The organism is Terriglobus saanensis SP1PR4 (assembly GCF_000179915.2).
Taxonomy (GTDB): domain Bacteria; phylum Acidobacteriota; class Terriglobia; order Terriglobales; family Acidobacteriaceae; genus Terriglobus; species Terriglobus saanensis.
On record NC_014963.1, the window covers coordinates 2184965 to 2298083 of the forward strand.

Annotated in this window: 114 protein-coding genes and 1 tRNA gene (1 of these 115 only partly in view); 71 read left to right on the forward strand and 44 right to left on the reverse strand. The window is 56.5% G+C overall.

The features are described 5' to 3' along the window. The 3 genes from ACIPR4_RS08970 to lexA form a co-directional block, all read right to left on the reverse strand. A protein-coding gene (locus ACIPR4_RS08970; protein WP_013568342.1) for a DUF4097 family beta strand repeat-containing protein crosses the window boundary here: on the reverse strand, window positions 1–367 show its 5' portion. The gene continues 542 nt to the left of window position 1, outside the view; 367 of the gene's 909 nt are visible here — the first part of the coding sequence; the start codon lies at window positions 365–367; its stop codon lies off the left edge, out of view. A 24-nt stretch (window positions 368–391) separates the two neighbouring features. Then, window positions 392–1594, reverse strand: a complete 1203-nt coding sequence (locus ACIPR4_RS08975) for an efflux RND transporter periplasmic adaptor subunit (protein WP_013568343.1) — start codon at window positions 1592–1594, stop codon at window positions 392–394. Window positions 1595–1665: 71 nt separating this feature from the next. Beyond that, the gene (gene lexA, locus ACIPR4_RS08980; RefSeq protein WP_013568344.1) at window positions 1666–2271 is read right to left on the reverse strand and encodes a transcriptional repressor LexA; all 606 of its coding nucleotides are present in this window, start codon (window positions 2269–2271) and stop codon (window positions 1666–1668) included. Window positions 2272–2525: 254 nt separating this feature from the next. Between lexA and ACIPR4_RS08985 the strand changes: the two genes are divergently transcribed. The 38 genes from ACIPR4_RS08985 (at window position 2526) to ACIPR4_RS09175 (ending at window position 34751) form a co-directional block, all read left to right on the forward strand. Next, on the forward strand, window positions 2526–3266 hold the full coding sequence (locus tag ACIPR4_RS08985) for a response regulator transcription factor (RefSeq protein ID WP_013568345.1): 741 nt from the start codon (window positions 2526–2528) through the stop codon (window positions 3264–3266). A gap of 31 nt (window positions 3267–3297) precedes the next feature. Next, the gene (locus tag ACIPR4_RS08990) at window positions 3298–3537 is read left to right on the forward strand and encodes a hypothetical protein (protein WP_013568346.1); all 240 of its coding nucleotides are present in this window, start codon (window positions 3298–3300) and stop codon (window positions 3535–3537) included. Beyond that, window positions 3534–4805, forward strand: a complete 1272-nt coding sequence (locus ACIPR4_RS08995; protein ID WP_013568347.1) for a sigma-54 interaction domain-containing protein — start codon at window positions 3534–3536, stop codon at window positions 4803–4805. Before ACIPR4_RS08990 ends, ACIPR4_RS08995 begins: the two co-directional genes overlap by 4 nt. Window positions 4806–4921: 116 nt before the next feature. Beyond that, the gene (gene flgB / locus ACIPR4_RS09000; protein WP_013568348.1) at window positions 4922–5284 is read left to right on the forward strand and encodes a flagellar basal body rod protein FlgB; all 363 of its coding nucleotides are present in this window, start codon (window positions 4922–4924) and stop codon (window positions 5282–5284) included. A 2-nt stretch (window positions 5285–5286) separates the two neighbouring features. Then, window positions 5287–5745: a flagellar basal body rod protein FlgC gene (gene flgC / locus ACIPR4_RS09005; RefSeq protein WP_013568349.1), complete on the forward strand. Its 459-nt coding sequence runs from the start codon at window positions 5287–5289 to the stop codon at window positions 5743–5745. A gap of 10 nt (window positions 5746–5755) precedes the next feature. Continuing rightward, entirely contained in the window at window positions 5756–6073 is a 318-nt protein-coding gene (gene fliE, locus ACIPR4_RS09010) for a flagellar hook-basal body complex protein FliE (RefSeq protein ID WP_013568350.1), read from the forward strand. Window positions 6074–6088: 15 nt separating this feature from the next. Beyond that, the gene (gene fliF, locus ACIPR4_RS09015; protein WP_013568351.1) at window positions 6089–7768 is read left to right on the forward strand and encodes a flagellar basal-body MS-ring/collar protein FliF; all 1680 of its coding nucleotides are present in this window, start codon (window positions 6089–6091) and stop codon (window positions 7766–7768) included. Beyond that, window positions 7765–8790, forward strand: coding sequence for a flagellar motor switch protein FliG (fliG, locus tag ACIPR4_RS09020; RefSeq protein ID WP_013568352.1), 1026 nt, complete (start codon window positions 7765–7767; stop codon window positions 8788–8790). The genes fliF and fliG overlap by 4 nt, the downstream gene beginning before the upstream one ends. A 130-nt stretch (window positions 8791–8920) precedes the next feature. Further along, entirely contained in the window at window positions 8921–9433 is a 513-nt protein-coding gene (locus ACIPR4_RS09025) for a FliH/SctL family protein (RefSeq protein WP_041586013.1), read from the forward strand. 8 nt (window positions 9434–9441) lie between these two features. Next, window positions 9442–10746: a FliI/YscN family ATPase gene (locus ACIPR4_RS09030; RefSeq protein ID WP_013568354.1), complete on the forward strand. Its 1305-nt coding sequence runs from the start codon at window positions 9442–9444 to the stop codon at window positions 10744–10746. Continuing rightward, window positions 10743–11186, forward strand: a complete 444-nt coding sequence (locus ACIPR4_RS09035; protein WP_013568355.1) for a hypothetical protein — start codon at window positions 10743–10745, stop codon at window positions 11184–11186. The genes ACIPR4_RS09030 and ACIPR4_RS09035 overlap by 4 nt, the downstream gene beginning before the upstream one ends. Window positions 11187–11241: 55 nt before the next feature. Beyond that, window positions 11242–12807 (forward strand): hypothetical protein, encoded by a 1566-nt coding sequence (locus tag ACIPR4_RS09040; RefSeq protein ID WP_187290273.1) that lies wholly within the window; start codon window positions 11242–11244, stop codon window positions 12805–12807. A gap of 13 nt (window positions 12808–12820) precedes the next feature. Next, window positions 12821–13105 (forward strand): flagellar hook assembly protein FlgD, encoded by a 285-nt coding sequence (locus ACIPR4_RS09045; RefSeq protein ID WP_013568357.1) that lies wholly within the window; start codon window positions 12821–12823, stop codon window positions 13103–13105. Between the two features lie 24 nt (window positions 13106–13129). Continuing rightward, window positions 13130–14356, forward strand: a complete 1227-nt coding sequence (locus ACIPR4_RS09050) for a flagellar hook protein FlgE (RefSeq protein WP_013568358.1) — start codon at window positions 13130–13132, stop codon at window positions 14354–14356. A 67-nt stretch (window positions 14357–14423) separates the two neighbouring features. Then, window positions 14424–14948, forward strand: coding sequence for a flagellar basal body-associated FliL family protein (locus ACIPR4_RS09055; protein WP_013568359.1), 525 nt, complete (start codon window positions 14424–14426; stop codon window positions 14946–14948). Window positions 14949–14951: 3 nt separating this feature from the next. Continuing rightward, window positions 14952–15278, forward strand: a complete 327-nt coding sequence (locus ACIPR4_RS09060) for a FliM/FliN family flagellar motor C-terminal domain-containing protein (RefSeq protein ID WP_083811904.1) — start codon at window positions 14952–14954, stop codon at window positions 15276–15278. Window positions 15279–15313: 35 nt separating this feature from the next. After that, the gene (locus tag ACIPR4_RS09065) at window positions 15314–15571 is read left to right on the forward strand and encodes a flagellar biosynthetic protein FliO (RefSeq protein WP_187290274.1); all 258 of its coding nucleotides are present in this window, start codon (window positions 15314–15316) and stop codon (window positions 15569–15571) included. Further along, on the forward strand, window positions 15568–16383 hold the full coding sequence (gene fliP, locus ACIPR4_RS09070; protein ID WP_013568362.1) for a flagellar type III secretion system pore protein FliP: 816 nt from the start codon (window positions 15568–15570) through the stop codon (window positions 16381–16383). Before ACIPR4_RS09065 ends, fliP begins: the two co-directional genes overlap by 4 nt. Before the next feature lie 8 nt (window positions 16384–16391). Beyond that, window positions 16392–16661 (forward strand): flagellar biosynthetic protein FliQ, encoded by a 270-nt coding sequence (locus tag ACIPR4_RS09075; RefSeq protein ID WP_013568363.1) that lies wholly within the window; start codon window positions 16392–16394, stop codon window positions 16659–16661. Next, window positions 16661–17449 (forward strand): flagellar biosynthetic protein FliR, encoded by a 789-nt coding sequence (locus tag ACIPR4_RS09080; RefSeq protein ID WP_013568364.1) that lies wholly within the window; start codon window positions 16661–16663, stop codon window positions 17447–17449. Before ACIPR4_RS09075 ends, ACIPR4_RS09080 begins: the two co-directional genes overlap by 1 nt. Then, window positions 17446–18567 carry an EscU/YscU/HrcU family type III secretion system export apparatus switch protein gene (locus ACIPR4_RS09085; protein WP_013568365.1) on the forward strand — a complete coding sequence of 374 codons (1122 nt, stop codon included), beginning with the start codon at window positions 17446–17448 and terminating at the stop codon, window positions 18565–18567. Before ACIPR4_RS09080 ends, ACIPR4_RS09085 begins: the two co-directional genes overlap by 4 nt. Further along, a complete protein-coding gene (gene flhA / locus ACIPR4_RS09090; protein ID WP_013568366.1) occupies window positions 18564–20654 on the forward strand; it encodes a flagellar biosynthesis protein FlhA in 2091 nt (696 codons plus the stop codon). The genes ACIPR4_RS09085 and flhA overlap by 4 nt, the downstream gene beginning before the upstream one ends. A 30-nt stretch (window positions 20655–20684) precedes the next feature. Next, window positions 20685–21569 carry a sigma-70 family RNA polymerase sigma factor gene (locus ACIPR4_RS09095; protein ID WP_013568367.1) on the forward strand — a complete coding sequence of 295 codons (885 nt, stop codon included), beginning with the start codon at window positions 20685–20687 and terminating at the stop codon, window positions 21567–21569. 22 nt (window positions 21570–21591) lie between these two features. Next, window positions 21592–22572 carry a flagellar motor switch protein FliM gene (locus ACIPR4_RS09100; protein WP_013568368.1) on the forward strand — a complete coding sequence of 327 codons (981 nt, stop codon included), beginning with the start codon at window positions 21592–21594 and terminating at the stop codon, window positions 22570–22572. Next, a complete protein-coding gene (locus ACIPR4_RS09105) occupies window positions 22560–22862 on the forward strand; it encodes a FliM/FliN family flagellar motor switch protein (RefSeq protein ID WP_013568369.1) in 303 nt (100 codons plus the stop codon). Before ACIPR4_RS09100 ends, ACIPR4_RS09105 begins: the two co-directional genes overlap by 13 nt. An 88-nt stretch (window positions 22863–22950) precedes the next feature. Beyond that, complete coding sequence (locus ACIPR4_RS09110) at window positions 22951–23700, forward strand: flagellar hook-basal body protein (RefSeq protein ID WP_013568370.1); 750 nt, start codon at window positions 22951–22953, stop codon at window positions 23698–23700. A 36-nt stretch (window positions 23701–23736) separates the two neighbouring features. Continuing rightward, complete coding sequence (gene flgG / locus ACIPR4_RS09115) at window positions 23737–24525, forward strand: flagellar basal-body rod protein FlgG (RefSeq protein ID WP_013568371.1); 789 nt, start codon at window positions 23737–23739, stop codon at window positions 24523–24525. Next, complete coding sequence (locus tag ACIPR4_RS09120; RefSeq protein ID WP_013568372.1) at window positions 24525–25055, forward strand: hypothetical protein; 531 nt, start codon at window positions 24525–24527, stop codon at window positions 25053–25055. Before flgG ends, ACIPR4_RS09120 begins: the two co-directional genes overlap by 1 nt. After that, complete coding sequence (locus ACIPR4_RS09125; RefSeq protein WP_013568373.1) at window positions 25052–25861, forward strand: flagellar basal body L-ring protein FlgH; 810 nt, start codon at window positions 25052–25054, stop codon at window positions 25859–25861. The genes ACIPR4_RS09120 and ACIPR4_RS09125 overlap by 4 nt, the downstream gene beginning before the upstream one ends. A gap of 14 nt (window positions 25862–25875) precedes the next feature. Next, window positions 25876–26991: a flagellar basal body P-ring protein FlgI gene (locus ACIPR4_RS09130; RefSeq protein WP_013568374.1), complete on the forward strand. Its 1116-nt coding sequence runs from the start codon at window positions 25876–25878 to the stop codon at window positions 26989–26991. Next, window positions 26988–27296, forward strand: coding sequence for a hypothetical protein (locus ACIPR4_RS09135; RefSeq protein ID WP_013568375.1), 309 nt, complete (start codon window positions 26988–26990; stop codon window positions 27294–27296). Before ACIPR4_RS09130 ends, ACIPR4_RS09135 begins: the two co-directional genes overlap by 4 nt. Window positions 27297–27349: 53 nt before the next feature. Next, entirely contained in the window at window positions 27350–27655 is a 306-nt protein-coding gene (flgM, locus tag ACIPR4_RS09140) for a flagellar biosynthesis anti-sigma factor FlgM (RefSeq protein ID WP_013568376.1), read from the forward strand. Between the two features lie 256 nt (window positions 27656–27911). Next, complete coding sequence (gene flgK / locus ACIPR4_RS09150) at window positions 27912–29315, forward strand: flagellar hook-associated protein FlgK (RefSeq protein WP_013568378.1); 1404 nt, start codon at window positions 27912–27914, stop codon at window positions 29313–29315. A gap of 26 nt (window positions 29316–29341) precedes the next feature. Next, window positions 29342–30241, forward strand: a complete 900-nt coding sequence (gene flgL, locus ACIPR4_RS09155; protein WP_013568379.1) for a flagellar hook-associated protein FlgL — start codon at window positions 29342–29344, stop codon at window positions 30239–30241. Between the two features lie 48 nt (window positions 30242–30289). Further along, the gene (locus tag ACIPR4_RS09160; protein ID WP_013568380.1) at window positions 30290–30511 is read left to right on the forward strand and encodes a hypothetical protein; all 222 of its coding nucleotides are present in this window, start codon (window positions 30290–30292) and stop codon (window positions 30509–30511) included. Continuing rightward, window positions 30492–31712, forward strand: coding sequence for an endo-1,4-beta-xylanase (locus tag ACIPR4_RS09165; protein WP_013568381.1), 1221 nt, complete (start codon window positions 30492–30494; stop codon window positions 31710–31712). The genes ACIPR4_RS09160 and ACIPR4_RS09165 overlap by 20 nt, the downstream gene beginning before the upstream one ends. Window positions 31713–31779: 67 nt before the next feature. Continuing rightward, a complete protein-coding gene (locus tag ACIPR4_RS09170) occupies window positions 31780–33258 on the forward strand; it encodes a glycosyltransferase (RefSeq protein ID WP_245536498.1) in 1479 nt (492 codons plus the stop codon). A gap of 212 nt (window positions 33259–33470) precedes the next feature. After that, a complete protein-coding gene (locus ACIPR4_RS09175) occupies window positions 33471–34751 on the forward strand; it encodes a glycosyltransferase (protein WP_013568383.1) in 1281 nt (426 codons plus the stop codon). Between the two features lie 24 nt (window positions 34752–34775). Here ACIPR4_RS09175 and ACIPR4_RS09180 read toward each other — a convergent pair whose 3' ends face one another. After that, window positions 34776–35564: a CHAP domain-containing protein gene (locus tag ACIPR4_RS09180; protein ID WP_013568384.1), complete on the reverse strand. Its 789-nt coding sequence runs from the start codon at window positions 35562–35564 to the stop codon at window positions 34776–34778. A gap of 266 nt (window positions 35565–35830) precedes the next feature. Here ACIPR4_RS09180 and rpsO point away from each other — a divergent pair, with 266 nt between their 5' ends. The 3 genes from rpsO (at window position 35831) to ACIPR4_RS09195 (ending at window position 39212) form a co-directional block, all read left to right on the forward strand. After that, window positions 35831–36097 (forward strand): 30S ribosomal protein S15, encoded by a 267-nt coding sequence (rpsO, locus tag ACIPR4_RS09185; RefSeq protein ID WP_013568385.1) that lies wholly within the window; start codon window positions 35831–35833, stop codon window positions 36095–36097. A 221-nt stretch (window positions 36098–36318) separates the two neighbouring features. Beyond that, the gene (gene pnp / locus ACIPR4_RS09190) at window positions 36319–38718 is read left to right on the forward strand and encodes a polyribonucleotide nucleotidyltransferase (RefSeq protein WP_013568386.1); all 2400 of its coding nucleotides are present in this window, start codon (window positions 36319–36321) and stop codon (window positions 38716–38718) included. A gap of 83 nt (window positions 38719–38801) precedes the next feature. Further along, window positions 38802–39212 carry a PX domain-containing protein gene (locus ACIPR4_RS09195; protein ID WP_041586017.1) on the forward strand — a complete coding sequence of 137 codons (411 nt, stop codon included), beginning with the start codon at window positions 38802–38804 and terminating at the stop codon, window positions 39210–39212. Between the two features lie 17 nt (window positions 39213–39229). Here the strand turns inward: ACIPR4_RS09195 and ACIPR4_RS09200 are convergent, their stop codons facing one another. After that, on the reverse strand, window positions 39230–40252 hold the full coding sequence (locus ACIPR4_RS09200) for an acyltransferase family protein (protein ID WP_013568388.1): 1023 nt from the start codon (window positions 40250–40252) through the stop codon (window positions 39230–39232). Between the two features lie 186 nt (window positions 40253–40438). On the opposite strand from ACIPR4_RS09200, the gene ACIPR4_RS09205 reads away from it, so the two are divergent. Further along, window positions 40439–41188, forward strand: a complete 750-nt coding sequence (locus tag ACIPR4_RS09205; RefSeq protein ID WP_013568389.1) for a dienelactone hydrolase family protein — start codon at window positions 40439–40441, stop codon at window positions 41186–41188. A gap of 53 nt (window positions 41189–41241) precedes the next feature. On the opposite strand, the gene ACIPR4_RS09210 is transcribed toward ACIPR4_RS09205, so the two are convergent. From ACIPR4_RS09210 to ACIPR4_RS09220, 3 genes are read right to left on the reverse strand one after another with little or no spacing between them, the layout of a single operon-like run. Beyond that, window positions 41242–42198, reverse strand: a complete 957-nt coding sequence (locus tag ACIPR4_RS09210; protein WP_013568390.1) for a TIGR01777 family oxidoreductase — start codon at window positions 42196–42198, stop codon at window positions 41242–41244. Continuing rightward, window positions 42195–43034 carry an ABC transporter ATP-binding protein gene (locus tag ACIPR4_RS09215; protein WP_013568391.1) on the reverse strand — a complete coding sequence of 280 codons (840 nt, stop codon included), beginning with the start codon at window positions 43032–43034 and terminating at the stop codon, window positions 42195–42197. The genes ACIPR4_RS09210 and ACIPR4_RS09215 overlap by 4 nt, the downstream gene beginning before the upstream one ends. Next, window positions 43031–43810, reverse strand: a complete 780-nt coding sequence (locus tag ACIPR4_RS09220) for an MlaE family ABC transporter permease (protein ID WP_013568392.1) — start codon at window positions 43808–43810, stop codon at window positions 43031–43033. The genes ACIPR4_RS09215 and ACIPR4_RS09220 overlap by 4 nt, the downstream gene beginning before the upstream one ends. A 165-nt stretch (window positions 43811–43975) precedes the next feature. On the opposite strand from ACIPR4_RS09220, the gene ACIPR4_RS09225 reads away from it, so the two are divergent. Genes ACIPR4_RS09225 through hpnE form a run of 4 tightly spaced genes read left to right on the forward strand, consistent with a single transcriptional unit; the run spans window position 43976 to window position 48340 of the window. Beyond that, window positions 43976–45061 carry a zinc-dependent alcohol dehydrogenase gene (locus ACIPR4_RS09225; protein WP_013568393.1) on the forward strand — a complete coding sequence of 362 codons (1086 nt, stop codon included), beginning with the start codon at window positions 43976–43978 and terminating at the stop codon, window positions 45059–45061. Then, window positions 45058–46017, forward strand: coding sequence for a squalene synthase HpnC (hpnC, locus tag ACIPR4_RS09230; RefSeq protein ID WP_013568394.1), 960 nt, complete (start codon window positions 45058–45060; stop codon window positions 46015–46017). The genes ACIPR4_RS09225 and hpnC overlap by 4 nt, the downstream gene beginning before the upstream one ends. After that, window positions 46014–46970, forward strand: a complete 957-nt coding sequence (locus ACIPR4_RS22710; protein WP_013568395.1) for a phytoene/squalene synthase family protein — start codon at window positions 46014–46016, stop codon at window positions 46968–46970. Before hpnC ends, ACIPR4_RS22710 begins: the two co-directional genes overlap by 4 nt. Continuing rightward, entirely contained in the window at window positions 46967–48340 is a 1374-nt protein-coding gene (gene hpnE / locus ACIPR4_RS09240) for a hydroxysqualene dehydroxylase HpnE (protein ID WP_013568396.1), read from the forward strand. The genes ACIPR4_RS22710 and hpnE overlap by 4 nt, the downstream gene beginning before the upstream one ends. 3 nt (window positions 48341–48343) lie before the next feature. On the opposite strand, the gene ACIPR4_RS09245 is transcribed toward hpnE, so the two are convergent. Further along, window positions 48344–48733 (reverse strand): EamA family transporter, encoded by a 390-nt coding sequence (locus tag ACIPR4_RS09245; protein WP_013568397.1) that lies wholly within the window; start codon window positions 48731–48733, stop codon window positions 48344–48346. A 2-nt stretch (window positions 48734–48735) separates the two neighbouring features. Further along, window positions 48736–49155: an EamA family transporter gene (locus ACIPR4_RS09250; protein WP_013568398.1), complete on the reverse strand. Its 420-nt coding sequence runs from the start codon at window positions 49153–49155 to the stop codon at window positions 48736–48738. A 135-nt stretch (window positions 49156–49290) separates the two neighbouring features. On the opposite strand from ACIPR4_RS09250, the gene ACIPR4_RS09255 reads away from it, so the two are divergent. After that, window positions 49291–50373 carry a mechanosensitive ion channel family protein gene (locus tag ACIPR4_RS09255; protein WP_013568399.1) on the forward strand — a complete coding sequence of 361 codons (1083 nt, stop codon included), beginning with the start codon at window positions 49291–49293 and terminating at the stop codon, window positions 50371–50373. 26 nt (window positions 50374–50399) lie between these two features. Here ACIPR4_RS09255 and hpnJ read toward each other — a convergent pair whose 3' ends face one another. The 7 genes from hpnJ to ACIPR4_RS09290 form a co-directional block, all read right to left on the reverse strand. Further along, the gene (gene hpnJ, locus ACIPR4_RS09260) at window positions 50400–51878 is read right to left on the reverse strand and encodes a hopanoid biosynthesis associated radical SAM protein HpnJ (RefSeq protein WP_013568400.1); all 1479 of its coding nucleotides are present in this window, start codon (window positions 51876–51878) and stop codon (window positions 50400–50402) included. Window positions 51879–51954: 76 nt separating this feature from the next. Beyond that, the gene (locus tag ACIPR4_RS09265) at window positions 51955–52269 is read right to left on the reverse strand and encodes a hypothetical protein (RefSeq protein WP_013568401.1); all 315 of its coding nucleotides are present in this window, start codon (window positions 52267–52269) and stop codon (window positions 51955–51957) included. A 25-nt stretch (window positions 52270–52294) separates the two neighbouring features. Further along, window positions 52295–53593 (reverse strand): TolC family protein, encoded by a 1299-nt coding sequence (locus ACIPR4_RS09270; protein ID WP_013568402.1) that lies wholly within the window; start codon window positions 53591–53593, stop codon window positions 52295–52297. Further along, complete coding sequence (locus ACIPR4_RS09275) at window positions 53593–54525, reverse strand: tetratricopeptide repeat protein (RefSeq protein ID WP_013568403.1); 933 nt, start codon at window positions 54523–54525, stop codon at window positions 53593–53595. Before ACIPR4_RS09275 ends, ACIPR4_RS09270 begins: the two co-directional genes overlap by 1 nt. A 23-nt stretch (window positions 54526–54548) precedes the next feature. Then, entirely contained in the window at window positions 54549–55766 is a 1218-nt protein-coding gene (locus ACIPR4_RS09280; RefSeq protein WP_013568404.1) for an efflux RND transporter periplasmic adaptor subunit, read from the reverse strand. A gap of 93 nt (window positions 55767–55859) precedes the next feature. Next, entirely contained in the window at window positions 55860–57710 is a 1851-nt protein-coding gene (recJ, locus tag ACIPR4_RS09285; protein ID WP_013568405.1) for a single-stranded-DNA-specific exonuclease RecJ, read from the reverse strand. Window positions 57711–57719: 9 nt separating this feature from the next. Then, window positions 57720–58181: a hypothetical protein gene (locus tag ACIPR4_RS09290; RefSeq protein WP_013568406.1), complete on the reverse strand. Its 462-nt coding sequence runs from the start codon at window positions 58179–58181 to the stop codon at window positions 57720–57722. Between the two features lie 54 nt (window positions 58182–58235). Here ACIPR4_RS09290 and ACIPR4_RS09295 point away from each other — a divergent pair, with 54 nt between their 5' ends. The 10 genes from ACIPR4_RS09295 (at window position 58236) to ACIPR4_RS09340 (ending at window position 65286) form a co-directional block, all read left to right on the forward strand. Continuing rightward, window positions 58236–58595, forward strand: coding sequence for a (2Fe-2S) ferredoxin domain-containing protein (locus ACIPR4_RS09295; RefSeq protein ID WP_013568407.1), 360 nt, complete (start codon window positions 58236–58238; stop codon window positions 58593–58595). Window positions 58596–58628: 33 nt separating this feature from the next. Next, a complete protein-coding gene (locus ACIPR4_RS23300) occupies window positions 58629–58907 on the forward strand; it encodes a DUF507 family protein (protein WP_013568408.1) in 279 nt (92 codons plus the stop codon). Continuing rightward, on the forward strand, window positions 58904–59179 hold the full coding sequence (locus ACIPR4_RS23305) for a DUF507 family protein (protein WP_013568409.1): 276 nt from the start codon (window positions 58904–58906) through the stop codon (window positions 59177–59179). Before ACIPR4_RS23300 ends, ACIPR4_RS23305 begins: the two co-directional genes overlap by 4 nt. A gap of 79 nt (window positions 59180–59258) precedes the next feature. Beyond that, window positions 59259–59335, forward strand: a tRNA-Glu gene (locus ACIPR4_RS09310). A gap of 83 nt (window positions 59336–59418) precedes the next feature. Continuing rightward, window positions 59419–60399, forward strand: a complete 981-nt coding sequence (locus ACIPR4_RS09315) for an NAD-dependent epimerase/dehydratase family protein (RefSeq protein WP_013568410.1) — start codon at window positions 59419–59421, stop codon at window positions 60397–60399. Next, entirely contained in the window at window positions 60392–61120 is a 729-nt protein-coding gene (locus ACIPR4_RS09320) for a glycosyltransferase (protein WP_013568411.1), read from the forward strand. Before ACIPR4_RS09315 ends, ACIPR4_RS09320 begins: the two co-directional genes overlap by 8 nt. Before the next feature lies 1 nt (window position 61121). Further along, entirely contained in the window at window positions 61122–62147 is a 1026-nt protein-coding gene (locus tag ACIPR4_RS09325; RefSeq protein WP_013568412.1) for an NAD-dependent epimerase/dehydratase family protein, read from the forward strand. A 2-nt stretch (window positions 62148–62149) separates the two neighbouring features. Continuing rightward, window positions 62150–63418, forward strand: a complete 1269-nt coding sequence (locus ACIPR4_RS09330; RefSeq protein ID WP_013568413.1) for a glycosyltransferase family 87 protein — start codon at window positions 62150–62152, stop codon at window positions 63416–63418. A gap of 48 nt (window positions 63419–63466) precedes the next feature. Continuing rightward, entirely contained in the window at window positions 63467–64792 is a 1326-nt protein-coding gene (gene miaB / locus ACIPR4_RS09335) for a tRNA (N6-isopentenyl adenosine(37)-C2)-methylthiotransferase MiaB (RefSeq protein WP_041586019.1), read from the forward strand. Further along, window positions 64789–65286 carry a bifunctional nuclease family protein gene (locus ACIPR4_RS09340; RefSeq protein ID WP_013568415.1) on the forward strand — a complete coding sequence of 166 codons (498 nt, stop codon included), beginning with the start codon at window positions 64789–64791 and terminating at the stop codon, window positions 65284–65286. Before miaB ends, ACIPR4_RS09340 begins: the two co-directional genes overlap by 4 nt. 21 nt (window positions 65287–65307) lie before the next feature. Here ACIPR4_RS09340 and aroA read toward each other — a convergent pair whose 3' ends face one another. From aroA to ACIPR4_RS09370, 6 genes are all read right to left on the reverse strand, one after another. Next, a complete protein-coding gene (gene aroA, locus ACIPR4_RS09345) occupies window positions 65308–66612 on the reverse strand; it encodes a 3-phosphoshikimate 1-carboxyvinyltransferase (protein WP_013568416.1) in 1305 nt (434 codons plus the stop codon). A gap of 36 nt (window positions 66613–66648) precedes the next feature. Then, complete coding sequence (locus ACIPR4_RS09350) at window positions 66649–68517, reverse strand: SpoIIE family protein phosphatase (protein ID WP_013568417.1); 1869 nt, start codon at window positions 68515–68517, stop codon at window positions 66649–66651. A 5-nt stretch (window positions 68518–68522) separates the two neighbouring features. Beyond that, complete coding sequence (gene deoC / locus ACIPR4_RS09355) at window positions 68523–69278, reverse strand: deoxyribose-phosphate aldolase (protein ID WP_013568418.1); 756 nt, start codon at window positions 69276–69278, stop codon at window positions 68523–68525. A 78-nt stretch (window positions 69279–69356) separates the two neighbouring features. Beyond that, entirely contained in the window at window positions 69357–70004 is a 648-nt protein-coding gene (locus ACIPR4_RS09360; RefSeq protein ID WP_013568419.1) for a UdgX family uracil-DNA binding protein, read from the reverse strand. 55 nt (window positions 70005–70059) lie between these two features. Next, the gene (gene hpt / locus ACIPR4_RS09365) at window positions 70060–70614 is read right to left on the reverse strand and encodes a hypoxanthine phosphoribosyltransferase (RefSeq protein ID WP_013568420.1); all 555 of its coding nucleotides are present in this window, start codon (window positions 70612–70614) and stop codon (window positions 70060–70062) included. 42 nt (window positions 70615–70656) lie between these two features. Then, window positions 70657–71838: a Gfo/Idh/MocA family protein gene (locus ACIPR4_RS09370; protein ID WP_013568421.1), complete on the reverse strand. Its 1182-nt coding sequence runs from the start codon at window positions 71836–71838 to the stop codon at window positions 70657–70659. 92 nt (window positions 71839–71930) lie between these two features. On the opposite strand from ACIPR4_RS09370, the gene ACIPR4_RS09375 reads away from it, so the two are divergent. Further along, window positions 71931–72770, forward strand: a complete 840-nt coding sequence (locus ACIPR4_RS09375; RefSeq protein WP_013568422.1) for a prolipoprotein diacylglyceryl transferase — start codon at window positions 71931–71933, stop codon at window positions 72768–72770. On the opposite strand, the gene ACIPR4_RS09380 is transcribed toward ACIPR4_RS09375, so the two are convergent. The 7 genes from ACIPR4_RS09380 to ileS all read right to left on the reverse strand — a co-directional run bounded on the left by ACIPR4_RS09380 (window position 72767) and on the right by ileS (window position 82313). Continuing rightward, window positions 72767–73423 (reverse strand): M48 family metalloprotease, encoded by a 657-nt coding sequence (locus tag ACIPR4_RS09380; RefSeq protein WP_013568423.1) that lies wholly within the window; start codon window positions 73421–73423, stop codon window positions 72767–72769. The genes ACIPR4_RS09375 and ACIPR4_RS09380 overlap by 4 nt on opposite strands. Window positions 73424–73612: 189 nt before the next feature. Continuing rightward, window positions 73613–74161, reverse strand: coding sequence for a tunnelling fold family protein (locus ACIPR4_RS09385; RefSeq protein ID WP_013568424.1), 549 nt, complete (start codon window positions 74159–74161; stop codon window positions 73613–73615). 6 nt (window positions 74162–74167) lie between these two features. Continuing rightward, window positions 74168–74647 (reverse strand): hypothetical protein, encoded by a 480-nt coding sequence (locus ACIPR4_RS09390; RefSeq protein WP_013568425.1) that lies wholly within the window; start codon window positions 74645–74647, stop codon window positions 74168–74170. 21 nt (window positions 74648–74668) lie between these two features. After that, the gene (locus ACIPR4_RS09395) at window positions 74669–75976 is read right to left on the reverse strand and encodes a tetratricopeptide repeat protein (RefSeq protein WP_013568426.1); all 1308 of its coding nucleotides are present in this window, start codon (window positions 75974–75976) and stop codon (window positions 74669–74671) included. Beyond that, window positions 75973–78918, reverse strand: a complete 2946-nt coding sequence (uvrA, locus tag ACIPR4_RS09400; RefSeq protein ID WP_013568427.1) for an excinuclease ABC subunit UvrA — start codon at window positions 78916–78918, stop codon at window positions 75973–75975. Before uvrA ends, ACIPR4_RS09395 begins: the two co-directional genes overlap by 4 nt. Continuing rightward, window positions 78915–79442 carry a signal peptidase II gene (lspA, locus tag ACIPR4_RS09405; RefSeq protein WP_013568428.1) on the reverse strand — a complete coding sequence of 176 codons (528 nt, stop codon included), beginning with the start codon at window positions 79440–79442 and terminating at the stop codon, window positions 78915–78917. The genes uvrA and lspA overlap by 4 nt, the downstream gene beginning before the upstream one ends. Next, the gene (gene ileS / locus ACIPR4_RS09410; protein ID WP_013568429.1) at window positions 79443–82313 is read right to left on the reverse strand and encodes an isoleucine--tRNA ligase; all 2871 of its coding nucleotides are present in this window, start codon (window positions 82311–82313) and stop codon (window positions 79443–79445) included. It abuts the gene before it with no gap. A 294-nt stretch (window positions 82314–82607) separates the two neighbouring features. On the opposite strand from ileS, the gene ACIPR4_RS09415 reads away from it, so the two are divergent. Further along, window positions 82608–83597: an energy transducer TonB gene (locus ACIPR4_RS09415; protein ID WP_144312380.1), complete on the forward strand. Its 990-nt coding sequence runs from the start codon at window positions 82608–82610 to the stop codon at window positions 83595–83597. Window positions 83598–83628: 31 nt separating this feature from the next. Here ACIPR4_RS09415 and ACIPR4_RS09420 read toward each other — a convergent pair whose 3' ends face one another. Next, on the reverse strand, window positions 83629–84240 hold the full coding sequence (locus ACIPR4_RS09420; protein ID WP_013568432.1) for a class IV adenylate cyclase: 612 nt from the start codon (window positions 84238–84240) through the stop codon (window positions 83629–83631). A gap of 30 nt (window positions 84241–84270) precedes the next feature. Here ACIPR4_RS09420 and ACIPR4_RS09425 point away from each other — a divergent pair, with 30 nt between their 5' ends. Continuing rightward, window positions 84271–85293: an L-threonylcarbamoyladenylate synthase gene (locus ACIPR4_RS09425; protein ID WP_013568433.1), complete on the forward strand. Its 1023-nt coding sequence runs from the start codon at window positions 84271–84273 to the stop codon at window positions 85291–85293. Here the strand turns inward: ACIPR4_RS09425 and ACIPR4_RS09430 are convergent. Continuing rightward, a complete protein-coding gene (locus ACIPR4_RS09430) occupies window positions 85290–86420 on the reverse strand; it encodes a DNA polymerase III subunit (RefSeq protein ID WP_013568434.1) in 1131 nt (376 codons plus the stop codon). The genes ACIPR4_RS09425 and ACIPR4_RS09430 overlap by 4 nt on opposite strands. A gap of 22 nt (window positions 86421–86442) precedes the next feature. After that, window positions 86443–87165, reverse strand: a complete 723-nt coding sequence (locus tag ACIPR4_RS09435; RefSeq protein WP_041586597.1) for an HAD family hydrolase — start codon at window positions 87163–87165, stop codon at window positions 86443–86445. A 64-nt stretch (window positions 87166–87229) separates the two neighbouring features. On the opposite strand from ACIPR4_RS09435, the gene ACIPR4_RS09440 reads away from it, so the two are divergent. From ACIPR4_RS09440 to ACIPR4_RS09455, 4 genes are all read left to right on the forward strand, one after another. Continuing rightward, a complete protein-coding gene (locus ACIPR4_RS09440; RefSeq protein WP_013568436.1) occupies window positions 87230–89311 on the forward strand; it encodes a hypothetical protein in 2082 nt (693 codons plus the stop codon). Window positions 89312–89423: 112 nt separating this feature from the next. Next, window positions 89424–90728: a glycosyltransferase gene (locus tag ACIPR4_RS09445; protein ID WP_013568437.1), complete on the forward strand. Its 1305-nt coding sequence runs from the start codon at window positions 89424–89426 to the stop codon at window positions 90726–90728. Between the two features lie 239 nt (window positions 90729–90967). Next, complete coding sequence (locus ACIPR4_RS09450) at window positions 90968–91900, forward strand: carboxypeptidase-like regulatory domain-containing protein (protein ID WP_245536500.1); 933 nt, start codon at window positions 90968–90970, stop codon at window positions 91898–91900. Between the two features lie 84 nt (window positions 91901–91984). Further along, the gene (locus ACIPR4_RS09455) at window positions 91985–93487 is read left to right on the forward strand and encodes an MFS transporter (RefSeq protein ID WP_013568439.1); all 1503 of its coding nucleotides are present in this window, start codon (window positions 91985–91987) and stop codon (window positions 93485–93487) included. Window positions 93488–93493: 6 nt separating this feature from the next. Here the strand turns inward: ACIPR4_RS09455 and ACIPR4_RS09460 are convergent, their stop codons facing one another. The 5 genes from ACIPR4_RS09460 to ACIPR4_RS09480 form a co-directional block, all read right to left on the reverse strand. Next, window positions 93494–95611 carry an FUSC family protein gene (locus ACIPR4_RS09460; protein WP_013568440.1) on the reverse strand — a complete coding sequence of 706 codons (2118 nt, stop codon included), beginning with the start codon at window positions 95609–95611 and terminating at the stop codon, window positions 93494–93496. A 3-nt stretch (window positions 95612–95614) separates the two neighbouring features. Continuing rightward, window positions 95615–96829, reverse strand: a complete 1215-nt coding sequence (locus ACIPR4_RS09465; protein ID WP_013568441.1) for an efflux RND transporter periplasmic adaptor subunit — start codon at window positions 96827–96829, stop codon at window positions 95615–95617. 3 nt (window positions 96830–96832) lie between these two features. Next, on the reverse strand, window positions 96833–97117 hold the full coding sequence (locus ACIPR4_RS09470) for a YtcA family lipoprotein (RefSeq protein WP_013568442.1): 285 nt from the start codon (window positions 97115–97117) through the stop codon (window positions 96833–96835). After that, window positions 97114–98571 carry a TolC family protein gene (locus tag ACIPR4_RS09475; RefSeq protein ID WP_187290276.1) on the reverse strand — a complete coding sequence of 486 codons (1458 nt, stop codon included), beginning with the start codon at window positions 98569–98571 and terminating at the stop codon, window positions 97114–97116. The genes ACIPR4_RS09470 and ACIPR4_RS09475 overlap by 4 nt, the downstream gene beginning before the upstream one ends. 102 nt (window positions 98572–98673) lie before the next feature. Then, entirely contained in the window at window positions 98674–99297 is a 624-nt protein-coding gene (locus ACIPR4_RS09480) for an HAD family hydrolase (RefSeq protein WP_013568444.1), read from the reverse strand. Window positions 99298–99340: 43 nt separating this feature from the next. Between ACIPR4_RS09480 and ACIPR4_RS09485 the strand changes: the two genes are divergently transcribed. Beyond that, window positions 99341–100516: a pyridoxal phosphate-dependent aminotransferase gene (locus ACIPR4_RS09485; protein WP_013568445.1), complete on the forward strand. Its 1176-nt coding sequence runs from the start codon at window positions 99341–99343 to the stop codon at window positions 100514–100516. 15 nt (window positions 100517–100531) lie between these two features. Here ACIPR4_RS09485 and ACIPR4_RS09490 read toward each other — a convergent pair whose 3' ends face one another. The 3 genes from ACIPR4_RS09490 to ACIPR4_RS09500 form a co-directional block, all read right to left on the reverse strand. Then, window positions 100532–101164, reverse strand: coding sequence for an MBL fold metallo-hydrolase (locus ACIPR4_RS09490; RefSeq protein ID WP_013568446.1), 633 nt, complete (start codon window positions 101162–101164; stop codon window positions 100532–100534). Between the two features lie 74 nt (window positions 101165–101238). Beyond that, window positions 101239–101550, reverse strand: coding sequence for a preprotein translocase subunit SecG (secG, locus tag ACIPR4_RS09495; RefSeq protein WP_245536501.1), 312 nt, complete (start codon window positions 101548–101550; stop codon window positions 101239–101241). A 244-nt stretch (window positions 101551–101794) separates the two neighbouring features. Then, window positions 101795–102706 carry a universal stress protein gene (locus ACIPR4_RS09500; RefSeq protein ID WP_013568448.1) on the reverse strand — a complete coding sequence of 304 codons (912 nt, stop codon included), beginning with the start codon at window positions 102704–102706 and terminating at the stop codon, window positions 101795–101797. Between the two features lie 272 nt (window positions 102707–102978). Between ACIPR4_RS09500 and ACIPR4_RS22715 the strand changes: the two genes are divergently transcribed. From ACIPR4_RS22715 to ACIPR4_RS09515, 4 genes are all read left to right on the forward strand, one after another. Continuing rightward, a complete protein-coding gene (locus ACIPR4_RS22715) occupies window positions 102979–103359 on the forward strand; it encodes a hypothetical protein (protein ID WP_187290277.1) in 381 nt (126 codons plus the stop codon). 390 nt (window positions 103360–103749) lie between these two features. Beyond that, window positions 103750–104556: a hypothetical protein gene (locus tag ACIPR4_RS09505; RefSeq protein ID WP_013568449.1), complete on the forward strand. Its 807-nt coding sequence runs from the start codon at window positions 103750–103752 to the stop codon at window positions 104554–104556. Window positions 104557–104574: 18 nt separating this feature from the next. Further along, on the forward strand, window positions 104575–109338 hold the full coding sequence (locus ACIPR4_RS09510; protein ID WP_013568450.1) for an RHS repeat domain-containing protein: 4764 nt from the start codon (window positions 104575–104577) through the stop codon (window positions 109336–109338). Continuing rightward, complete coding sequence (locus ACIPR4_RS09515) at window positions 109338–109571, forward strand: hypothetical protein (protein WP_013568451.1); 234 nt, start codon at window positions 109338–109340, stop codon at window positions 109569–109571. Before ACIPR4_RS09510 ends, ACIPR4_RS09515 begins: the two co-directional genes overlap by 1 nt. Window positions 109572–109583: 12 nt before the next feature. Here ACIPR4_RS09515 and ACIPR4_RS09520 read toward each other — a convergent pair whose 3' ends face one another. The 3 genes from ACIPR4_RS09520 to ACIPR4_RS09530 all read right to left on the reverse strand — a co-directional run bounded on the left by ACIPR4_RS09520 (window position 109584) and on the right by ACIPR4_RS09530 (window position 111851). Further along, on the reverse strand, window positions 109584–110336 hold the full coding sequence (locus tag ACIPR4_RS09520) for an AAA family ATPase (RefSeq protein WP_013568452.1): 753 nt from the start codon (window positions 110334–110336) through the stop codon (window positions 109584–109586). Window positions 110337–110988: 652 nt separating this feature from the next. Next, window positions 110989–111399, reverse strand: a complete 411-nt coding sequence (locus ACIPR4_RS09525) for a hypothetical protein (protein WP_013568453.1) — start codon at window positions 111397–111399, stop codon at window positions 110989–110991. Between the two features lie 113 nt (window positions 111400–111512). Continuing rightward, window positions 111513–111851 (reverse strand): helix-turn-helix domain-containing protein, encoded by a 339-nt coding sequence (locus tag ACIPR4_RS09530; RefSeq protein ID WP_013568454.1) that lies wholly within the window; start codon window positions 111849–111851, stop codon window positions 111513–111515. A gap of 233 nt (window positions 111852–112084) precedes the next feature. Here ACIPR4_RS09530 and ACIPR4_RS09535 point away from each other — a divergent pair, with 233 nt between their 5' ends. After that, window positions 112085–112411 carry a hypothetical protein gene (locus tag ACIPR4_RS09535; protein WP_187290278.1) on the forward strand — a complete coding sequence of 109 codons (327 nt, stop codon included), beginning with the start codon at window positions 112085–112087 and terminating at the stop codon, window positions 112409–112411. Next, window positions 112408–113019 carry a hypothetical protein gene (locus tag ACIPR4_RS09540; RefSeq protein WP_013568455.1) on the forward strand — a complete coding sequence of 204 codons (612 nt, stop codon included), beginning with the start codon at window positions 112408–112410 and terminating at the stop codon, window positions 113017–113019. The genes ACIPR4_RS09535 and ACIPR4_RS09540 overlap by 4 nt, the downstream gene beginning before the upstream one ends. Window positions 113020–113119: the final 100 nt, after the last annotated feature.

The following is a 113119-nucleotide window of genomic DNA, read 5'->3' on the forward strand; positions in this document are numbered from 1 at the left end:
CGATGGAGCTTCCCGCTGGGAGTGTGACGTCGTAGTCAATGCTGATGTGCTGAAAGAGATCGCGGTCGTTGTTGCGGCCGATGAAGATGCCATCGGGGGTCTGCTCGATCGGCGGATTCGAGACGATACGGCGAATTCGATCTTCATCGTTCCCGAAGTGCCAGGAGTTGTCTTTACGCACATGGCCGGTGATGCGCACCTCATTCGACGAACCAGGAACGAGATGGATATATCCGGAGCCCGTGTTCACGGCGACGTGGGGCGTACCCGAGGCGGGTAGGGTGCGAGTGAAATCTTCCGCGTGCAGGACCACCGCAGTGGCGGCGAAGAGGAGGACGGCGGCGGAAGAACGAATGAAAGGCATCATGGGGAACTCCTTACTAAGTAGATCTTACTGCTGGAGAAGGACTCGATCGCCGGCTCTCAGGCCGGAGACAACTTCGGTGCGCACCCCGTTGGAAAGGCCGACCTTGACCGGCACCTTCTTGCGGCCGGTGTTGTCGTCTTTGGAGGGAATTTCAATCGTGGCGTTACGTGCCTTGTCGTAGATGACGGCCTGCTCTGGAACAGAGAGAACATTCTTATGTTCTTCGAGAAGCACCTCAGCGTTTGCCGTCATATTGGCCTTCAGGTCACCCCCGGGATTGTCGATGGAGACACGCACTTCGAAGGTCGTGACATTGTCTTTTTCTATTCCCAGGGGTGCAATTTTTGTGACCTTGCCGTTGAAGGTCTTGTCCTTGAAGCTCTCGACGCGGATGCGCGCTGCCTGGCCGAGATAGATGTGGCCGATATCGCTCTCATCCACTTTTCCCTGCACGTAAACCTGCGAAATATCGCCGAGTGTCATAACGAGTGTCGCGGTTGAACCCATAACAAGGATGGAACTGACCGCGTTGCCGACTTCGACGTCCCGCGAGAGAACGACGCCATCCATGGGCGACGTAATGGTGGTGTAAGAGAGTTGCTCTTCCAATTGACGGAGGCTGGCTCTGCTTTGTGCTACTTGAGATTGTGCCTGTTTGAGCTTGGCTTCATCCACTGTGATCTGGGCCAGCGCGCGATCACGGGTATTGATGGCGATCACATATTTCTGGTGGGAGTCATCCAGCATCTGGGCGGACATAACACCATCCCGCGACATGGCGGCGGTTCGTTCGTACGTATGCTTAATCATGGGGAGGTCGGGGGATTCGGCGTTGACGCGGTCGAGCGTGATGGCCGCCTGGCAGGAACGCTCGTTGGATTCGGCACCCGCAAGCTGTGCGCGGGCCGCTTCTACCTGTGCCTGGATCTCAACTTCATCGAGCTGGGCGAGAATCTGGCCCCGGTGGACCGTCTGATTGATGTCAGTGGAGAGCTTTTCGACGATCCCAGAAGCCTTGGACTTTACCTCGACCTTGGTGATCGGCTGGACTTTACCCGTGGCGACGACCGAACGAGCTATATCGCCTCGGTCTACGGTCGCAATTTGCGCGGCGTCGATCTTTGCGGGCTCCATCGCCGTTCTATAACCGAAGACGCCGAGGGTTCCGACGACCGCAATTGCGATAGAGAGGATCACGATGAGTTTTGTTTTGCGCTTCCGTGCCATATCTGCATTCACACTCCGCGTGAGATGCAGCAGGATACGCAACCCGGCGGGGAAAGGTTCCCGGCGGGGGATCAGGCATATTTTCGGAGCATTCCCAGAACTTTGCCCTGGATGACGACATTTTCGGCGGGAGCGTAGATGGGTGCCATCTCCGCGTTGGAGGGCTGAAGTCGGATCATATTGCCTTCGCGGTAAAAACGCTTGAGTGTGGCATCGCAACCATCAACCAGAGCGACGATAATCTCTCCCTGGCGTGCGGTGGCAGTGCGTTCGACCAGAACATAGTCTCCATTGACGATGTGTTCATCGCGCATGGAGTCGCCGCGAACCTCAAGCGCGAAGACCTCGCGGTTGCCGATAATTTCGGAGAGCGAAATACTTTCTGCGTTTTCAATGGCTTCTACAGGCTTTCCAGCTGCGATTCGGCCCATCAGGGGAAGGCGGTCCGACATGCGGCGCGAGGTTCGAGGCGCCAGAACATCGATCGACCGGCTGCGATTATGCGCCCGCTGTAGGAGGCCTTTGTTCTGCAGATTGGTCACGTGCTTATGCACCGTGGCGAGGGAGTTGAGTCCCAACCCCTGTGCGATCTCCTCGTACGAGGGGGAGTAGCCGTTCTTCTGCGTGAACCCTGTAAGAAAGTCGATGACCTCTTTTTGCCGACGCGTGATAGCCATGCGAAGATTTTAGCGAATAAAAAGCGAATTGCAACATCCAAATCTTCGGATCTGCAAACCGGTAGCTGAATAGATAACCCCTTTACTTCTCATGAAATTCAAGTATTCCCGATTTGAACCGATCTATTAAGAAGGCTCTCTGGTTTTTCTTGAGTCCGTATCGACGACGCGAGAAGGTAAGTAAACCGGAAATAACTCTGGACCCGCAAAACACTGCAAGACTGCAGCACAAATTTTCTGGCTTTGGAGCATCAATGAGAGTTCTTGTTGTAGAGGATGATCGGGCACTGGGCCTGTTCTTAGAGAGAGGGTTGAAACTTGAGGGCCACGAAGTGGCTTGGGTGGGAGACGGCGATGCTGCCGTGGACTATGTCATGGAGCACCGGCTCGATCTGATGGTGCTTGACCTGGGTCTCCCCAAGCGCGACGGCCTGGATGTTCTGCAAGCCCTCCAGGGTCTGCACGGAGGCATGGCAATCCTTGTACTGACCGGACGAGTCGGCATTGAAGACAGAATCAGTTCGCTGAACCTGGGGGCTGACGATTGCATGATGAAGCCCTTCAGTTTTCATGAACTCATCGCCCGGTGTCGTGCGCTCGAAAGACGGCGGGCTTTCCCCGTGGACAGTGTTTTGCGTCATGACGATCTGACGATGGACAGGATGCACCGCAAGGTGCAGCGGGGAGGCGAGCCGGTCGATCTAACGGTCAAAGAGTTCGCTCTGCTGGAATATCTGCTGCTTCATCATGATCGTTGCGTCTCCCGGAAGGAACTTCTGGCCAAAGTCTGGTCCATGGCCCCAGAGGCGGGAACCAATGTCGTCGATGTCTACGTGAACTACCTGCGAAAGAAGCTCGAACCTAAGGTGGCCTCTCTCTTTGGAGTTAGCTCGCTTATAGAAACGGTACGAGGCGAAGGGTATCGCCTGCGCGCAATGAAAAACCGACAACAAAGGGAAAAGACGGATGAGCGGGGGCTCGAGATCAGTGCATAATTCGACGGAAACATCAGTTCGGGAGTTGAAGTTGGAACGCACGAAATTGAGACAGAACGCCATGCTTGCGAATGCACGCGAAGAACTCCACGACCTTAGCCAGCCTGTGACGGCGGTCTTATGCCTGCTTGAGTTGGCGAAGCTGCAGGGAGACGATAGGTCTATGCGAGAGGGCATCGACAATGCACTGAAAGAGTGTGCCCGACTGATGAGATCGGTCCAGCGCATGCGCTTCGCCCTGGGAGAACCAGAGGAGGAGGAAATCGTATGAGTTCAGTTCCTTTCAATTTCCAGGGAAGCATGGCTCCTGTACGCACGGTAATTGTGGTGAGCCCGGACGCTGCCGTTCGTTCGCGTCTGCGTCTGCTCCTCGCTGGCATGCGTTGGAGTGTGGCCGAGGCTGCAGGTGGGGCAGAGGCGATGGGACATCTTGATGAGCGTCCTCACGAGGCGCTTCTCGTCGATACGTGGCTCCCGGACCTTGAAGTGTCGGAGTTTTCGAAATGGGTAGGAGTCCACTTTCCTTCGATGGACCTCATTCATATCGATGGCGCACCAAGTTCTACTACACCACGGAGTCCGCGGCGGAATGAACTTCTACACGTTCTCCGGCAGATGGAAGAGAGTTCAGTCGGAGACGGGGCGGTGTGGAGATCTGCACCCCTCGTCGTTCCGCGTCTCGTCCCTTCGATCTTGCCTCCTGCGCCACGGATTGTCGTCAGCGAGCTCCGGGAACTGAATCGAGTCGAGCCGATATCGAAGACGCCCATCATGCATCTTCCGGGCATCGTTGGATCGAGCGTAGCCATGCGGGAGCTGGCAAGTATGGTGTCTATGGTCGCGCCGCGTTCGGCAACCGTTCTGATCGAAGGTGAGACGGGAACAGGAAAAGAGTTGGTTGCACTGGCGGTTCACCGGTTAAGCGATCGTTCGTCCAAGCCTCTGGTGGTGCTCAACTGCGCCGCTATTCCGGAGTCGTTGCTTGAAGCGGAGCTCTTTGGGCATACGAGGGGCGCATTTACGGGCGCTGTTCAGTCGCGCGTCGGACGCATCGAAGCGGCCAATGGTGGAACGCTTTTCCTGGACGAAATCGGTGAGATGCCTTTGGCCCTTCAGGCAAAGATGCTGCGTTTTCTGGAGTGCGGTGAACTGCAACGTATTGGCGATAATGAGATAAGCCGAGTAGATGTTCGCGTGGTTGCGGCAACGCATCAACCGCTGGAACAGCATGCTGCAGAGGGAAAATTCCGTCTCGACCTCTATCACCGTCTCGCGGTTTTTCCCGTCGAGGTCCCTCCGCTCCGTGAACGGATGGAAGATCTGCCAATGCTTGTCGAACACATCCTCTCGCAGTTAGGCCTGCGTTCGCAGGCGAAGCGAATGGGAGAAGGCACGCTGGAGATTCTTTGCGCGCATACCTGGCCCGGCAACGTGCGTGAACTGGGACATGTGCTGGAGCGCGCTTCGATTCTCTCGGGACAAAGTGCTGTCATTCAGCCCCCAGACATTCGCATCAGGTCTCGCAGTCGCGCTTCCTAAGAATTTCTTCATCTAACCAATAAGGCCGCTCTCAGAGAGCGGCCTTATTTTTTGGCCTTGAGAGTGCAACGTCCCTATCGACACTTCCAGAAGAAGCTTCAACTCAGGAGAAGGCGATGCAAATTGAGACACCGATGGCCGCTGCGCTCTCTCATTATCTCGATCTGTCCACACAGCAGATGAAGATGACCGCTGGAAACATGGCGAATGTGGACACGCCGGAGTACAAGACGCAGGGATTCGATTTCGAGCGCGAGTTTGCGAACGCGCTTCATAAGCCAGTGGGCCAGGCGGATTCGGCTCAGATCCAGAGCGCGGAAGTCGAGGGGTTGGTCTCCCGTCCCGACGGCAATAACGTCTCTATGGACAGGGAAGCAATGCAGCTGGCAAAGACGCAGCTCCAGTTCAAGACCGGTGTGGAGTTGCTCAAGCGGGAGTACTCCCGTGTCATGGATGCAATCCGGTCGGAGAGTAAATAGAGATGAACCTCTTCGGAATGATGGATATCAGTGCATCAGCTTTGCACGCGCAACGGGTACGCGCGGAGGTTGTTGCGACGAACATGGCCAATGCCGAGACTACGAGGACGGCGGATGGCGGAGCGTACAGCCGGAAGCATGTCCTTCTCGCGTCGGCGGAGAGCGGCAACACTTTTTCAAGTTCCTTCCGCCACGCGGGAAGTCTGCTGTCGACGCCATCGCAGACGGTCGAAGGTGGGGTGGATGTGACCTCCGTCGAAGGTGACGGCGCGCCACCGATCCGCCGATACGATCCCTCGCATCCGGATGCGGACAAGGACGGTTTTGTGGAGTATCCCGACATCAACCCACTGACGGAGATGGTGGATCTGATGGGGGCGACGCGCTCCTATGGTTTGAACGCGACGGCCCTGCAGGCAGAAAAAGGGATGGTCGTCGCATCACTCGATATTTTGAAGTGAGGTCGCGCAGATGACAGGTATTCAAGCGATCGTGAGTCAGATCGCGACGCAGGCTGTAGAGCAGCAGCAGCTCGCCGCTTCGGCTACCGGCGCAGGGCCGGCAGATAGCGGTGGCTTTTCGGAGATATTTCGTTCCGCCATGCGACAGACGGAGGAGTTGGATGCCAAGGCCGCGAAGTCTGTCACCGGGTTGCTAAGCGGCGATGGTGTAGAGGTGCATGAAGCGATGATCGCGACGCAGAAGGCGGAGATGGCGTTTGAGCTGGCTCTGCAGGTCCGTAATAAAGCGATCTCCGCTTATCAACAGATGATGCAGATGCAGTTCTAAGGTGCTTTCGACCTCATGGCAAATGAACTACAAAAGACAAGTTTAAGTCCCCAGAATGTCAAAGCGAAGGTGTTGGCTCTGACGGGAGAATTGCGCAGCCGCGTGGCCGCCATGCCGCAGCGTCAGCGAATGACGTTGCTTGCCAGTGCCTTCGCTCTTGCCGCATTCTGTGTGGCCCTGGTGTGGTGGACAGGGCGTACTGATTGGCGTCCGCTCTTTAAGGGGCTTGAAGGACGAGATCTCCAGCAGGTCGAGCAACAGCTTGGCTCGGCGGGGATTGCATATCAGCCGACACCGGATGGTTCAGGCATCGAAGTGGCCGCCGAACAGATGGACAAAGCGCGCATGGTGGTGGCGGCGAAGGGTATGCCCGGTTCGGGGCGCATGGGCTTTGAACTCTTCGATAAGCCCAACTGGGTCGGCTCCGAGTTTGATGAGAAGGTGAACTATCAACGCGCCCTTGAAGGCGAGTTGGAGCACACGATTGAGACCCTCGGTGCAGTGCGTTCAGCGCGTGTCCATCTCACGCTCTCGCGGCAGTCTCTTTTTGCCGCAGAAGAGCATCCCGCCACGGCCAGCGTTGTACTCAAAATGCGGAACGCTTCTCTGGCGCGAGATCAAGCGGCATCGATTCGTGCTCTCGTCGCGGGAGCGGTTGAGAATCTTCATCCAGAGCAAGTGGCGCTTGTGGATGCGGATGGACATTTCGACCTGAACGGCCCTACGCAAAGGGGCGAGGTCCAGGAGCAGGAGCAGGCACTGGAGCGAAAGCTGGTGGCTATGCTGGAACCGCTTGCCGGTACAGGGAATGTTCGCGCGACGGTAAATCTAAGCTTCGACTCAGAGGCAGAGGAGCGGACCGACGAGGTATACGATCCGCAGCAATCCGCTCCTGTCAGCATGCAGAGAAGCGAACAGAGTTCGACGCAGGCAAATCGCCAGGGCGCAGTCGCTGGCGCGGCTGCCAATATGCCGGGCCCCGCACCTGCTGTTCCGCCACTTCTGGCGACGCCTGAGAAGAAGGACGCGAACGGACTTCCGGTTTATCCGCAGGCTGGAGGGCCGTCGCAGGCTGTGCGAGAAGAGAGCAGCAGCTATGCAGTCACGCGACACCTTGTGCATACGCAGCGTGGTCCGGGGCGCGTGCAGCGGATTGTGGCTGCAGTCGTAGTCAACGATCGCGCGGTGACTGAAAAGGCTGGAAAGGACGGCGCGACTCTCTGGAAACAACGAACGCCGGAGGAGATGCGGCGACTTGAACAGCTTGCTCAGGCTGCTGTGGGCTTCGATCCCAAGCGAGCCGACCAGGTAGTGATTGAGAATATCGCGTTCTCCGAAAATGCCGCAGACGCCAGGCCAAACTGGTTTGAACGTCAGGCGGAACATGGCAGTAACTTCCTCCGCATGCAGCCAGTCTTGATTCGCACCTTAGGTGTGGTTGTTTGCGGCGCTCTTGTCTGCTTCTTCGTTCTTCGTCCGCTCGGCGAACAGGTGAGCAAAGCACTGCAGCCGGCGCTCCCGGCGCCAAGAACTGCAATCGACCTCAACATCCCTGTTCCTCCAGAGGGGGGACAGATTTCTCCCTCGCAGGTGCAAAGTACCTTCGAGGCTGTCAAGAATCAGATTCGAAGCGACCCGCAACAGAGCGCGCGTCTTTTGGAATCATGGATTGGATCTGGGAGGGGTGACTCATGAACGCGATGACGTATGGCAGCGAAGTTCCGGGTCTCCGCAAGGCGGCCGTTCTCATGATGAGCGTGGGAGACGAGCTCTCGACCTCACTCTTTCAGGGTCTGAGCGAAGACCACATTCAACGAGTGGTCGACGAAATCTCGCGCGTAGGCGAAGTGACCCTGACCGAGCAGGCCGAGGTGCTGACCGAATTTCATGACCTGCTGGAGACGCAGCAGGTCCTGCTTAGGGGTGGTCCGGACCAGGCGGAGAGGCTTCTTACGGACGCCTTCGGTAAAGAGCGAGCTGAAGATCTCATGGCGCAGATTTATCGTCTCCGGGAAAACTCCCATGGAGATCTCGCGGCGCTTCAGCAAATGGATCCCACGCAGCTGAGTAAATTTCTCGAAGGCGAACATCCGCAGACGATCGCTCTTGTGCTGGCGCACCTGCATCCAAAGCAGGGATCTGCGGTACTGATGCAGCTGCGCGAAGATTTGCGCGTCGAAGCCGTTCGCCGCCTGGCGGAGATGCGCCAGTTCTCTCCGGAGATGGCACAGAAGGTGGCACTCATTCTCTATCGTCGGATTGAAGCGCTAGGAGCCAATGGTCGCCGTTCCTATGCAGGATTCAAAGCCGTCGCCGACCTTCTTAATCGTCTGGATCAGAGCGCGAGTAGAAACATTCTCGACGAGATTGAACAGAAAGAACCCAAACTCGCCCTTGGAATTCGCAACCTGATGTTCACCTTCGATGACCTGATCACCGTCCCTTCAACCAGCATTCGTGAGTTGGTCAACGCGGTCGATAAAAAGGTTCTAGCGATCTCTCTTAAGACGGCGGATGAAAACCTGCGAACGCATGTCTTCCAGTGCATGAGTTCACGTGCTGTAGACATGCTGAAAGACGATATAGAAGCGCTTGGTCCTATACGTGGACGGGATATCTCACAGGCTCAGCAGGAGATGCTCGCGCTGGCGCGGCGACTCGATGCTGAAGGCAAGATCATTCTAAAGATGGAGGCAGACAGTGACATCACACTCTGAACAAACATGGGTAAATGAAGCGCCTTTTTTACCCGAAGGTGTTTCTCCACTGGTCTTTCGTTGCTTGGATCCGGAAGGAGAAGATCGATATGCCATAGCCCAAGCCCCCGAGCCGGTTGAGGAAACTGTCGTGGAGGTACTCTCCCCGCCGCGGCAGCCGGAGGCCATAGAGATCGCAAGCACTGAGATGCTGGAAGCGGCTTTCGAACTCAAGTTGAATGAAGAACGAGCCTCCCTCTCTCGAACTCTGGAAAACTTTACCGAAGAGCGGCGCAAGTACTTTGAAGGCGTAGAGGGCGAGGTGGTCCGTCTCTCTCTAGCGATCGCGGAACGTGTTCTGCATCGCGAGGTGGAGATGGATCCACTTCTGCTTGCCGGCGCGGCCAGGGTCGCTCTCGACAATGTAGCGGATCGCAGTGGCGTGATTCTGCGTGTTTCTTCTTCGGAGGTAGACGCCTGGACACAGCGTATGGGCCAAAGTCCGGATCCGCCGGAGTTGGTCGGAGACCACAGTCTCACCAAAGGTGAGTGTGTCCTTGAAACCCGCATGGGGACCATCGATCTAGGAATCCGCGCTCAGTTGAAAGAGATAGAGCGTGGATTCTTCGATCTCATGCTGCGACGTCCAGCCTTCGGAGTGTAAAGACGACCGTGCCGCTCGCCTCCTACTTCAACCGTCTGCAGCAACTACCGTCCGCACGGTGGTATGGCAGGGTGGTGGAGGCAACTGCACAGACCATCTCTTCCGATGGTCCGTCCTGTTCTGTAGGAGAGGCGTGCGAGATTGTCGATAGTAAAGGTGGGTACCACGCCGCCGAGGTGATCGGATTTCGTGGATCGCACCTCATCTCCATGCCGCTGTCGAGCTCCAGAGGCATTCGCTTTGGAGATCGTGTGATGACGACTGGAGAAGTTCCTTCTCTCGGCGTTGGCGAAGATTGTCTCGGACGCGTATTGGATGCCAGGGGCCGGCCTATCGATGAACGGCAAGCACCACGCGTCGAAACGTTTCGTCCGCTGGATGGCGATCTTCCTATGGCGATGCACCGGGTCCCGATTCAAACGCCTTTAGCCACCGGCGTCCGTGTGCTGGACGCCATGATGACGGTCGGGCGAGGCCAACGCGTCGGCATCTTCGGCGGATCGGGTGTGGGTAAGAGCACCCTGATCGGCATGATGACGCGGAATACTTCGGCGGACCTTACCATTGTGGGCTTGGTGGGCGAACGCGGCCGCGAGGTGCGCGAGTTTCTTGAAGACTCTCTCGGTGAGAAAGGGCGGCGGCGTTCGGTGACGGTGGTTTCTACCTCGGACGAGTCGCCGCTGATGCGTATGAGGGCTGCGCTCGCAGCAACGACGTTAGCTGAGTCTTATGCTGCCAAGGGAAAGCACGTTCTCCTCGTTTTGGATTCGCTCACACGCTATGCCATGGCAGCGCGCGAGGTCGGTCTGGCAGCGGGAGAACCGGCAGCGACCAAAGGGTACACTCCCTCTGTCTTTGCAAAGATGGCCCGTCTAGTCGAACGCGCTGGGAACTTCGGAACCGGAAGTATGACAGCGTTCTATACCGTTTTGATGGAGGGAGACGATCAGCAGGACCCTCTCGTGGACGCCGCTCGCTCGCTCCTCGACGGACATATCGTGCTCTCGCGCGAGATGGCGTCCGCCGGGATCTATCCTCCAGTGCATGTGCTCGACTCGCTCAGCCGCCTGATGCCGGCCGTGATCTCCGCCGAGCATCGCCAGGATGCCGCGAAGATCCGCCGCACCATGGCGACGTATGCACGCTCCGAAGACATGGTACGGCTGGGAATGTACAAGAGCGGGATGGATGCAGAGCTTGATCACGCCATTCGCATGCATCCGCGCATTCAGACTTTCTTTCAGCAGACGTCCGAAGAACGTGCGGACTACGCTTCTACTCTCGCTGCATTGCATGGTTTGGAAATGGCTTGAGCTCGCAACGTATTGCTTCTCTTCGACGTGTGCTCGCTCTCTGCCTCACCCAGGAGCGTGGAGCAAAGCTTGCCATGGCGCAATCGGTCCAGAGAGTCACCCTCATGGCGAAGCGTCTCGAGTCCCTGGAATTACGCCAGGCATCCGGACCTGTATCTGCTAGAAGAGAGAATAGCCTCGTCGGTGCGGAAGATCTTCTTTCGTCGGAGGCCCTGACCCTGATGCGCGAAAGAATCCTTCATGCGCTCCGTGCGGCACGTCTGGAACGAAACCAACACGAGCGAGAGTGGATGGAGAGACACAAGACCATGGAGCAGGTACGCGGCGTGTTGAATCGCCTCGAGATGGAAATAGACCGCATCATGCAGCGCCATGAGCAGCAGGAAATTGATGATCTTTACGCGGCCCGTCAGCTTTCACGCAGGAAAGATCAACCTTAGAATTCTCTAGTCTGATTTGGCTGTTTGCTTGCACCTGCAAGCACGAGGCATGCGCGTGATGACAGTTTCAGATATTTCGTCTAATTCGATCGACGTGATGCCCGGATCTGGCGATCAGGTTCAAGGCAACAAGGATACGAAGCACTCTGGATCGTTTGCGGATCTCTTTGCGAGTGCCAAGGGAACTTCCGGGACGCTCACCGAAAAGTCAGACGTTGGTCATGATAAATCGATTGAAAGCGGTACTGCGAAAAGCGAACCGAGCAAGTCATCCCCGGCGGGTAGTACCCCTGCTTTGAAATCGATTGAGGAGAAAACTCCGCAGACTGTTCCTGAGAAGGCCGAGGGGGAAGATGGAAAGAATCTTCAGGCTCCTAAAGATTCTGCAAAGACTGATGGCGTAAACGAAACGCAGGGCAGGCCGATTAAGCTCGCCTTAAAGCGAACAGACGCCCCTTCGGCGACAGAGGTCGCGCAGGATGCAGATATTGCCGCCAAGCTAGAAATTGCGAAGGCTGAGGGAGGTGCCGCCGATCCAGATAAAGCTACCGATAAGGGCAAGGGAATTCATGCCAAGGTTGCGCACAAGCTTGTCCTGATGACGTCTCATGCAGTTGAGTCGAACTCCTTCGCAGCACAGGCGACCACTCCGCCCTCTACATCTCAAGCCGCACTGACGCCTCCAGGCTCGCCTCTTCCTGCAGCGATCCCGGCGGCGCTCTCGCCGTCTTCTACTCAAGATGTGGCAAGCAAAGACGCGCCCCCAGTCACACCCGCACTGCGTACATCCATTGCCGTCACCGGCGCGGGGAAGCATGCCGTGGCGATAGCAGGGGGAGAAGATGCCGTTGCGGCTGGGCGGGTCGACAGCCTCATGCAGAAGGCCACAGAGCATGAAGCGGCGGCCGACGACCAGGGCAAGATGTCGTCTCCCTCCGTTGAGCCGACAGCCGAAAATCAGGCAGCGCTAAATGCGGGAATCGGCAGTTTTAAGGAAACACAAGCGCTCCAGCAAGTAATTTCTCCGCCGATGGCACACAGTGTGACCGTTGCAGGGGCGAAGGTCGCTGACCCGGGGAATAACGACGTCTCCTCTCCCATGCGACAGATGCAGATAGATACAGATACTGCGAACCAATCGGGGCAGATGCACATCGTCTCTGATCGCATGATTGAGATCAGCGTTCCCGATTCGCAGCACGGTCCTGTAAGTGTGCGTGCTGAGTTGCAGAGCGACGGAAGTGTCGCCGCGCAGCTTTTACCTCGGAGCGTCGCCGGACATGTCTCTCTGGTCTCCCAGACGAACGGACTTTCCGCCTACCTCTCGGAACATAGTCTCTCGTTGTCTGTCAGTGTTGTTGCGCCAGCGGCGTCCAGTGGCGGAAACCTGCCGCCAAATAATGCCTCCGGACATGCGCCCTCCGACGCGATGCAGTTCACGCAGCATCGAGAGGAACGTGGTTCGGCAGATCAGGGACGTAACAATGAAAAATCTTTCGATGATGCGGTCACTGCGCCCAGGGACGAAGAAGTACAGACCCGGCAGACCGCGCAAACTCTAACCCAATACACCAACAGATCTGAAGCAGGCAGACCCGGATGGATCAGTATCCGCGTCTGAAGAAAGGAATGAGATGAGTACAAGTGTTACGGGCACTCAACATCCCACGGCGTCCGCAGCAAGTGCAATGGACACCAGCACCAACCCTACAACCGCAACGAGCAATGACACCATCACCTCAGATGACTTCATGACTCTCCTTGTCGCGGAGATGCAAAACCAGGACCCCACAGCGCCGAGTGATCCCACGCAGTACATCCAGCAACTCGTCGGTGTCAATAGCCTCCAACAGCTCATCGGGATCAACACTGGCATCGGTGAACTGACCTCCAGCCTGGATATCCCACCCACCACCTAGACTACTCAAACTCAAGGAGCAGATATGCCTAGTTTCTCCATCGCGCTTTCCGGTCTCAAGGCCGACTCCGTTGCTCTCGATACCATCGGCAACAATCTAGCCAACATGAACTCGGTCGCCTACAAGAAGCAGAATGTCAATTTTTCCGATCTCTTCTATCAGACGATCGGGGTTTCAGGTGCGAACACACCGCAACAGGTCGGTTTAGGCACGCAAGTGAGCGACATCTCCACGGACTACACGCAAGGCGGTTTCAATCCAGGAGGAAGCTCGACGCAGATGGCCATTAATGGTGACGGTTTTTTCGTCGTATCGAATGGAGGCGTCCAGGAACTGACACGCAACGGTGACTTTCAGCTGGATTCGTCGGGCAATCTGATTACCAGCGACGGACAGAGTGTTATGGGATACGCTGCAACCGGTGGCGTGGTCAACGGAAACACCGCTCTTTCCGCGTTGAATATCCCCACGGGACAGACGCAGGCTGCAACGGCTACCACCGCCATCACCATGACCGCCGTTCTCAATTCGGGAGCTGCTGTAGGCACGTCCTTTAGTACTTCGACGCCAGCCTTTGACTCATTGGGCCAGAGCCACAGCGTCACAACGACTTTCACAAAAACCGGCGATAACACATGGGATTACTCCGTCACACTTCCGTCAGGCGATGCGGGGGCTGCCACAGGGAATACGGGAACACTTACCTTCGACAGCAACGGCGCACTGATTTCGCCGACGACCAATATCTCAAACATCAGCTTCACGGGGATGAAGGATCAGGCGAGCGACATGAATCTGCAATGGCCCTTGTATAACTCCACCGGAGGTGGACTTATCACGCAGACCGCTGTGACAGCCTCGTCAGCTAATTTCGCTGCGAACGGTTCTCCCAGCGGTAAATACCAGAGCTTTTCCGTAGATTCGACTGGAACGATCACGGCGCAATTCAGTAATGGCAACACAGAGGTGCTTGGGCAAGTTGCGCTCGCAACCGTTTCGAATGAACAGGGACTGACGCGCATGGGAAATGATCTCTATGTTGCCAGCCGCGCCTCGGGTTCGCCGAACGTTGGTGTGGCAGGTGTTGGCGGGAGGGGCGACATCGAAGGAAATGCGCTTGAGCTCTCCAATGTCGATATCTCTACCGAATTCGCGAACCTCATCGTCGCCCAGCGCGCCTTTGAGGCCAACTCCAAGACGGTGACGACCTTCGACACCGTAACCCAGGACACCATCGCCATGATTCGGTAGTCTCTTTCTGAAATTCCTCTAATGGCTGCTCGGAATCATTGGCAAGCGCCGTGCATCATGTCCTGGCATGAACAAAGATGCAAGCGCGAATGCTTCCGGGCAGCCAGCAAAGATCAACCTCGGATCTCTTCTGATCGTCGCAATCGTTGCTGCTGTTCTGTCGGCGGGCGGAGCAGCAGCAGTCTTTTACTTTCTCGCAAAGCGAATGGGTGTGTCTCCTTTCTCCGAGACGAAGACCTTCGATTCAAGGCAGGGAGCCGCTCAGACAAAGCAAGTCCCCTTCGAACCGATGCTTGTGAATCTGGCCGATAGTGACGGGCAGGCCTATCTGCGCCTGGGTGTGGTCCTTAGCGTTCTCGATGAGCCAGAGAAGGCAGGCAAGGAAAAGGTTGACGCCGCGCATCCTGTTTACGGGAGTGCCGCAATGCGCGACACCATTCTTTCCGTTGTAGGGGCGGAGAAGTCGGGCGATCTTCTGATGTCTTCGGGTAAGAGCGCCCTAAAAACGAAACTTCGCAGCGCGATTCAGCAGCGCGATCCAGCCCTCAAGATCGCGGATGTGTTTTTTACCGAATTTCTGGTGCAACGCTAAGTTATGTCAAACCCTTCTGGAAATTCGCTCCCAGCCCAGCCCGCTGGCACTCAGCCGATGTTCTCCCCTCCGCCGACGAGCGGATCCTCGATGGAGTCGCACCCGTCCTGGCCTGTGTTGTCGACGCTGCAGGTACGCATGAAAGTAGCGTTGCCACTGCCTCGCTTCTGTGTGCGCGATCTGCTTGCCCTCCAGCCTGGAAGCGTCGTAGGAAGCGGCTGGAATGAGACAGAGGACGTTCCGCTCATCGGGGGAGAGACGCAGGTCAGCTGGTGTGAATTTGAAACCGTGGAAGACCGCATCGCTGTGCGGCTGACCCGGCTGATCTAGGGAGAGGCAAGATGCTCAAGGAGAGAAGCGATGAAATGAGTCGTCTGGGCAGCCAGGTCGTGAACAATGACACGAGCACCGCATCGCTCGGTCTTCTGCGTCGCGTGGGTTTACGTCTTCTCGAAGTCGCCCATCGGGCCAGACCCGCACGGCGCATGCGCGTGGTGGAGTCACTTGCCTGTGGGGGCAAGGCGCAGCTGCTTCTGGTTGAAATTGATGGAAAGAGCTTTCTCGCTGCCGGTGGAACGGATGCCGTGCATACCCTGCTGGCTCTTCCGGGAGAATCTTCGTGAAGTCGGTGATGATTCTCTTTGGCATCCTTCTCACAATGTCTTTGCCGCTGTATGCGGCGCGCCTGCCGAAACAGGTTGACGCACCCGCGAGGGCGGCCAGGGCAACCTCGCCCAGTCGGGCCACGGGCGCATCCACGGGCGCCGGAGGGATCACGGTACGCTCTCTGTCGGATGAGCTGAACAGCTCCAGGATCGGCTCTTCCTGGGTCATCGCCCTGAGTCTGACGTTGCTGACCTTATTGCCTGCGATCATCCTGGCCATGACCCCCATGGTGAGGTTGTTAGTCGTCTTTCATTTTTTACGACAAGCACTGGGAACGCAGACGGCGCCGTCCAACCAGGTGCTCATGGCGCTTGGCCTGATGATGACTTGGTTCCTCATTCAACCGGTCGTGGTGCAGATCGAGCAACAGGCCATTGCACCGTATCGAGCGGAGACAATCACGCTGGAAGAGTGCATGGACCGCACCTCTGTACCCATCAAGCAGTACTTGCTCAAGTACGCGCGCGAAAAAGATCTCGCTCTCTTTGCCTCGGCAGGCATGTCCATACGCCCACAGACGCGGTTGGATATCCCTCTCCGTATCGTTATTCCGGCCTACATCCTGAGCGAACTGAAAGCTGGCTTTCAGATCGGCGCAGTCCTCTTTCTTCCATTCCTGCTGATTGACCTTGTTGTCGCCAGCATCACTACCTCCGTGGGCATGTTGCAGCTACCGCCCGTTGTCATTTCGACGCCAATCAAAATTCTCCTCTTCGTAATGGTGGACGGCTGGAACCTCCTTGCCGGATCTCTTCTGAAGAGTTTTTAGGAGCCTCGATGAATCCAGACCAGGTAGCAGAGATCGCACGTCATCTTCTGATGGAAGCTATGCTCTTGAGCGCACCCGTCTTGATCGCGAGTTGCCTTGTGAGCGTGATCCTCAGCCTACTGCAGACACTCACCAGCATTCAGGACCAGACGCTTACCGCAGTCCCACGTCTTCTGGTCGTCTTCGTTGCGGGCACACTGACGATGCCCTGGTTTCTGCGTCGCCTTGTTCTCTATACCGTTCATCTTTGGACAGACTTTCACCGGTATCTCGGATAATGATGCAAGCGTCCGCCTTCTCACCTGAGATCCTCAATCCGTGGGCCCACATCTTAGCGTCGGGGACGCTGGTCATGGTGCGTTTAGGCGGCGTGATCGCTCTCGCACCGCCATTCAATTCTCCGGGAATTCCACCACGCATCAAAGTGGGCTTCCTGCTGGCGATGACGATTCTACTTGCGCCGATTGCCGCTGGAATTCCCGAGGCACATGTCGATCTCGAGATAACCTCCGTGCTGGGAGAGATGGCGGTGGGTCTTCTTTTTGGATTTTCCCTCACGCTTTTAAATGAAGCGCTGCTCTTCGCTGGATCGCTACTGGGGATCAGCTTCAGCTTCTCGCTGGCCAATCTGTTGGATCCAAATTCGCGTGTGGATACGCCCGTGCTTGGCATTCTTCTGAACTGGTTCGGTATTTTGATCATCTTCGGTGCGGGACTCGATCGCCTTATTCTGGCGGCGGTCATGCGTAGCCTGGCGGTGGTGCCTCTCGGCCGAGCCACGATGCATCTAGGGGCAGTTCATCAATGCGTTGCGATGATCTCCGGCGTGTTCTTTGCCGGTCTGCAGCTTGCCACGCCGATCATGGCGGCCGCCCTCGCGGTGGAGGTTACCGTTGCGCTGATTAGTCGCTTTGCGCCCGCGCTCCCGGCGCAGGTCGTCGGCATTCCGCTGAAAACGATCGTCTCTTATGTCGTCCTCATTGGAGCTCTCGCGATCTGGCCAGGCTGGATCGAGCGCCACTTCTCTTCGTTGCTCGATGAAGCGCAAAGAATGGTGGCGGGATGAGTGAAGATCGTTCTGAAAAAGCCAGTGAACAACGAAAGAAGAAATCCAGGGACAAGGGCGAAGGAGTTCGCAGCCGCGAACTCAATGCTGCGTTTGCCATGATGGCGGGCATCCTGGTTCTGGGTGGCTCGGCGAGACGCTTCGTTCCTCTTTGGGCAACAGCGTACCGGGAGATGCTTTCGGCTCTCGGCCATACCGAGTGGACTCCGGAGAGCCTTTTGGATGCGGCCCGCATCCTGATTCTTCCCACGCTTGGGCCTGTGGCGCTTGTGATGGGGGCAGCGTTCTGCGGGGCCCTCTTGTCCGGCATGGTGCAGAGTGGAGGCCTACAGTTCCACGCAGAGGCCCTCGCGATTAAAACTACACGTTTGAATCCGTGGTCGAACCTGAAACAGATCGCCAGCGCACGTGCGCTGGTGCGGGTGAGCAAATCCCTTGTGCCAGCGGGCATTGTTCTTGCTCTTGGTATCTCCTGCCTTCATGGCGTGATGGATCCCATGGCTGTCCTGAGTAACTTTCGGCTTATGACTGCCTTCTCCGCCAGTTACGCGCTTCTACTCAATGCCGCGTGGCTGATGGTGGCGTGGGCGGGCTTCGACTATGTCATGGAGTGGAGAAGCTGGAACCAGCGACTCAAAATGTCGAAGCAAGAGTTGCGACAAGAGCACAAAGAAGCGGCTGGAGATCCCCAGGTCAAGGGCCGCATTCGTCAGATTCAACGGGCTATGCGCAAGCGCCGTGCGAAGGTTGATGTCTCCCGTGCCACCGTCGTTATCGTCAATCCAACCCATTTCGCAGTGGCGCTGGAGTTCAGCTTCGAAACCATGCAACCGCCGCGCGTGCTCGCCAAAGGCCGCGATCTGCATGCGCACGAAATCCGCGAAGAAGCCATGTGGGCGGGTGTACCTATCGTGGAAAACCCTCTTCTGGCGCGCTCCCTGTATCGCTCGGTCAAAGTGGGAAACACGATTCCGTTTGAACTCTACGCCGCTGTTGCCGGGATCTTGGCCTTTCTCTATCGGCAGGAAGTGGAACGCTCCGCACGCGCTTCCGCAGTCCGAAATCCTTCCCAAACCGTATCGCAGCCTGCCGAAGGAACCGGCGGAGGTCCTCAATGACATCGCCCATGGAAAAAGCCTCAGGCTCCTCTCGCTTCAATCAGATTCTTCTCCCCGTAACAGCCATCAGCATGGTCTTCGTCATGCTGGTGCCGGTGCCGAGCTTTGTCCTCGATCTGCTGCTTGCCCTTTCGATCGCTGCATCGGTGATGGTCTTCCTCACCGCCGTCCAGGTGCGTAAGGCAACGGAGCTCTCTGTCTTTCCCACACTTCTCCTTCTCCTCACCCTGTTCCGGCTCTCGCTCAACCTAGCGTCCAGCCGCATGATTCTGCTGCATGGGCAGGACGGAACGCATGCCGCGGGTTCCGTTATCGAGGCCTTCGGGCAGTTTGTCGTAGGTGGAAATTACGTCGTTGGCTTTGTCCTCTTCCTCGCGCTTACGGCGATTCAGTTCCTTGTGGTTAGCCATGGTGCTGTGCGTACCGCGGAGGTCACGGCACGTTTCACACTGGACGCGCTGCCTGGAAAACAGATGGCCATCGACGCGGATATGAACGCTGGCCTAATCGACGAGCATGCGGCCCGTAAACGGCGCGAAGTGATCGCACGCGAAGCAGAGTTCTATGGAGCCATGGACGGCGCGGCGCGCTTCAATCAGCGGGATGCTCTCGCGACCATCCTGATCACCGCGATCAACATCATCGCTGGCCTGCTGATCGGTGTGATCCAGCAGGGCGTCGATCTGGCTGAAGCAGTCAAGACGTATACGATCCTGACCGTCGGCGACGGTCTGGTCACGATGATCCCCAGTCTGCTTGTGAGCATCGCCGGGGGCATGATCCTCACACGTGCCTCGTCTGCTGGCTCGTTGGACGAAGAGCTCGGCACACAACTCTTTGCCAAGGGCAAAACCCTCTGGATCGGTTGTGGCGTCCTGGTTTCGCTGGCCCTGGTGCCGGGTCTCCCTAAGCTGGCTTTTCTGCTCATGGCAGTCGGTCTAGGTTTACTCGCGAAGCGCGCCGATACCTCTGAGGCCGCAGCTTCCTTACAGAGCGAGCTTGCCGTGGAAGATGGGAAAGGAGCTGCAGGTCCAGGCGGCGAAAATCTCGCTAGCCTGTTACGCATCGATGAACTCACGCTGGAGATCGGCTTCCAGCTCATTCCGCTGGTCGACGAGGCCCAGGGAGGCCAGATGCTGAACCGCGTTCGTGCACTACGCAGGCATCTCGCGACGGAGCTCGGCTTCATTGTGCCGTCGGTACACATTACCGACAACCTTCGCCTCAAGCCACGCGAATACGTGATTTCGCTGCGGGGAACAGAGATCGCACGCTGGCAGACGGAGCAGAACTTCCTGCTTGCCGTGAACTCCGACCCAAAGGCGCGACCGCTTGCGGGAATCGAGACGCGTGAACCGGCCTTTGGCGTTGCCGCGCGTTGGATTCAGCCGGGACTGGAAGAAGAGGCGCTTGCCTCCGGATATTCCGTCGTCGATCAGGCGACGGTCATCGGCACCCACTTGGCTGAGATGATTCGTCGCCATGCCTACGAACTGTTGGGACGAGCCGAGACCAAGCGTCTTCTCGATTCGCTGAACGAGTCCCATCCCAAATTGATCGAAGAGCTTGTCCCCAAGCTCATGAGTCTCGGCGAGGTCCAACGCGTACTGCAACAGCTGCTGCGAGAACAGGTGTCGATCCGCGATCTGGGCACCGTCTTGGAAACCATGGTAGAAGTTGCGCAACAATCGAAAGCTCTCGTTCATATGGTCGAAAGCATTCGCCAATCTCTTGGACGAAGACTTGTGCATCCATTGCTCGACAGCAACGGGAATCTCGAAGTCATGACGCTCAATCCGCAGATGGAGGCGGGCCTGGTTTCTACCTTCAGTCCAGAGTCTTCGCAACTCGCCCTGGAAGACGGAGAAAATTTCTCCGCGGCGGACTTTCCACGTCGCCTGCTCGAATCTTTGAAAAAGCTAACCGGAAACTCTCAGGGTTCGGCCATTCCCGTGCTTCTTTGTCCTTCGCCGGCCCGTTATCACGTGCGCCGGTGGTTGGAACCGCTTGTGCCACGTATTACCGTCCTCGCACCGTCGGAGATTCCGCCTGGAATCCGCGTCAGAAGCCTGGGCATGATCGGTTAGTGGTGAATAGCGGAGTGGAAGGAGAGAAGTATGGCCACTGCAAATGCATCCCCCGCCGCCCCATACGCAGTGGGTGGAATCGAATTCTCTGACGATCTGAAAGAGCTCGGCGATCTTTCACTGCTCGCAGGGGAAGAAGCCCCGAGCTCCACGACGTACGGTGCAGAGTCTCAAAGTGCTGGGCGAACCCTCTCGGACGCCGAACGAGACCAGCTCCTTGTCGAGCATTTCCCAACGGTTCGCTATGTGGCTCGGCGCATCCACGAGCGTCTGCCGCAGCATATGGAACTTGACGACCTCATCGCCGCAGGCATGATTGGTCTGATCGACGCGTTTTCAAAGTTCGACCACTCGAAGAAGGTTCAGTTCAAAAGTTATGCGCAGTTCCGTATTAGGGGGGCGATCCTGGACTCTCTGCGTACGTTGGATTGGAGCCCACGTGAACTGCGACGCAAAGGCAGAGCCGTAGAAGAAGCGATTCGTGCGGTCACCCAGCGATTTGGCTGTGTTCCCGCCGAACAGGAGATTGCTCGGGAGATGAACCTTTCTCTCAGCGAGTATCAGGGACTTCTGGGCGAACTCAAAGGTCTTGAGATTGGCAGCCTTCATGCGGAAAGGGGAGAAGACTCCGGCGAAGAAGAGCTCGCCTATGTCCCAGGATCTCCCGAAGATGGCCCACTCTTTCGTTGCCTCAAGGGAGAGCTGAAGCAGCATCTTATGGAAGCCATCGACGACCTGCCGGAGCGCGAACGTATGGTCCTCACGCTTTATTACTACGAAGAGTTGACCATGAAAGAAGTCGGTCTCACTCTCGGTGTCGTCGAGTCGCGTGTCTCTCAGATTCACTCCTCCGCCGTGGCCCGGCTGCGTGTCTCGCTTGCCGAGCTCGCAAACAAAACATCATCGAAAAAATAAAGAAAGAGGGAAGACGGTATCCATGAGCAGTAATCCCTCGATGCCTCACTTGGGCGACGCCAACGAGCGCTATACCTTCAGCCGTGCCGGACACATCGGCCCGGAACAACTCCGTGCTCTGCACAATATGCAGGACCAATTCGCGCGTAACCTCACCCATACGCTCGGCGCGTGGCTTCGCACCTCGTTTATTGCAAACCTTGTCGCGACGGAGCAGAAACTCTTCAGCGGTTTTCTCGCGACGGTTCCTGAGGCGGCTTATGTGGCGTCCTTACGTCTGGAGCCTCTCGGCGTTCACGGGGCGCTGCTGATCGATCTTAATCTCGTGTCGCCAATCGTGGATCTTCTACTTGGCGGAAGTGGCCGTGCAGGCGAGGTACGCGATCTGACGGAGATTGAAGAGGCTATCCTCTTCTCTGTTTCAGAGATGATTGCCCGCGAGTTCAACGTAGCCTGGCAGGCCTCGGGCATCCACTTCGCCACAGAAAAGCGCGAACGGGAGGGCCAGCTCCAGCGCTTGATGGGATATGTAGAGAAGACGCTTTGTATGACGTATGAAGTGGTCATGCCGGAGGCCAGGGGAAATCTCGTCTTCTGTATTCCGGCAGTCTCCCTCAGCTCCATCTTGCGCAAGATGATTTCGCAACGCGATCGACCGCGACGTCGCTCGTCCGAGTCCCGTCTTCGCGTCGAAGACCGTATTGTCCAGTCCCGTTTTTCCGTGGCTCTCCAGTTTCCCCAGATGCGTCTTGGAGCGCACGAGATCATGGAAATGCAGGTTGGCCAGGTTGTTCGATTGCCGCTTCCACGGAACACGATGGCGGAGCTTCGCGTAGGCGCAGTCACCGCCTTCCGCGCGCATCCGGTTCGTGCGGGAGAACATCGTGCCGCCCAGGTCGGAACGGGACAAGTGCCTCCCGCAAACCACATTACGCCGCACATGGCGTCATCCTCACAGGCACCACCGCCCACAGGCGAGGAGAATATTCCGTGGAACAAGTAAATGAAAATGACCCGACCGTTACACCAGCGCTCGATCTGCTTATGGATATCGAGCTGGATGCCACGCTTCAGTTCGGCGCGCGCGAGATGCAACTCAAAGAAATTCTTGCGCTCAGTCCCGGCGATGTCATTGAACTCGACCGGAACGTCTCCGATCCCGTCGACCTGGTCATCGGGGACCGCATCGTCGCACGCGGTGAGGTGGTCGTACTGAACGGCTACTTCGCTCTCAACGTTACTGAAGTAGCCGCGCCGCAACTTCGTCTTGAGAGCATTCGCTGCTATCTCTAATTTCTCTTACAAACATGCTCCTCTGTGGTTACAAGACTCTAACGATTTGACTCTAGGGTTTGGTCATTGAAGTGCCACTTATCGCAGTATGGATAGTGGACTTTATGCCGCGTACAACGGCCTGCTTGCTCGCACGCAGGCGCTCGATACGGCTGCAAACAATCTGTCGAATACAAACACGGTCGGCTTCCGTGCACAGCGGGATTATTTCCGTGGCGTTCTGGCCGGGATGCCTCCGGGCGATTTGGAGAGTCAGGTTGGCGACGCCGTAAACTCCTTCGGAATTCTCGGCGGAAATACGCTGGATCTCTCTCAGGGAGAGATTACCGCCACCGGTAATCCGTTGGATCTGGCGTTAGATGGAAGTGGATTTTTTGCAGTTCAGACGACACATGGCACCCGCTATACGCGGGACGGTGGATTTCTCCGAGCTGCTGATGGAACTCTGGAGACGCGCAGGGGCGATGGGGTTCTGGACGCCACGGGGAAGAAGATCATTGTTCCCTCAGGCGAGGTTCAAGTGGGCGGGGACGGGACGATTTCTGTCCTCACGGCAGAGGGCAGCGCCATTGCAGGCAAGCTCGGCATCCTGAACTTCAAAGGAAGTGACCTTTCGGCAGAAGGTGCCAATCTTTTCGTTGCGCGCGAAGGGGCAACGCCCATCGCTTCCGAGGCGCGTGTGCAGGAGGGGAGCCTTGAAGGGGCCAATCAGGATGCTGTCCACGGAACGATGCAGCTTCTACTTATGCAGCGCCAGGCAGAGATGATGCAACGCGCCGTCAACCTCTTCTCCAACACTCTGGATAAAACCGCCGCCGAAGATCTCGGCAAAGTTTAGCGAGCCATCAACGCCTCTTAACAGGAGTAGTTTCTTATGATTCGAGCACTCTATACAGCGGCCAGCGGCATGAGCGCGCAGCAGGCCAATCTCGATACCATCGCGAACAATCTCGCGAACTCGGCGACTTCGGGATTTCGGCGGCGACGTCTTCAGTTTGAAGATATGGTCTATCAAAATCTTGTGACGCCGGGCTCTGCGGAGACGACGCAGACCACCTCTGCTGGACTACAGATCGGTCTCGGCACTAAGTCGGTTGCCTCGGAGGTCATCATGACGCAGGGTGATTTCAATCAGACAGGAAATCAGTATGACCTTGCCATCCAGGGGCAGGGCTTCTTTCAGGTGATCCGTCCCGACGGCACGCTCGCGTACACCCGCGCAGGTAGCTTTCCGCCCAATGGCCAGGGACAACTGGCGACGGTCAACGGCGATCTGCTTACGCCTGCCATCTCGATTCCGGCAAATGCCACAAGCGTGACGATTTCGGCCTATGGCGTTGTCACCGCTGCGGTGCCCGGATCGACCACTGGGACACAGCTCGGAACTATTCAACTGGCAACCTTCCCAAATCCGGGCGGCTTGAATTCGCTCGGAGGCAATCTTTTTCAGCCGACCCTGGCGTCGGGCAATGCGATCACAGATCTGCCAGGTGGAAACTCCGGTATGGGTACGTTACAGCAAACCTATCTCGAAAACTCCAACGTGGACGTGGTCGAAGAGTTCGTCCAGATGGTAATGGCGCAGAGGGCGTATGAGAGCAACTCCAAGGTGATTCACGTTGCGGATGACATGTACTCGCAAATCAATGGATTGATACGGTGATGAAGCGGGTCTTGTTCTTTCTTATTTCACTTCTTGCGGTCGGGCAAAGCAGGCAAGCCGTCGCCTCCTGCGCAGCCACCCCCGTAGCGGCAGCCCGTCTTGCCGTAGGGGAAAGCCTCGACCCAGTAGCGGAGTCACCGGAACCGATAAGTTCTACTGGATTTCGCGCTGCTGGTGTGCACTGGGATCCGCTTCTGCAAAAGCTCTGGTTTCGCGTACTGGATTGTAAATATCCCGAACGGCCTGCGGTTCTTGTGCCGGTCTCTTTGCACACCGACGGAGTCCCTTTGGCAGTCACGGCTGCTCCGCAGGAGCCTAAAGTGCGAACGCTAGCGGTCCATGCTGGACAGACCGTCGATCTTCTCTATGAGCAAGGTCCCGCTAAGATTCACCTCCGAGGGATCAGCGAGGCGAACGGGTACATCGGCGATCGCATCGTCCTTCGCCCGATCGCATCGTTGGGCAGCCCACCGGAGCTTCGCCTTCATGCGTCTGTGACAGCGGAGGGAGAGGGGGTTCTGCTTCCATGAACGAAACTTCGATGCAGTCCCAGACCTTATTACCTACTCGGGAGCCACGGCAAAGCTCTCCTCGCTCGTTGCGCAGCCTCACCCTGCGCTTCATTCTTTTGAACCTGCTGCTTCTGGCGGGAATCCTTCTTGCCCTCGCTATGTATGGGCAGACTCCGGCACCTACGACTCCTCATCCAGCACGCACGAATAGTCCGGCGATCTCTGCACTGGACAACTATCTCAACCGCGTTCGCACGCAGGCCAACGTGCCAGCTACACCCGGCGCGATTTGGATCGACTCCGGGCGGCTCTCGCGCATGTTCACGGATGTGCGGGCTATGAGGCCCAATGATCTGATCTCTGTCGTCGTTTCTGAGAGCCTGGCCTCTTCGACGGACGGCACGGTCAAAGGCAGCCGCAACTCCAGTGCAAACTCTGCGATTACCGCGCTCTTTTCGAAACTCTCCGCAGCCAGCGCCGCGCAGAACCTGATCAATCAGAGTTCCGCTTCCGCGCTGACTGCGCAAGGACAGAGTGCGAACAACTCCAGCCTCAGTACGATCCTCGGTGGGCAGGTCGTGGATGTCCTGCCGAATGGGACGTTGGTAATCGAAGCAGCGCGTCAGGTGGAGTTTTCGCAACAGACGCAGACGATCGTTCTTCGCGGCCTGGTACGTCCTGAAGACATCTCCCAACAGAATCAGGTACTCTCCACGGCCATCTCCAGCATGGAACTTCAGGTACGGGGACGCGGTATTGTGACCGACTATACCCACCGTCCCAACGCTTTAGTCCGGCTTTTACAACGCGCTCTCATCTTCTAGGAATAAGGTTCCCCATGTCCTTTTCGGCAATGCGCCATACCGCGGCTGCGATCTTCCTGATCGGTGCTCTTTCGCACGCCTCCGATCTGCCGCAGCAGCATCTTGCGCGCATCAAGGACATTGCTTCGGTAGAAGGCATTCGCGAGAACCAACTGGTCGGATATGGAATCGTGGTGGGTTTGCAGGGCACGGGCGACAGCCAGCAGACCAGTTTCCCGGTACAGACCCTTGCGGCAACACTGCTGCGCATGGGCGTCAGCGTTCCCGCCAGTTCGATTCGTGTTCAGAATCTCGCGGCCGTCTTCGTTTCCGCCAGCCTTCCCCCGTTTTCCCGTCCCGGAACCCGCATCGATCTCACCGTGTCTTCCGCGGGAGATGCAAAGAGCCTCGAGGGCGGTCTGTTGCTCATGACGCCCCTTTACGGCGCGGACGGTCGCATCTACGCGCAGGCACAAGGTCCGCTTGTGCTCGGCGGCTATTCGGTTACGGCCAATGGCAACACCAAGCAGACGAACCATCCGACGACAGCTCGTGTTCCTCTGGGCGGATCCGTCGAGCGAGGCGTTCCACTCGACCTCACGAATCGCCAAAGCCTCTCTCTTCTTATGCACGAAGCAGATTTCCGTTCTGCGGAGGCCATGGCCGATGCTATCAACACCACGCTCCATCGAACGGTGGCACATGCTGCCGACAGTCGGCGGATCGATCTCACCCTTGTTCCAGGGGAGGATGTCCCGTCTTTGCTGGCGCGTGTGGAAGCGATTGAAGTGCCCTTCTACCCGCGATCGAAGGTTGTCGTGAATGAGCGTACCGGTACGGTCGTGATCGGTGGCAATGTCGTTCTTCAGCCTGCGTCCATCCTGCACGGAGGTCTCGCGGTCAACATCATCTCGGAGAACCAGGTGTCGCAGCCTGGGCCATTCTCGAATGGCACGACCCAGGTAGTGCAACAGACACGTATCGACGCCAAGGACAAGCCCGTAAACCGGATCGATCTGCAGCAGGGAAGTACCGTAGACGATCTCGTCCGGAGTCTGCAGATGATTGGTGCTACGGCCCGTGACGTGATCTCCATCTTGCAAGCCATGAAATCCGCCGGAGCGATGGAAGCGGAGATTGAGGTCCTATGATCACCCCTACAAACCATCTTTTGCCTAGACAGGCTTCGTCCACAACTCCAGCGCAGCATCGTATTGTCGACGCTGCCCAAAAGTTTGAATCGATCCTGCTTGGGGAGATGCTCAAACCTCTCCGCGAAAAGAGCGAGCTCAACCCGGATACCGACTCCGATGGGACAAACGACACCTTGATCAGCTATGGCACGGAAGCCCTGGCGCAAGCAATGGTGAAAGGAAGAGGAATTGGCATCGCTAAACAGATTGTGGACCATTTTGCACAGCGGCAGAACATCCAAACGGCATCAGAGAGTCGTTAGGTTAAAGTGTTCAGAAAAATCCGCCGATAAGGTAATTGAGGACGAGATTCATCATGACGAACTCCAACCATATCAACATCACATCCAGCCTGCTGCCAAGTCTCGATAAACCCGATAAGGTCGATATCGAAAAAATGGGGCTCCGAGTTACCAATTCCGTCGCGAAGACTACGCCCGCGCCGGTAACAGATTCCGCTTCACTGAGCGGCGTCTCCTCCAGCCTCGCTACGGTGCTCACTTCGGACGATGTTCGGTCCGACAAGGTAGCCGCACTCCAAGCTGCGATTGCAGACGGCAGCTATAGCGTCCCGTCCGCGTCGGTAGCAGACAAGCTCATCGACAAAATGTCGAACGATTAACCCCCGGCCAGGACAGATATGCACGAATGGGAAGCCCTTCTTCGCGAAACGACATCCGCACTAGCGAGTCTTGAAACGCCGAAACTGGAACTACTCGCTCAGAAGGCTGAGTCTCTGGCGGCCAATCAAAGAATCCAAGGCTCGACCTCCGAAATGGAGCGCCTCGTGACTCTGAAGAACACCCTCTCCGCTCTGCTGGAAAGCACGCAAAGAGGTATTCACCTTATGCAACACCTTCGTATAGAAAGGCCGACCCGTGGGTTCTCTGACTTCGCTTCTTAGTATTGCGCGCCAGGCTCTGGCGAATTCTCAAACGGCGATTGACGCCACCGGTACGAACATCAGTAACCAGCACACCGTTGGCTATACCCGTAAAACGGCTGTATTTGCGGAGAGCGATACGGTCGACGTTGGCGGCTCTCTGCTGGGAAGCGGGGCCACGGTCACGATTGTCTCGCAACGCGACCGCATTCTCGAGCAGCGTATGCAGCAGCAGACGCAGGCTGATGGGCAGACCAGCGCGCGGCTGACCGCTCTCCAGTCTGTCGACAGTATCTTCCAAACAACTACCAGTTCAGCAGATGCCAGTGGCATTGGTTCCTCGCTCGATGCTTTCTTCAACTCGTTTTCTGCGCTGGAAGCGAACCCTACGGATGGGGCCACGCGCCAAGCCGTACTCACATCTGCGCAAACTTTCGCGACGGCCATTCAGGCAGCCTCCTCTCAGCTCACCTCCCAGGCAACGGACCTCGGGCAGCAGGTGTCAGGTTCGGTGGCACAAGTCAATCAGCTTACCTCGCAGATTGCCGCGCTGAATGGGAAGATATCCTCCACGAGTCCTGACGCTGACGCGGGGGATCTCGAAGATCAGCGCCAGGAACTGATCACGCAACTGTCCGGCCTGGTCGGTCTCAGTCAGAGTTCGACTGCGAACAACGGCATCGCTCTGACCACGACGAATGGCACACCTCTCGTCGGCGGTAATATCTCGTACAACCTGACGGCTCAGAATGTCGGTGGGAGCGTGCATGTCTTCGGGCAACAGAATGGGGTTTCAACGGATATCACGAGCGCGCTCTCGGGTGGCTCCATCGCCGGAGACATCCAGGCCCGTGACGTCGATATCGCCAGCGCGCAGACCTCGCTCGATACGCTCGCGTTCGACGTGGCCACTGCAGTGAACACACAGAACAGCGCAGGCAAAGATGAGAATGGCGCCGTGGGAGGCAATATCTTCGGTGTACCCAGCAGCGCCAGCGGGGCCGCGGCTTCTTTGACCGTTAGCCTGACGGATCCCGCCGGAATTGCTGCAGCAAGCGGCACAGACGGCGCCGGTGGTAGCACCAATGCCACCGCGCTGGCGGCGCTCGGAAGCGGAAAGATTGTGGGTGGTGAAACGCCAGCTTCTTTCTTTGGTTCCTTTCTGACACAGCTTGGTACGACGATCTCCGGAGCCACCACCGACGAGACAGTGACCGCCGCAGAACTCACGCAGGCCACCGCACAGCGCAACGCCCTCTCCGGTGTTTCTCTCGACGAAGAGGCCTCCAATCTCACGGAGTATCAACGCTCCTATCAGGCGGCGGCCAAGGTCTTCTCCATCGTAGACGAGATGTTTGCTTCAGCAATCAATCTCGGTGTCGAGTCAGCAGTCAGCTAAAGAACTTCAAGGCGAATAAGGAAAAAATGCGCATCGATCCGACTTATACCAATAGTCTCGTCGCTTCTCTCAACTCTCTCTCCGCATCACAGCAAAAAATCTCGCAGGAGATGTCTACTGGCCTGCGACTCACTTCTCTGGGGGACGATCCTCTCGCCGCAGGACAGAATGAGACCCTGACTTCCGCCATCAGTCAGATGGACAGCTTCGTCAAGACGGTTTCGAACGTCTCGAACCGTATGCAGGCAGCGGACACAGCACTCTCCAGTACTGTCACTGCGCTAGACAACGCTCTCTCGCTGGCGACGGCTGGAGCGAACTCCACCCTCACCTCGACGCAACTGAAATCCCTCGCAGAGTCGCTGACTTCTATCCGCGATTCCGTGCTCTCGCTGGCAAACAGCAGCTATCAGGGCAACTTCCTCTTCGCCGGTACAGCGATCTCGTCGCAGCCTTTCACTCTGGATGATTCAACTACACCCGCCACCGTCACCTATTCCGGCGACGACGCCACGCAGACCGTAACCAGCACCACCGGGCAGCAACTCGCCACCTCCGTTCCTGGTTCTCAGCTCTTCGGTACTGGCACAGCGAACGATGTCTTTGCCGCACTGAATACTCTCATCGCGGACTACCAAACGGGAGTCGCCCCGACCTCCGCTACCGCGGATCTGGCCACGCTCCACGACAGTCTCACCAACCTCAGCCAGCAGCGCAGTATTCTCGACAGTTCTATGTCTCGCCTGTCCGCCGCCGGGACTTACGCCACCAACCAGGAAACAAACCTACAGGTCGCCCAGAGTACCCTCATCTCGTCGAACACCGCATCTCTTGCCACACAGCTTAGTGCCGTGACGACACAGCAATCCGCCCTGCGGAGCACGATCGCCATCGTGGAAAAGGGGAGTCTCTTCGACTATCTCTAAAAGCCTTCCTCGTATACTGATTTTGTTGAGGTACTGCGAGGAACTGATTTGGAAGCTGCATCCTTTCTCTGGAACGCGACCCGCGGCCACAGGCTGACTCCCTGGCGAAGCCCCTATCTGCTCTGGCGCATGGAAACCTATACGGGACGTCCCGCCGATTCGATTGACGCGAAGTTTTTCTTCGGTACGGTCTGGCGCGAACGAATGCAGATGCTTCGCTTCCTTCGCTGGATAGGGGAGTTGGAGAGCCATGTCAGCGATCGGAAGTAAGCCCGGTTGTACCCGGCGGGAGCTGCTGCGTCTCTCCCTGACTACCACTGCGGCCTTTGCTGGAGCATCCTTGCTGGGTTGCCGATCCGCAACGCCCAGAATGAGTCCCTCGTTCTCCGGAATCGATGCCTCCGGCCAGCATTCTCTCCGTTTCGCGGCTTCCGGTCACGGCCTGCTCACAGGGACCGCGGTCGCCATGCAACCGCTGCGTCATGATCCACGTTATGCGCAGCTTCTTCGCGAGCAGTGTTCTATTCTCGTCGCCGAAAACGCGATGAAGCGCGGCGACCTGCAACCGATCTCGCCTGCCTACTTCTGGGACGATGCCGACTTCCTTGTGGCCTTCGCCGAACAACACAGAATCAAGATCCGAGGTCATAGCTTCGTCTGGCACGAGGCGATACCGAAGTGGCTTGAAGCCGCCATCAACAAGGACAGCGCTCGCCACCTCATGGTCGATCACATCCAGACCGTGGCCTCTCGCTATGCAGGCAGGATGCATTCCTGGGATGTGGTCAATGAGGCCATCGCCCCGGAACAGGGAAGACCCGACGGCCTGCGTATGACGCCCTGGCTCCGTTATGTCGGCGACGATTATCTCGAAGTCGCCTATCGCACGGCGCGGCAGGCCGATCCGGCAGCGCTCCTGACCTACAACGAATACGGCCTCGACACCGAGAGTTCGGAGTCAGAACAGCGCCGCGCGGCAACCCTTCTCCTCCTTCGCCGCCTCAAGGCGCGGAATGTGCCGATCGACGCCATGGGAATTCAGGCGCATCTCACCGCCGGTGAAGGTAATCGCTATGGTCAAGGTCTACAACGTTTCATCGCAGAGTGTCGCGCCCTGAACCTGCAGGTCTTCATCACTGAGATCGATGTGAATGATCGCGCCCTTCCGGGAAACAAGGACGCGCGGGATGAGAGCGTAGCCAAAACGTACCGCGACTACTTAAATACAGTCCTGCCAGACCCTTCCGTCCATGCCGTTCTTACCTGGGGCATTACTGACCGAGGCACATGGCTGAACGGAAAAAATGGCCGCGCGGATAAACTTCCAGAACGTCCGCTTCCGTTCGACGCGGATCTTCAGCCGAAGCTAGCCTTTGCCGCCATGCGGGAAGCGTTCAATCATCGCTCAGCCCATCCCGCTCCGACGGCCCCCGTCCAGAACTACGATCCTATCCGACCTCGGTCTATTTAGTCGCGCGGTTAATCGAAAGTCGTTGATCGCTTCTCGATATAGTCTCCCGGCTTTCCATACTCATCGTTTGGATTTGATTCTCAGCCGTTGGTGGCGGAGGGCGCGCCCGTGCTTTGTCGTAAAAGGAATGTTTTTTGAGGAACCGTGTTTTAACTCATGTTGGGGGCGCTTTTCAGCAATCTGCCGAAAGCCGGGGCGTGTCTCTTTCTTCGGCATGAGTGCAGCTCACTGCCGTATCAGCGTAGTGATTTACGGAACACAGAGGGAGACTATTTTGGCGCGTATCGGTTTTTTAATCTTATCCGGAGCGGGACACCTCTATCCTTCAGTGACTCTCGCGAAAGCGTTGCAGGAGCGAGGAAACGAAATTGTCTTCTTCGGTGTGCCTGATGTGACCCACGTGATTACCGAGCAAGGTCTGAATTTTGTTCCATATGGGTTCACGGAGTATCCGGTTGGCACACTTCAACGGGTACGCACAATAGGTGGAAGCCTCAAGGGACAGGAAGCTATTCAGTTTTACCTCCAACGCGCGCAGATCCTGGCGCAGGCGGCTTTTCGCGATCTGCCACAACTGATTTCGGGGCAGAAGATCGAGGCTCTGGTCATCGATCAACTTTTTCCAGGTGGCGCAACCGTCGCTCTGCACCTGGATTTGCCCTATGCCTCGCTAGCCAACGCATTAGCGGTGAATAAAGAGTCTGGTGTACCTCCACCCATGACGTCCTGGGATTATGAGATTGGCACCGCCGCTGAGAAAAGAAATGGGGATGGCTGGCAGCGGTTGAAGAATGCCCACATCCCATTGCGCGACTTCGACAATGCGCAACGTATCGCGTGGGGGCTGGATCCTTACGAAGACGTTTGGGAAGACAGTTTCTCTTCACTTGCCCAGATCAGCAATCAGCCTAAAGCATTCGATCTGCCACGGAAGCAACTGCCCGCAAACTTTTACTACGTAGGGCCGCTCTTTCAGGCTACCAGCCGTCAGCTTGTAGCATTCCCTTGGGAGCGTCTCGACGGCCGCCCACTCATCTATGCTTCCATGGGCACCGCTCAGAATGGATTGGAATGGGTCTTTCGCGCCATCCTTGAAGCATGCGCCGGCCTCGATGTGCAGCTGATTCTGTCGCTGGGAGCAGGCGTTATCACTGCAGACGATCTAGATATTCCGGCGAACGCGATAGTTGTTCCATACGCACCTCAACCTCAGATGCTTGAAAGGGCCGCCGTGTGCATCACGCATGCAGGACTGAATACGGCTCTTGAGTCACTCTCGCATGGTGTCCCCATGATTGCGATTCCGATCACGACGGATCAGCCGGGTGTGGCAGCCCGCATCCGTTATACGCAAACTGGCGAAGTGATCCCTCTTGAGGAACTTACAGCAGGGAGGTTGCGCGATCTCATCCACAAAGTCATGGGGGAAAGCTCCTATCGCGAACGTTCCCGAGCGCTTCAGCAGGCTTTCATTGCGGAACGGCCACTCATCCGCGCCTGCGAAATTATTGAAAGCAAGGTGCTCTCGGAGATTCGTCGTCTCTAGAAGCTGCGATGCGGGATGACCTTGAGCTGTTGATGGCGGGAGATCATCTACGTCCGTTGGCCAGGAATATTTACCGTTGGATTTTGTCCAAGTGAGGACGATTCCAGCAAGCTGCCGGAGAGGTGGCCTGTCGGGGATTTCCTCTTCTTCAGCATGAGCAATAAGTTCATTGCTGTTCGGTCCATGATTTACAGAATTCAGACGAGGTTCATTTGGCACGTATCGGCTTTTTATCCTTATCCGCAACCGGACATATCAATCCAGCAACGGCCTTGGCCAGAGGGTTACAAGACCGAGGTCATGAAATCATCTTTTTTGGTGTGACGGACATGGCTCATACGATTACGGGGCGTGGACTAGGCTTTATTCCGTACGGGCTTAAAGAGTATCCAGTCGGCTCAATGCAACAACTCTACAATAAGCTCGGAAAGCTGAAAGGCACTGAAGGTTTTCAGTTTTTCCTAGAACGCATGTTGGCTCAAGCAGAGGTTGTGTTTCGAGAGTTGCCGCAACTGATCACGGAACAAAAGATTGAGGCTCTGGTTATCGATCAACTGTTTCCAGGCGGTCCGACCGTCGCACAATACCTCGATCTACCCTATGCCTCGCTTGCCGCCGCATTGGCGGCAAATGAAGAGCCTGGCGTGCCTCCGCTCACCTTGAACTGGGATTACGAGGACGGTGTAGTCGCCGAAGTACGGAACCTGGCCGCTTGGAAGCAGATAGGAATGGCTTTCATCCCATGGCGCGACTTCGATAACTCACAACGCAAGGCCTGGGGCCTCACTCCCTATACCAAACTTTTCCAAGACAGCTTCTCTCTTCTTGCTCAGATCGCCAACCAGCCTAAAGCGTTCGACCTGCCCCGAAAAGAGCTCCCCGCGAGCTTTTACTACGCAGGGCCTCTCGTTAGCGCTGCCGCGCGGCAACCCGTGGATTTTCCCTGGGAGCGTCTCGACGGACGGCCCCTGATCTATGCCTCCATGGGTACTCTCCAAAATGGCCTTGATTGGATCTTCCGGATCATCCTCGAGGCATGCGCTGGCCTGGACGCGCAGCTGATTGTGTCGCTGGGAGGTGGAGCTCTCACCGCGAGCGAACTGGATATTCCATCCAACGCGATCGTTGTGCCGTATGCCCCTCAACCCCAGGTGCTTGAACGGGCTGCTCTATGCATTACGCATGGAGGTCTGAATACGACGCTTGAATCGCTCATGAACGGTGTCCCGATGGTCGCGATCCCCATTACAAATGATCAACCGGCCGTGGCGGCCCGCATCCGTTATACGCAAACCGGTGAAGTGATCTTGCTTGAAGACCTTACGGTCGACCGACTGCGTGATCTCGTTAAAAAAGTACTGACCGAATCTTCCTATCGCGACCGCTCGCAAGCGCTTCAGCGAGCCATCTTGGCTGAGCGGCCACTCATCCACGCCTGCGAAATCATCGAAAGCAAGGTGCTGTCAGAGATTCCTGCGCGAAAGATCAATTAAGTAAGGACAACGCAGCATCAGATTTCATGAGTAGAGCACAAAACCAAGATTGATCTGGCCGATAGTCCGTGTCGTGCGGCGGAAGACGCCGATGCCTTCGCGGCTGCCTCCGTCGTTGGTATTTCCTTCGATCGTGGTGAGTTGGTTGCCATGGACTTCCTCAATCAAGCCCATGTGCCCGGCCGTTCCCGAAGTACGAAGCAGAAATAGCGTTCCTGGAACGATGAGCGACGGTTCATTTTGCGCTTCCTCCGAAAGAATGCGGCGGGCGGAGCTGACATGATTCGCGTCGGCCCAATGGGCGAGTACGCCCGCTGTTTTGGGACATGGATTTGGAGTGTCGAGGGATCCAGCAGCCTTATCAAAACACCAGTAGACGAAGCAGGCGCACCAGGCAAAATGTCCGGCCGGGTCGAGTCCTGTCTTTTCGATATATAGATCCACTTCGGGTCCACGGTTGGAGCCCGGGGGTACTTCCATCGTCCCAATTTCCCCAGCGGCGACGTTGAGAATCTTTTTCAGGAGTGGCGATACCGCCTTGGTCTTGGTAAGGGTAGGAACAGTTCGGTCGCCAAAGAGCACGGCCCACGTTGTGGGCCCTACTTTGCCGTCGATGAGTAAGGGTGTCCCGTTGCTGTCCACAGAACGCGCTTGAAAGTGCTCGACTGCGCCAGCGGTTTCTGCTCCGTACTTGCCGTCGACATCGACGGGGCCGCAACCCACAATAACCAGTCGTTTTTGAATTGCTGTGACTGCTTCTTTATTCGTGCTGCCAGCCATGATGGTCGTTCCGGGGAATACTAGTTTGGGCATTAAAATGCTCCTCGTCAAGAAGTGGGGTGCGCGCCATTCTAGGTTCTTTGCCCTTAACTGATCTGGATTTGCCGGTGTTCGTCGACAATCCTCTCGTCCACATCTCGAAGCGAGCTCTTTGAAAGGTGATTTAAAGCCTTTCCCTCCGCTGAAACGTTCTCTGGGGAAGTCCATTCAAAATTGCTGATAACCGAACGAAATGCTATCCTCTATCAGACACTTAGAGTGGACTTGAGAGCATAGAGAAGCAGGAGCAACGTAGAACCGTGTTGGCAACCGCAAAGAAATCTGACATCATTTCCAAGTTTCGTACGCATGAGTCGGACACCGGCAGCCCGGAAGTCCAGATCGCGATCCTCAGCGAACGCATTGGCGAACTTACTGAGCACTTCAAGACGCACAAGAAGGATCATGGCTCGCGTCGCGGCCTCCTCATGCTCGTCAGCAAGCGCCGTCGTCTGCTCGATTACCTGAAGAAGAATGACTCTGACCGGTATCGCGAAGTGATTGGCAAGCTCGGCATCCGCAAGTAGCTGCTGCGCCATCCGCGCATACCCGTGCGCCCATCCAGTGAAAGACGAAATCCTTTCCTAAATGATTCTTATGCAATGCGCGAATCCTCTCCGCCCATCAACCCATACGACGGGTGCCGGAGAGGATTTGCCGCTTTTGCACGCCTGCGCCTGTCCATGGAAATATTCCGGACGCGCGGCCCACGACTTCCAACAATAGAGAACAAAGAGAGAGCACACCTATGAAACAGGAAGTGACCGTAGAACTTGCCGGTGGCAAGCGCATCACCTTTGAGACGGGCCGCATTGCCAAGCAGGCATCCGGCGCAGCCTTCACCTCCTCGGGAGACGTCGTCATCCTCGCCACTGCAGTAGGCGCACCCGACCCGAAGGAAGGCATCGACTTCTTTCCCCTTACCGTGGAGTATCGCGAAACCGCTTACGGTGGTGGACGCATTCCCGGTGGCTTCATCAAGCGCGAAGGCCGTCCCTCAGAGAAGGAGATCCTTACCTGCCGCCTGATCGATCGCCCCTGCCGGCCGCTCTTCCCGGATGGCTACCGCAACGAGACCCAGGTCATTGCTTTTGTTTATTCTGCGGATAAGGAAAACGATCCTGACGTCATCGCGATCAACGCAGCCTCCTGCGCGATCTCGCTCTCCGACCTTCCCTTCCAGGGCCCCATCGGCGCTGTTCGTGTCGGGCTGATCGATGGCAACTTCATCGTCAATCCGACCTATACCGAGCGCAAGGAATCTCTGATCAACATCATCGTTGCTGGCACCAAGGACGGCATCGTGATGGTGGAGTCCGGTGCAAAAGAAATTCCGGAAGACAAGGTGATCGACGCCATTGAGTTCGGCCATGAACAGGTAAAGCTGATCTGCGCTGGAATCGACGAGCTCGTCGCCAAGGCTGGCAAGGCAAAGCGCATCGTCAATCCTGTTGAGATCGACGATGCCTTTTACAACGACCTGAAGTCCAAAGTCTACGACCGCGTCGCCGATGCGCTCGACACCCAGAAGTATGCCAAGATCGACAGCTACGCCAAGATCAAAGAGATCAAAGACGAGCTAAAGAAGGCCCTTCCCGAAGGCGACGCCGCGGCCTCCAAGAAGCTCAGCAAGTACTACGAACTGCTTCGTGAAGAGATCTTCCGCAACCAGGTCACGAAGGACCGTATCCGTCCCGATCGCCGTGCCTTCGACGAAATCCGCACCATCGATATCGAAGTCGGTATCCTTCCTCGCACCCACGGTTCGGCACTCTTTACCCGCGGTGAAACCCAGGCGCTCGTTACAGCCACGCTCGGTACCGGCGATGACGCACAGCGCATGGAATCGTACGAGGGAGAACAGAAGAAGCGCTTCATGCTTCACTATAACTTCCCACCGTATAGTGTTGGTGAAGTTGGACGTATGACAGGAACCAGCCGTCGCGAAGTCGGCCATGGTGCTCTTGCATACCGTGCCATCGAAGCAGTTCTCCCACCTGAGGCTGAGTCCCCCTACACCCTTCGTGTTGTTTCCGACATCACGGAATCCAATGGTTCGTCCTCCATGGCGTCGGTCTGCGGCGCATCGCTCGCTCTCATGCAGGCTGGTATCTCCCTCAAGGGGTCGGTCGCTGGCGTTGCGATGGGTCTTGTGAAGGAAGGCGATTCTTACGCCATCCTGACCGATATTGCAGGTGCGGAAGATCACTACGGCGATATGGATTTCAAGGTCGCTGGAACCCGCAACGGTATCACCGCGATGCAGATGGACATCAAGATCATGGGCATCACGCCCCAGATTATGCGTGAAGCGATGGAGCAGGCACGTCATGGCCGTCTCTTCCTTCTCGACAAGATGGACGCCGTGATCGCTTCCGCAAACGAAGAGAAGTCGCGCTACGCTCCGCAGATCCGCACGTTGCAGATCCCCACGGACAAGATCCGCGACCTCATCGGACCCGGCGGCAAGATCATCCGTGGCATCGTCGAAGCCACCCAGGTCAAGATCGACGTCGACGATACGGGCCGCGTCAGCATCGCGTCCTCGGATCCCGACAACCTCGCCCGCGCCATCCAGATGGTTTCGGACATCACGGCAGTTCCTGAAATCGGCAAGACCTATCTAGGTAAGGTAGTCCGTCTGGCGGAGTTCGGCGCTTTCGTCGAGATCTTCCCCGGTACCGACGGTCTCCTGCACGTCTCCGAGATCGCAGAACACCGCGTCAAGGAAGTGAAGGATGAACTTCGTGAAGGCGATCAGGTCTTGGTAAAGGTCCTTGCCATCGAAGGCAATCGCATCAAGCTCTCCCGGAAGGCTGTTCTGCGCGAGCAGCGTGCGAAACTCGGCCTCCCTGAGGTTGAGCCAGCAGGCGGCGATGTTCCCCGTGGAACAGCCCCGACAAGCGATAAGCGCAGCGACGAAGAAACCATCACCCTTGAAGGTGGCGATGACTTCGACGATGAGGATGAGGATGACGATGAGGACTTCGACGGTGATGAGCCGACAGAAGGCGCAACAAATGCTCCCGCAACGGATGCGCCGCACGGCGCACGTCCCGCAGGCACAGGCGATGCAGCGCGTCGTCGCCGCCGTCGTGGCGGACGCCGTCCCGGTGCAGCGGGCGGAGCCCCTCCTCGCCAGTCGTAATTGTGATCCGATAAAAAGAAAGAGCCAGCGTACCTACGCTGGCTCTTTTCTTTTTCGTTCATCCGCATACACTTGAAAAAACAATGGCAGCTTCCATGTATATCGTCGTCGAAGGCGAAGATCCCGGCTTCGACATCTTCGTCAACGGTCGAGCCATCGCGCGCAACGAGGATGGGCTCGAACAACTCGCGATCTCGCTCGCCGTCCGTCCCCTGATCGAGTTCTTCTCTGCGGACGAAAATTCGATGGCGCTCCTGATCGAAGAGGGAGCGGGGAATCCGGAGCTGCTTCCAAGTCTTCCGGCGCCACAGTGGTATGCCGGCGAGGACGGTCTCAGTACGGTTCAGGCGCTCGTTGCTGAACTCGCTCGCGATCCTGCGATCCTGGGTAGTGAAACAGAAATCATTCGCGAAGAACTCTCCCAATACATCACAGTCCTGCGCAAAACCGCAGAGCGCAACCTCCGCTGGCATCTTGCGGTTAGTTGGAGATAGTCGGTTGCAGATGGCGGTCAGGAAGTCGGTATGCTTTTTCTCAATTGCAGCCTTCTCGTCTTGAAAAAATTCAAGATCGGTAGCTCGATCAGCCAGTAGCATGCCAAGCCAAAACTCAGACCCATAAGGCAGCCCAGCAGCAATCCCATCGTAGGGGATAGACGCTTTGCGAGCATCAGGTGTCTTATGATCGTGATGCCGTACTCATGCACAAGATAGATTGAGTAAGAAGCGTCGCCCAGTAATAGCGACCAGCGTGGCAGCCTGCTTCCAATGACGCCTTCAAGCGACAGGGCGGAAATCAAAATAAGAAAAGACAAAATCCCCCACTGCACTACACGCAGGGTATAGAACGGCGCGGTTATTTCAAGGGTAAGGGAAGCCAGAAGCAGGAAAGCCGCTACGACTGCAGGCAATCTCATCTTAGACCGCGTGTACCAGATGGCCGCCACCATTCCCAAGCCAAACTCCAGATACAACGAGAGATCCATGTGCACCGAAGGGAGAGGCACCGTGATGCCTACCAGACCAATCAGAACAACGAGGGGAAGCACGATCTCCATCACTCGTCCCGTCCAAAGAATGACCAAAGCGATGAGCAGATAAAAAGCCATCTCGTAGGTAAGCGTCCATCCTACCGAGACAATGGGCAGATACTCGCCGAATCGACCGCGTGTCGGCAGGAAGAGATAGGAGCCGGCAATATGCAGGAAGGTAAAGGGCACTCCGAAGTACAGCATGGACAGAAAGGTTCGTGTGGTTACAAGCCAATACAGAGGGACAATTCTTTCCAGTCGCCTTTGGAAAAACCTGGCTGTGGCCGCGAAGCCGGATCTACTGGAATCGATCGAAAGTGGAATGATGAATCCGCTGATGACGAAAAAGAGATCAACCCCGCTGGCGCCGTTGTCCCATACTTTATGCCCCGGAGTGAATGGAGCCATCACGTCAGAAAAGTGGTGCACCACGACGAGCATCACGGCAATGCCGCGGAGAACTTGCAGGGTACGCAGCGGGGCCGGTCTAGGGGATGAAGCCACAAGCTCAAGTTTAGCTGGTGCATGCGTCTTTCAGAGACAAGAGCAGAACCCCGAAGAGCAATGGGCCGGTTTGGCGTGAAATCACTCTTCATAGAGTGAAGAGGCTTCCGTGGCGTAGGCTGGAGGTCTCCGCTCCGCACGCAACGTCAACTGAAACTGTCTGAAAGAAAGGTTTGTGAAACACCCATGATCATCACCGAAGAGTTTGTCGAACTCACTACCCCATATGGCCCCATGCGCACCCACATCCTCCGTCCCGTTGCGGCAGGAAAGTATCCTGGCATTGTGTTTTATTCGGAGATCTTTCAGGTGACAGGCCCCATTCGTCGCACTGCTGCTCTGATTGCTGGTCACGGATACATCGTCGCCATGCCCGAGGTTTACCACGAGTTCTGCGAGCCGGGCGAGGTCTTCGCCTACGATCAGGCTGGTTCCGACAAGGGCAATGCACTCAAGACCACCAAAGAGCTTGCCAGCTACGACGCAGACACCCGCGCCGTTCTCGACCATCTCAAGCAGCGCCCCGACTGCACCGGCGAGCTAGGCGCGCTTGGCATCTGCATGGGAGGACACCTTGCCTTCCGCGCTGCCTTCGAGAAAGATGTCCGCGCTACCGCCTGCTTCTATGCCACCGACATCCACAAAGGATCTCTGGGCAAAGGCATGAAGGACGATTCCATAGCGAGAGCCAGAGAGATCGAGGGCGAACTTCTCATGATCTGGGGACGCCAGGATCCGCACGTTCCACTCGAAGGCAGACGCAAAGTGCAGACCCTGCTCGACGAGCTCAATCTTCGTTACAACTGGGTCGAAGTCAACGGTGCCCACGCTTTTATGCGCGACGAAGGCGCACGTTACGACCCCGAACTGGCTCTCCGTCTCTACGGAGCGGTCCTGGACCTCTTCCACAGGCGTCTCGGTCAGGGCGACCGCTAAAAGAAAGGGGGCGCAGCGATGTCGATCGCTGCGTCCCTCTTTCTGCTTAGAAGTTACCCGTTCATCTGCTTCCATCGGCGCACCATATTCCGCGCCGCAACGTCCCACTCCGGATATTGAAAATCAAAGCCCGCGCGTTCCAGCACTCCTGGCAAAACATTGATGCTCTTCAGCACCAGCCAGGCCTCTGTGCCGAGGATGGGAGCGCCGATCTTCAAGGCAAACTCAGGCGCAGACAATCCTATCTTGACACCCGCTGCCTTCCGCAGGATCCGCATGAACTCGGCGTTCGGCAGAGGAACAGGAGATCCCATATTCACAGGGCCGGAGATACTCTCGTCGCCGATCATGAATTCGACCGCACGTACATAGTCCTTGTCGTGCATCCACGAGATAAACTGCGTTCCCGGGCCTTGTGTTCCGCCAAGGCCATACCGCACCAGTCCCAGCAGGACATCGAAGACGCCGCCTTTGTCCGGACTGATCGCCAGGGTCGTTCGCAGGGCAATCTTTCGCACTCCGGGAACTTCGATGGCGTCGAACGTGTTTTCCCAGGTCTTGACTACTTCAGCGGCAAAGCGCCAGGTCTCTGGAACAGCCTCGCCCTCGCCGCCGAGCCATGTCGTGGTCTCCGTAAAGGCTGCCGATGTCGAGTGACGATAGATTCCGGCTGCGCTGGCGTTGATCCAGACCTTCGGCGTTACTTGCGTAGCCTGAATCGCCGAACCAACGGCCTCGGTCGACTCGACTCGCGACGCGATAATTTCGCTGCGATTCTTTGTCGTATAACGGCAGTTGATCGTCTTTCCCGCCAGGTTGATGACCGCGTCAGCGCCTTCTAGTTCTCTGGACCAAGGCCCCAGGGTGCGCCCGTCCCACTGCACCACGCGCCACGGAGATCTCGAACTGGCGGATCGGCTCAACACGATCACTTCGTTGCCGATGCGTGAAAAATGTCGCGCCAGCAGGGTGCCCACCTGGCCGTTGCCACCCGCGAGGACGATCTTCAAGCGAGATACTCCTTCAACCACGGATCGTCAGAGTGTGTCAGTTCCAGCGTCGTCCCATCGAAGACGATCTTGCCGTCATTCAGCATCAGGAACTTTGTCTTTTCATCGATGCCGTTCGCAGGGATCTTTTCCGCGCCATTCTTTTCCACGTTGTAGTGGTTGGTGGCAAGATAGAAGGCATCCTGCAGGCGATGCGTGATAATGAGGGAGGTCGTGTGCGAAACATCGCGCCGCTTCATCACCAGTTCCATAATGGTGGTTGAAGTAATCGGGTCCAGACCGCCCGTGGGCGAGTCGTAGAGGATCAAATCTGGCTCTGTAATGATGGCGCGGGCAATCGAAACGCGTCTGCGCATACCACCGGAGAGCTCAGCAGGGAACTTGTCGATCGCCTTCTCCAACTCCACAAAACGCAGCGCTTCTTCGACCCGTTTGTGTGCTTCCTCGGCTGGAACTTTGTCTTCATGGAGCAGATAAGCGACGTTGTCCTCTACGGACATGGAATCGAAGAGGGCCGACTCCTGAAAGACCATCCCAATTCTGTGCCGGAGCGCAAACATCTCGCGCTCTTTCATCCCGGTGATCTCATGGCCCAGCACGCGAATGGTGCCGCTGTCTGGCTGTAACAGGCCATCGCAGAGCTTCATCAGAACGCTCTTGCCGCCGCCTGCAGGCCCCAGCAGAAGCCGTGTCTCGCCCTGTTCGATGGCGAAGGATACGTTCTTGAGTACTTCGTTGCCTTCAAAACTGATGGAAACATCTTCAAAGCTGATCGCAGGTCCTTCATACTCGACCTTTTCAGCCTTGTTCTCCGTCTTGCTTTCCGCTGTACTCATGAGCCAAAGATCCCGATCATGAGGCGGGTGAGGAGAAAGTCGACGACGATGATGCATACCGAGGAGATCACCACGGCCTGCGTCGTGCTCTTGCCCACGCCCTGTGTTCCACCCTTGGTGGTCATGCCGAAGTAGCAGCCCACGCTGGCAATGATGAAGCCGAAGAATACCGGTTTGACCAGACCCTGCACCACATCGCCGTAGACAAGCGAAGCGTAGCTGGAATGGAAGTAGGCGCTGCTGTTCAGCCCGAGCAGCGCCACGCTGACGAGCGCTCCACCGGCGATACCCATTGCTGCGGAAAGAATGGAAAGGAATGCAAGCATGATTACGGTCGCCGCAATGCGTGGCAGAACCAGCTTGCGCACGGGATCCGTGCCCAGCGCACGCATCGCGTCGATTTGTTCCGTAACCCTCATGGAGCCAAGTTCGCTGGCGATACCGGATGCGTTGCGACCGGAGACCATCAAGCCAGTCAGCACCGGCCCAAGCTCTTTGACCATGGATAGCGCTACGAGGCTGCCTGTCTTGCTTACCGCGCCAAACTGTTGCAACGCCGTTGCGCTTTGTAGAGCTAAAACACAACCGGTAAAGAACCCAGCCAGAATCACAATGGGCAGGGATCCAAAGCCGATGGAGTCCATCTGTGTGAAGATCTCATCCCAATAAATGGGAGGCGTCAACAGGCTCTTCATCGCGCGACCGGACAGAAGAGAGTACTCCTGCAGGGCAGCGATGGAACGTTTCGTAAAGTCCACTGGCGAAACTAGCATCATGCAGTCTTAAATTTCTCTATCATTTTCATAGGTGCGGTCACTCTATCAGATGCGCATTCAATCACTTCCGTTCCACTCTCCCTAAGACTTCTTTTGCAGTGTTCCTATTCCGTATCCTCGCAGGAAAAATGAGAAAATAACGGTATGCCGCTTTCCGGAGTCACCATGCGGGCAGTTGTTCTCTACGGCAAAGAAGACCTGCGTGTCGAAGCTTTACCTGTACCCGTCCCCGACGCGGGCGAAATTGTGGTTCGAGTGGGTGCCGCTCTGACCTGTGGTACCGATCTCAAGGTCTTTCGCCGTGGCTATCATGCCATGATGCTGAAGCCGCCGATTGCCTTCGGGCATGAGCTGGCGGGAACCGTTCACGCCATTGGCTCCGGCGTAAAGAACTTCAAACCGGACGACCGGGTCGTTGCTTTGAACTCCGCCCCCTGCGACGTCTGCTATTTTTGTCGCCGGGATCAACAAAATCTCTGCGAAGATCTTCTCTTCAATAACGGCGCCTATGCGGAATATCTCCGTATTCCCGCTCGCATTGTGGCGAAAAACACCCTTTTTATCCCGGACGATGTGCGGTTCGAGCATGCAGCGCTTACCGAACCTCTGGCATGCGTCGTTCACGGGTTTGAGCAGTCAAACGCGCGCCGTGGCGACACGATGATCGTCATTGGTGCTGGTCCCATCGGTCTGATGTTTATCCACGTCGCCGCTCTGGCTGGCTGTCATGTCATCGCGGTGGTCAAGCGAAAAGACCAGGCGGTGGCGGCAAAAGGTTTCGGAGCGGCCCAGACGCTGCAGATCTCAGACGGTTTGGATGTCGTTGCCGCCGCTCGGGCGCTCACGCCCGACCAGCGCGGTGCCGACATTGTCATCGAAGCCGTGGCCACGCCTCTCACCTGGGAGTGGGCCGTGGACATGGTGCGCAAAGGAGGAACGGTCAACTTCTTCGGTGGTCCGCCCTCTGGAACGCGTGTCACCCTGGACACCAACCGCTTGCACTATGGCGACATTACGCTCAAAGCCACCTTCCACCACACGCCAGCGACCTGCCGCACGGCGTTCGAGCTCATCACCAGCGGACGTCTGCAATCGGCTGATTTCATTACCTCACACGCTGCCCTGGCAGATGTGCCAAAAGTCTTTGCAAAGATGATGGTGCGTTCCTCCAAGCCCGGGCCACCAGACATCAAAACGGCCATCTTCACCGAGACAAAACCTGAGATAGAACTACGAGGCCAGAACTTATGATTGTCAGTACGCCCCCCGTACGCCTTCAGGGAGGCCCGCCTTCGTTTGTCGAACCGGCTACGGCACCTACGCTTGAAGAAGCACGTGCCTGGTGCAAGTCCCTTGCAGAATCGCACTATGAGAACTTTCACGTAGCAACTTGGTTTCTGCCCGCCCGGCTTCGCACTCACTTTTATCCCATTTATGCCTACTGCCGCGTCTCCGATGACCTCTCCGATGAAGTAGGCGATCCGCTTCTGGCACTCCGTCTTTTGAACGAATGGGAGAAGATGCTGCTTGAGGTCTACGATTCACCGACCTCGGTCAAGCATCCTGTTCTCATCGCGCTGGCAGAAACGATCCGTTCCTGTGACATTCCGCGTGAGCCTTTCACGCATCTCCTTGTAAGCTTTCGTAAAGACCAGACCTTCTCCCGCTATCAAACTATGGAGGAATTGGCCTCCTACTCCGATAGTTCGGCCAGTCCCGTCGGCCATCTGATTCTCTACTCCTCGGGCTATCGCGATCCGGAACTCTTTGCTCTATCGGACAAGATTTGTACCGGCCTGCAGTTCGCCAACATGTGGCAGGATGTTGGCCCCGATTTGACCGAACGTGGCCGCATCTATCTGCCGGAAGACGAGATGAAGCGCTTCAACGTAACACCGCAACAGCTTCAAGCAGGAGAGTTTACTCCAGCCTATCGGGAACTTCTCCGTTATCTGGTCGGAAAGACGCGCGTTCTCTTTGCGGAAGGGCAGCCGATCGAAGATCGTGTCGATGCAGACCTTGCCTCTGCGCTACGTCTCTTTCGACGTGGAGGAGAGGCGATTCTCGATGCGATCGAAGCAATCGATTTTAATACTCTCAATCATCGCCCGATTGTTACGAAGGCCACAAAGATGCGTTTGGTCGGAGGTGCACTTACGGGGAAGCTGGCGGCATCTTTCCGCTCCAAAAAACGGAGCGCCGCGTGATTCCACAACTTGCCCTTGCCTATCAGGAGTGCCGCGCAATTGCGAAGCGTGAGGCGAAGAATTTTTACTACGCCTTCGTTGCTCTGCCGCGTCACAAATCCGATGCCATGTGCGCGATTTACGCCTTCATGCGTCGTGCCGACGATCTTTCGGATGACGAATCGATCTCCATACCGGAGCGTCGCGTTGCGATGCAGCAGTGGCTCGATGCGTGGCGCGCGGCGCGTGCAGGAAGCACGACGACAGACTCCATCTTTCTCGCCGTCAATGACACGCAGAAGCGCTTTGCGATCCCGGACGAGCTGCTAGAACAGCTCGTCCGCGGAACGACGATGGATCTCGAAGAAAACATCGACGGTGTCGTGCCGATCATGGCAATTCCGGCGGGGATGATCTCGCACCAACGCGCCTACCAGGCGTACGAATCCTTCGACGACCTCTACCGCTACTGTTATCTCGTGGCTTCCGTGGTGGGTCTTGTCTGCATCCGGATCTTCGGCTATACCGACCCTCGCGCGGAGAGGTTTGCGGAAGAAACGGGGATTGCGTTTCAACTCACGAACATTCTTCGAGATGTGCGTGAAGATGCCGAGCGAGGACGTTTGTATCTCCCTCTGGAAGACATGCAATCGGCCGGTGCGGATGTCACGCAGATCCTCTCCGCCACTCATACCCATCGTCCATCACAGCCGGTGCTCGCGCTCATGCAACTCGAGATCGAGCGCGCACGCGCTTACTACCAGGCCGCCGATCAACTCATTCCACTTCTCGATCGCGACTCACGCGCTGCGATGAAGGTTCTTGCATCGATCTACCACGGGCTCCTGGAGCGTGTCGCCAGGGATCCGGCAAAGGTCTTTGTGGAACGCGTCAGTGTACCCACTTCGGTCAAGCTCACCATTCTGCTGGGAGGGATGGGGAAGTCGTTCATAAATCGGGCGTTTTCGAAATGAGCGATGTGATCGTGATTGGTGCGGGACTGGCTGGCCTTGCTGCAGCGACCGCACTTTCCTCGCAGGGCGCGGAAGTCACCGTGATCGACCGAAAGCCCTTCGTCGGGGGGCGGGCCTACTCTTATGAGCATCCTTCGCTGCACGAGATCGTCGACTGCCAGCACGTTCTCTTGGGTTGCTGCACGAATCTTCGTGCTCTCTGTGAAGACGCCGGGATCGGTGACAAGATTCGCTGGTATGACGAACTCACCTTTCTCGAAACGAACGGCAGTAGTACAAGCATTCATCCCAGTGGCCTTCCGTCGCCTTTTCACGCTTCACCTGCTTTCCTCCGAGCTTCGATGCTGGGTCTGGCGGACAAAGTGGGAGTAGCGCGCGGCCTGGTGGAGTTTCTCCGTGGCTATCCTGCGGATGACAGTGAAAGCGTTGCACAGTGGCTCAAACGGACCCATCAAAGCGAACGTGCCATCCGTCATTTCTGGGAGCCCGTCATCGTTGGTGCCTTGAACGACAGCTTTGAAAACTGCTCCACACGTTATGCGGGACAAGTCTTCCACGAAAGCTTTATCAAATCCGCGGAAGGCGGCCGCCTCGGCATTCCGAAACGCCCACTCTCCGAGTTCTACGGCGAAGTCGCACGGCAGGCGCAGCAGCAGGGAACCAGCTTCCTACTGACGCAAAGCGTAGACACGCCGCTGCAGCGCGATGGGGACCGCTGGCTCATCCATCTTGAGGACCAGACACTATCGACGGAGAACGTCATCATCGCCGTGCCCTTTGAACAAGTCCAACGTCTCCTGCCGGCCGAGCTGAATACTACCTCAGACCTCATCGCTAACGCGGGCCAGTTCCGCAACGCGCCCATCACCACGGTGCATCTCTGGTTTGACCGCGAGATCACCGAACTGGACCACGCGGTCCTTCTTGATACAGGCATTCAGTGGATCTTTCATAAATCCCGCATCCGCAGGTGGCCTGCTTCGGCAGGCAGCTACGTCGAACTGGTCATCAGCGCGTCGCATCCTCATCTCAAACGCTCACGCGAAGACCTGCTTTCGAGTTCGCTCGAAGAGCTTGCCATGTTTTTTCCTGCAGTGAAAAAAGCAGAGCTGCGCAAGAGCGGCATCCTGAAGGAAGCGCGCGCAACCTTCTCCGTCATGCCCGGCCTCGACAAGTTTCGTCCATCCCAAAAGACGGACCTTCCCGGACTCTACCTTGCCGGAGACTGGACCCAAACCGGATGGCCCTCGACCATGGAAGGCGCCGTCCGGAGCGGATTCCTGGCGGCAGGGGAGGTGATGGACTCACCCAGGCGCTTTCTTCGAAGCGATCTCCCGCCACAAGGTCTTATGCGCTGGTTGTCTAAGTAACTTTCAACGGGCCAGGAGTGCCACACCGGCACAAACGAACAATGCTGCCAGCCAGCGCCTTCGGTCTACATTTTCCTTCAGGAAAATCTTCGCAGCGATCGCCGTCGACACAAAAGTGAGCGAGGCGGTCGCGGGCGCGACGAGCGAGAGGTCCGCTCCTGCCAGCGCAAAGAGCAGGGAAAAGAAGCTCAGAGCCATGCAGACGATTCCGAGGATCAGCGTTGGCTTAGTCACCACTGCCAGAATCGCCCCGCCTAAGCCGCTCTTTGCTCGAATCGCATCCAGATCCAGAGACCGCATGGAACGGGCGATCAAAATATCGCCCGCCGTTGCGGTCACAACGACCGCCGCGATGGTCGTCCAGGTGTGCAGTGTGGAGTCAGGGATCACCACGATCAGGCCACACTTTCATCGAGATCGACCGCGTGCTCTGTCCGCGAAGGTCCGTTCGCCACAAAGCCGACACCGACGACAATCAGGCAGATCCCCAGCCAGCGTAGCGGCGAGATGCTCTCGCGCAGCCAGAGCTTTCCGATAAGCGCGGTAACCACGTTTCCAAAGGCTGTTGCCGGAAGGACGAAGGTCAGGTCTGCCCAACTCAATGCCGTCATATAAGACGCCATAAAGCCAATGAGTACAACAATTCCCGAGAGCACCCAGGGATTGCCGAGGGCGTAGAAAAGTGACGAAAGGTGGTGGATCGAGACGGGTCCGATGTCGTGCATACCGCGGCCAAGAAGAGCATCGCCCACAGCGGCACCGAGCATGACGCAGAAGAGCAGGAGATAACGCGAAGCGGGAAGGCGGTGAGACATCTACCTCTATTCTATCGGCGATAAGCGCTGCTGAAAACTCGAAGAGATGACGGCGCTACCAACGCCTGAACGTTTAGAGTCATCCCAGAAGGTAGAGAGCGATGTTGCGGCTCACGAACCGGAATGGAGGGCCTCTTGCGATTTTTTCATCTGTGGCACGGCTGGTTTCTGGCGCTCTTCTTTTTCTGTGCGGCGCTCGTGTTTTCGAACGCGACGCACTGGGTGCTGTTCCGGATTCTCCGCAAACAGCAGAGCGAAGGAAAGCCGGAGTTCTTTGGTCTGGGGCTCAAGGCGCATCTGGGGAAGCCAGCTCGCGCGATCTTTATCATCACCTGTCTCTTTGTAGCCCAGCCCTTTCTTCCGGTTTCGAACGAGATCCACGAAAATGTTCGGCAGGCTTTGGCGATCGCGATGGTGTTGTCGTTGGGCTGGTTTGCGACGGGTGCGGTCTATGTGGGACAGATCCTGTTTCTGCGGCGGTATGACCTGCAGGCTGCGGACAATGTGCAGGCACGTCGCGTCCACACGCAGTTCCAACTGTTTCGCCGGATGCTGATTGGTTTCATCATCGTTCTAACGATAGGCGCTGCCCTCTATACGTTTCACGATGCACGACTTTGGCGTGCGGGAACAGGGCTTCTGGCGTCGGCGGGACTGGCTTCTCTCGTACTGGCGACGGCAGCGAAGTCGACCGCTTCGAACTTTCTGGCCGGCCTGCAGATCGCCCTGACAGAACCGATCCGTATCGACGATGTAGTGATTGTGCAGGGAGAGTGGGGAAGGATCGAAGAGATCAACTCCGCCTACGTGGTGGTGAGGATCTGGGACATGCGGCGCTTGATCGTACCGCTCACGTACTTCATCGAGAACAGCTTTCAGAACTGGACGCGCCAGTCTGCGGACATTATGGGGACGGCGTTTTTATATCTGGACTACACTGTGCCAGTGGAACCGCTGCGTGAGCATCTGACCAAGATTGTCTCCGGCGCGAAGCAGTGGGATGGTAAAGTCTGCGGACTTCAGGTGACGGACCTGAAGGAGCACACCATGGAGATTCGCTGTTTGATGAGTTCGACGAATGCAGGCGATAACTTCGATCTCCGCTGTCTCGTACGCGAGGGCATGATGGCCTTCGTTCGAGAAAACTATCCAGACGCTTTCCCACAGATGCGCTTGTTGGGGAGACCGGAGCAGATTAAACAAAAGGGACGCGAGTAAACTCGCGTCCCTTTTATGGCGTTCGCCTAAGCGTTCATGCTGACAGATTCCTGAGCTTTCAAGGCGTTCTCTTCGCGCTTGGCGCGAGAGGCCTTGTTACGCTGGGAACGAAGCTTCATGAAGGCCTTCGCTTCCACATAGAGACGAGGAACGTCGCGGTTTACGATAGCCTTCCAGACCACGCGGAACGCGGCCTTGGGGCGGAAGTAGTACTCGTCATAGAAGCGATGCACCATCTCCATGACGTACTCGACTGGTAGGCCAGGGTACTCGATGTGTGCCATCTGGTGACCGGTGCCGTCTTCCATGTTCTCGTTGGTGATGAAGCCGTTCTTCTTGGCGTAGTCGTAGAACTCTGTACCTGGGTAAGCGTGTGCGATGGAAACCTGGATGGTTTCGCAGTCGAGCGTCTTCGCGAAGTCGATCGTATTACGGATCGACTCTTTGGTTTCGCCGGGAAGGCCAAGGATGAAGTCGGCGTGAATGATGAGGCCGAGATCGTGGCAGTCCTTCACGAAGTCGCGTGCGCGCTCAACGGTGGCACCCTTTTTGATGTTCTTCAGGATCTGGGGATCACCGGACTCGAAGCCGACGATGAGCAGGCGGCAACCCGCATCCTTCATGGCCTTGAGCGTATCGCGGTCGGTGGTAACGCGCGAGGTGGAAGACCATGTAAGGCCAAGCGGCTTCAGCTTTTCGCAAAGCTCAATGGTACGGGCCTTCTGGATATTGAAGGTGTCATCGTCGAAGAAGAACTCCTTGACGTTGGGCCAGAGTTCCTTGGCATGCTTCATCTCTGCGGCCACATCGTCTGTGGAGCGCTTGCGCCATGCGTGGCCAGAAAGTGTCTGTGGCCAGAGGCAGAATGTGCACTGTGCAGGGCAGCCGCGCGTCGAGTAAAGCGAAACATAGGGGTGCAGAAGGAACGGCACGTTGTACTTGGTGACATCCATGTCGCGCTTGTAGATGTCCGTCACCCAGGGAAGGGCATCGAGATCTTCCACCTGCGGGCGATCCGGGTTGTGCTGGATCTGACCGTTCTCGCCGCGATACGAGATGCCGAGGATCTCGTTCAGAGGCTTGCCGTTGGCATACTCCACGGTCGAGAAATCGAACTCGCGGCGGCAGACGAAATCGATCACTTCGCACTCATTGAGCGCGCGATCGGGATCCGTGGTGACCGGGGGGCCAACGAAGGTGATCTTGATCGCGGGATTTGCCGCTTTGATGGCGCGCGCAAGACCGTGATCTCCGCTCCAACCGACGGTCGAAGTGAAGAGCACGAGAAAATCGAAGCTCTTCGCGATTTGAATGGTCTCTTCTGCAGAGACGTGATGCGGAGGAGCATCGAGAAGCTTTGAACCTTCGAGCATGCCGGCGGGATAGGCGAGCCAGACGGGGTACCAGTAGGACTCGATCTCGCGGGTGGCTGGCCAGCGCGAAGAGGCGCCGCCATCAAAATTCTCGAACGAAGGGGGATTCAGAAACAGCGTTTTGAGTGGCATGATAATGCTTTGATTTTACCACTTTGACACTGGTTTGTATGTGACAGGAGGTATCTGAGCAGTATCCGAAAAGTGTCTAGGGCTCGATCTGAGCCGAGGTCGCGGTGACGGCTCCACTGGGATCGATGAAGACCAGCCAATATCGGTGATTTATAAAGGAAAATGCGGATTTGTAGACCAGCACGTGATCGCAGTGGGTGGCCTGTTGTGTGCCGTAGGCAGAGCAAGAAGGATCCGTCTTGGAAGGGGGCCCAAGCTCCGAGCGAACAGCCGATTCCGAAGCGTGTGGCTCGATGGACTGGAACTTTGCCGTAAGACGGCGGTCATAGATAACGCCTACGAGACCCGCGATGACAAGAAGCACGATGACAAAGGTAAGGAAGGCTCGCATGACAGATCTCCGAAGCGTCTGCCGGTTAGGGCTTGACGGGCGTTATAGCCAAGGATGTTTTCAACCATGACTCCAGTTGCCCGGAGGAGCGAAGGAGATTAATCTGCGCGTTCCGAAGCTGGAGATCCGCGTCGATGAAGTCGAGGTATTTCTGGCGCTCCTGAACGAGTGCATTCTGTTCATCCTTGGGCGTAATGGGCTGCCCATTGGGATTGCCTGCGGTCAGCTGTGTGCGAATGATGTCCAACTGGTCCTGCGCGAGTTCGCGGTCTAGGCCTACAACTTCGGCGCGGGCGGCCATCTCTGTCACACCGTGCGCCGTGCGGTTGCGACCCTCCAAAAACTGGTCGCGAGCGAGATCGGCTTCATGCAGCGCGTGCTGCGCATCCGCCATGGACTCGTGGAATTTGGTGCGCTTTCCGGCGTCGAAGATGGGAACCGTGAGCTGAATCCCAAAGAGGAAATTATTCGCCTGGTAAGCCTTGTAGTAAACGTCGTAGTTATTGAACTTTGCGAATCGGTTGTACTGTACCGCCAGAGCAATCTGCGGGCGATACAGCTTTCGCCCATCTCCAAAGGCTTGTTGCAAGCGGGACTGCGCGTTGCTGTAGGAAGCCTGTACTGAGGGCGAAAGAGCGCCTTCGGCGACGGTGAAAGAGATATTGGAAGGCACTGAGGGGATCGAGGCAGAGTCCGTAGTGATACGGCGGGACGCAACGCCCGTGAGACGTAGCAGATGCTGGCGCTGGATATCGAGATCGCCTTCGATCTGAATGCGACGCAGACGAATCTGCGCGGCGGAAAGACGTGCGCGCGTCAATTCGATGCGAGGATCAAGGCCAGCATCGAGTCGCTCCTGTGTGAGCGTCGTCAGGCGTGTAGCGTAGCCGTACTGCTCGTTCAGGGCAGACAGGCGTTGTAGATCCGCGTCGACAGAGAGATAGGTGATCGCCGCATCTTCTGCAATCTGCTGGCGCACGTCCTGCAGAGCAAGGTTTGCGGCGACCAGGCCTTCGCGCGCGGCCCGGATATAGTTGCGCTGCGACTGGTCGTAGATCAGAGACTGTGCTGTGAAGTTGTAGAGCGTGGGCGTCCCCGTAGGAAAGCCATAGGTATATCCGAGGCCGGAACCTGCCGAAATAGCGGGAATGTAGACATCTTTTGACTCGGCAAGGATGGAGCGGGCTTTGACAACATCGCTTTCCGCCATCTTCACTCGCGGTGAGTTGCGTAGAGCCAGGTCGATTGCGGAGGAGAATGCAATTTGGCCGTGAATGATCGAGCTACAACCAAGCAATACGGTGATGAGAAGGAGGCGACGCATCACTGGGCCCCTTTGCGTGCCGGTGGATAGTTGTGTGCGAGTTCAAGAGCGGCGGCAAACTCCGACTGTGCCGCGGCCTTGTCACCTTGTTTTGCAAGGGCAAGACCAAGCAAGGTATGTACCTTGAAGGCGGGCGCTCCTGCGGTCTGGTTCGAGCCTGCGAGGTAGTCGCGATAAGCTTGTTCCGCAGCGGGAAGCTCGCGGTTCATCTTGACCAGAAGATTTGCAGCGTCGATGGAGTCTGCACCGTGGTGTGTGTCACGTCGGATGGCAGAAAGAGCTGCGGCAGAGGCTTTCTCCCATTGCTTTTCATGCGCATAGAAGTTGGCTAGATCGACATAGGACTCGGGAGAGTGCTTCTGTTCAATCTCTTTTTGAAACTCGGCTTCCGCGGCGGGGAGATTGTTGTTCTTCTGCGCGATCATGCCGAGAAGTCTATGACCACGTGCGGGAGAGAGCTTCATCAGTTTGTCGACAAGAACGGTGGCTTTGTCCGAGCCGCCACCGACAATACCAGGGGCCGAAACATAAAACTCGCCCAGATCCGAAAGCGCTTCAACGGATGTGGGATCGAGTTCTACAGCTTTTTCAAAGCTGCCACGGATCTTGCCCACCAGCTTCATGCCGGTAAATGCGCCGGAGTGATCGGCTTTTGCCCCATAGGCCCGGGCGAGAAGGAGCTGCGCTTCGCTGCTGGAGGGATTGGCTCGGGCAACTGCTTCACAAGTGTGGATGCCATCGTCAAACCGCTCCAGGGTGACATAAACCGTGCAAAGCAATTGCTGAGCGCGTACATCCTCTCCCAGAGCAAGAAGTTCCGCCACTGCCTGGTCTCCATGGCCTGAACGTGCTGTCGCCCGCGCCTGTTCATAGCCGCCAGAGGCGGTGGCAGGCTGGGCGATCAGGAACGCGAAGAGGAGTGAGGGAAGCATCAAGGTGGATCTCCTGGCAAATGCTATTGCACGGGCTTGACGCTGAGGCCGGGCGTGAGATCGTCAGAGTTGGTCGCGTTCAGGGCAACGGTATCGTGCTCGGATAGACCGTGAACAATTTGGACGAGCGTAAGATTCACCGCGCCCACATCGACGGGTGTCTTCACGAGCTGGTTCTTCACCACACGATAGACGAAGTTCTGTGTTCCCTGGGTGCGAAGGGCTTCCCGCGGAACGCTGAGAACATGCGGGTTTTCCTGAAGCGTCACCAATGCATTGACATTGGTATTCGGAAGCAAGTCTTCTGCGGCATCGTCAATGGCAATGAGGCATTCGCCTACATTTCGCGTTCCGTAAGAGATGATGGTCGACGGCGTATGGACGATGTGTCCGTGCCATGCACGGTTGGGACGGGCATCCCAGGTAACGCGCACCTTCTGGCCTACAACAAGTTTGCCAACATCCGGCTCATCAAAGTAAGCACGCACCTGCATCCGATTGAGATCGGCCATGCGAAGAATCTCATCCCCCGGATTCAGGAACTCGTAGGCGCGAATCGGCAGAGAGTAGACGATGCCAGCAAAGGGCGCGCGCACGATCGCAAACGCCAGATTCTTCTCAGCAGCCAAAAGGCCAGCCTGATTGTCCGCAAGCTGTGCCGCGATCCGGGTTTTGTCGGAGGCCGCGAAGCGAGCGGTACTACGCTTCTGCACCGCGTCCATGTTTGCCTGGGCGGTTGCGAGGCGAGATTGCGCCGCACTGACTTCGCTGGTGGAAGCCGCTCCTTTGGCCTGCAGTTGCTGCAGAGTGGAAAGATCGAGTTGCGCCTGCTGGACCTGAAGACGGCTGCGGTTTAAATCTCCAGCAATTGAGATGCGTTCGTCCTGGCTGCCGCCCTGGCTCATGTCCTGAAAAGAACCTTTGGCACCGGCCAGGCCAGCACGGGCTGTGGCCACCCGCGCTAAAGCGCCAGAATCGTCCAGTTGCACCATCAAGGTGCCTGCCGTGACATGCTGTCCCTCGCGGACGAGGAGTTTCTGCACGGTACCGGCAGAAGCGGCATGCGCTTCAAAGGCCTGGATCGGCTCAACTTTGCCGTTGGTGGAGATGGTGCTGACGAGATCCTGATAGGTGGCGACGGCCACGCGAACCGGAGTGTCCTCATGAAGGAGGCTTCGAATGCCGAAGATCAGCGCTACTACAACTGCGGCCACCCCGGCAGTCCATAAAACAGTTCGCATTTTCCCTTGTGTACTCTCTGCCGTCATATCGTCTTGAATTATCAGTATATAAGACGCGGTCGACGTCGCTACGATGCGGAATATTTCCGCGGCCTAAGTGACTGACGTACCATCGGTGAGTCGAATATCGCAAAGTTCGAGGTCGATAGCGGTGCCGAAATCGGGATGTGAGTTTTCGCGGGGACGGAAGGCAATGTCGACTTTGGATCCCTGGGTCACGCCCAGCTTCTCGAGCCGTTCTGGCCAGGAATCGGATCGTGACCAGCAGAGAGCCGCAAAGGCAAGGCCGCCGTCCTCCTGGCGAACTCGAAGTTTGGCATGCTTTTCTTTCAGAGTCTTGATCGGATCCAGAATGGTCACCCCGAAGGCCGCAAAGACCGGCTCCGGATTGTCGTTTCCAAAGGGCTCGCACTTTCGGACTGCAGCGAGCAGGTTCGCGTCGATGTCGGCAAGGCGCACTTCCGAGTCGAGCAAAATGGTCGGAGCAAGCACCGAGGGCGTGAGCCGAGGTACCGAGTACGCGGAGAGGCGCAGCTTGAGGTCCGGCACAACGTTGGACGGAAGGGAAAATCCAACCGCAAACGCATGCCCCCCAAAGCGAGTAAATACGGCCGACTCGTTATCGACAAACGTGATGGCATCCAGTAGATGGAAGCCCGCGACGGAACGACCCGAGCCGTGCGCTTGACCATCCTCATGAGCGAGAACGAGGGCAGGGCGTCCGGTGCGCTCCACCACCCGCGAAGCCAAAATGCCAACCACACCGCGATGCCAGCCTTCGCCATCCAGCACGACGACTCCGTGGCTTTCCAGGTCAGCGTCCGTCTCGCGCAGCTTCGCAATTTGCGCTTCGACCTCTTCGAGAATGCGTGCTTCAGCCTCGCGGCGGTCGGTGTTCAGAGCATGGAGCTTTTCGGCGAGCGTTTGGGCCTCGGCCGGATCGCGCGTGAGAAAAAGCTGGACGACGTCCGTTGCGGTGTCCATGCGGCCCGCAGCGTTGATGCGCGGCGCAATGCGAAAGGCGATGTCGCGCGCATTGAAGCTTTTGATGACGCTACCATTCTCCAGTTCGAAACCGGAGAGCTGCATCAGGGCGCGAAGCCCCGCCTGGTTGGGACGACGAAGCTGTTCCAGACCCAGGGCCACAATGGCTCGGTTTTCCCCATTGAGCGGGACAGAATCGGCGATGGTGGCGATCGCAAGCAGTTTGAGAAACGAGGGAAGGAACTTCTCCTCCAGCGCCTCACGGGAGATCGGGTTGAAGGTAGGATCGTTCGGATCGGCTGCCACGGAGAGCAAGAGAGCGTGTGCCAGCTTGAACGCGACCCCCGCCCCGCAGATTGCCTTGAAAGGATAAGGACATCCGGGCTGGTTGGGGTTGAGCACAGCCACCGCTTCGGGAACCCCAGAGTCGTCGGGCAGGTGGTGGTCCGTGACGATAAGGTCCATGCCCTGAGCACGGGCTTCGTCGGCAGCGGCAAAGGCACGAATACCCGTATCCACAGAGATGACGAGGCGGATGCCTTGCTCGGCTGCACCGGCCAGGATACTGGTCTGCATGCCGTACCCTTCAAGAATGCGATGGGGGATATGAAAGCGCACGAGCGAAGGTGTGCCCTTGGGCGTAATGCGGTCGATGGCCGTTTTGAGAAGCACTGTGGCGGTCGTGCCGTCGACGTCATAGTCGCCGTAGATCAGGATCGGTTCGCGGTGGAGAACGGCTTCCAGTACGCGGTCGACTGCCTCATGCATCCCTAGCATCAGAAATGGATCGTGCAGTTGGCTCAAGCTCGGTTGAAGAAACCGAAGAGCCTCTTCGGCGGAAGAGATGCCACGGCGAACAAGCATGGCAGCAACAGGGAGGGGAAGCGTGCAGGAAGATGCGATCTCTGCGACGGCATCCGGATCAACTTCAGGGAGCACCCAGCGAGCGGGAAGGGCCATGCTTTTTCGTTAGTCCTCGTCGTCTTCGTCGACGACAATCCGACCGAGTTCGCCTACGGCTTCCAGGATCTGCTGAAACCGGTCATACCACTCCGTCTCGGTCTCATAGAGAAACATGACACCCTGGTGTGCGAAACCCAGCTGCAGATACCCCGTCTTGCCGACGTGCTCTACGAGGTACTGGGCTTCTGCAATCTCATGCGAGTCGGGATCGGGGAAGGACTGCTCGCGAAGCTGCTGAACGAGGATCTCGACGTCCGTCTTTTCCAGGACCACCTCGCTCATCGTCAAGAAGGCTGCGCCTGAGGCCTTGGCGTGTTCGACAAAGTCCTTCCAGGAGTCCACGTTGTCTTCTTCGAAGACCACGGAGGGCACGTCTTCCGACACATAGGCCGAGACCCGGCGGAGTCCGTTGCCGGCGATGAAGGCGACCATGTCGTCTTTGAGCGAAGCGAGGTTTTCGATGAGCATGCAATCAATATTGTCTCAGATTTTGGGTCACATTCACGGTAGTAGGATGAGCAGATGCCAGCGTTTGAGAAGCACGTCTTTATCTGTACGAACGAGCGGGACGAGTCTGCCGCCCGCCCCAGCTGCCGGAATGAGGGCGCAAAGAAGCTGAAAGACGCGTTCAAGGACGCGATCAAAGATGCGGGATTGAAACACCAGATTCGGGCGAATGAGAGCGGATGCCTCGACCAGTGCGAACACGGGCCGGTAGTTGTTGTCTACCCCGACGCCGTCTGGTATGGCTTTGTGAGACCAAAAGACGTGGAAGAGATTGTCCAGAGCCATCTTGTAGGAGGCGTACCGGTTAAGCGGCTGCAGCTGGCCGAAAGCTGCCTGAACACCTCGGAGTGCCCCCACCGCGGCAAGAAGAAGTAGCCTTTGTTGTGATAGATTTAGCGATATAACACGATGATTTTTTCCAAAGAATATGTAGGGTACCTGGCGCGGCAGACGGTAAAAGGTCTGGAAGCGGCGAAGGTGATTCGGACGGACAAGCCTGCACGTCTCATAGAGAAGGTGCAGGAGGGGCTGATCGATGAGCTGTCTCTGGAAGACCGCATCAACGATGAAGTGCGGGTGATCCTGGGAGCCTTTCAGGACGACATGGTCAAGACCGGCGCAAGCTACCCGGAGATGTTCAAGAAGGTAAAGAACGAGCTCGCGCGCAAGTACAAGGCGGTGCTATGAGAATCTCCCGCGATAAGGCGAACAAACTCGCCCACGTAGTAGCCGACACCCTGGCCGAAATTGACGAGTGCGATTTCCTGGAAGATCGCAACACCGTAAGGCAGGAAGCGCGTCGCGTTCTCGAAAAGCTTTTGCTGGAAGAGACAAAGATCGACGCCGCAGCCCGCCTGAAGATCTCCTCCCAGCAGAGGATCATCCTCGAAGGCACACAAGAGTGGGACATTCTCTATCGCAAGTACTATAACGATGAAGTGAAGCGGTTGGGCATCTAACGGTGTAGTTCTGATCCTGCAGAGTGCCTCAAAGTTTGTTATATTGATCAAGTTGCAACGGATATCCACTCCGTTTCGTGGCGTTATGGTGTAACTGGTTAACACGTCGCCCTCTCAAGGCGAAGAGTCCGGGTTCGAGCCCCGGTAACGCTACCAAATTCCTTCTCAAAATCGATATAGGGTGGAGGCAATTGTTAGATGCTGAAGTTCGCCCAGACCTACTTCCCGGGTCTCCGTTGATGACTCGTGATGCAAAAGCCAAACGCAAGCGTGTACTTGTAACCGGTGGTAGCGGCACGCTTGGTTACAACATCTTGCGTCAGTTAGCTGCTACAGGACGCTTTAACATCATTGCGCCCCTTCGCAGCAGGCATACTCTTCTTCAGGATTTTGGAGACACCGTCCAGTTTGTAGACCATGAACTAAGCGACGCGATTCATACAGCGCAGATCTTTGAGCGCGCTAATCCAGATGTAATTATTCATTGCGCAGCAAGCGGCTTGAGACCGCCTAAAGGGTCTTGGTTCGATCTCATGCATTTCAACGTGGAATCGACGATGCGGCTCTTCCAAATGAATTGCCGATTCGACCATCATTCGCATTTCATTTACATCAGTACGGGGCTTGTCTATCGCGAGCAGGGCCGACCGTTGCGCGAGACCGATCCGATCGAGACACTGCATCCTTATGGTGCAAGCAAGGCTGCTGGGGATTCGATGCTCCAGGCTGCGGCGGCAGAGTTTAAGCGGCGGCTGACAATTCTTCGGCCTTTTGCCTTTACAGGAAAGCACGACGGCGGGGAGCGCCTATTCCCACGCATTCTTACTGCAGCCGCGGAAGGAAAGGTACTTCCTATGACACAGGGAGACCAGATTCGCGATTTTTGCTCTGTAGATGATATCGCTCGAGCGGTGATGATGGTGACAGAGCGTGAAGAGGCTCCACTGATCGAGAAGTTTAATCTGGGAAGCGGAAAATCTCTCCCCTTGAAAGACCTTGTTCGCGATGTCTGCATCCAACTAAATCTCGATGTGAAATTCGATCTGGGCGCTGTGAAAATGCACCCATATGAGCCGATGCACTCAGTTGCGGATATTTCTCATGCCAAAGAAATCTTGGGGTGGGAACCGCAGGTAAGTCTTGCAAGAGCCGTTTGGGAACTGGCGCGAGAATCCCATCCTGAAATGAAGTTGACGGAGCCCAACTCACCGAATGTCTGAACCTTGCGAACTTTCCATCGTGATGCCTGCTTACCGCGAGGCTGAATCCCTGAAAACACTACTTCCCGTTCTTGTGCTTGCTGCACGCGCGCTCTCGCCCGATGTAGAAATTATTGTTTCTGATGCAAGGCTTCCTCTCGACGATACGGCGGAAGTCTGCTCCGTCCACGGTGTTAGGCATCTGCATCGTACCGGTGGAGATACTTACGGTGACGCTGTGCGCTCGGGAATTACAGCTTCCAAGGGGACGTTCGTGATCCTAATGGATTCCGACGGATCGCACAATCCAAAAGAACTTTTCAAGCTTTGGGCGAAGCGTGAAAGTTACGATATCGTGATTGGTTCCAGGTATATCAAAGGTGGAAATACCGAAAATCCAGCGATCCTCATCTTCATGAGCAGGATGCTCAATCACGCTTATCGACTTGCGTTTAAGCTGAATGTTTATGACGTGAGCAATAGTTTACGCCTCTATAAGGGAGCTCAGCTTCGCCCTCTTCGGCTTGTTTCGGACAACTTCGATATCGTAGAAGAGATTCTTATCAGGCTTATCTATGGGGTGAGTAAGGCCACGGTGACGGAAGTGCCGGTCACCTTTGAGCAGCGGAAGGCCGGAGAGAGTAAGAGAAACTTACCAAAGTTTTTGCTGAGTTACTTGAGCTCGATGAAAAAAATGCAAAGTTTTCGCGCGGAAGAAACCGCACGGGACAAAGGGGTTTAATTTGGCATATTTAGTGACGGGTGGATGCGGCTTTGTCGGAAGCAATTTAACGGCGGAGTTGATCCGCAGAGGCGAAGAGGTGGTCGTCGTCGATAATCTTATTCGTCCCGGTACCCCGATTAATTTGAACTGGCTGCGTACCCTTGGAAAGTTTGATTTTTACCATGCGGATACCCGTAACGGGCACGATCTGGAACCAATCTTCCGAAAGCATTCGATTGAATGTGTCTTTCACTTGGCAGGACAAGTCGCAATGACCACATCCCTGGAAAACCCTCGACGGGATTTTGAAGTGAACGTGCTCGGGTCGATCAATGTTTTGGAGTGCGTCAGAATCCTTGCGCCAGATGCAACGGTTGTTTATGCCTCCAGCAATAAGGTCTATGGTGAACTGGAAGACTGCGTCCTGCGTGAATTGCCGACCCGTTGGGAGCCGGAAGGTGCAAAGAGTGTCACGGAGCGGGCACGTCTGGAGTTTTACACTCCCTATGGATGCTCGAAGGGCGCAGCGGACCAGTACATGCTGGAGTACGCCCGAAACTTCGGTGTGAACAGCGTGGTCTTCCGGCATTCCACCATCTATGGTGGACGTCAGATCTCTACGTTCGATCAGGGCTGGGTCGGTTGGTTTTGCCAACAGGCGATTGAGACAAAGCTAAATCCGGCACATGAGTTCACCATCAATGGGGATGGTAAGCAAGTGCGCGATTTGCTGCATGTTTCCGATGCTGTGGCTTGTTACCTGGCAGCGCATGAGCATGCTGCAGGCGCCCGGGGACAGGCTTTCAATATCGGTGGCGGTTACGAAAATAGCATGTCTCTGCGCGAACTTTTCCTTCACCTCGAGAAAGAAGTAGGCGCAAAGATGAACCCGCAGGAGCTTCCTTGGCGTGCGAATGACCAAAAGTATTTTGTCGCGGATAACTCTAAGGCGGAGCGTTTTCTCAACTGGCGACCCAAAGCAACCAAAGAGCAGGGGATCGCAGATGCACTTGATTGGGAGAAGTCACGGAGAGAGCAGCGGTGAAAATGGTGCCCATTCATCCGGATGCGGCACGCACAGGCCTACCACCAGAAATGCGCCTTTATCTGAAGTGCCTGGTTGGCTTTTCTTTCCTTGGCGCCACTATCTTGCTCTTCAATTACTTTGTGCTGAAGTCTACATGGCCACACTGGTTCCCATTTTTCAGTCCGAATGCCCGATTCACTGATTTCACGATCTTCCGTGATCGTTTTCGGTATTTTCATCAGGCGTCATTCTTTGCGACTGAAGGATTTCCCAGTGCCGGATATCCTTTTAGCTATCCAGCACCGGCGGCTGTTGTTCTAAATCTTTTTTTTGCTGCCGGTAAATGGGACTCGCGACTTTTACTCGCATTCAACATCTCCATCTTTTTTTTCGGAGCGTGTTGGCTTTATCTGGCTCTTATCCGTCGAGGCATTTCGAAACCTCACTCGTTCCTGTTTATCGGTTTATCTGGCTTGTTAGGATATCCGATTCTTTTTTTGATCAATAGGGGAAACATTGAAGGAGTTTGTTGGCTTTTTACTGCTTCCGGAGTTTGGGCATTCTGGTCCAAACGATGGTATTTATGCGGAATTTTATTAGGGGCCGCGACAGCCCTTAAACTTTTTCCCTTTATTCTTTTGGGGCTTTTGTTTTCTCAGAAGCGCTATAGCGCGTTTGCCGTCGCTATCGGCATAGCAATATTGATAACTGGATCCAGTTATTTTTTTGTAGGGCCCACGTATCACATCGCTTCAACTGGAATTGCGGCAGGTCTGGAAGCATTCAGGACTAACTACGCTTTGACCATTCACTGGAACGAAATCGGTTTCGATCACTCGCTTTTTGCGATCGTCAAGCTTCGGGTGCATCAGGACTACAGATCCTGGCTACAGGGCTATTTACTGGTCGCAGCATTCACGGGGTTAGTTCTATATTGGCTTCGTGTAAGGAAGCTCCCGCGGATCAATCAGGTTTTATGCTTGGTAGTCGCCAGCGTCATCCTCCCTCCTGTGTCCTATGAATACACTTTGGTCCACCTTTACTTGCCTTGGGCAGCGATGGTCCTCGTATCATTTGAGGCTTGGAAGAAAGGGCTGATTTTGCCGGGGCTCCGCTTGGCCGCCGTTTTGCTTGCCCTCGTCACCGCCATTGATAGCTACTTCTTTTGGCATGGTATTCGTATCGGTGGAGAACTAAAGTGTGCTTGCCTTGTGACACTTTTCTGCATCGGCCTATTCTTCCCATGGCCAGATGAAGGCGAACAGGCGCTCGGACTATCTCCTGCTTAGGGATGAGCGTTTCGTTTGAAGTTTTTACGCGGCGGTATACTTGCTTTGATGAGTACAGAGAAGACTTTTTACATCGAGACCTTCGGCTGCCAGATGAATGCCCATGATTCCGAGAAGGTCATTGGGACCCTGGAGCATGAGGGTTATACGCGTGTTGAGGACGAGGAAGCCGCTGGTCTGATCCTGTACAACACCTGCTCGATCCGGGATAAGGCTGAGCAGAAGGTCTTTCATCGTCTGAATGAATACAAGAAGATGCAGGGCGAGGGGAAGAAGTTCGCCGTCATCGGATGCGTGGCCCAGCAGGAAGGCGAGAAGATCTTCGAGAAAGCGCCGTACGTTTCGCTCGTCTCAGGGTCCGCGTCCTACCGTAATCTGCCCGAGATGCTGGTGCGACTTGAAGCGGGAGAGAACCGCATCACCGGCCTTGACGATCGCCAGACTGACGAAACCTTCGATACCGAATTTACCGCCCGCTCCAACCCTCATCGTGGATACATCACCATCATCGAGGGTTGCGACAAGTTTTGTTCCTACTGTGTAGTGCCGTATACCCGGGGCAAAGAGCGCAGCCGCACCTCCGACAGCGTTCTCGCCGAGGCGCGGCGCATGGCGGACATGGGGTACACCGATATTCAACTGCTCGGGCAGAACGTGAACTCCTACCGTGATTCTTCCGGGAAGAGAACCTTCGCCGAGGTTCTGGGCGCGATCGGGCAGATGGCCGGCGTACGCCGCGTCCGGTTCACTACGTCGCATCCGCGCGACTTTACGCAGGACATCATCGACGTCATCGACGCTGTACCGCAGGTCTGCGATCACGTGCATCTTCCGGTCCAGAGCGGTTCTTCTATTGTTTTGAAGGCGATGCAGCGGGAGTACACACGTGAGTGGTATCTGGAACGTATCGCCTGGATCAAAGCCGCGAAGCGCGAGATCAGCATGACGACCGACATCATCGTAGGATTTCCCGGCGAGACCGAAGAAGATTTCGAGCAGACGGCCTCCTTGCTGGACGAAGTAGGATACGACGGCGTCTTCGCCTTTCAGTATTCGCCGCGCCCCAACACCCCGGCTATCCACATGGAAGAGACGGTAGGTGTTGAGGTAAAGGCTGCCCGCTTGCAGCGTCTGATGGACCGCCAGCGAGAGCTGCAGCGGATCAGCTATGGACGCCACCTGGGACAGGTGATGGAAGTGATGGTTGAGGGGTACAATCGCCAGCGAGGCCAAGTGACGGGACGCAGCTCGCAGAACAAAACGGTGAACTTTACCGTGACGCAGCCCATTTTGCCTGCCCTCGGAAGCTATCAGACAGTTCGCATTACGCAGACTTTTCCGAATAGTCTGGTGGGCGAGGCGGTCAGCGCATGAAAACTCCGGATGAAGTGGAAGTGAAAATTCGCGGTCTCATGATGGATCCCGTGACAAATATGCCCATGGTCGTCCTTCGCGAGATCGGTGGGGAAGCCGTCCTGCCCATCTGGGTGGGAATCTTCGAAGCGAATGCCATTGCGATGGAGATCGAGAAGACGGCAACACCCAGACCGATGACGCATGATCTGCTGCGGACCGCAATCCACGCGCTGGATGCCGAAATCCTCAAGGTCGTCGTGAGCGAGTTGAAGGACGATACTTTTTTTGCGGTCGTTTGGCTAGACCGCAGTGGCGAAACCATGACCCTGGACGCTCGTCCCAGCGACGCTCTGGCTCTCGCGATGCGGGCGGATTGCCCCGTCTATGTGGAGCGTTCCGTTCTGGATGCCGTACAAAAGAACCAGGCAAATGGACAGAATATTCAGCCGGATGAGATGCGCCGCTGGCTTGAAGGCCTGAACGATGACGACATGGGCCGCTACAAGATGTAGCAGCCCGTCTCGCAGGCGCGGCTATCTCTCGCAGAGAGAATCCAGAAGCGTGTAAAACTCCGGGAATGAAATCGCCGCAGCCTCAGCGCCGTGGATCTCTGTTTCTCCCTCTGCCCGCAGCGCGGCGATGGAAAAAGCCATCGCGATACGGTGGTCGAGGCCCGAGTCAATCGCAGCGCCGTGTAGCGTCTGGCCACCGGGGATATCCAGGCCGTCCTCGTTTTCGGTAAACACAGCACCCATTACCTTCAGATTCTTCGCTACAAGAGCAATCCTGTCGGATTCCTTGACGCGCAACTCCTTCGCGTCGCGGATTTTAATGCCGTCACGTGTGTAGGGAGCAATGGCGGCAAGGACAGGAAGTTCGTCGATGAGCTGTGCCGAGAGGCCGCCGGATATCTCTGCACCCTTCAGTTGCGCCGAGCTATTGATCTGGAGTGAGCCGATCAGCTCGCCGTGATGCTCTTCGAGATTGAGTACCTTGACCTTCAAGCCGAGGCCAACGAGGACATCCAACAGGGCAGAACGGGTCGGGTTCATGCCGAGGTCGTCCAGAACGAGATTCGATTCAGGGAAGAGCAGCGCGGCACAAAGGAAGAACGCCGCAGACGACATATCGCCGGGAACGGTGAGGTTCAGGGAGTGAAGTTTCTGTCCGCCTTCGATGGAGATGGCATCGGCAGAACGCGTGAGCTCTGCACCGAAGGCACGCAGAGCGTGTTCGGAGTGGTCGCGTGTGCGAACGGACTCGCTAATCGTCGTGGTGCCGTTTGCTTGCAGACCAGCAAAGAGAATCGCCGTCTTTACCTGAGCGCTGGGGATGGGCGTATCAAAGGTAATTGCCTGGAGCGGCCCACCGTGAACGGTGATGGGGGCGTGGCCGTCGGTCAGGTCTATCTTTGCACCCATCTTGGAAAGCGGTCCGCGGATACGTTCCATCGGGCGGGGCGTCAACGAAGCGTCACCGATCAAACGGAAGGTGTGCGGATGGGGGGCAATCAGCCCGGCGAGCATCCGCATAGTGGAGCCGGAGTTGCCGCAGTCCAGATCAATGAGCGGCTGTTTGAACTGGCCGGTGGTTCCGGTAACGGCGATGGTTCCGTCGTCCTTCTTGACCACTGTAGCTCCGAGAGCTTCCATGCAGGCGAGCGAGCTATGCGGATCGGCACCGGTAGAGAAGTTCGCGAGAACCGAAGTGCCCTCGGCCAGCCCGGCAAGCATGGCATAGCGGTGCGAGATGCTCTTGTCGCCGGGGAGGCGCACACTGCCGCGGAGGTTTTTCGCGGGGCGGATAGTTTGAATGGAGTTGCTGGTTGCTTGAGACATTCTTTCTCTATCTTAACGCCGCAGAGCGCGAGCGGGTTAGAGCACCTGCAGAACGACGACGGTCTCATCGTCAAAATGGTCGGCGCCCGCCTGGAAGCTATCCACGGCCCTGAGGACAGTGTCGACGGTTTCCTTCGCCGTGGTCGGATTCGTCTCCTGCAGAAGAGCACAGAGCCGGTCCGTTCCAAACATGGCATGCAAGCGATTTTCCGCGTCTACTATACCGTCCGAGTAGAAGACGATGACGTCCCCAGGCTGCGTGGACACGGTGAACTCTTCATAATCCGCATTCGGAAAGAGACCGAGAGGGAAGCCTTCGGCCTGAATGGCGTTGGCCGAACGGTTCTCTCCGGTCCCAGTGACAAAAAGCGGCTGTACCGAACCTGCATTGGCAATCTGGAGCGTCCGATTTTCTCCGTTCCAGATCGCGAAGAGCATAGTAACGTACTGGGCGTCCAGGCGGCGTTCCTGGAGTTGGTCGTTCATCGCTGCCAGCATCGCACCCGGAGAGAGATGCTGGGCCGCCAGCGAGCGCAGAATGCCACTCACGAGAGCCGCGTAGAGAGCTGCAGGAGCAGCCTTTCCACTTACGTCTCCAATGGCGATCGCAAGGCGGTTCTCGCCGTAAGGGATAAAGTCGTAGACGTCTCCGCCGATAGAACGAGCAGCGAGAAACTCCGCCGCAATCTCGGCGTTGAGCATGGCAGGAGCCGCCGCTGGAAGAAGGCGAAGCTGCACCTGGCGAGCCATCTCCAGGTCGCGTTCCATCCGCTGCTCGTCTTCGCGAATCCGCTCGTACAGGCGAGCGTTGGTGATGGCAATGGCAATCTGCCCGGCCAGCGTGGTGAGCGTCCGCTGATGATCTTCGTTGTAATAATTCAGACGCGTGTGTTCGAGATCGATCACGCCGATCACATTGCCTTTGTAGATCAGGGGAACCGCGAGTTCGCTGCGTACGCCCTCGTTCGCTTCGATGTAGCGAGGGTCTTTGCGCACATCGGAGGCCAAAATGGGTGCGCGATCCTTGGCTGCATTTCCAATGATGCCCACACCGAGCGGCGCGTTCCGCTCTCGCGAGACGACCTCTCCATAACGCGTCGAAAATCGGTGGACAAACTGCTGCTGCGACTGGCTCCAGAGCAGGATGGTGAACATCTGGAAGTCGACGACCCGCTTCAACAGGGTGCCGATCCGTTCCAGAAGGTCGTCCAGATCCAGAATGCTGGTCAGCTCGCGGGAAATCTCGTTCAGAACGGTAAGCGTCTGGGCCTGACGTGAGACGCGCGTGTAGAGCCGGGCATTCTCAATCGCAATCGCCATGCGCGAGGCAACGAGTTCCAGCAAGCGCCTCTGGTCGTCCGTGAAGTTGGACGGCAACTCGGATTCGATATCGAGGACGCCGATGACCTTGTTTTTGACAATCAAGGGCACGGCGAGTTCGCTGCGCACCTCAGGGTTGGCATTGATATAGTTCGAGATCTCGGTGACATCGTCAATCCGTATGGAAGCCCGGCGCTCAGCGGCTTCTCCTACTACTCCCTGGCCTATCCTGATGCGCATCCGCTCGATCTCTGGAGTGTGGCCCACCTGGAAGCGCATCCAGAGTTCCTGCGTACGGTCATTGAGGAGTAGAACGGCAAAGATGCGGTAGTCCACGACCGCGCGCACCAGATCCGCAACGCGGTGCATGAGCGTCTGCAGGTCCAGCGTTGTGTTGAGGGCGTCTGCAAGGCGATGCAGAAAATCTGTATGGCTGGCTTCAATACGGATGTTCGGAGACACCGGTGTGTCGATCGCCGCAGGACGGTAATCTCCTTCGAAATCAGCCACAACCTCTGATTTCGACGCGTCGCTCTCTTCCGGCAATGGACGGTTCGGTGTCGTGGATGAAGAGAATCTACCCATCGAATCTAGTAGCCCGTCGCTTGTGTGGAATTTGCGTCCGTCTTGCCCGAAAGTTCATGCACGATGCGGACACTGGCGGAGGCACCGATACGCGTTGCTCCGGCTGCGAGCATCGCACGCGCGTCTTCCAGGGTACGAATGCCGCCCGAAGCCTTGACCCCGGCCCGCGTACCCGCAACGCCACGCATGAGTTGAATGTCATCGGCCGTCGCGCCGCCGGTGGAGAAGCCTGTGCTGGTCTTGATAAAGTCTGCGCCTGCGGAGATGGCAATCTCTGAAGCGCGAAGTTTTTCCTCAAAGGTAAGAAGGCAGGTCTCCAGAATGACCTTCAGAATAGCGCCACGATCATGCACCAGAGAGGCGATCTGTGCGATCTCAATTTTGACTGTTTTGAAATCTTCCGACTTCAATGCACCGATGTTGAGCACCATATCGACATCATGCGCACCGATCTTCGTCACGCGGTCTGCCTCATCCAGCTTGGAACTTGGAAGCGATGCGCCGAGAGGGAAGCCAACTACAACGCCAACGGGCACGCCCGTACCCTTTAGAGCCGAGATGGCTACTTCGGTCCAGAAGGGGTTGATCATGGCACAGGCAAAACGGTATTCGGCAGCTTCCGCGCAGATCTTTTCCACCTGCGTTCTGGTGGCATCTGCTTTGAGCAGAGTGTGATCCAAAACAGCAGCCAGCGATCGAGCCGAAGAGAGGGCCTGTGCGCTGAAAGCGGATGCGTCGAAAACGATCGATGTTGCGGCCATATAAATCCTTCCAATTCCGCGCACGTTTTGCGTGCGAGGTACATGTCCATCCTATCGCTGTGAAGAGGATCGATGCTATCAGGCAACGTGCCTGGCAAACTTAAACGCCGCTTCCAGGTCGTCCCGAAGGTGACGGAAGAGAAGGTCCCGCGTGGCGTGATCACGGGCGCGAAGGACTGCAGAGGGATGCACCGTCGCCATAACGTGCTCGGCAAAAGGAGTTGACAGAATCTTCCCGCGGTCGCGCATCAGGCCGAAGGTGCCTCCGAGGATCGATTTTGCCGCCGAAGCTCCAAGGCAGAGAACGATCTTTGGCTTGATGGCATCGAACTCGGCCAGAAGCCAGGGGCGACAGGCAGTGATCTCTGACATCCTTGGATTCTTGTGTAAACGGCGCTTTCCATTCCTCACAAACTTGAAGTGCTTGACCGCGTTGGTCACGTAGATCTGGGCAGGATCGAGCGAAATCTCCGCAAGGGCGCGGTGCAGGACCTCTCCGGCAGGATCGACGAAGGGCTTTCCCTGCAGGTCTTCCTGATCCCCGGGCTGTTCTCCCACCAGCATGATGGAGACGGTTGCCCGTCCGGCACCGGGAACGACCTGTGTCGCGCACCGATAAAGCTCGCATCCACGGCAGTGGGGCAAAGCTTCGCGAATCGCCGTGAGATTGTGTTTGGCCGGAACGAATGGGGCCGCTGTGCTGATTCCACTCTCTGACTGCACCATCTGGTCACTCCGCATTTAGTATAGCGAAGAAAAGGCGAATTTATGAGGTCTCGTTCTAATGTCCCGCATCTTCGGGGAAGAGACGGATATCCGGCACATTACGGTACTTTTCCGCATAATCCATGCCGTAGCCGATGACAAACTTGTTCGGAATCTTGAAGCAAACGTAGTCCGCTTCGATGGGAACGAGGCGTCGTTCTGGCTTGTCGAGGCAGGTGGCGATCTTCAGCGTTGCAGGCTTGTGCTGCAGCATCAACTTACGGAGGTAGCTGAGGGTCAGACCGGTATCCAGTATGTCTTCCACAAGAATGACGTGCTTCCCCTCGATGGGAACGTCGAGGTCTTTGATGAGTTTGACTGCCCCCGTCGTAGTCTTTCCTTTGCCGTAGCTCGAAACCGCAACAAAGTCGAAGGTATTGTCCACTTCGATAGCGCGGGCGAGATCGGCCAGGAAAATGGCCGCACCTTTGAGGACGCCGACCAGAACGATGCTCTGGCCCTTGTACTCCTCCGTAATCTGGCGACCGATCGCAACGACGCGGTCTGCGATTTGATCGGTTGTGAAGAGGATTTCACACTGCGAGGCGGGGACAAAAACGGGCGAGGACATCTCCCAAGGATAAAGGAATCACGCGTGAGGAAATCAGGAACCTCAAGCTTTATCGAAGTGAAGCACCTGCGCCTTCTGCTGGGCCTTGAGAACCAGTTCTGTAGCCAGAAGGGTTGCAACCTGATCCTGTGCGTGATGCGTGCGATGGACCACATCCGCCACGAAGTTGTGGCCAAAGGGAAGCTCGACGTTGGTGCAATCGATATAGCGCGACTCTTTCTGATTGACGACGAAGAGATGGTCCGCACCCGGCCTTCCCGAAATGTCGATGTACTTGCGGAGTTCCATATAGCCGTCGGTTCCGAGGACAAAAAGACGACCATCGCCCCAGACAGGCAAGGCGGCGGGGGTAAACCAGTCCACGCGGACGTAGGCGGCACCCCCGTTGCCGTGGATCATCATGTCGCCGAAGTCCTGGAAGTGGGGGTGTTCTGGATGGTTTGTGTTGGCAACCTGCGATGCTGCGATGTCCGCCACGGTAGAACCGGTGAAGTTGAGGAACTGGTCGGCCTGATGGGAACCAATGTCGACAAGAATTCCGCCATAGTGCTTCGTATCCCAGAACCACTCCGGGCGAGGCACGTCAGCCGCCTTGTGCGGCGCGATATTGATGGTCTGAATGACCCGGCCGATAGCACCAGCCAACATCAGTTCCTTGGCCTTGATGACGGACTTCACCTCCAGGCGCTCTGAAAACATGATGGCGAAGATGCGGCCTGTTTCTTTGACAGCCCGACGAACGTCCTCCAGTTGAGCGAAGGAGATTGCGCCGGGTTTATCCGAGAGGAAATCTTTGCCAGAGTGCATGACACGGATGCCCAGAGGAGCGCGCAGGTCGGGTCGAGGAGCTGCCGCGACGATTTGGATCGATTTGTCGTTCAGAATCTCTTCTTCGCTGCTGGCGCGCTTGATATCGCCAAACTTCTTGCGAAAGTCAGCGATTTGCTGATCATCCTTTGCGTAGACGCTTACGAGTTGCGCGCCTCCTCGGAGCAGCGCCGCTGTAATCCCGAAGATATGGTAGTGGTCGAGACCGATGACGGAGAAGCGGACGTCGTACTGTGGCTGTGCTGCGGGGTCGAATTCTGGCGATGCGATCTCATGCACGATGTGACCTTCGCCGCTGTGCATCGCGAAAGCCGAGGCAGGCAGAGCACCCATCATGCCTGCGGAGGTCATCGTTTTCATGAAGTCGCGGCGATTCGAACCTTCGATTCTGGCCATCGTGTCGTTTCCTCTTTTTGTATCAGTGAGATGCCTCTTTATAGCGTCCGAACGACGCGTTGGGCAAACGCGGTATCCTTGAAGACGACGCTATGCTTCCTTACCTTCATCTTGGATCGTTTGAACTTGGGACTTTTGGTCTCTTACTTTGGCTCGCAGCAGTAGCAGCAGCATGGGTACTGCATCGCAACTTTCAACGGAATGCCGTAACGGCGGACGCAGTCTCCGTGGTGGCCCTTGTGATGCTCGCGGGCATTCTTGGCGCGAAGGTCTGGCACGAATTGCAGGATCCCGCTGCTCTGCGGGAATCGATGCGGCAGATCGCAGTTCCGGGATGGCACCATCCGCTGGACGTCGCCATGGATTCCCTGAGTTGGTTTCGGGCCGGTTTCGCATGGTTCGGTGGCCTGGTGGCCGGTGTTGCCATGTTGTTGTATCAGGGACGGGTTTTGTATGACGGTGTGAGAACAGGCGCCCTGCGCATGCTCGATTTGGCGGCCCCCGCAGCGGCCATTGGCTATGGGGTGGGACGGATCGGCTGCCTGACCTCAGGCGACGGAGATTACGGTAAGGACACGACCGTGCCGTGGGGCGTGCACATCCGTAACGATGCTTTGGATCCGCCAAGGCCAAATCCTCCGGGGTTGTTGGTGCATCCGACGCCGGTATATGAGTTTCTGTTTGCCCTGGCCCTCGCCGGGTATCTCTGGTGGCGAGGCAAGAAACCACAGCCAATCGGTCTACTGACCGGCGAGTACCTGCTCCTCAGCGGCATCGGACGGTTTCTGGTGGAGTTTCTCCGCCGCAACCCCCCCCTGTATTGGGGAATGAGCAACGCCCAGGTCGCATCGATCGGATCGGCGGTGGTGGGTCTGCTTGTGATCGTCTGGGCACGGCGCAAGGCTGTGGTTGTTTCAACCGTAGCCGTCTAAAGGTGTTTCAGGAACGCCTTGGCTTCCGCGAGTTGCGGGAAGAGGCGTTCTTCGGCCTGAAACTCCCGCGGATGCACGCAGCGACGGCCGTTCTTCACCTTGACGGGGTGCTTGAGGTGGAGCATCTCGTGATACAGCAGGTACTCAATCGCATAGCGGGGAACATCCACACGGTCGAAGACCCTGCTGACGACGATCGTGTTGTGCGCTGCATCGTAGTGACCAAGCAGACGGCGCGCATGATGGCCGCTCCACGTCAAAACGGGTTGACCCAGCAGACCATGGAAGAACTGGTGGTTCAACTTGTCGAAGACTTCTTCCAGGTCGTAGAAGTGTCCCTTGGGGGGTAGAAGTCGCTTCCGTCCCCGCTGCTGGCGAATCTGCTCCGATTGCTTGCTGACCGTCTCCGACGAAACGTAGCGGCGATAGCGGTCGTTGTGCGCTCGAGAGATGGGCTTCTTGTAAAGTTTGGCAATCAGAATATGCGCGATCGCATGGTGCATATTCTCAGGGGCTGTCTCAAGAAGATCGGATAACCGCACCTGCAATTTACCTTCGCGCAGACGGATCGTGGTGTTGAGCGAGGTAAATCGACGAAAGCGAATATCAAATTCAGGCATGGGGGCGCGAGGACGAAGCTCGCGATATTCCATCTGAAAGATCTTCTGGAGCGGAGACCCGTGGTCAACTCCAGCGGGCCGAGACATTGGCTTTTTGCGCGGGTCCGTTTTTCTGGTGGGAGAAACAGGCAATGGGGCAGGCGCTTCAACCTGCTTGGTGATATTGCCGAAGAGCGTATGAAGGAAAGAAGGAAACACAGCTATAAAGCAGTGTACGGTGGGTCAGCGCTTCTCTTCAACGGGCGGATGTGGATCTTCCTTGGCAGGAGGGTGCTCCTTGAACCAAGCCTTCTGCTCCGGGATCAATTCTGTACACTCTTTGTGGATATCGTCCACAGCGTCGAGGGCAAGTCGGCGCTGAACCTCGTACGCAGGATTCTCTTCGGGCTGCTTGAGGATGGAGGTCCAACGCTCTACCGCATCGAGAAGTTTTGGCAGCGATTTGCGCAGATCGCGGTGACCGCGATCGTAGTCTTCGAGGTTGTCTTCGAGTTCGATCGCAATCCCAGCAACTTGCTCAATCGCATCATGTAAATCTTCTGTTTTGCCCGCCTGATAGCGCTTCGAGACGAGGTCCTGGATACGCGCAATGCGGCTGTCGATGATCTTCTGAAAGACCAGAACGCGCGACGCGGGGAAATAGGCCACTTCGCGCAGAGATTCCACTTCGGCTTCAGAGAGATGGTTCTGACGCGCCTGTGCTGCAAGAGAGGGTTCGCAGCAGTGTCCGCAAGTAAGAACGAACAGAAAAATGAGCAGACGCTGGCGCATAGACCTCTAGTGTTCGAACATCTTCGAAAGGAGTGAATTTTGTGCGTCGTTCAGTCGTTTCAAAGTAGCTTGCAGACGGGGCTTTATATCGCTGGGAGAGGCGCGCAGCATATCGGAAAGTCGACGCCCTGTAGCGTGCATTAGCATCTCAGCTTTCTTCATGCCCTTGCTCTTATCCGAGATTTCGCTCTCGATACGCGCCGAGCATGCCTCGACCTTTTCCAGCGTGACGGATGCCTGATCCAGGTCGCCATTCTGAATCTGTCGGCTCGCCATCAAGGTGAGCTTATCGGCGAGTTCGGTGTAGAGGTAGGGCTTCTCTCGGGGATTCGCTTGGACGGCGCGAACTTCAAGATCCGCGACCAGGCGCGCATCCGGCGTTAGATCGATGGCGGCATGGCAAGGCATGCTCGCTGCCGCGAGCACTGTCATACAGAGAAGTTGTAGAGGGAAATGGGGGACCGGTTTTGCGACTGCGACCTGCATAGCGCACCTCCTACAGAGGGCTTACTTTGCGTGTTCGAGGGCCAGGATGCGGTGTTTTGCTTCCCACTCCTCGTTGGGATAACTGCCGTTTGCTGCCTGAAGAAACTGGCGGTAGAGGTCTACCGAAAGTTTCGTGTGATGCAATCTATCATGTGCAGTCGCCGCAAGGAAGAGGGAAGACGCAGAGGGCGGCGCAATACTGTTACGGATGGATAAAGCTTGTAGTGTGGTAGCGGCATCCTGGTTTGCCGAGGCGGCAAAGGCAAGATGGGCAGCAGCTCCGGCAAGCGATTCCTTTGAGGAAAAGGCCTCCGGACGGGCGACCGCCTTCTTCAAGACGTCCTCAGCCTGGGCGAACTGCTTGTTTCGCATCAGCCCATCGCCGTAGTCGTCGAGAAGCTCCACGTCGCTCGGCGCAGCCTTGAGCAGGGTCTCGTAAATCGAGATGGATTTGTCTGGAGCTCCGGTTTGAACGTACAGCCTGGCTAGCATGCGCGAGACGTTGGGGTCTTCCGGGTGGGCGGTGTGAGCTGTTTCCAGGAGAGCCAGAGCCGCTTCCGGCTTCTTTTCCGCGCCGTAGATGCTGGCAAGCTGCGTCGAAAGGGTGACGTCGCCGGGATGGGTCTCTAACGCCTTGTTGAGCGTGGCTTCAGCGTCAGTGAATCTGGCTGCGCGGGCTTGCAGTCGAGCCAAGCCGATGCTGGCCTCGATCTGGCCCGGAGATTCGGTCAAAACGCGGCGGTAGACGGTCTCGGCATCCGCGCTATCGCCTGAAGAAGATGCGATCTGCGCGGCAAGCTCGCGGTCGTCCGGAGTTTCGGGTGAGAGCTTGAGAGCCTGCAGCAGTTCATCGCGGGCTGCGTTATTGTTTGTGCCTGCATCCAGCCGGGCGAGGGCGCGAAAAGCCATGCCCTTATTGCTGGGGTCGCTTACCGGGGTGCGTTCCGTGGCGGCAAGCAACTGCTCGCGAGCCTCCGCCATCTTGCCTTGACGAGCCAGAAGAAGACCCAGGGCGAGGCGGGCTTCAAACTGGCTTTTATCTGCAGCGATAGCTGAGCGATACGCCGTCTCCGCAGCGGCTTCCTCCTTCAAGGATTCGTCGGCGAAGCCAAGGTCATAAGAAGCACGGGCATTCTTCGGATCGCCTTTCAGGACGGCCTGCAGCAGATCGCGGGCCTTGGCCGCTTCGTTCTTCTGCAGCAGTTCCTCGGCGTTCTGGATCTGTTTTTGCTGCTCCTCGACGTCTAGGGCAGACCGCGTTCCCGCAGGGAGCTGCATCTGCGCGAAGGAAGTGCTGGCGACGAGGAGCAGCGTAGCGAAGATCTTCAAACTTTTCCTTCCAGGGCGAGTGCGAGCCATTGTCCGGTATACGACTCCGGAATGCGGGCGATCTCCTCGGGTGTTCCAACGCCGACGACCATACCGCCCGCCGCGCCGCCCTCGGGCCCCATGTCGATGACCCAATCCGCAGACTTGATAATGTCCATGTTGTGCTCGATAACAAGAAGAGAGCCGCCACCATCGATGAGCTTTTTGAACGCCGTCAGCAGTTTGCCGACGTCCTCAAAGTGGAGACCGGTGGTCGGTTCGTCCAGGATGTAGAGCACCCGGCTGGCGACCTTGGTAGGAACACCGCGCGTAGTTGACGCTGCGCGAATCGTCGCAAGGTGCGCGGCCAGCTTGACACGCTGCGCCTCTCCACCGGAGAGCGTGGTCGCGGACTGCCCGAGACGCACATAGCCCAGGCCGACCTCGTCAAGGACTTGCAGGCGGTCTACGATCTTCGGATGTCCGGCGAAGTAATGAAGCGCGTCCTGCACCGTCATATTCAGGACGTCATAGATGTTCTTGTTCTTGTACTTCACTTCGAGGATGCCGGTTTTATACCGCGTGGCGTTGCACTCTTCGCAGGGAAGTTCGACGTCCGCAAGGAACTGCATCTCGACTGTAACTGTGCCGTCGCCTTCGCAGACGTCGCAACGGCCACCAGGAACGTTGAAGCTGAAGCTGCCTGCCGTGTAGCTCTTTCGGCGCGCGTCTGGTTGTTGCGCAAAGAGTTCACGGATGGCATCAAAGGCCTTGATGTACGTCACGGGGTTCGACCGCGGTGTGCGTCCGATAGGCGATTGATCCACCAGAACGACATCGCGAAGGAAGTGCGTGCCGGTAAGTTCGCGGTAAAGGTTCGCCGTATCTCCACCTTCGCTCTGGCCGAGTGCCTGCATCAGGCCACGGTAGAGCACCTGGTGCACGATCGTGGATTTGCCCGAGCCGGAGACGCCGGTAACGGCGACGAGCATGCCGAGGGGGATCTCCATATCGACGCCGCGAAGATTGTTGGCGCGCGCACCCTTGAGCTTCAGCATCTCACGGGATGGCTCGCGGCGATCGCGCGGGATCGGAATGCTGGTTCTTCCGGAGAGATAGCGTCCGGTGATGGAGTTGGGGTTATTGCTGACCTCTTCGACCGTTCCTTCGGCAAGCAGCTTTCCACCCAGTTCGCCCGCGCCCGGCCCGAGATCCAGCAGACGGTCTGCAGCACGCAACACATCGGGGTCATGCTCTACAACGAGGATCGTGTTGCCCAGATCACGGAGAGAATGCAGAATACGCACCAGCTTTGCCGTATCGCGCGAGTGCAGGCCAATGGATGGCTCATCGAGTACGTAAAGTGCGCCGACGAGCTTTGACCCAAGCGACGAAGCAAGTTGGATGCGCTGCGACTCTCCGCCGGAGAGCGTGGAACTGAGGCGGTCGAGCGTCAGGTACTCCAGGCCCACCTCTTCGAGGAAGCCTGTGCGCTGACGCACCTCTTCAAGGATCTTGCCAGCGATCTCCGCCTGGGAAGGCGAGAGTTGCAGACTGTCAAAGAAGGCGCGTGCGGCTGTAATCGTAAGCGCGCCAACCTCGCAGATGTTCTTGTTCTCTAAAAGAACAGCGCGAGCCTCCGCACGAAGACGCTGCCCCCTGCACTCCGGGCACGGCGCATAGCCGCGATACTTCGAAAGAAAGACGCGGACATGCAGCTTGTACTTTTTGCGCTCCAGGAGATTGAAGAAGCCACGAATACCGGAGAATCCACCTTCGCCCTCCCAGAGCATCTCCTGCTGCGCCGGAGTCAGATCGAACCACGGCACGTTCACGGGGATCTTCTTCTCTTTGGCGAAGCGCTTCATCTCGCTGTGCATGGGGCGATACTTTGGCTTGACCCATGGATCGATGGCGCCGTCGTCCAGCGTTCGTGCAGTGTTCGGAATGATCAGGTTCGGATCGAAGTCGATCGTATTCCCAAAGCCCTGGCAGCGTGGGCATGCGCCAAAGGGGTTGTTGAAGCTAAATAGGCGTGGCTCCGGTTCGCGGTAGGCGCGGTGGCAATTCATACACTCAAATGCAGCAGAGAATCGGATTCGCTTTGGTTTGGCGTCCTCGCGCGGAACCGTAAGAAACTGGACTTCACCCGACTCGCGATAACCGGTCTCGATGGCATCGACGATGCGTGAGCGCACTTCAGCCGAGACTGCAAGTCGGTCGATCAGGACAAAGATGGGCTCGTTGAAATCAAGTTCGAGCAGGCTCTCCGGAGTGGAGAACTCAACGATCTTTCCATTCTGGAAGAGGCGGTTATAACCACGCTTGCGCAACTCCGCCAGACGTTCTTTCAGTACATCGCTGATGTCCGGTAACGCTGCAGCCTTGGTGCTTTTCTTTGTGGCTGCCTTCTTCTTCGCGGGCTTCGTCTCTTCTGGAGGAAGTGCAAACTCCTGCATCGGCTCGATCTTGATCTCGGCGCGCACGATGGGGAAGAGAGCGTAAAGGCGCGTGCCTTCGCCGAGAGAGATGACAGAGGTGGCAATCTCATCCACCGTGTCGCGCTTCACGATGCCGCCGCAGTGCAGGCAGGTGACCGTGCCGCAGCGCGCAAAGAGCAGCCGCATGTAATCGTAGATCTCCGTTGCGGTGGCGACGGTGGATCGCGGATTGCGCGTCTGATTTTTCTGCTTGATGGCGATGGCCGGGGCAAGCCCGTCCATGAAATCGACATCCGGCTTTTCGATACGTTCAAGAAACTGCCGCGCATACGCAGAGAGCGATTCGACGTAGCGTCGCTGTCCTTCCGCATAGACCGTGTCAAAGGCGAGCGAGCTTTTGCCGGAGCCCGAGACGCCGCTAACGACCGTCATCGCACCGTGTGGAATGTCGACGTCCACGCCCTTCAGGTTATGCGTGCGTGCTCCACGGATGACAATCTTGTCGTTTGCTCCTGCGATCATGCGGCCTCTGAGGTTGCGGTGGGACGGGGCCAGAGGATCTCGATCATGAGCAAGGTGGCTCCAATGCAGATGCAGCTGTCCGCAACGTTGAAGTCGGGCCAGTGATAGTGAACGATTGTCACTTCGAGGAAGTCGATGACGTAATGCAGCCAGATACGGTCGTAGAGATTGCCGAGCGCTCCACCGAGGATGAGCGCCAGACCGAGAGAAGCGGGACTCCAGTCACGACCCATTCGCCAGATCATCACAAGAACTACAGCGCTGGCAATTGCGGAGAAGACGATGAGCCCCCAACGCACGAGGAGCGGCGAAGCCGCATCGCCAAACATACTGAACGCCGCACCTGTATTCAGCACGTGGGTAATACGAAAGACGTGCGGGATCACCGTGATTGCAGCGCCGAGTTGAAGGTGTGCTGCAACCCAGAGTTTCGAGATGCGATCCAGCACAATCGCAATGGCAGCGATAAGGAGTAGCCAGCCGCGCGCGTCGCGCCGCTTTGTGTTGTCTACGACAAGATGCATTTAGGCGTTTGCCTCCGCAGTCATGGGCTCAAAGCCCACAGCTTCCAGTGCAATAGCGCAGCGCGCGCAAACGGATGGCCAGCGGCTATCTGTACCCACATCGTGGGTGTAGCGCCAGCAACGATCACACTTGGTTCCAGTGGCTGGTGCAGTCGTCGCAGAAGAGGTCTCCGCGGCACTCACCTCAACTTCTGAAGTGTTGAAGAGCTCCGGAAGCGCAGCGATGTGATGAGTGACAGCATCTGCTTGCGAAGAGTCATAGCTGAGGTTGACCTTCGCTTCGAGCGCCTTACCAATCTGTTTTTCCTTGCGTGCGGCTTCGAGGGTCAGAAGTGCCTTGTCGCGCAAGCTGAGGAGTGTCGCCCAGTGCCCGATGAGACGAGAAGTATCGCCAGGAGCGAGGTCTTCCGGCTTGGGGAAAAACGCAATGTGCACGCTACTCTCACGGCCTTCGACGGGAGGCATGTGCTCCCAGACTTCGTCCGCTGTGAACGAAAGCACTGGAGCAGTGAGGCGTACAAGCGCTTCGGTGATCTTCCAGATCGCCGTCTGTGCACTGCGCCGTTCGATGGATTTCGGCGCCAGCGTGTAAAGCCGGTCCTTCAAGACATCCAAATAGAAAGCGCTGAGTTCTGCGTTACCAAACTCGTTGATCGCGTGATACGCACGATGAAACTCAAAGGCGTCGTACGAAGCGCGAACCTTTTTCACCAATTCCGCAGCGCGGGCCAGCATGTATTTGTCCAGTGGCTGCATATCGTTCCAGGCGACCTCATCTTCAGCGGGAACAAAGCCATCCAGATTTCCCAGAAGGAAACGGAAGGTATTGCGCAGCTTCCGATAGATCTCTTCGGCGAGACGCTTCATCAAAGGGACCGAAGCGATCACGTCTTCGCGGAAGTCGACCGACGCCACCCAGAGGCGGACGATATCTCCGCCGAGTTGATCCATCACGGCGACAGGATCGACACCGTTGCCAAGCGACTTCGAGAAGGCGCGACGCTGTTCGTCCAGTGTCCAGCCCGAGGTTGCGACGTACTTGTACGGCGCGATATCGCGGATGCCGACGGACGACAGCAGGGAAGAGTGGAACCAGCCGCGATGCTGGTCGCCGCCCTCTGTGTAGAGGTCGGCAGGGAAGCGAAGCTCAGGTTCCGTCTCCAGCACGGCGTTCCAGCTCGCGCCGGATTCAAACCAGACATCCAGGATGTCCATCTCCTTGCGGAATTCGGTGGAACCGCAGGTGCCGCACGAGGTTCCGGCAGGCAGAAGCTCCTCCGCTGGGTAGCGATACCACGCATCCGCACCTTCCCTTTCAAAAAGGCTGACGGCGGTCGCGTTGATCTTTGCGTCCTGCAGCGGCGCACTGCACTTCTGGCAGAGGAAGACCGCAATCGGCACACCCCAGATACGCTGACGAGAGATGCACCAGTCCGGGCGTGTCGCGATCATGTTGCTGATCCGTTCCTGTCCCCAGGATGGATCCCAGGTCACCTTGGCGATCTCGTCGAGCGCCTTCTGGCGATACGTCGTCGGCAGGCCATCGACGGTCGTAACCGGCGTCTCCATGCCGATAAACCACTGCTCCGTGGCGCGATAGATGACAGGCCGATGGCAACGCCAGCAGTGCGGATAGCTGTGCTTGATATCTTCGCGTCCCATCAACGCGCCGCGTGTCTTTAGCAACTCGATGATCGGCTCGTTGGCCTTGTGGACGTTCAGGTTGTCGTACTCCGGCAGGCCGTTGCGCAACCGCCCTGCGTCGTCAACATCGCAGGCCTGCGACAGAGCGTACTTCTTACCCGTGGCAAAATCGTCCGGGCCGTGCGCCGGGGCGGTATGCACGGAGCCGGTACCCTGCTCCAGTGTGACGTAATCGGCCATGACGCCGAGGATCTCGCGATCTAGAAACGGGTGCGCAAAGGTGGCCCGTTCGAGGCGCGCACCGGTGAAGCGTGCGATCTCGACGGCGTCTTCCAGGTGACAGGCGATCTTGACCGCATTCACGAGTTCCGCCGCGACGATATAAACGGCTCCGTCGGTATTTTCCAGAGCAGCGTATTCCAACTCAGGATGAAAAGCGATGGCCATGGAGGCCGGAAGGGTCCAGGGTGTAGTCGTCCAGATCAGGCCAAACACCTGCTTGCCCGCCAGACGGCCATCGAGTGCTCCAGCGTCGCTGGTCAGGGCGTACCGCACGTAGACCGAAGGCGAGGTGTGCATCTCGTACTCGACTTCAGCCTCGGCGAGAGCGGTTTTGTCGTGCATGCACCAGTACACGGGACGCAGCCCTTTGTAGACGAACCCTTTTTCGTAGAACTCATAGAATGTGGAAAGGATCTTCGCCTCGTAGGCGTCCGTCATCGTCAGGTACGGGCGCTCCCAGCGGCCCAGAACTCCCATGCGGACAAACTGCGAACGCTGAAGGTCGACATATTTCTGCGCATATTCACGACACAGCCTGCGAACGGTCAGGCTGTCCATTTCGAGCTTTTTGCGGCCAAGTTGCTCGTCGACCTTGATCTCGATCGGCAGGCCGTGGCAATCCCATCCCGGGACATAAGGGGCGTCATAGCCCGCCATGGTCTTCGACTTCACGATGAAGTCCTTGATGCACTTGTTCAAGGCATGTCCAAGGTGGATCTGGCCGTTGGCGTACGGTGGGCCGTCGTGCAGAATGTACTTTTCCGCTCCCTCGCGCGAGGCGCGAATCTGGCCGTACAGATCCTGTTCCGTCCACTTCGCAAGGCGCGCCGGTTCGTTCAGCGGAAGGTTAGCCTTCATGCTGAAACCCGTCTTTGGCAGGTTCAACGTGTCTTTCAGGAGGCGCGGCTTCGGCGCCTCCCCAGATGTTTTTTGCTGCTCTTCCATCCCATCTCCCATGCTTCAAAGCCCAAGTTTCCATTGTACTTCCCATGGAGGCGGAGGTAACAGAACAGGTACGCGTAACCTTCCGAGACCCTTTTTATGTCTTCTGCGTCTAACGTGGAGACGTCCGGATGGATTTGTTTGTAAAATGTTCGTTGGAGCCAGCAAGTGCTTTTCTGCATGCCGCTCGCCTGTACACTTCGGCATTAGACCGAAGGTCCGGAACCAATCCGGAGGGCGCGCTTAGGTCGTACCAGAGCAGGGAACGGACGTTTCCCCGCGCTCAAGAATGAGGCGATGGCAAATACTTTGATGACTCCTCCCGAAGTCGAACGTGAAGATAAAACGATCGATCGTCATAGTGCAGACTATGAACCGCACCTTGGCGTTGACCCCGAACTTGAGGGCGAAAGCGTCTTTGCGTCGCTCTGGTCGAATCTTCGCGATGTCTTTTTCCCCACAAAGCTACCGCCGCTTCAACTTGAGTCGAAACCGATCGCCGTCGTAGACCGCATGGCGGTCAAACGCGATCCCGTCTCGACCGGCGTTGCTGTAGTCTTCCACGCGCTGATTATTCTTCTGCTCTTTTGGGTGGGTCATCGCATTCTGACGGCACCAACCCCGGTGGCGAAGAAAGTAGCCGCCGTTGATCTGAATGCGCCCGTTCCCAAAGTGATCACCAAACCCTCGCTAAAGGCAATGGGCGGCGGAGGTGGAGCGCATGACATGGCTCCCGTCAGCAAGGGCCGTCTTCCGAAGTTTGCGAAAGAACAGATCGTACCACCGAGCCGTCCTCCTGAGATTCCACCCAAACTCGCGGTAGATCCGACACTGGTCATGCAGCCCAACATGAAGATGACCAATAACAACATGCCGAACCTCGGCGATCCCCGTTCTCCGAACGTCGGTGTCTCGCTGGGTAATGGCGGTCACGGTGGCATAGGTTCTGGCAACGGATCGGGCCTCGGGCCGGGTGAAGGCGGCGGTACGGGTGGGGGAGTCTTCCAGATCGGCGGCGGAATCTCCGCACCGATTCTGGTCTATCAACCCGATCCCGAGTTCTCCGAAGAGGCCCGCAAGGCCAAATTCCAGGGCGAAGTGCTCGTAAACCTCGTTGTAGACGCGACCGGCAGGCCGACGCGTGTGCGAGTGATTCGACCGGTAGGGATGGGCTTGGATGAAAAGGCGCTCGAAGCCGTTCGCCAGTACAAGTTCAAGCCAGCCCGCAAGGGAACCCAGGCCGTCGCGGTGGAACTGAACGTCGCGGTAAACTTCCAGATCTTCTAGGCGCAGAACGAGAGAAACAAGAAAGAGGCCGTCACGAAACCGTGGCGGCCCTTTCTGCGTCTGCCTGTACTTCGTCGAAGGTCATATTCAGCGCGCTGCTTCCGGTGCGCCGCTGCCAGTCCTCGAACATCTTGCCGTAGCTTTCGGTGAAGCAGGCCTCCGCAGGAACGCCGAGTTTTTCCACCGTTTGCTCAATCCACGCAGGTTCGCCTTCAGCCTCGGCAAAGACGCCGATGGGCGTCTCGTCCAGCACTACCGCGCCGCCGCCGTTGGCATCGACAAACTCGGTGCGAAATTTCTCATAACGAAAGACTGGGCGGTAACCAAGCTCAATGAAGACGGCACCCATCGCTTCGCCGTCTTCGATGGTGGTTTCTGTCTCACGGCGGAACTTGTAACGAAGTGATTCCTGCTCGGCGAGGGCGTCGGTTGGTCGCTTATGGGTGAGCGTCCAGATGTCTCCATACTGCCGTAGCCGCAGCACCTGTTTTTTCCCGCGAAGGGAGCGTTCCTCTGTATCGAACAGGGAATTTCGCTCCATTGTGCGCGGCGTTTTAAGAAGGAAGCCCGAAGCTAGAACGCGGTCATGAAAGGCGCGTGCGTTCGGCACGACGAATTTGAGCTCAATCTCCGAAGCCACCATCCCGTCAGTATAGGAGGTATCCTCAAAACAATGCCTGCTGGAAGGTGCAATACGCTGCAATTGACTGTCGAAGATCTGGATCGCGCCGCCACAATTCTGCGCGAAGGCGGCACTGTGGCCTTTCCAACAGAGACCGTCTACGGCCTGGGAGCCAATGCACTCGACGCGGCAGCGGTGGAAAAAATCTTTGCGGCCAAGCAGCGACCCCACTGGGATCCGTTGATTGTGCATCTCTCCAGCCTGGAAATACTAAGTGCCATCGTTTCTTCGATTTCCGCGCGAGCACGCCTGCTTATGGAAGCATTTTGGCCGGGGCCTCTCACACTCCTCCTGGCACGCAACCCCGCCCTTCCGCTCGCGGTCACTGCTGGGCGAGAACTGGTGGGGGTCCGAATGCCCGCGCACCCGATGGCTCTCGATCTCATTCGCCGTGCCGGAGTTCCGGTGGCCGCGCCCAGCGCCAACCTCTTCGGCCACGTCAGTCCAACCTCGGCAGCCCATGTTCTTGAAGACCTGGATGGAGCCATCGACGCCATCGTAGATGGCGGTTCTACCTCGGTCGGAGTCGAATCCACAGTACTCGACCCCAACACGTCACCCATGATGCTTTATCGCCCCGGTGCCATCACACTGGAGCAGATCGTCGCGGTCGCAGGTCCGACGGTGAGATATCAGCCTGTCGACACTTTGGATGGAGCCAAGCACGAAAGCCTGCCTTCTCCGGGCATAGGCATACGGCACTACGCTCCACGAGCCAGAGTTGTTCTGGTGCAGGACGAAGACGAGCTTCATCGTATCTTCCAGCAAATGAAGACCGAACGTGTGGGTGTTTTGTTGCCGACGGAGTGGAAGATTCCCTCTCAGTCCATTGAAGCGGTAATCTGGGGCTCCTGGAACGACACGACCGCCCTTGCGCACACTCTCTTCGAGGGATTGCGGACACTAGATACACGAGGCGTGGAAATCATCCTCTGCCCTCTACCGCGAGAGGGAAGCGGGCCACTCGCGGAGGCCATCCGCGACCGCCTGATGAAGGCCGCAAAGACTTCCTAGCGGCGAACTCCGGCCATCTCTTCCGCAAACGCGTCCAGAGACAGGGATCGGAGAAGATTGCGGCGCATTCCGCTGCGTACCTGGTCCATGCCGCGCACGGCGCGTTCGATCCATGCAAAGTCGATTGTTCCCGCCATCGCTTCGAGTTCGCCGCGAATATCGACGTTCCGCAGCCGTTCCGGCGTACCGGAGATCAGCATCAGTACATCCTCCAGAACGCTCGACATGGCGCCCAGCATGGCGGTGGTCTTCTGTTGCCCCTCAGCCCCGGCGCGGTAGGTCTCTGTCATGCGGAAGAGCGCGGTATGTTCGCCTTCGAGCGTCGCTCCGCGCAACATCACGAGAGCGTCCGCACGGGCCGCAGAGTAGGTCGCCACATCAAATCCCAACGCCTTACCCACAGCGCCTTGAGCAAGCCTTGCCACTAGGGACCGTTGATTTGGCTTCCACTCCGGACGCCGTTCGGCCAATACCATCTCCAGTTCCTCCGCGGGAACAGCACCCAGACGTACCAAGCCGCAGCGCGACCGGATCGTGGGCAGAAGTTCTCCGGGATTGTCCGCAAGCAGAAAAATATGCGCAAAGTCAGGTGGCTCTTCGAGCACCTTAAGCAGAGAATTCGCCGCCTCTTTCATGAAGGAAGAAGACGTGAAGATAAAGACCTTACGAGGAGCTTGCGAGGGAGCACGCTGCGCCCCGGTGATAACGCGGCGAACCTGTCCGAGCTTGATGAGCAGTTGTGGAGGGTCCGGCGGGATAATCAGCACGTCGGGATGTGTCTGAATAAGTACACGCGTCTCTTTCTTGTCCGTCTCGCGCATTTCTTCGCGGGCGGCAATGGCGGCGTCAATCAGCGGCTGAAGATCGGCAGATTCGGCGATTCGGACGCAGTTATCGCAGACACCGCAGAAGCTGGCGAGCGTTTGCCCGTTGGACCACATCTCCCGGGGCTGCCGCTCGCAGTTCAGTGCCTGCGCCAGCATGATGGCGAGGGTATATTTTCCAGCGCCCGCAGGTCCGCCAAGGATCAAAGAATGGGGAAGGCGTCCGGCGGCGATGGACGTCCGCAGGTTCTGGACTGCCTCATCATTGCCTACGAAATCGGTGAAACTCCCAAGCGCGCCCACATCAACAGCATATACGGAGAGATCAAAAGTGCAGACGGAGGTCCGTAAAGCGATCCACAGTCAGAAGCCGCTGGCCCTCGGGAGCGTCGGACAGCTTCTCGTGCTCAAGGACCCACGTGTTGGCATGGGGAACCAGCACCGCATTCAAACCAGCAGCCAGTGCAGGATTGACGTCGCTCTTGGGTGAATTCCCAATCATCCAGGTTGTTGCAGCTTCGCAGGCATGCCGGTGCCTCAATTCGAGGTAGGCCTCCACATGTTTTTCGCTCAGAACTTCCACGCCATCGAAATAATCTGCCAGACCGGATCGCTCCAGCTTTCTCACCTGCTCCTCTTCTGCGCCCTTGGTCACAAGAAGCAGGCGGTGCCGACCTGCAAGATAGGCGAGCGTCGTATCCACCTCCGGAAGAAGTTCGATCGGACTCTCAGTGATGAGGGCCGTAAAACGATCGATCTCCGTGCGATGTGCTTCGGTCACCACCTCGCCGCTCAATTCTTCAAAGCAGATCACGAGCGACTTGCGAAAGCTGGCGAGACCGTATCCGTGCAGACGGACACGATCATGCTCGATGCGATTGAGATGATCGCGTACCTCATCCGGCGTATGCGTCTTGTGGTCGAGAAAAGTGACAAACGATGCGATTGCGCGGTCAAAGAGATGGTTGTTCTCCCAGAGCGTATCGTCCGCATCGATCATGAGCGTTTGTCCGACGGCTGGCAGGTCGAAAGTAGGCGAGGGAAGCATGCGCATCTGATTCTAGTTGGTACACTCTGCAGAGTAGAAGCCAGGGACGGGCAGGAGCTCGACAGTGCGTGAAGCGATGAGCATCGTCGGGGCCGTTTCGATTCTGCCGGTACTTCTCCTCTTTCCCGGATACGCCCTCGGATGGTGGATCGGTCTTTGCGGTTTTCGTCGGTCGGGGTGGGCGGAACGCGCTGCCTGGTCGATTGCGCTCTCCTTCGCAACGATGCCCCTGCTGGCTTATCTCGCACAGCGCTGCGGGCTTCCACTTGTCACCGCGTTCTGCGGTGTCGTTGCCACGGTGGCGTCTATTTGTCTTGCAACTAGATTCTTTTCCATCGCACCACTGCGTAAGAAGTGGGTCTGGACAGCCGCGGCTCTCGTCCTCGGTTGGATCGCCTTCGCCTCATTCGAACTGGTAGACCTGCCATGGCGCGGCAGACTGATGTTACCCGTACCCGTGATGGATCAGGGATACCGCGTGGCCTTCCTCGATGCGCTGGCGAGAGCGCACGGTACACCAAACAATCCTCTTTATGCACCTGGAGCCCTGCAGCCTCTTCGTTATTACTACTTCTGGTACGCACTCTGCTCCCTGCCCGTGCGTTTCTTGCACATGGACTCACGGTTCGTACTGATTGCAAGTTGCATCTGGAGTGGATTGGCGACAGCTGCGATGGTTGGACTCTATGCGAAGCATTTCTTTCGCGTGAATCGTCCGCGCATGCTCGCCATCGCAGGCATATCGCTCCTGGCTGTAACTGGTCTCGACATTCTTCCCACACTTGCGAACCTTGCGTCTGGCATGCCCGCAGATGCGGATCCTGAATGGTGGTCCACGGATCAAGTGACGTCGTGGATGGATACGTTTCTCTGGGCACCGCATCATGCTGCAGCGCTGGTTGCGATTCTTTTGGCGCTGCTTTTGTTTTGGATCAATACGACTCAGGCCGTTACACGTAAAACCATCACAGGGTATGCCATCGCAGCCGTCGCTCTGGCCAGCGCGACGGGCCTCTCTATCTACCTCGGCATCGCTGTCGCTTTGCTGCTGCTCGCCTGGTGCTTGTGGATCCTCGTAGCAGAGCGGGATTTCAGGATGGCTCTTAGAATTCTTCTCACTGGCTGCGTGGCTCTCGTCTTCCTGCTGCCCTTTGTGCTTGATCTTCGCGCACCAGTTCGAGGCGCAGGGAAGGAGGGCAGCGTCCTTGTGCTCAGCGTACGCGAGATGATCTTTGCACAACCTATCACCGCTTTGCCATGGCTGGCGGCTTCTATGCGTTCTCACCCTGCAGCTACAACACAGACAGTCAACGCGGCTCTGCTGCTTCCCGGATACTTTGTAGAACTCGGCGTGCTTGGCTTGGTTCTGGTCTTCGCTTTCATAAGACTTCGTAGGCAAACCTTCGAGCCGTACGATCCCGCACGAACACTTCTTTTCTGGACGCTCGCTCTACTGGTTCCATGTACATTTCTTCGGTCCACCGCGATCACGAATAACGATTTTGGCTTCCGCGCAATGCTTTTGCCACAATTCTTTCTCCTGATGCTTGGCGCTTTCTATCTCGTGCAATGGAAGGACGAGGGGCACTCGCACAATTGGGTCACACGGCTCGCCACGGTGCTCGTAGGTGTGGGAGTGGTGAGCACGCTCTATCAGGCAGTCGCGCTCCGCATCTTTGTTCCACTCATCGCGCGGCATGCGGAGTTCGCAGAGATTCCATTCCTGACACGCGACTTGAAGCGTGCCTACGCTCTCACCGAAAGCAGATTCGCGAAAGACAGCGTTGTGCAGTGGAATCCAGCGCCCTCAATTCCTTCCGGCGAAGTGAAAGAGCTCTGGCTCGCGACCAATCTTCTTTACGCACATAGACAAGTTGCAGCTGCGGTAGAAGCATGCGGAGCGGCCTTTGGAGGAGACCCAACACCGTGCCCCACTCTCGAAAAAGATCTGCAGCAACTCTATTCAGAAGCGGCCAGTTCCGCTACGGCAGAACGAATCTGCGCCCGATGGAAGATTCATGCGCTTGTCGTTACAACGCTCGATGGCACAGCATGGAACGATCATCCAGGTTGGACGTGGTCTCTGCCACCACTTGCTCTCACACCAACGGTGCGCATTCTTAGTTGCAATGCATCGCTGCAATGAGTTGATTGCGGTAGACATCGAGCATAGAGCGGAAAAGGAATAAACCCATATCTCGAGTGTCTTTCTTCTTAGAGTTCGCGCAGGTAGCGAGTGAACTAAGGAGAAATAAGCAATGAAAATTGGCTTTGTAAGCCTGCCCCTCTCGGGCCATCTTCATCCCATGACTGCGCTCGCACGCAAGTTGAAATTCCGCGGACACGAGGTAGTTTTTATCGGTGTTCCGGACGTCGGTCCAGTCGTTCGCGCAGCCGGTTTGGATTTCATATCCTATTGCGAGACGGAGTATCCAGTCGGCTCCATTGCCGAAGTCTACGCTCCTATTTCAAAGCTGCACGGTACCGAGGTCATACGGTATCAGGGACGCAAGTTATCTCCTCCATTCACCGCAGTAGCACTTGAAAGTTTGCCTGAAAAATTATTGGAGTCTGGAGTTGAAGCCTTAGTTTTGGACGCTGCACATCTTTTCATGGAGCTTGTGCCGATGCGTTTAGGAATGCCGTATGTCCATATATGGAATGTTCTTCATCTGGATTTTTCAGGAGCGTCACCGATGTGCTTCTTTGGCTGGCCGCACGAAACTTCCGCGCAAGCAATGCAGAGAAATGTGGAAGGCTTGCAATTTGTCGGCGAAGCTATACAGCCTCTCGTGGAAGTTGCCATGGCGCATGCCGAGAAGGTTGGCCTTCAGGTCGACTGGAGCGTACCCGGTTCGACACTTTCCAGACTGGCGATTATCTCGCAAACGCCAAAAGGGTTTGATTTTCCTGAGATCCCGTGGCCTGAAAATTTTTACTATGCAGGACCATTTCATGACGACCAGGGCCGCGCTTCAGTACCTTTTCCATGGGAGAAGCTGACCGGTGCACCTCTGATCTATGCTTCTCTGGGAACGCTTGTAAACGGGTTGGACTATCTCTACAAAACGATTCTCGCTGCGGTGGAGAGAATTCCGAATATCCAGGTCGTACTCTCCGTAGGAAAGAACATTGATCTTGAGTCCCTGGGTACGATCCCGCCCAATACGATCGTGGTCCGCTCAGCGCCACAGATTGAACTCCTCAAACGTGCGGAGCTTTGCATCACGCACGCGGGACTTAACACTGCGCTCGAGTCATTGGCTCAAGGTGTGCCCATGGTGGCCATTCCCGTTGGCTATGACCAGCCCGGTGTTGCCGCAAGGATTGCGTACCACGGAGTGGGGGAGTTTATCGAAGTCGAAGACCTGACCGTAGAGGGTCTCTCTGGGCTGATCGAGACAGTACTAAAAAAAGGCGGTTACCACGATAGGGCTCGTCATTTTCAGAGGGTGATTGCAGAGACGCGTGGATTGGATCGAGCTGCCGATGTAATCGAGCAGGTCTTCGTGAAGGATCGCGCCCAGGAAGCTCTGCAGGAAGATGCGGCACAACGGATTTGAGAGTGACGAAAACTTACCTGCAGCAAAATAAAAATGGCTTTATCAATCCACTAGGTCGTCAAAATGACGACCTAGTGCCTACTTTCGTACTCTCTTATGTCGAGAAGTGTCCAATCGCGAAACTTTCGGGTCTTTCGGAACATCTGTTACCTATCATGGCATCTCCCAAAATCCGTCTTTACCGCTCTCTCTGTGCCCTTGTTCTTTGCTTCTCTTTGGCCAGTGCTTTTGGTCAGCAAATGATTTCTTCGCCTGAACCGCAAACGGCGGTTGTTACTGGTACAGTGACGGACGCGGATGGCGCCATCATTCCTGGCGCAACCGTTACTCTCGACGGCCCCGACCCCAGTGAACATCGTGTTGTGGCCGCAAATGAAAGCGGTTTCTTTGAGTTGAAGGGTATGCATCCCGCAGTTTCGTATCACGTCACTGTCAATGCAAAAGGATTTTCCGATTGGACCTCGCCCGCCCTTGTGCTCACTCCAGGGCAGCAACTCGATCTACCCGGCGTGAAGTTGATCGTGGGTGTGGTTGAAACCAGCGTGACAGCAGTCTTTGCCGAGCAAGTCGCCATGGAACAGGTCAAGGCAGAAGAAAAGCAAAGAGTCTTTGGGGTCATTCCCAACTTTTATGTCGTCTATGATCACAACTTCGTTCCGCTCACGACGAAGTTGAAGTATCAACTTGCCTTTCGCGCATCCACGGATGTCGTCAGCATCGCTGGCGCGGCCATCCTGGCAGGTGCAGAGCAAGCGGCAAATACTCCGGACTATGTTCAGGGGGCGAAGGGCTTTGGCCAACGTTTCGGCGCAGTCTATACGGATGCCTTCACGAACATCATGATCGGTGGAGCCATTCTGCCATCGCTCCTGCATCAGGACCCACGCTACTTCTATCAGGGCGAGGGCACCAAGAAATCACGCGCGATGCATGCCATCTCCAGCCCATTCATCTGCAAAGGGGACAATGGCAAACCGCAGATCAACTTCTCCAGCATCGGCGGAGATCTGAGCTCGGGAGCCATATCGAATCTCTACTATCCCCAGTCGAATCGTGGGGCGAATCTTGTCTTCGGTAATGCACTCATCAGTACGGGCGGACGAGTTCTCAACGCGCTCGCACAGGAGTTCATCCTGCATCGCTTCACTACAAGAGGAAAGAAAGAAAACTAGATCGCTGCACTGCTTCATGCTGATCACAAAATAGCGACATGGGCGGACAGTCTTACGAGATAAGCTGATCCAGGAGATGCTGCGATGCGTGAAGCGACCTCGCCAGAGCCTACGGAAAATGGAGTGTGGATTCTCGCCGCCACCATTCTCGGTAGCAGCATGGCGTTCATCGATGGCACGGTCGTCAATGTAGCTCTTCCGGCAATTCAGCACACCTTCCACTCCACCGGAAGTGACGTGCAGTGGGTGGTGGAGTCGTATGCTCTTCTGCTCGCTTCACTGCTTCTGGCAGGTGGGGCGATGGGGGATCTTTACGGGCGAAAGAAGATCTTCGTCCTTGGCGTGATCCTCTTTGCGGCTGGATCCATCTGGTGCGGTCTGGCCGGAACCATGTCCGCATTGATTCTTGCACGAGGCGCGCAGGGAATCGGCGCAGCTCTTCTGGTACCTGGCAGCCTCGCCCTCATCAGCGCCTCGTTTCCCATCTCAACACGCGGAAGCGCCATCGGTACATGGTCAGGCTTTACCGCGATGACGGCCGCAGTTGGGCCCGTGTTGGGTGGAGCGCTTGTGCAGTATGCCTCCTGGCGCTGGGTCTTTCTCATCAACATCCCGATTGCGGTTGTGGTCGTCGCGATCACAACGTTGAAGGTTCCAGAGAGCCGCCATGAAGAGATGAGCCAGGCATTGGATTGGCTCGGTGCTCTTCTGGCCACCGTGGGACTAGGCTCGATCACCTATGCCTTGATCGAGTCATCTTCCATCGGAAGCCACCCCGGTATCGCCGCTATTGTCGGTGTAGTTTCGCTCGTTGCTTTCTTCGTCACCGAAGCACGCTCCAAGTCGCCGATGATCCGCCTGTCGCTCTTCCGTTCCCGTAACTTCAGTGGAGCGAATCTGCTTACCTTCTTTCTCTATGGTGCTTTCGGCGGCGTGCTCTTTTTTCTTCCGCTGAACCTGATGCAGGTGCAGCACTACGCGCCGACGCAGGCAGGAGGTGCGCTTCTACCTCTCATTCTGCTGATCTCTTTTCTCTCGCGATGGTCAGGCGGGTTGATCGCTCGTTATGGTGCCAGGCTTCCGCTCACCATTGGCCCTCTCATCGTTGCGGTCGGCTTCCTGCTCTTTCTCCGACCCGGCATCGGAGGCTCCTATGCCACGACCTTATTACCACCGGTTCTCATCCTGGGGATAGGTATGGCCGTCTGCGTCGCTCCGCTCACGACTGCTGTGATGAACGCGGTGCCGGTCTCGGAGTCCGGTGTCGCCTCAGCCGTCAACAACGCTGTCTCGCGCATCGCAGGACTTCTCGCGATCGCAGTCTTTGGTCTTGTCCTTTACGCAGCCTTCAGTCATAACCTGACGCATCGACTGGATGCTCTGAGCATCTCTTCCTCTGAGAGGAAAAATGTCGACGACCAACGATCGAGGCTCGCTGCGATCGAGACGCACAATCCCCAGGCGCAACGTGCCATCGCCGAATCCTTTGTCTTTGGATATAGGCGAGTCCTGTGGATTGCCGTAGCGCTGTCGATCGCAAGTTCCCTAAGCGCCGCTCTTCTTCTGGAGGCGAAAGAAGCTTCCTAAACAGAGTCACTGCGGAAGCGCGGGCTGAACCCTTGCAGGAGGAGAACTCTCGTCGGGCGCACGAATGCCAGGCAGTTGCAGCGTGCTCTGGACCTGCTCGATGAGGTACTGCAGGATCTTTCCGCTGTCGGAGGCAAGCGGTGCGTCGTGACGGGAGTCGGCAGCCATTGCCTTTTGCAGCGGGGCGGTATCGATAATCCTATCGGGCATAGAGCGATCAACCAGGTTTGCCAGATCGTTGAGCGCTTCGATATTGGCCGCCTGAATCTCTTCCGCCAACGGAGAGAGCCGACCGTCCGGGGTATTCAGACGCATATGGGCGAGCGTGATCTGCATCAGAAAGAACGTTCGCAGCTCGGGCTGCCAGATATGGATCGCCGCGCGCCACTTGAGCGCAGTCTCACGGCCTGAGTTGAACTCGAAGAGCACCGCGTCCGCAAGAATACGCACCTGGGAAAAAGTCTCATTGATCACATCGCGTTGGCCGCGCACCTTCTTCAGATACGCAGACTTGGAGCCCTCTGGCTTGGCTCGCATATAATCCGCCATCAGGCGAATCGTACGAAGGAACGTCGCTTGCATCGCGGCTGCGGCGGTGCCGGACTGTGCCTGGTCGAAGAAGATCCACATCGCAAAGAGCCCGAGCATGATGCCTTCGACGTTGTCTCGTGCTGGGGTAAGCAGCACCGCCGGACCAAATGTCCGCAGCTGCACAAGATCGAAAGCGAACGCGATCTGGAGACCGAGGTAAGAGATACGTGGGCTGGACGTCGCAATCCAGGCGGATAAGCCCGTGACCAAGGTAAAAAGCACGCCAAAAGAAATGATTGAATCGAAGGTCGGCAGGAAGATCGATTCCGAAAGTATGCCAAAGAGCAGGCCGCCCAGGATAGCCCCAAAGAAGCGCAGAAGCTGCTTCTGACGCGACGAACCCGCTGTGCTTAGCGCCGTAATCATGCAAGTCGGGATTCCCGAAGACAGTCCCTTCCATGCAAACAGGTGATACAGGATGTAGCAGACCATTGCGGCGCCTGCACCTCGCAGCGCGAACGCAACGTGTTCCGGATTGGTAAAGGCATCGCGCTTAAAAAGAGGCGGCGAAGGCGGCTTTTCGTCGAGAATGTACTCGTTCTCCGGATCCTCTTGCTCGATGGCCTTGTTAACGAGCTCCACCGTAGACGCGAGAAGTGGAATCAGACTCGTAGGATGTCCCTCTGCGAGATGCTCATCTGGGACAGGTGGAGCTGCGGAAGCATAGTTCGTCTCCCAGAGGTGATCGATCTGGTCCGCAATAGCGGCTAGTTGCTTCAGTTCGTGATCGGTCTGCTTTTCCGGCGTGACCAGGAGGGCAGCCGTAAGATCGATGAGGCGTCCGGTTAGTCCTATAAAAACGGCCTGACGCGCATAGTACTCGGAACCGGACTGCATACGCAGAAGATTTCTGCGGAGCATACCCGTACCGATGTCTGAGAACTGCCGTACCTGCGCCGTTGCTTCGGGGTCGGGATCGTCTGCCGTGCGTAGCACACCGCAGACCGCTCTGAGCCGGGCCGTCAGCCCTTCTTCCAGAGGCGTTGTGCGATGAAAAGCTGCAAAGATAAGTTCAATCGTGATGGTGATGGCAACCGCCACAACCACTGCAAGTGCGGAATACAAAGTGAGGCTAAGTTGGCGGTCAATGTTTGCGGGCAGATCCCAGAGCGGGATCGCGGACGTCATCAGAAAGCCAAAGCCCGTAGCAATGCGGTACTGCGACGCTGCACTGATAAAGAAGAATGTGAGTAGAAGGCAAGCGCCAATCCACAAAAAGTGCAGTAAAGGCGATCCCGTAAAGAGAAAGATGCCCAGCAGAATGATGCCGAGCGCTGCGCCAATGGCGCCGATCAAACCGATTGAAGTTTCAAAGGTCTCAGAGGTGGTCTCGCGTGAAATAAGCAGTGTGTAGTACACGCCAAGCGCCGCATTTGGAATACGGAAAACCATAACCCAAACCATCATGAGCACTGCGGCCAGTGTCATGCGGACAATTAGCCAGTTGCGCCCGGGATATGGCTTGAGCTCCTGCTTGAAATAGTTCCAGCCCGATGCAAGCGATAGGTCGAGGTCGGAACCCTGGCTAGGCATCGGCTAACCTTTCCGGTGCAGGATGACTGTGGAAGATTCGCCGATGCGCAGACGATCCGCGGGCGGATCAAGGATACGAATGCGGACAGGATAGCGAGAGGCGAGATGGACCCAGTTGAGCGTACGCTGCGCATCGGGCAGGCCATCGGTAATGCGGCCTACCGTATCCGAGTCGGGAACCACACCGTAACCGATACTCTCGACGACTCCACGCAGGCGCTCAGAAGGATGCGACATAGTGTAAACCTCAACACTCATGCCCGGCTGGATCTGCTGCAACTGCGTCTCGCGAAAATTGGCAACCACCCACCACACGCGTGTATCGATTAGCGTAAAAACCTGTTGGCCGATGTGCGCGAATGCGCCTTCGGAGATACGCAGATTAGTAACTCTCGCTTTAAACGGTGCGTAGACGCGTGTATGGTCCAAATCATACTGCGCCTTGCGTACCGCGGAGGCGCGGGACTCTCGCTGCGAGGTGAGGGGAGCCAGGATGTCCACGGCAGCTTGTGATTGGTTGTACTGTGCTCCACTCTGCGTCACCCCTGCGACCGCACCGCGTTGCTGCGCTCGGGCGGCATCAAGACGTGCTCGAGCCGAAGCCAGCTGCGCCTGCGCCAGCAAAACAGACTGCGCACGTGCACTGGATATGGTCCGCGCCTGATCCACCTGGTCCGGTGTGATGTAGCGCTTCGCCAGCAGCGGCTCCAGCCGCGCAAGATTGCTCTTGGCGTACTCAGCTTCCTGCTTGCTGCGTTCGATCTCTGCCTGTGCCTGAAGTACCTGCGCCTCGGCTTGCTGTACGTCGGCTACCGAGCGCTGCGAAGCGGCCTCTGAAGTCGCAATGTTGGCCTGTGCGGCGCGCGCAGCCGACTCCTGTGAAGTGATGTGTCGGCTCTCGTTGGCAATCTGTCCGCCAAGCGCTTCCTGTTGCGAGAGTGCATTTTGCAAGGCGTAGAGATAGGGATCTTGGTCGATCTTGAAGAGCAGGTCGCCGGTATGCACGAGCTGGTTGTCCTTCACATGCAGCTCAGTGATCGGCCCTTCCACCACCGGCGCCATGCCGATGAAGTTGGCGAAGACCTCCGCATCGTCGGTACGCGGGTCGACCGTCGTGATGTACACCGTGATTGCGATACATACAACGGTCAGCACAACGATGGTGACGCTGAGTATCTTACCGAGAATAGTTTGCTGCTTTACCTGAGGCGTATCCATGGTCTATCTCACCCCAAAGAGAACGAGCCAAACTGAGAGACAGAGAAAGAGTGCCAGGCAGGGATAAATCAACACCAGTGGCTTAAGTTGATACTCCCAGTCGAAACGTCGAAGGACCTGTCGTACGATCAGCGTAAGGAACGACGCCAGCGCGATACAGAAGGCCCAGGCAGGGAAGTACGATCCCAGAATATCCATCGAAGGATTGCGGGCGCACCCGGAGATCGCAGGCAGCGCGAACAGCAACAAGAGATACGGTCGAAAGAAGCGGTGGAGGGAAGGGATCACGGTTTGGGAACCTCTCGTGTGCGCAGCAATTCACCGGTGCGGTAGCTGACCTGCGCCAGGCTATCCAGCACGGCGACTCTGGAAGAGACATCTTCAAAGCGAGCCGCAGCCAATTGACGCTGCGCGGTAAGGACGTCGACGATGTTGCGTACGCCGTATTTGTAGGACTCTAGGGACTGCTCGTATGAGTCCTGCGAAGCACGCAGCAGAGCGGAGGCGGCGTCACGCTGGCGGAACGCTGTGTCGGCATCCACAAAGGCTTGCCATACTTCAGACTCAATGCGATCCCGCAGACCGCGCAGAGTCTCCTCTTCGCGCTTCTGCGCAGCTTCGGCTTCGCGGACCTGTGACCGTCGGCGGTTTCCATCGAAGACATTCCAGTTGAGCGTCAACTCGGCGTCGTAGACACGACCGGTCGCATACGCTCCAGGTTGAGCGGACTGCAGACCCCATGCGCGAAGCTCTCCCAGGCTTCCACTGAAGTTCACCGTGGGGTAGTAGCGGCTTCTTGCTTCACGGACGCCTGACTTTGCTGCATCGATCACTGAGAACTGCCGCAGAAGATCCGGTCTTTCCTTGAGTGCGACTTCAATCAACTCATGGCCATCCGCAGAAAGCGTCGTCGGAATCGTCAGTTCGTCGATACTTTGCACATCGAACGAGGTGTCCGCTGGTGCAGTGACGAGCGTGGCGAGATACCCGGTGGCCTTGCGTTCGTTGCCGATACGAAGCTGTAGTTCATAATTCGCTTGCGCAGCGGTGCTTTTGGCTTCCGAGAGATCCGGCAGCGTTGCCAGTCCATTGTCGAAGCGTGCCTGTGTTGCATCCGAGACCGCCTGCGCGGAAGTCAGGTTGGACTCCGCGGCAATGCGCTGGCCCTTGGCATCGAGCAGCAGATAGTAGGCGTGCATCACGCTGTAGAGAAGTTGGCGGTGCGCATCATTGAAAGAGAAGGACGCGGCGCGGAGAAGATTATGCTGCTGCGCGACCTGATCGACTCGCCCGTTGGCGTCGAAGAGGGTGTAATTCATCTTTACGGCCACTTCGCCGATTCCGAGCTGTTGAATTACGAACGTGTCGTAGAGCAAAACGCCATTGCGATTGGTAAGCGCCGTGAAGCCAACGTCCAACGCCGGATAGAGCGCGCTCTGTGCGATGTGCAGGGCCGCCATCCGTTGACGGGCAGCTTGCCATGCCTCCCGTGTCTCCGGGCTGTGTGCTTCTGCAAAATCGATCAGTTCGGGAAGCGTGTACTTCTTTTCCTGGGCGAGAGCCAGTTCCTCACGTTTGCTCTGTTCCGCCTGACGAGAGACGGTCGACTCTGCCCCAGTGAGCCACGGACGGTCCGGCCTGTTCGGAAGGTCCTGCGCAAGGATCGTCCCCGCGAAACTCAGGACGCCAAACAGGCCGAGACATGCCCGCAATCCATCCTTGCTTAAATAGGCAGAGGGCAAACGCATCCGATTTATGAAGATGGGTCGCAAGAACTTCAGGATAAATGACACCCGAAAGAGTTGTTTATCCGAAGAGCATCGCTTCGCTTCCGAGGTTCCTTCTCAGGCACCCCATAGATCAAGGAAATCTCTTCGTTCCATCTCCGCAAGAAACGCGGCGTGGTTCTTGTAGACGATCCCCAACATCCCGGCAGCCTCGGCGCCACGGATATTCTCTTCGCGGTCATCGACAAAGAGAATCTGCTCTGCTGGCACGCCCAGCCCTTTCACAGCCACGGCATAGATCTCCGGCTCCGGCTTGCGCATCTTCAGCTGGTGCGACCACACGGCGTGGGTAAACTCCGCCACCCAGGCCAGCTTGCCGCGTATGCCATCCTCCATCGCATCGCCGATGTTCGACAGAATGCCGGTCTTCACGCCAGCCTTCTGCAGCCGCTCAGCCCACGCCACCATGGGCTCGTTCATGTCGGTCCAGAGCTCTGTATCCAGGCGCTTTAGCTCCGCTACCTCTGCGTCCTGAAGTTTCCGCCCGGCCACAGCGTTCCAATATTCCGTCCCGTTCAAAGTCCCACGGTCGTACTCATCGCGAAACTGCCAATAACTCGGATGAAACGTGGCCTCATCCATCGCCAACTCCCGCTTCATTTCATCCCACACCACAACGTTGGCTGGCCCACTGAGCACCAACCCAAAATCAAAGAGAACCGCCTTCACCTGATCATGCATGCAGACATCTTAAACCGCAGGGTCGAACATCTAGACTCAAACCATGTTTTCTCGGCGTTCCAACTTCGATCTGGCCGAATCCGACTTTGCCGTAGCTCTTCACGAAGCGCGTCGGGACGGGGAACTCTTCGACCTCACAACATCCAACCCCACAGCTGTGGGACTCGCCCCAGAAAGTCTTTCTACCCACTTCGACGCAACGACGTACCATCCTGACCCGCTGGGCATGCCGTCCGCGCGGCAGGCCGTCGCAGACTACTACTGCGGCCATGGCCGGCAGATCCCGATTGGGAACATCACGCTCACCGCCAGTACCTCGGAGTCCTATAGTTTCCTCTTCCGTCTCCTTTGTGATCCCGGCGACGAACTCCTCATTCCAACTCCGAGCTACCCACTCTTCGACTTCCTCGCCACCCTCGACCACGTCGATTTGAAGCCCTACCCGCTTCTCTACGATCACGGCTGGCAGATCGATCTCCACGCGCTCGAAGCTTCCATCACCCCGCGCACACGGGCCATCCTCCTCGTTCACCCAAATAACCCTACCGGGCACTTCATCAGTTCGCAGGAACGAGAAGCCCTCTACCGTCTCGCCACGCAACATAGTCTCGCTCTCATCGTGGACGAGGTCTTCCTTGATTACCCTCTCTCCGGAACGAGCGAGACTTTCGCCATCCCGGACAGTCCTGCCCTGACCTTTACCCTCTCTGGCCTCAGCAAAGTCTGTGCTCTCCCGCAGATGAAGGTCGCATGGATCAGCACCACTGGCCCTAAAGACGTTCTCAACGAAGCCCAGCAGCGCCTGGAAGTCATCGCTGATACCTTCCTCTCCGTCGCCACACCGCCGCAACTCGCTCTTCCCACATGGCTCGAACACCGCCATGTCACTCAGCAGGCCATCCGTCAGCGCACCGACCAGAATCTAGCGCGGCTCGACGTGCTTCTGCAGGGCACCCACATCACCCACATCACCCGCCTCAAGCTGGATGCTGGATGGACCGCCATTCTTCGCGTCTCGGCCTTTGAACCGGACGCAGAGCTTGCCACACGCCTCATCCAAAACCACCGAGTCGCCATCCATCCCGGCAGCTTCTACGGTCTTCCACCCCAGGGTTATCTTGTCGTCTCTCTGCTGCCTTACCCAGAGATTTTCGAGCAGGGAGTTAACCAACTACTAAACGGAATCAACCCCATTAACTCCCCATCAAGTGTTGGATAAGAAAAAACTCGTAAGTTATAGACCTATAAGCCATGGATTGTTTTCTAGCTCATCTCCGATGTTTGTCAAAGCACCATGGCCTGGGACGACAATGGTCTGTTCTGGCAATCCCATCAGCCTCTCCTGAAGACTTACGAGGATTTTCCGAGCGTCTCCGCCCGGTAGATCCGTGCGGCCGATTCCACCCTTGAAGAGCGTGTCTCCAGCAAGAAGCAGTCTCTCGTTGGGGAAGTAAAGACATAGCGACCCTTCCGTGTGACCGGGGGTATGCATGACCTCGGCCGTTACACCTCCAACGGAGATCTTCATCCCTTCTTCGGCACTCGCATCCGGCGGAGCTACCTCCGGCAAAGCCACACCCATCCATTCCGCCTGCTGATCCATGATCTCCACCAGAGGCAGATCGAGCTGGTTATAGAAGACGGGAGCCCCGGTCATCTGGCTCAGCCTGCGTGCCCCGGCGATGTGGTCCAGATGCGCGTGCGTCACCACGATCTGGGTGCAGCGAAGTTTCTTTGCCTCCAACACGGCGCGGATCCTTACCAGATCGCCACCCGGATCCACCACCATCGCTTCGCCGGTCGTCTCGTCGCCCACGATCGAGCAGTTGCACTGCAACGGACCTACCGGAAATACCTCATGAACCATCTCATCCTCCAGAAGCACAAAACAAAAGCGCAAGCCCGAAGGCCTGCGCTTGGATCAAAATCACGAAGCGGGAACTACTTCTTCGCCGGAACCGTCTGCGTCGTCTTTTCGCCGCTCAGAACGCTGTGGTCGCTCGTCTTCGCAAGCAGCACGGTCAGACCGATGGAAGTGACCATGAACAGTACAGCGCTCCAGGTCGTGAGCTTCGTGAGAAGATTGGCGGCGCCGCGCGGTCCAAAGGCCGTCTGCGATCCCTGTCCACCAAAAGCACCCGCCAGGTCGGCGCTCTTACCCTGCTGTAGCAGAACCACGCCGATCAGGAACAGGCAGACCACCACATGGACTACAACCAGGGCATACAGACCGAAGATCATTTTTTCTCTCATGCGCACACAGCCTTTCGGCGTTGCGCTCTTTACAGAATTTGTTGGAATGTTGGTGCGGAGGAGGGGGCTTTGAACCCCTATGCCTTGCGGCGGTAGCACCTCAATCCAGTTACGAGTGTATCACCGGCCCTTTGTCACTTCAAATACCTGATTCCATTGATCGCTTTCCTAATACACCAGCCGCAGCTTACGAGACCCCGCGCGAAATAAGCGCGGGGTCTCCTTGTTCAATGCCTGAAACCAACTAACCTTTGCGCGCCTGCCTTGCTGTTTCGGCGGGAATCGTGAGCACAGGAGACGCAGCATTCGCCAAAAGCCGATAGGCAAGGCTGGTGTGTAGATGACGTTGAATGAACGAGGCTGGCTGAACTCCAAGCACAATCAAGTTTGATGGTTCCGACACTTTTGCAATCAGGTCTGCTTCGGGCAAGATCCTTGAAAGTTGAAACTCCGGGTCGAACCATTCCATTGGCAGATCAGGATCTGCAAAGCGCAGCATATCGCAATACTGAGCAGCCGTATTCGCTAATCTCTCGGCGTCTTTCAGTGCAGCTTTCGATACGAGTTGATATACCTCAGTCGTTGTCTGAAACGCCTGCTCCAGCAAATTGGCAAAGGTTGCCGCAGCAGTGGAAGCGACACTGAAATCGGAGATATAAATTATTTTCTGAAAAGTTTCATGCTCTAGACGTTCGGGAACGCGTGGTCCAACGGTCAGGGTTGGACGGTGAGAACCGAGCATGAGGGCTTCGGTGTTGGAGCCGAGCAGAAGGTGGTCAAATCCGCGGTGCATTCCTTCCGTGCCGATGACCAGCAGGTTCACGTCGAATTCGTAGAGAGCCTTGATAATGGCGGATGGCACGAGACCCTCCACCACAATCTGCTCCGTGAGAACGTCGAGCGGTCCGGCGCCCAAGGTAAATTCGTTCAATAACTCCTTGGCGTTTCTCCGTTCCATACTGGGCACGTGATCAAGAACCTCGACTGTTTGGGAGTAGGGACCAAACTCGAATGCGTTCAAGACCGTAAGCTTGCCTCCAAACCGGTGAACGAGTTCCGCGGCGTATCGAAGCGCCAATTTCGAATTTTGATGAAAATCAGTTGCCAACAAAACGTTGTGGAACTGTTTCCTAAGCCATTCTTCACGGTCGCTCATCTCTTGCTCCTTCAATTCAACGGTTGTTGAATATGATTCAAGGGAACATAAGAAGATGCAAGCTCGCAAAAGAGTTCGCGAACAAAAGCGCCCAGGCAGACCAAACGCCGGTAGCGCCAAAGGATCCGAGGCTCTGTTACAAGCCGCCCAAAACATCTTTGCGATTTATGGATACGAGGGGAGCGAGCCTGAGGAGAATATCCCAGGAAGCGGGAGTCAACGTGGCTTTGGCTTCGCATCACTTTGGTTCAAAGTAGGGACTTTGGGAGGCAGTGATTGAGCGCCTTCGTTTTGCAATCGCGCCTTACCTCGAAGAACTGCTCGCGCTGCATGCACAGACAGCAGTTCCAATCCGTCTGCGTTTAGAAATTGCACTCAGGCACTTTATCGAAGCCTTATGCAATGAGCCCGAAAAGCTCCTCCAACCTTACCGTGATGCTTTCGAACCGCTGCTCGCAGAAGCGATGCTTTCCAAATTGTTACCCAGATCCAGACCGACGGTCAGACGCCCGTCATGCCTGTTGAGTGTCTCCTGCATCATCGTGGTGGTAAGCTTCTTTATCGTCGGTCTCCTTGTCTCCCGCGCTTCAGGCGCGTCGATAACTGGGAGCTTAACGCATCCCGCTGGAGACCGGCCTTCTCATCCCATCTGATGTGGAGTGACCGTGTCAACCTGTGCGATCGATAGGTTGTTGCTGATTCGTCGTTGTTGGCACACGAAGAAATGCCAGACTTAGGCCGGCGCAATAGATTAAGTCTGTCTAGTGCCCACGACCTCATTCGTCTCCGAATAGCGTGACGTGCAATCTTACTTACGCCGGATACCGGCTCTATGTCTTCAAAACATCACTCAATTGTCATTTATTAAATTGGTCGACCAAATAAATAACCTTTCCCGGTGTGGGAAAGGTTATGCGATGATGCGGGTTTCATAGCACTTTCTTGTTAGTGCGGTATTTATATAACTGCTAATCTTCGGATGTCTTTTCACCATTAATCCTATTTACCGCAGAACTTTAGCGGCAAAGCTTTACAGGAGATTCATGCTCATTCGTAATGTAGCGTGCATGATGCTTGCGGTAGCAACAGCTTCCGTAGCGCAGCAAGGCCAATCTTCGACGCGGATCTATGGAACTTCAGATCGCGATATCCCTACTCCATTGCATTCAACCAGGAAGATTTCCGATTCGAGTGCTCTCCAGCAATTCGTTGAGTTCGTGCGGGCCAGTGGCGTCTCGGGATGGAAAGGAATGACCGCAGGAGGAACGATGTCTCTTGCGGGACAGACACAGTCTTTCCCCGCTCATCTGTATCTGCGTGATAGCACCGTCTCGCGGCTCGACATCGAGAAACCCGATGGGATGGACTCCATGATCTTCAGCGGCGATGCGGGCGTATCCAAGACCGCTAGCCAAAAGCGGCTTTCCGTCTCCTCGGACCTTACGCGGCTTGGCATCGTCGCTTTTCCGCGTGTGTTGTCGGCTGACTATCCCGCGAGCAACAGCGTTCTGACGGATGGTGGCATGGTGCGTATTGGGAGTACATCCCTGCATCGCATCATCCTGGACGATCCGGCCACAGATGTCACGGGAAACACCTGGAAGACCGTCGATCTCTATTTCGAGCCCGCCACAAACCATCTCGTTGAGAGTGTGTCTTTCGTCCATCTATCCCCGTCCGATGCGGCGCTTTATATGGTGGAAACGAGTTACGAGGACTATCGAACGGATGGCCCAGTGACGCTCCCTCATCGGATTACGCAAAGCCTGAACGGCAATATAGCGTGGACTCTTCAGTTGGACAAGCTCGACCTTACTTCTATTCCTGCTGTCTTTCTTTTTTCTTTCTAATTTTCTGCCGAGGCTTCGATGACTTTCCGATCCTTTGTTCTTTTGAGCGTTTCTATTCTGCTGGGACCTGCTGCTGCGAGCGCGCAGGATTATCTCTTTGCTACGGGCTCGCCGGCGTTCAGCACAAATCTTCCGATTGATCAGGGCATCGTCAACGTGAACAATGGGGAGATCCATCTAGAGATCCCACTCGCCGTCAAAACTCAACGTGGCGGAGCGTTGGCTTTGCAGGAAAAGCTGATTTACGACAGCCGCATCTGGAAGTTCGTCCAGAACGGGAGTTTTCAGTGGCAGCCTTCCAATGTGCCCAACAGTGTGGGAGGATGGACTTTCTCGTCCGGTTTAGCTTCCGGATCAATCACTTTTACTGGTGTCGGCGGGGCAGATCCTCATACTTCCGCATGTGCAGGAACGGATATTCCCCAGCTCTACAATGAGTTCATCGATTGGACTTGGCACGACGCCACCGGAACCTCACACGCGTTTCCTGCGGCCGAAACCATTCAGTACAATCCAAATGTTCCGGCAAACTGCGTTGGTCCTCAGCCCACAGGTGTACCTAACGCCAGTGGAATCGCCTCGGATGGCAGTGGCTACACGCTCCAACTTACGAACTTCACCACCCCGACAATTGTCGGTCCTGATGGAACGAGCTTCCATCCCACACTCGTTGCCAACAATTCTCCAACGCAATCCAATATTGTGGACCGGAACGGTAACTTTTGGACGGCGGACGGAACCGGAAACCTGATCGATACGAGCGGTACCACGCCGGTCGTCGTTTCTAGCAGCGGAAATCAGACGTTTTACGACGTCCTGGCAGTAGGTGGCGTTCGGCAGCGCTACACCGTTACGACTACCCCAGTCTTCTTCAATACCGCCTTTGGTGAAAGTGCTGTGAGCGAGATCTCTGGCAGCTTCAATGCTATTCAGAAAATTCAGCTTCCAGATGGGTCGCAGTATTCCTTTACCTATGACTCATCAACGGCGTCAGGTCACTATGGTGAGATGACCAGCATGACCCTGCCAACCGGAGGTGTCATCAATTACGGTTACACGAACTATAAGGATTCCTTCAATAATCAGAACGAATGGATTAGTACCATCCAGAAAGATGGTGGCACAACCACGTTTCGGCTGGCAGTGATTTCGCAATGCAGTACCAGCGCTGGGTGCCAGGAAAAAGTCACCGCAACTCATCCGGATGGCAATGACACGGTCTACACGTTCACGCTCGACAAGACCGGACTGGTGGCAGGATCATCCTGGGTCCAGAGCATCGCATCCTTTCAGGGACCCGCAGCTGGGGGAGCGCTCCTGCGAAGTACGAACACCAGCTTTACCTACAATACGTTCTCTGTGCCACGATTCATCAATGGGCAGAACACGGGTGGCGGCACCTTCCAGATACCTGCAACGCTGACCAACATCGTCACATTGGACACTGGGCAAGCTTCCCAGACAGTAAGCACTCTTAGGACCTCTCCTGGGCCATCTGAGGTCAAGGTATGGGACTTCGGTGCCAATTTTGCTGGCGCTCCCACCACGGATACTTCTTATACCTATGCCGGGTTTAACCTGCCACAATCTGTGATTGCCAGGGATGGAGCAGGCAATCAGATTTCAAGCACCACGTTTGGCTACGACGAAACTTCAGTGGCTACTACATCAGCTTTACCAAATCACACGTCCGCTTCAAATTTCAGAGGAAACCAAACCTCAAGTCACAACTGGATCAATACAACTGGTGGCACATACGATACGACGTTTACGTATGACGACGCAGGTACTGTGCTGTCGATGACAACTCCGAATGGAAAGACGTCATTCGGTCACGACGCCTCGGACACCTATGTTACTAATACCGTGCTTCCCACTCCATCCAGTGGCGTTGCCCTGCAAAACTCAGCAACTTACGACGCCAGTACGGGAGTGATCACCAGTTCTACTGATGAGAATGGTGTCCAAACGGTCTACCAGAGTTTTGATTCACTCAATCGTGCTATGGAAGTTGACGTTCGGGATGCTGCTGGCACTGCAGCTGGAAGACGAACTTTTAAATACACGCCCACGCAGACGAGTCAGTTCGTATTTCAAAACCCCACTACGTCTTCGGACACGGAAACACAGTTTGACGCTTACGGCCGCCCCAGCCGCGTAGCCACGTCCAACGGTCAGGCAAGCAATCCCTGGTATCAAAATGATGTCTGCTATAACGCAAACGGAGATGTCAATTTCCGCTCCTATAGGTACCAGGGAAACGGGTTTGGACCCGCCAAAGTTTGTTCAGGTGCAGGGGATGCCTTCCTTTACGATGGCCTTAGTCGGACAAGCAGCATTACGCATGCCGACCAGACAGCGGTTCGGTTTGCTTATCGCGGAAAGGCAACCCAGTCAACCGACGAGAGCGGTGTGAGTCGCATCACCCAAAGCGATGGTTTCGGAAGGGTAACCATCGCTTGTGAGCTGAGTTCGAACACTACTATGCCTAACTCTGGAGGCCCCGAAAGTTGTGGAACGGATCTATCCGGATCAGGTTTCGTGACTCGCTATTCCTACAACATGGCAAGTCACATGAATGCTGTTGCTCAGGGCGTACAAACTCGGATGTTCCAATTCGACACGCTGGGCCGCACAATCTCCGTATCGGAGCCGGAACGCGGTTTCACCGGCTATAGCTATGCCTACAACGCAACGGGGTTGGTGATGACGCGGCAGCGGCCGCAGGCGAATCAGACCAACCCCAATGTGCTGACCACGACGACCTATCAATACGACTCTTTAGGCCGCCTGACGCATAAGAGCTACAGTAATGGCGAAGGCCAGGTATTTTTTGTCTACGACATCTCCTCCGCTACTTTCACACCGCCAGGGGTGACCCCCCTTAGCAATACAAAGGGGAGACTCGCTGTTACGTGCAAGAACTCCCCTGCTCTAGGAGCTTGTGCCGGGATGGACGCACTCGGCTATGACGCCTCCGGCAACGTAATCCTGAAGTGGTCCTCCACTCCGAATTCCATCACAAGCGGATCTCCGGTTCGCAAACAAAACTTCAGCTATAACTGGGTAGGCGGCCTATTGTCCGCGGACGACGGAGCGGGAAAAACGACCTCTTATGGCTACACGGTTGCCAACGAGGTAAACTTTATGGGTAGTTCCCCAAGTGACGCCACCCATCCTGCAACGCTGATTACGAACGTCCAGAATGGCCCCAATGGACCGCTCTCATGGCAGTATGGAAATGGACTATCGCACGCCGTCCAGTACGATCTTCTCGGGCGTCAGGTCGGGTGGTTCGACTGCGCGGGTTCTTCTCAAATCAATTGCACAGGCGGCACTCTCAAAAATGGCTACTTCCACGCAGTCCAGGGACAACGTGTCACGGAAGCCTGTAGTGGACCATGTGCGAATTATGGCTATGACGATTTCAATCGCGTTAGTTCAAGGACGGAAACCGGTGGAACGCAGAACATGTACACCTATACCTATGATCGATACGGAAACCGCTGGCAGCAAAATGCTTTGACCGGGGGGCTCACTTCGTCCTTATCGTTCGATATCTCCACGAATCACATCACCACTCCGGGATATAGCTACGACGCGGCGGGTAATCTGACTTCCGACCCTTCCGGCACCTATAGCTATGACGCAGAAGGGAATCTCGTCGGGGCGTCTGGTTCTTCGGGCAATATCATTAATACCTATGATGCCTTCAACCGGCAGGTGAGGACCGATTTCACCACCTTTGGGAACTCCACGGAAAATGTCTTCACTCCCAATGGTCAGATCGCTTCTCTGTGGTTTGGCATGAGCAACAACAACAGCCCCATCATGGGGAAAGCTTATTGGGGATCCACTCCGATTGAGTCCTACATCGTCAGTAAGAACATGGCCTACTTCCAGTTTCGTGACGGACTGGGATCAGATGCGCTCATCGCAGACGCTCAGGGAAATGTACTTGGCCAACGCACCTACCTTCCCTATGGAGATGGCCTAACGGCGGTAAGCGGCGCCAGAGACAATAGCTTCGATGGCTTCACAGGTCTATGGGATGGGTCAACCGCCTCCACCAACCATGCCCTGTTCCGCGAGTACAACAACCTTCAGGGACGCTGGAACTCACCTGACCCCTATGACGGCAGCTATGATTTTACAAATCCTCAGAGCTTCAACCGTTACGCGTATGTCGGGAACAACCCGCTGGCCTTTACCGACCCTAGTGGACTAATAGTATGTCCTGGCGGCACTACAGCTGATATCTGTGGTGGAGTGACTGAGTGTCCCTCCTGTAGCGGGAGTGTCATTTCTGCCGCAAGTGGCATTTCCGCAGGCATTGATATTATTGGAATCGGCTTAGACGTTGCTAATTTTTTTGGGTTTTTCGGAAAGCCAGCCCCTCCTAAGTATGTTGGGCCTAGACCGAGTACGGCCCCAAATAACGGCATCAATAAGGAGAACGGCACATACACGTTGCATGTGAATGTATCCACGACGGCCCTCCCAGCGGCAGTGCCCTTCTGCACCACTTTCCCAACGGTCTGTGCCGGTGCAGCTACTGCGGTAACCGATATACTTGCTCCTTTCGCCGTCTTTGCTCCGCTAGTAATGCTTCAAGGAGATAACTCTCGTAAACCTGATGCGGCATCCTGCCGCCAGATTGTCCAAAATGCGAAAAACACCTGCACAAACAGATTTCCTTTTGCTGGCGCTGGGGGGAATCAATCAGGAGCATGGCGGGCATGTGTTCGCCAAATTGTTGAGCCGACGGGATGTGATTTCTAATGATAGAGAACGCGGAACTAGCTGCCGATGTGAGTCGGACTTTACAGACGACTTTCGAAGCACTCGGGGATTCCATCGTGAGCGTGAACGCAGGTTGCGGTGAAGCAGAAGCTTCGCTTTATAGAGAAAAGATAGGCGACATTTTTTACATAATTGTTTTTGGAATTTTGGAGCCCCTTTACGAAAAGCATCCACAACTCAAGCCGCAAGACTGGGATGCGAAAAAATCTTGAGGTCATCACTTGCTATGGTCGGAAAAGTTCCATAAGGATACCGCTCCGATCATTCAAAAATCGCCGGTATATCTGAACCGGTTCAGTGTCCTGATAAGCGATTTCGTGTATGCGACCCCCGTCAAACGATAGGATTTGCGCATCGGGAAACCCAAGCAACAGCGGAGAATGCGTGGAGATGATGAATTGGGCGTCCTGGAATGTTTGTAATGTGTCGTGGAGTAGCGCAAGAAGAGCAATCTGTCTGCTTGGGGAAAGTGCTGCTTCGGGTTCGTCTAAAAGGAAGAGACCATTTCGTCGACACTTCAGCTCAAAAAGTGTAAAGAACGCCTCTCCGTGTGACCGAATGTGCAAGCTCTTATCTCCGTAGAACGAAGCTATGGGCACTCCTGGATCGGCTGCCTGCTCTTCGTCGGACTGATCAATATGTGATGCCACATTGAAGAGGCTTTCGGCTCTAAGAAAGAATCCCGCCCCAGTGCGGCGGTCAAAGGATAAGCGAAGTGCTCGGACCAGAGGGTCTATTGCTTGGTTAGCCTCAGTGCTGCTGTTGAAGAAGTTACGGGTACCGCCCTCTCGGCCAAAGCCATAATGAACAGCGAGCGCTTCGATGAGAGTAGATTTTCCAGAACCGTTTTCTCCGATGAAAAAACAGATGCGTGAGTTCAGTTCAATCTCTTCGAGAGATCGGATGGAGGGCACGGAGATTGGATAGTTCTGCCAATCCTCAACACGGTCGCGCAGCAATGAAACTTTCTTCAGCACCCTACCAGTGTAAGCAACATGTCTTGAGTTGCAGCGCTTCCCGTCCCAGTGAATATCCGTAAAGCGCCATGCTTCGCATGGGGAGTAGGCATGACACGTCACCCCAGAATGGGAGCTGCGGAGGAACTTTAGGTTCCCAGGCGGGAACGTGTGTGGAATGAGTGGCCTACAGCCACAAGGCGCGAAAACGCTGGCGTTTACAGGTTGCTGTGCGTGAACGTGAATGGAATCAACCGGTTGCGGCGAATCGGCCTGTTCTCGGTTCGCGGTGTGGCAACGCGGCGGTTGCTGCGTGTGAACGTGTTGAAAACACAGCCCTTGAGCATCCGTGGCCGAATACCCTGCGCTCCGTCGTCCGTCAAGGCTCTGAGCTTCGCTCCGACCGCTGGCGCGGCACTGCGTGGCCCTGACCGACGCCTCCGCTGCGGGTGTTGCTGGTCATGAGGAGCATGTCTGCTCCTCCGTTCTCAAGAGAACCGGAGTGCGACTGGGGAGCCATCGAGCGGCATGGGCGGGGTCAGAGACGGCGCGGTGAGAGGGAGACACCATCCCTAAGCCTGTCGGCTTAGAGCGGCCAACAGCAGCGGCGAACTCGAATGCAAAAACGAACAGGGCCGGACGTTGTCCGGCCCTGTCTGAGCTTCGTTCGAGGTCACTTGCTGGGCTTCTTTTTGGCTGCACTCTGCCGCCGCTCCACTTCGCGGATCACGTCGTCAGCGGCGCGGTTCCGGCGGATGCGGTCGGCTTCGAGGAGCACGTCGTTCGGGTCTTGCAGGGTGGCGTCATAGGCCATGCTCAGCCTCTCCCAGGGGACGATCTCCTTCTCTTCGCGCTCGACCTGAACCTCCAGAAACTCGGAGTTCGACCAGCATCTCAACTCCTCTATCTTGGCGATGATGGCGTCGATGGGTTCTCGCCGGAACTTGAACTCGCGGAGCTTGCCGAGGTGCTCGATGGCGAACTCAAGCTCACGGTTGAGAGAGGCGATGGTGAAGTAGATGGTGGACTTCGGGAAGGGCTGTGGCTGGGTGCGGGGCGGGCGTGTAACGTGGGGAGTAGCCATGCGTTGCCTCCTTGGGGCGACGTGCGGTTAGGGGCGTATCGGTGTTCCATCACCGGTGCGTCCCGCTCTGGTTAAGGGTCTAAAAAACAGCGCAGCTAAGAGAAAAAACGGGGTCAGCGTCCAGTGGACCAGCGGCGTGCCTCCTGTTGCAGGATCATCGAATCGAGCACCTGTTGAACGACCTTCTTGCACTCCGGGTCGAACTTCGAGACGGCTTCGAACTGGAGCTTGAGGTCATCGTCGGGGCCGCGCTCGTTCTTGGCAAAAAGTAGCTCATCTGCGCTTACGCCGAGAGCTACAGCCAGGGAACGGATGACATCGAGGGTGGGTTGGGAGGTTCCGGCCTCGTAGCGGCGAATCTGGGCGACGTGGAGGCCGATCTTCTCGGCAAGCTGTGGCTGCGTGAGGCTACGCTCCTTGCGGAGCCGGCAGGTGAGGACCGATTTCACCACCTTTGGGAACTCCACGGAAAATGTCTTCACTCCCAATGGTCAGATCGCTTCTCTGTGGTTTGGCATGAGCAACAACAACAGCCCCATCATGGGGAAAGCTTATTGGGGATCCACTCCGATTGAGTCCTACATCGTCAGTAAGAACATGGCCTACTTCCAATTCCGCGATGGGGTGGGATCAACAATACCCAGGGCTTTGCGCGACGGCACTTGCTCTGACGAAGATTTTTGAAATGGGTGTGATGTTCTCAAGCGACAGGGGTGATATGAAAAAAGGGGACCCGAACCTTCTTTGTTTCAATCGATATGAAGCTGAAAAAAATAGGTGCTTTGTGAAGTACGACGGTGGAGGGAGATTCGGTATTAACAGGCCAAAGGGAGCTTGTTTAGATCGTGCGTTTTACCGCTATGAAGCATGCATAAATGGAACGCCTGACCCAGGTCCGCCGATGGCTAGTCTGGATGGTCCAGCAGCAAAAGATAAACAGTTTGTGGACATATTTGTTTCTCTGAAAACTATCGCCCTTGATCTTGGAGCAGATAAAAGGAGCGTGCAATGAGTGGCATTGAAAAGATTCTAGAAGATGTGTCGGCTGCAATGCATGATGGGCAATTTGGCAAAGCGGAGCAAACGTTGCAAGCATCTTTGCTGAATTGTAAAGAGGAAAGCGAAATAGATCTGCTCCTTCAGGGACTTATGCATCTGTTTTCGCATACACAAAATCTGAATATCGAAAAAGCCCAGGGATATATGGATATCCGAGAGCTCCGACAACCTATGGCTCACATCGCACTAAGTCAGGCATATTTCCAGCTTCACATTCGCTCCGATCTTCATGCGGCACGGGATTGGGCGGATAAAGCTATAGCTCGCTCTCAAACCGAAGAAGATTGGTGCACGCTGTATTCAGCGTGCGCAGTGTGCGGCCTTATTGCGGCGAATACTGATGACCGAAAGGCCGTTTTATTTGCTTTGAACGAAATTGAGAAGATCATCGGAAAAGATGAATATATTTCGTATGGAGATGCCGTAATTTTCTTGGAAGTGGCAGTCAAGTCTAGAGGCGAAGCTGGCACTAAAGCTAAACAGCTTGCAGGCCGCATCGCGTCGCTTATAGATGATGAAGACTTCCAAACTCGAGCTAAGGCTCTGACTCTTGTGGCCTGAAACTGCCGATGCGAGTTCGGGAGCTGCGGAGGCGGATCAACTAGCTTCCAAAATGGCGCAACCGTTGCATTGGGATCGGCAGCTACCATTTGCGCGATTG

What these genes read in the sequence shown, in the direction of transcription:
- ACIPR4_RS08975 (WP_013568343.1), bottom strand. Translation starts at nt 1,594, where the DNA reads ATGGCACGGAAGCGCAAAACAAAACTCATCGTGATCCTCTCTATCGCA.
- lexA (WP_013568344.1), bottom strand. Translation starts at nt 2,271, where the DNA reads ATGGCTATCACGCGTCGGCAAAAAGAGGTCATCGACTTTCTTACAGGG.
- ACIPR4_RS08985 (WP_013568345.1), top strand. Translation starts at nt 2,526, where the DNA reads ATGAGAGTTCTTGTTGTAGAGGATGATCGGGCACTGGGCCTGTTCTTA.
- ACIPR4_RS08995 (WP_013568347.1), top strand. Translation starts at nt 3,534, where the DNA reads ATGAGTTCAGTTCCTTTCAATTTCCAGGGAAGCATGGCTCCTGTACGC.
- flgB (WP_013568348.1), top strand. Translation starts at nt 4,922, where the DNA reads ATGCAAATTGAGACACCGATGGCCGCTGCGCTCTCTCATTATCTCGAT.
- flgC (WP_013568349.1), top strand. Translation starts at nt 5,287, where the DNA reads ATGAACCTCTTCGGAATGATGGATATCAGTGCATCAGCTTTGCACGCG.
- fliE (WP_013568350.1), top strand. Translation starts at nt 5,756, where the DNA reads ATGACAGGTATTCAAGCGATCGTGAGTCAGATCGCGACGCAGGCTGTA.
- fliF (WP_013568351.1), top strand. Translation starts at nt 6,089, where the DNA reads ATGGCAAATGAACTACAAAAGACAAGTTTAAGTCCCCAGAATGTCAAA.
- fliG (WP_013568352.1), top strand. Translation starts at nt 7,765, where the DNA reads ATGAACGCGATGACGTATGGCAGCGAAGTTCCGGGTCTCCGCAAGGCG.
- ACIPR4_RS09045 (WP_013568357.1), top strand. Translation starts at nt 12,821, where the DNA reads ATGAGTACAAGTGTTACGGGCACTCAACATCCCACGGCGTCCGCAGCA.
- ACIPR4_RS09050 (WP_013568358.1), top strand. Translation starts at nt 13,130, where the DNA reads ATGCCTAGTTTCTCCATCGCGCTTTCCGGTCTCAAGGCCGACTCCGTT.
- ACIPR4_RS09055 (WP_013568359.1), top strand. Translation starts at nt 14,424, where the DNA reads ATGAACAAAGATGCAAGCGCGAATGCTTCCGGGCAGCCAGCAAAGATC.
- ACIPR4_RS09060 (WP_083811904.1), top strand. Translation starts at nt 14,952, where the DNA reads ATGTCAAACCCTTCTGGAAATTCGCTCCCAGCCCAGCCCGCTGGCACT.
- ACIPR4_RS09065 (WP_187290274.1), top strand. Translation starts at nt 15,314, where the DNA reads ATGAGTCGTCTGGGCAGCCAGGTCGTGAACAATGACACGAGCACCGCA.
- ACIPR4_RS09075 (WP_013568363.1), top strand. Translation starts at nt 16,392, where the DNA reads ATGAATCCAGACCAGGTAGCAGAGATCGCACGTCATCTTCTGATGGAA.
- ACIPR4_RS09080 (WP_013568364.1), top strand. Translation starts at nt 16,661, where the DNA reads ATGATGCAAGCGTCCGCCTTCTCACCTGAGATCCTCAATCCGTGGGCC.
- ACIPR4_RS09085 (WP_013568365.1), top strand. Translation starts at nt 17,446, where the DNA reads ATGAGTGAAGATCGTTCTGAAAAAGCCAGTGAACAACGAAAGAAGAAA.
- flhA (WP_013568366.1), top strand. Translation starts at nt 18,564, where the DNA reads ATGACATCGCCCATGGAAAAAGCCTCAGGCTCCTCTCGCTTCAATCAG.
- ACIPR4_RS09095 (WP_013568367.1), top strand. Translation starts at nt 20,685, where the DNA reads ATGGCCACTGCAAATGCATCCCCCGCCGCCCCATACGCAGTGGGTGGA.
- ACIPR4_RS09100 (WP_013568368.1), top strand. Translation starts at nt 21,592, where the DNA reads ATGAGCAGTAATCCCTCGATGCCTCACTTGGGCGACGCCAACGAGCGC.
- ACIPR4_RS09110 (WP_013568370.1), top strand. Translation starts at nt 22,951, where the DNA reads ATGGATAGTGGACTTTATGCCGCGTACAACGGCCTGCTTGCTCGCACG.
- flgG (WP_013568371.1), top strand. Translation starts at nt 23,737, where the DNA reads ATGATTCGAGCACTCTATACAGCGGCCAGCGGCATGAGCGCGCAGCAG.
- ACIPR4_RS09120 (WP_013568372.1), top strand. Translation starts at nt 24,525, where the DNA reads ATGAAGCGGGTCTTGTTCTTTCTTATTTCACTTCTTGCGGTCGGGCAA.
- ACIPR4_RS09125 (WP_013568373.1), top strand. Translation starts at nt 25,052, where the DNA reads ATGAACGAAACTTCGATGCAGTCCCAGACCTTATTACCTACTCGGGAG.
- ACIPR4_RS09130 (WP_013568374.1), top strand. Translation starts at nt 25,876, where the DNA reads ATGTCCTTTTCGGCAATGCGCCATACCGCGGCTGCGATCTTCCTGATC.
- ACIPR4_RS09135 (WP_013568375.1), top strand. Translation starts at nt 26,988, where the DNA reads ATGATCACCCCTACAAACCATCTTTTGCCTAGACAGGCTTCGTCCACA.
- flgM (WP_013568376.1), top strand. Translation starts at nt 27,350, where the DNA reads ATGACGAACTCCAACCATATCAACATCACATCCAGCCTGCTGCCAAGT.
- flgL (WP_013568379.1), top strand. Translation starts at nt 29,342, where the DNA reads ATGCGCATCGATCCGACTTATACCAATAGTCTCGTCGCTTCTCTCAAC.
- ACIPR4_RS09165 (WP_013568381.1), top strand. Translation starts at nt 30,492, where the DNA reads ATGTCAGCGATCGGAAGTAAGCCCGGTTGTACCCGGCGGGAGCTGCTG.
- ACIPR4_RS09180 (WP_013568384.1), bottom strand. Translation starts at nt 35,564, where the DNA reads ATGCCCAAACTAGTATTCCCCGGAACGACCATCATGGCTGGCAGCACG.
- pnp (WP_013568386.1), top strand. Translation starts at nt 36,319, where the DNA reads ATGAAACAGGAAGTGACCGTAGAACTTGCCGGTGGCAAGCGCATCACC.
- ACIPR4_RS09195 (WP_041586017.1), top strand. Translation starts at nt 38,802, where the DNA reads ATGGCAGCTTCCATGTATATCGTCGTCGAAGGCGAAGATCCCGGCTTC.
- ACIPR4_RS09205 (WP_013568389.1), top strand. Translation starts at nt 40,439, where the DNA reads ATGATCATCACCGAAGAGTTTGTCGAACTCACTACCCCATATGGCCCC.
- ACIPR4_RS09215 (WP_013568391.1), bottom strand. Translation starts at nt 43,034, where the DNA reads ATGAGTACAGCGGAAAGCAAGACGGAGAACAAGGCTGAAAAGGTCGAG.
- ACIPR4_RS09220 (WP_013568392.1), bottom strand. Translation starts at nt 43,810, where the DNA reads ATGATGCTAGTTTCGCCAGTGGACTTTACGAAACGTTCCATCGCTGCC.
- ACIPR4_RS09225 (WP_013568393.1), top strand. Translation starts at nt 43,976, where the DNA reads ATGCGGGCAGTTGTTCTCTACGGCAAAGAAGACCTGCGTGTCGAAGCT.
- hpnC (WP_013568394.1), top strand. Translation starts at nt 45,058, where the DNA reads ATGATTGTCAGTACGCCCCCCGTACGCCTTCAGGGAGGCCCGCCTTCG.
- hpnE (WP_013568396.1), top strand. Translation starts at nt 46,967, where the DNA reads ATGAGCGATGTGATCGTGATTGGTGCGGGACTGGCTGGCCTTGCTGCA.
- ACIPR4_RS09250 (WP_013568398.1), bottom strand. Translation starts at nt 49,155, where the DNA reads ATGTCTCACCGCCTTCCCGCTTCGCGTTATCTCCTGCTCTTCTGCGTC.
- hpnJ (WP_013568400.1), bottom strand. Translation starts at nt 51,878, where the DNA reads ATGCCACTCAAAACGCTGTTTCTGAATCCCCCTTCGTTCGAGAATTTT.
- ACIPR4_RS09265 (WP_013568401.1), bottom strand. Translation starts at nt 52,269, where the DNA reads ATGCGAGCCTTCCTTACCTTTGTCATCGTGCTTCTTGTCATCGCGGGT.
- ACIPR4_RS09270 (WP_013568402.1), bottom strand. Translation starts at nt 53,593, where the DNA reads ATGCGTCGCCTCCTTCTCATCACCGTATTGCTTGGTTGTAGCTCGATC.
- ACIPR4_RS09275 (WP_013568403.1), bottom strand. Translation starts at nt 54,525, where the DNA reads ATGCTTCCCTCACTCCTCTTCGCGTTCCTGATCGCCCAGCCTGCCACC.
- ACIPR4_RS09280 (WP_013568404.1), bottom strand. Translation starts at nt 55,766, where the DNA reads ATGCGAACTGTTTTATGGACTGCCGGGGTGGCCGCAGTTGTAGTAGCG.
- recJ (WP_013568405.1), bottom strand. Translation starts at nt 57,710, where the DNA reads ATGGCCCTTCCCGCTCGCTGGGTGCTCCCTGAAGTTGATCCGGATGCC.
- ACIPR4_RS09290 (WP_013568406.1), bottom strand. Translation starts at nt 58,181, where the DNA reads ATGCTCATCGAAAACCTCGCTTCGCTCAAAGACGACATGGTCGCCTTC.
- ACIPR4_RS09295 (WP_013568407.1), top strand. Translation starts at nt 58,236, where the DNA reads ATGCCAGCGTTTGAGAAGCACGTCTTTATCTGTACGAACGAGCGGGAC.
- ACIPR4_RS23300 (WP_013568408.1), top strand. Translation starts at nt 58,629, where the DNA reads ATGATTTTTTCCAAAGAATATGTAGGGTACCTGGCGCGGCAGACGGTA.
- ACIPR4_RS23305 (WP_013568409.1), top strand. Translation starts at nt 58,904, where the DNA reads ATGAGAATCTCCCGCGATAAGGCGAACAAACTCGCCCACGTAGTAGCC.
- ACIPR4_RS09315 (WP_013568410.1), top strand. Translation starts at nt 59,419, where the DNA reads ATGACTCGTGATGCAAAAGCCAAACGCAAGCGTGTACTTGTAACCGGT.
- ACIPR4_RS09320 (WP_013568411.1), top strand. Translation starts at nt 60,392, where the DNA reads ATGTCTGAACCTTGCGAACTTTCCATCGTGATGCCTGCTTACCGCGAG.
- ACIPR4_RS09330 (WP_013568413.1), top strand. Translation starts at nt 62,150, where the DNA reads ATGGTGCCCATTCATCCGGATGCGGCACGCACAGGCCTACCACCAGAA.
- miaB (WP_041586019.1), top strand. Translation starts at nt 63,467, where the DNA reads ATGAGTACAGAGAAGACTTTTTACATCGAGACCTTCGGCTGCCAGATG.
- ACIPR4_RS09340 (WP_013568415.1), top strand. Translation starts at nt 64,789, where the DNA reads ATGAAAACTCCGGATGAAGTGGAAGTGAAAATTCGCGGTCTCATGATG.
- aroA (WP_013568416.1), bottom strand. Translation starts at nt 66,612, where the DNA reads ATGTCTCAAGCAACCAGCAACTCCATTCAAACTATCCGCCCCGCGAAA.
- ACIPR4_RS09350 (WP_013568417.1), bottom strand. Translation starts at nt 68,517, where the DNA reads ATGGGTAGATTCTCTTCATCCACGACACCGAACCGTCCATTGCCGGAA.
- deoC (WP_013568418.1), bottom strand. Translation starts at nt 69,278, where the DNA reads ATGGCCGCAACATCGATCGTTTTCGACGCATCCGCTTTCAGCGCACAG.
- ACIPR4_RS09360 (WP_013568419.1), bottom strand. Translation starts at nt 70,004, where the DNA reads ATGGTGCAGTCAGAGAGTGGAATCAGCACAGCGGCCCCATTCGTTCCG.
- hpt (WP_013568420.1), bottom strand. Translation starts at nt 70,614, where the DNA reads ATGTCCTCGCCCGTTTTTGTCCCCGCCTCGCAGTGTGAAATCCTCTTC.
- ACIPR4_RS09370 (WP_013568421.1), bottom strand. Translation starts at nt 71,838, where the DNA reads ATGGCCAGAATCGAAGGTTCGAATCGCCGCGACTTCATGAAAACGATG.
- ACIPR4_RS09375 (WP_013568422.1), top strand. Translation starts at nt 71,931, where the DNA reads ATGCTTCCTTACCTTCATCTTGGATCGTTTGAACTTGGGACTTTTGGT.
- ACIPR4_RS09380 (WP_013568423.1), bottom strand. Translation starts at nt 73,423, where the DNA reads ATGGAATATCGCGAGCTTCGTCCTCGCGCCCCCATGCCTGAATTTGAT.
- ACIPR4_RS09385 (WP_013568424.1), bottom strand. Translation starts at nt 74,161, where the DNA reads ATGCGCCAGCGTCTGCTCATTTTTCTGTTCGTTCTTACTTGCGGACAC.
- ACIPR4_RS09390 (WP_013568425.1), bottom strand. Translation starts at nt 74,647, where the DNA reads ATGCAGGTCGCAGTCGCAAAACCGGTCCCCCATTTCCCTCTACAACTT.
- uvrA (WP_013568427.1), bottom strand. Translation starts at nt 78,918, where the DNA reads ATGATCGCAGGAGCAAACGACAAGATTGTCATCCGTGGAGCACGCACG.
- lspA (WP_013568428.1), bottom strand. Translation starts at nt 79,442, where the DNA reads ATGCATCTTGTCGTAGACAACACAAAGCGGCGCGACGCGCGCGGCTGG.
- ileS (WP_013568429.1), bottom strand. Translation starts at nt 82,313, where the DNA reads ATGGAAGAGCAGCAAAAAACATCTGGGGAGGCGCCGAAGCCGCGCCTC.
- ACIPR4_RS09415 (WP_144312380.1), top strand. Translation starts at nt 82,608, where the DNA reads ATGGCAAATACTTTGATGACTCCTCCCGAAGTCGAACGTGAAGATAAA.
- ACIPR4_RS09420 (WP_013568432.1), bottom strand. Translation starts at nt 84,240, where the DNA reads ATGGTGGCTTCGGAGATTGAGCTCAAATTCGTCGTGCCGAACGCACGC.
- ACIPR4_RS09425 (WP_013568433.1), top strand. Translation starts at nt 84,271, where the DNA reads ATGCCTGCTGGAAGGTGCAATACGCTGCAATTGACTGTCGAAGATCTG.
- ACIPR4_RS09435 (WP_041586597.1), bottom strand. Translation starts at nt 87,165, where the DNA reads ATGCTTCCCTCGCCTACTTTCGACCTGCCAGCCGTCGGACAAACGCTC.
- ACIPR4_RS09445 (WP_013568437.1), top strand. Translation starts at nt 89,424, where the DNA reads ATGAAAATTGGCTTTGTAAGCCTGCCCCTCTCGGGCCATCTTCATCCC.
- ACIPR4_RS09450 (WP_245536500.1), top strand. Translation starts at nt 90,968, where the DNA reads ATGATTTCTTCGCCTGAACCGCAAACGGCGGTTGTTACTGGTACAGTG.
- ACIPR4_RS09455 (WP_013568439.1), top strand. Translation starts at nt 91,985, where the DNA reads ATGCGTGAAGCGACCTCGCCAGAGCCTACGGAAAATGGAGTGTGGATT.
- ACIPR4_RS09460 (WP_013568440.1), bottom strand. Translation starts at nt 95,611, where the DNA reads ATGCCTAGCCAGGGTTCCGACCTCGACCTATCGCTTGCATCGGGCTGG.
- ACIPR4_RS09465 (WP_013568441.1), bottom strand. Translation starts at nt 96,829, where the DNA reads ATGGATACGCCTCAGGTAAAGCAGCAAACTATTCTCGGTAAGATACTC.
- ACIPR4_RS09480 (WP_013568444.1), bottom strand. Translation starts at nt 99,297, where the DNA reads ATGCATGATCAGGTGAAGGCGGTTCTCTTTGATTTTGGGTTGGTGCTC.
- ACIPR4_RS09485 (WP_013568445.1), top strand. Translation starts at nt 99,341, where the DNA reads ATGTTTTCTCGGCGTTCCAACTTCGATCTGGCCGAATCCGACTTTGCC.
- ACIPR4_RS09490 (WP_013568446.1), bottom strand. Translation starts at nt 101,164, where the DNA reads ATGGTTCATGAGGTATTTCCGGTAGGTCCGTTGCAGTGCAACTGCTCG.
- secG (WP_245536501.1), bottom strand. Translation starts at nt 101,550, where the DNA reads ATGAGAGAAAAAATGATCTTCGGTCTGTATGCCCTGGTTGTAGTCCAT.
- ACIPR4_RS09500 (WP_013568448.1), bottom strand. Translation starts at nt 102,706, where the DNA reads ATGAGCGACCGTGAAGAATGGCTTAGGAAACAGTTCCACAACGTTTTG.
- ACIPR4_RS09505 (WP_013568449.1), top strand. Translation starts at nt 103,750, where the DNA reads ATGCTCATTCGTAATGTAGCGTGCATGATGCTTGCGGTAGCAACAGCT.
- ACIPR4_RS09510 (WP_013568450.1), top strand. Translation starts at nt 104,575, where the DNA reads ATGACTTTCCGATCCTTTGTTCTTTTGAGCGTTTCTATTCTGCTGGGA.
- ACIPR4_RS09515 (WP_013568451.1), top strand. Translation starts at nt 109,338, where the DNA reads ATGATAGAGAACGCGGAACTAGCTGCCGATGTGAGTCGGACTTTACAG.
- ACIPR4_RS09525 (WP_013568453.1), bottom strand. Translation starts at nt 111,399, where the DNA reads ATGGCTACTCCCCACGTTACACGCCCGCCCCGCACCCAGCCACAGCCC.
- ACIPR4_RS09535 (WP_187290278.1), top strand. Translation starts at nt 112,085, where the DNA reads ATGGGTGTGATGTTCTCAAGCGACAGGGGTGATATGAAAAAAGGGGAC.
- ACIPR4_RS09540 (WP_013568455.1), top strand. Translation starts at nt 112,408, where the DNA reads ATGAGTGGCATTGAAAAGATTCTAGAAGATGTGTCGGCTGCAATGCAT.